Annotated in this window: 100 protein-coding genes, 1 tRNA gene and 1 riboswitch (1 of these 102 running past the window's edge); of the genes, 51 read left to right on the top strand and 50 right to left on the bottom strand. The window is 69.4% G+C overall.

Annotated features, from left to right (window positions below):
• On the bottom strand, positions 1-1,226 hold the 5' portion of the coding sequence (locus tag ACFOY2_RS35545) for an N-acetylmuramoyl-L-alanine amidase (protein ID WP_379532496.1). It extends 1,150 nt beyond the left edge of the window; the window shows 1,226 of its 2,376 coding nt (coding positions 1-1,226); the start codon lies at positions 1,224-1,226; its stop codon lies off the left edge, out of view.
• A gap of 279 nt (positions 1,227-1,505) precedes the next feature.
• On the opposite strand from ACFOY2_RS35545, the gene ACFOY2_RS35540 reads away from it, so the two are divergent.
• From ACFOY2_RS35540 to ACFOY2_RS35505, 8 genes are all read left to right on the top strand, one after another.
• Entirely contained in the window at positions 1,506-1,781 is a 276-nt protein-coding gene (locus tag ACFOY2_RS35540) for a hypothetical protein (protein ID WP_357831612.1), read from the top strand.
• Positions 1,782-1,794: 13 nt separating this feature from the next.
• Complete coding sequence (gene glmS, locus ACFOY2_RS35535) at positions 1,795-3,615, top strand: glutamine--fructose-6-phosphate transaminase (isomerizing) (RefSeq protein ID WP_379532495.1); 1,821 nt, start codon at positions 1,795-1,797, stop codon at positions 3,613-3,615.
• A 61-nt stretch (positions 3,616-3,676) separates the two neighbouring features.
• A complete protein-coding gene (locus tag ACFOY2_RS35530; protein WP_379532494.1) occupies positions 3,677-4,450 on the top strand; it encodes an SAM-dependent methyltransferase in 774 nt (257 codons plus the stop codon).
• 173 nt (positions 4,451-4,623) lie between these two features.
• Entirely contained in the window at positions 4,624-5,571 is a 948-nt protein-coding gene (locus ACFOY2_RS35525) for a Bug family tripartite tricarboxylate transporter substrate binding protein (RefSeq protein ID WP_379532493.1), read from the top strand.
• 4 nt (positions 5,572-5,575) lie between these two features.
• Positions 5,576-5,771, top strand: a riboswitch (cobalamin riboswitch).
• A gap of 129 nt (positions 5,772-5,900) precedes the next feature.
• Positions 5,901-8,051, top strand: a complete 2,151-nt coding sequence (locus ACFOY2_RS35520; protein WP_379532492.1) for a ribonucleoside-diphosphate reductase subunit alpha — start codon at positions 5,901-5,903, stop codon at positions 8,049-8,051.
• A gap of 9 nt (positions 8,052-8,060) precedes the next feature.
• Entirely contained in the window at positions 8,061-9,056 is a 996-nt protein-coding gene (locus ACFOY2_RS35515; RefSeq protein ID WP_379532491.1) for a ribonucleotide-diphosphate reductase subunit beta, read from the top strand.
• Positions 9,057-9,074: 18 nt separating this feature from the next.
• Positions 9,075-10,139 (top strand): mechanosensitive ion channel family protein, encoded by a 1,065-nt coding sequence (locus ACFOY2_RS35510; protein WP_379532490.1) that lies wholly within the window; start codon positions 9,075-9,077, stop codon positions 10,137-10,139.
• A 128-nt stretch (positions 10,140-10,267) separates the two neighbouring features.
• Positions 10,268-10,346: transfer RNA gene (locus ACFOY2_RS35505), tRNA-Pro, on the top strand.
• Positions 10,347-10,486: 140 nt separating this feature from the next.
• Here ACFOY2_RS35505 and ACFOY2_RS35500 read toward each other — a convergent pair.
• The 3 genes from ACFOY2_RS35500 to ACFOY2_RS35490 form a co-directional block, all read right to left on the bottom strand.
• Positions 10,487-15,655, bottom strand: coding sequence for a DNRLRE domain-containing protein (locus ACFOY2_RS35500; RefSeq protein WP_379532489.1), 5,169 nt, complete (start codon positions 15,653-15,655; stop codon positions 10,487-10,489).
• A gap of 116 nt (positions 15,656-15,771) precedes the next feature.
• Positions 15,772-16,731 (bottom strand): hypothetical protein, encoded by a 960-nt coding sequence (locus ACFOY2_RS35495; protein ID WP_379532488.1) that lies wholly within the window; start codon positions 16,729-16,731, stop codon positions 15,772-15,774.
• Positions 16,732-16,874: 143 nt separating this feature from the next.
• On the bottom strand, positions 16,875-18,254 hold the full coding sequence (locus ACFOY2_RS35490) for a glycoside hydrolase family 6 protein (RefSeq protein ID WP_379532487.1): 1,380 nt from the start codon (positions 18,252-18,254) through the stop codon (positions 16,875-16,877).
• A gap of 534 nt (positions 18,255-18,788) precedes the next feature.
• On the opposite strand from ACFOY2_RS35490, the gene ACFOY2_RS35485 reads away from it, so the two are divergent.
• The 5 genes from ACFOY2_RS35485 to ACFOY2_RS35465 all read left to right on the top strand — a co-directional run bounded on the left by ACFOY2_RS35485 (position 18,789) and on the right by ACFOY2_RS35465 (position 23,923).
• A complete protein-coding gene (locus ACFOY2_RS35485; RefSeq protein WP_379532486.1) occupies positions 18,789-20,072 on the top strand; it encodes an ABC transporter substrate-binding protein in 1,284 nt (427 codons plus the stop codon).
• On the top strand, positions 20,062-20,997 hold the full coding sequence (locus ACFOY2_RS35480) for a carbohydrate ABC transporter permease (protein ID WP_379532563.1): 936 nt from the start codon (positions 20,062-20,064) through the stop codon (positions 20,995-20,997). The genes ACFOY2_RS35485 and ACFOY2_RS35480 overlap by 11 nt, the downstream gene beginning before the upstream one ends.
• Before the next feature lie 2 nt (positions 20,998-20,999).
• On the top strand, positions 21,000-21,821 hold the full coding sequence (locus ACFOY2_RS35475) for a carbohydrate ABC transporter permease (protein WP_379532485.1): 822 nt from the start codon (positions 21,000-21,002) through the stop codon (positions 21,819-21,821).
• Positions 21,822-21,876: 55 nt separating this feature from the next.
• Positions 21,877-22,839, top strand: coding sequence for an aldo/keto reductase family protein (locus ACFOY2_RS35470; protein ID WP_379532484.1), 963 nt, complete (start codon positions 21,877-21,879; stop codon positions 22,837-22,839).
• Positions 22,840-22,921: 82 nt separating this feature from the next.
• Positions 22,922-23,923 (top strand): LacI family DNA-binding transcriptional regulator, encoded by a 1,002-nt coding sequence (locus ACFOY2_RS35465; RefSeq protein ID WP_379532483.1) that lies wholly within the window; start codon positions 22,922-22,924, stop codon positions 23,921-23,923.
• A 302-nt stretch (positions 23,924-24,225) separates the two neighbouring features.
• On the opposite strand, the gene ACFOY2_RS35460 is transcribed toward ACFOY2_RS35465, so the two are convergent.
• The 4 genes from ACFOY2_RS35460 to ACFOY2_RS35445 all read right to left on the bottom strand — a co-directional run bounded on the left by ACFOY2_RS35460 (position 24,226) and on the right by ACFOY2_RS35445 (position 27,231).
• Positions 24,226-25,077: an endonuclease/exonuclease/phosphatase family protein gene (locus ACFOY2_RS35460; protein ID WP_379532482.1), complete on the bottom strand. Its 852-nt coding sequence runs from the start codon at positions 25,075-25,077 to the stop codon at positions 24,226-24,228.
• 218 nt (positions 25,078-25,295) lie between these two features.
• Positions 25,296-26,096: an endonuclease/exonuclease/phosphatase family protein gene (locus tag ACFOY2_RS35455; RefSeq protein WP_379532481.1), complete on the bottom strand. Its 801-nt coding sequence runs from the start codon at positions 26,094-26,096 to the stop codon at positions 25,296-25,298.
• Positions 26,097-26,332: 236 nt separating this feature from the next.
• Positions 26,333-27,031, bottom strand: coding sequence for a DUF2306 domain-containing protein (locus ACFOY2_RS35450; protein WP_379532480.1), 699 nt, complete (start codon positions 27,029-27,031; stop codon positions 26,333-26,335).
• Between the two features lie 29 nt (positions 27,032-27,060).
• On the bottom strand, positions 27,061-27,231 hold the full coding sequence (locus ACFOY2_RS35445; protein WP_379532479.1) for a hypothetical protein: 171 nt from the start codon (positions 27,229-27,231) through the stop codon (positions 27,061-27,063).
• 351 nt (positions 27,232-27,582) lie between these two features.
• Between ACFOY2_RS35445 and ACFOY2_RS35440 the strand changes: the two genes are divergently transcribed.
• Positions 27,583-29,154, top strand: coding sequence for a DUF1593 domain-containing protein (locus tag ACFOY2_RS35440; RefSeq protein WP_379532478.1), 1,572 nt, complete (start codon positions 27,583-27,585; stop codon positions 29,152-29,154).
• Between the two features lie 86 nt (positions 29,155-29,240).
• On the opposite strand, the gene ACFOY2_RS35435 is transcribed toward ACFOY2_RS35440, so the two are convergent.
• The gene (locus ACFOY2_RS35435) at positions 29,241-30,425 is read right to left on the bottom strand and encodes a vanadium-dependent haloperoxidase (RefSeq protein WP_379532477.1); all 1,185 of its coding nucleotides are present in this window, start codon (positions 30,423-30,425) and stop codon (positions 29,241-29,243) included.
• 238 nt (positions 30,426-30,663) lie between these two features.
• On the opposite strand from ACFOY2_RS35435, the gene ACFOY2_RS35430 reads away from it, so the two are divergent.
• Together ACFOY2_RS35430 and ACFOY2_RS35425 are read left to right on the top strand one after the other, a co-directional pair.
• The gene (locus ACFOY2_RS35430; RefSeq protein WP_379532476.1) at positions 30,664-30,990 is read left to right on the top strand and encodes an IclR family transcriptional regulator domain-containing protein; all 327 of its coding nucleotides are present in this window, start codon (positions 30,664-30,666) and stop codon (positions 30,988-30,990) included.
• 105 nt (positions 30,991-31,095) lie between these two features.
• A complete protein-coding gene (locus ACFOY2_RS35425) occupies positions 31,096-31,323 on the top strand; it encodes a hypothetical protein (RefSeq protein WP_379532475.1) in 228 nt (75 codons plus the stop codon).
• 17 nt (positions 31,324-31,340) lie between these two features.
• Here ACFOY2_RS35425 and ACFOY2_RS35420 read toward each other — a convergent pair whose 3' ends face one another.
• Complete coding sequence (locus ACFOY2_RS35420; RefSeq protein WP_379532474.1) at positions 31,341-32,000, bottom strand: response regulator; 660 nt, start codon at positions 31,998-32,000, stop codon at positions 31,341-31,343.
• A complete protein-coding gene (locus ACFOY2_RS35415) occupies positions 31,997-33,274 on the bottom strand; it encodes a sensor histidine kinase (RefSeq protein ID WP_379532473.1) in 1,278 nt (425 codons plus the stop codon). The genes ACFOY2_RS35420 and ACFOY2_RS35415 overlap by 4 nt, the downstream gene beginning before the upstream one ends.
• A gap of 146 nt (positions 33,275-33,420) precedes the next feature.
• Here ACFOY2_RS35415 and ACFOY2_RS35410 point away from each other — a divergent pair, with 146 nt between their 5' ends.
• On the top strand, positions 33,421-34,971 hold the full coding sequence (locus tag ACFOY2_RS35410; protein ID WP_379532472.1) for an alpha/beta fold hydrolase: 1,551 nt from the start codon (positions 33,421-33,423) through the stop codon (positions 34,969-34,971).
• Positions 34,972-35,187: 216 nt separating this feature from the next.
• Entirely contained in the window at positions 35,188-37,362 is a 2,175-nt protein-coding gene (locus ACFOY2_RS35405) for a glycoside hydrolase family 127 protein (RefSeq protein ID WP_379532471.1), read from the top strand.
• Here the strand turns inward: ACFOY2_RS35405 and ACFOY2_RS35400 are convergent.
• Positions 37,359-39,668: a beta-galactosidase gene (locus tag ACFOY2_RS35400; protein WP_379532470.1), complete on the bottom strand. Its 2,310-nt coding sequence runs from the start codon at positions 39,666-39,668 to the stop codon at positions 37,359-37,361. The genes ACFOY2_RS35405 and ACFOY2_RS35400 overlap by 4 nt on opposite strands.
• Before the next feature lie 97 nt (positions 39,669-39,765).
• Between ACFOY2_RS35400 and ACFOY2_RS35395 the strand changes: the two genes are divergently transcribed.
• From ACFOY2_RS35395 to ACFOY2_RS35375, 5 genes are read left to right on the top strand one after another with little or no spacing between them, the layout of a single operon-like run.
• On the top strand, positions 39,766-40,764 hold the full coding sequence (locus tag ACFOY2_RS35395) for a LacI family DNA-binding transcriptional regulator (protein WP_379532469.1): 999 nt from the start codon (positions 39,766-39,768) through the stop codon (positions 40,762-40,764).
• Between the two features lie 16 nt (positions 40,765-40,780).
• Complete coding sequence (locus ACFOY2_RS35390) at positions 40,781-42,433, top strand: ABC transporter substrate-binding protein (RefSeq protein ID WP_379532468.1); 1,653 nt, start codon at positions 40,781-40,783, stop codon at positions 42,431-42,433.
• Positions 42,430-43,425: an ABC transporter permease gene (locus ACFOY2_RS35385; protein ID WP_379532467.1), complete on the top strand. Its 996-nt coding sequence runs from the start codon at positions 42,430-42,432 to the stop codon at positions 43,423-43,425. The genes ACFOY2_RS35390 and ACFOY2_RS35385 overlap by 4 nt, the downstream gene beginning before the upstream one ends.
• Positions 43,422-44,306, top strand: a complete 885-nt coding sequence (locus ACFOY2_RS35380) for an ABC transporter permease (RefSeq protein WP_379532466.1) — start codon at positions 43,422-43,424, stop codon at positions 44,304-44,306. The genes ACFOY2_RS35385 and ACFOY2_RS35380 overlap by 4 nt, the downstream gene beginning before the upstream one ends.
• Position 44,307: 1 nt before the next feature.
• The gene (locus ACFOY2_RS35375; protein WP_379532465.1) at positions 44,308-46,131 is read left to right on the top strand and encodes an ABC transporter ATP-binding protein; all 1,824 of its coding nucleotides are present in this window, start codon (positions 44,308-44,310) and stop codon (positions 46,129-46,131) included.
• On the opposite strand, the gene ACFOY2_RS35370 is transcribed toward ACFOY2_RS35375, so the two are convergent.
• Positions 46,070-47,881, bottom strand: a complete 1,812-nt coding sequence (locus ACFOY2_RS35370; RefSeq protein ID WP_379532464.1) for a GH39 family glycosyl hydrolase — start codon at positions 47,879-47,881, stop codon at positions 46,070-46,072. The two genes, ACFOY2_RS35375 and ACFOY2_RS35370, sit on opposite strands and share 62 nt — an antisense overlap.
• 177 nt (positions 47,882-48,058) lie before the next feature.
• Between ACFOY2_RS35370 and ACFOY2_RS35365 the strand changes: the two genes are divergently transcribed.
• Positions 48,059-50,026: a potassium transporter Kup gene (locus ACFOY2_RS35365; protein ID WP_379532463.1), complete on the top strand. Its 1,968-nt coding sequence runs from the start codon at positions 48,059-48,061 to the stop codon at positions 50,024-50,026.
• Positions 50,027-50,060: 34 nt separating this feature from the next.
• Here ACFOY2_RS35365 and ACFOY2_RS35360 read toward each other — a convergent pair whose 3' ends face one another.
• Genes ACFOY2_RS35360 through ACFOY2_RS35345 form a run of 4 tightly spaced genes read right to left on the bottom strand, consistent with a single transcriptional unit; the run spans position 50,061 to position 53,737 of the window.
• Positions 50,061-51,278, bottom strand: a complete 1,218-nt coding sequence (locus ACFOY2_RS35360; protein WP_379532462.1) for a cytochrome P450 — start codon at positions 51,276-51,278, stop codon at positions 50,061-50,063.
• 35 nt (positions 51,279-51,313) lie between these two features.
• Entirely contained in the window at positions 51,314-52,276 is a 963-nt protein-coding gene (locus ACFOY2_RS35355; RefSeq protein WP_379532461.1) for an SDR family NAD(P)-dependent oxidoreductase, read from the bottom strand.
• The gene (locus tag ACFOY2_RS35350) at positions 52,273-53,484 is read right to left on the bottom strand and encodes a cytochrome P450 (RefSeq protein WP_379532460.1); all 1,212 of its coding nucleotides are present in this window, start codon (positions 53,482-53,484) and stop codon (positions 52,273-52,275) included. The genes ACFOY2_RS35355 and ACFOY2_RS35350 overlap by 4 nt, the downstream gene beginning before the upstream one ends.
• A gap of 55 nt (positions 53,485-53,539) precedes the next feature.
• Positions 53,540-53,737 carry a ferredoxin gene (locus ACFOY2_RS35345; RefSeq protein ID WP_379532459.1) on the bottom strand — a complete coding sequence of 66 codons (198 nt, stop codon included), beginning with the start codon at positions 53,735-53,737 and terminating at the stop codon, positions 53,540-53,542.
• A 102-nt stretch (positions 53,738-53,839) separates the two neighbouring features.
• On the opposite strand from ACFOY2_RS35345, the gene ACFOY2_RS35340 reads away from it, so the two are divergent.
• Complete coding sequence (locus ACFOY2_RS35340; RefSeq protein WP_379532458.1) at positions 53,840-54,472, top strand: TetR/AcrR family transcriptional regulator; 633 nt, start codon at positions 53,840-53,842, stop codon at positions 54,470-54,472.
• A gap of 185 nt (positions 54,473-54,657) precedes the next feature.
• Positions 54,658-55,323: a DedA family protein gene (locus tag ACFOY2_RS35335; RefSeq protein WP_379532457.1), complete on the top strand. Its 666-nt coding sequence runs from the start codon at positions 54,658-54,660 to the stop codon at positions 55,321-55,323.
• A 12-nt stretch (positions 55,324-55,335) separates the two neighbouring features.
• Here the strand turns inward: ACFOY2_RS35335 and ACFOY2_RS35330 are convergent, their stop codons facing one another.
• On the bottom strand, positions 55,336-56,424 hold the full coding sequence (locus tag ACFOY2_RS35330) for an epoxide hydrolase family protein (RefSeq protein ID WP_379532456.1): 1,089 nt from the start codon (positions 56,422-56,424) through the stop codon (positions 55,336-55,338).
• A gap of 89 nt (positions 56,425-56,513) precedes the next feature.
• Between ACFOY2_RS35330 and ACFOY2_RS35325 the strand changes: the two genes are divergently transcribed.
• The 6 genes from ACFOY2_RS35325 to ACFOY2_RS35300 all read left to right on the top strand — a co-directional run bounded on the left by ACFOY2_RS35325 (position 56,514) and on the right by ACFOY2_RS35300 (position 61,959).
• Positions 56,514-56,993: a MarR family winged helix-turn-helix transcriptional regulator gene (locus tag ACFOY2_RS35325; RefSeq protein WP_379532455.1), complete on the top strand. Its 480-nt coding sequence runs from the start codon at positions 56,514-56,516 to the stop codon at positions 56,991-56,993.
• Between the two features lie 151 nt (positions 56,994-57,144).
• A complete protein-coding gene (locus ACFOY2_RS35320; RefSeq protein ID WP_379532454.1) occupies positions 57,145-58,035 on the top strand; it encodes a LysR family transcriptional regulator in 891 nt (296 codons plus the stop codon).
• A gap of 103 nt (positions 58,036-58,138) precedes the next feature.
• On the top strand, positions 58,139-58,957 hold the full coding sequence (locus tag ACFOY2_RS35315) for an MBL fold metallo-hydrolase (protein ID WP_379532453.1): 819 nt from the start codon (positions 58,139-58,141) through the stop codon (positions 58,955-58,957).
• Positions 58,954-60,261, top strand: a complete 1,308-nt coding sequence (locus tag ACFOY2_RS35310; RefSeq protein ID WP_379532452.1) for an ABC transporter substrate-binding protein — start codon at positions 58,954-58,956, stop codon at positions 60,259-60,261. The genes ACFOY2_RS35315 and ACFOY2_RS35310 overlap by 4 nt, the downstream gene beginning before the upstream one ends.
• Positions 60,258-61,136, top strand: a complete 879-nt coding sequence (locus ACFOY2_RS35305) for a carbohydrate ABC transporter permease (RefSeq protein ID WP_379532451.1) — start codon at positions 60,258-60,260, stop codon at positions 61,134-61,136. The genes ACFOY2_RS35310 and ACFOY2_RS35305 overlap by 4 nt, the downstream gene beginning before the upstream one ends.
• Positions 61,123-61,959 carry a carbohydrate ABC transporter permease gene (locus ACFOY2_RS35300; RefSeq protein ID WP_379532450.1) on the top strand — a complete coding sequence of 279 codons (837 nt, stop codon included), beginning with the start codon at positions 61,123-61,125 and terminating at the stop codon, positions 61,957-61,959. The genes ACFOY2_RS35305 and ACFOY2_RS35300 overlap by 14 nt, the downstream gene beginning before the upstream one ends.
• Before the next feature lie 36 nt (positions 61,960-61,995).
• On the opposite strand, the gene ACFOY2_RS35295 is transcribed toward ACFOY2_RS35300, so the two are convergent.
• The 11 genes from ACFOY2_RS35295 to ACFOY2_RS35245 form a co-directional block, all read right to left on the bottom strand.
• Positions 61,996-62,661, bottom strand: a complete 666-nt coding sequence (locus ACFOY2_RS35295) for an SDR family NAD(P)-dependent oxidoreductase (protein ID WP_379532449.1) — start codon at positions 62,659-62,661, stop codon at positions 61,996-61,998.
• A 95-nt stretch (positions 62,662-62,756) separates the two neighbouring features.
• Entirely contained in the window at positions 62,757-63,278 is a 522-nt protein-coding gene (locus ACFOY2_RS35290; RefSeq protein ID WP_379532448.1) for a MarR family winged helix-turn-helix transcriptional regulator, read from the bottom strand.
• Between the two features lie 66 nt (positions 63,279-63,344).
• Entirely contained in the window at positions 63,345-64,145 is an 801-nt protein-coding gene (locus tag ACFOY2_RS35285; RefSeq protein ID WP_379532447.1) for an alpha/beta fold hydrolase, read from the bottom strand.
• Positions 64,146-64,189: 44 nt separating this feature from the next.
• Complete coding sequence (locus tag ACFOY2_RS35280) at positions 64,190-64,678, bottom strand: RidA family protein (RefSeq protein ID WP_379532446.1); 489 nt, start codon at positions 64,676-64,678, stop codon at positions 64,190-64,192.
• Positions 64,675-66,111, bottom strand: a complete 1,437-nt coding sequence (locus ACFOY2_RS35275; RefSeq protein ID WP_379532445.1) for a metal-dependent hydrolase family protein — start codon at positions 66,109-66,111, stop codon at positions 64,675-64,677. The genes ACFOY2_RS35280 and ACFOY2_RS35275 overlap by 4 nt, the downstream gene beginning before the upstream one ends.
• Positions 66,108-66,965: a fumarylacetoacetate hydrolase family protein gene (locus ACFOY2_RS35270; RefSeq protein ID WP_379532444.1), complete on the bottom strand. Its 858-nt coding sequence runs from the start codon at positions 66,963-66,965 to the stop codon at positions 66,108-66,110. Before ACFOY2_RS35270 ends, ACFOY2_RS35275 begins: the two co-directional genes overlap by 4 nt.
• Positions 66,962-67,879, bottom strand: coding sequence for a LysR family transcriptional regulator (locus ACFOY2_RS35265; protein ID WP_379532443.1), 918 nt, complete (start codon positions 67,877-67,879; stop codon positions 66,962-66,964). Before ACFOY2_RS35265 ends, ACFOY2_RS35270 begins: the two co-directional genes overlap by 4 nt.
• Before the next feature lie 4 nt (positions 67,880-67,883).
• Positions 67,884-68,408, bottom strand: a complete 525-nt coding sequence (locus ACFOY2_RS35260; RefSeq protein WP_379532442.1) for a flavin reductase — start codon at positions 68,406-68,408, stop codon at positions 67,884-67,886.
• A 56-nt stretch (positions 68,409-68,464) separates the two neighbouring features.
• On the bottom strand, positions 68,465-70,018 hold the full coding sequence (locus ACFOY2_RS35255) for a 4-hydroxyphenylacetate 3-hydroxylase N-terminal domain-containing protein (RefSeq protein WP_379532441.1): 1,554 nt from the start codon (positions 70,016-70,018) through the stop codon (positions 68,465-68,467).
• Positions 70,008-71,564 (bottom strand): histidine ammonia-lyase, encoded by a 1,557-nt coding sequence (gene hutH, locus ACFOY2_RS35250; RefSeq protein ID WP_379532440.1) that lies wholly within the window; start codon positions 71,562-71,564, stop codon positions 70,008-70,010. The genes ACFOY2_RS35255 and hutH overlap by 11 nt, the downstream gene beginning before the upstream one ends.
• Before the next feature lie 152 nt (positions 71,565-71,716).
• A complete protein-coding gene (locus tag ACFOY2_RS35245; protein WP_379532439.1) occupies positions 71,717-72,535 on the bottom strand; it encodes an aminoglycoside phosphotransferase family protein in 819 nt (272 codons plus the stop codon).
• Positions 72,536-72,821: 286 nt separating this feature from the next.
• On the opposite strand from ACFOY2_RS35245, the gene ACFOY2_RS35240 reads away from it, so the two are divergent.
• Entirely contained in the window at positions 72,822-74,078 is a 1,257-nt protein-coding gene (locus ACFOY2_RS35240; RefSeq protein ID WP_379532438.1) for a calcium:proton antiporter, read from the top strand.
• Here ACFOY2_RS35240 and ACFOY2_RS35235 read toward each other — a convergent pair.
• On the bottom strand, positions 74,051-74,959 hold the full coding sequence (locus tag ACFOY2_RS35235) for a helix-turn-helix transcriptional regulator (protein WP_379532437.1): 909 nt from the start codon (positions 74,957-74,959) through the stop codon (positions 74,051-74,053). The genes ACFOY2_RS35240 and ACFOY2_RS35235 overlap by 28 nt on opposite strands.
• Before the next feature lie 150 nt (positions 74,960-75,109).
• Between ACFOY2_RS35235 and ACFOY2_RS35230 the strand changes: the two genes are divergently transcribed.
• Together ACFOY2_RS35230 and rfbB are read left to right on the top strand one after the other, a co-directional pair.
• On the top strand, positions 75,110-76,579 hold the full coding sequence (locus ACFOY2_RS35230; protein WP_379532436.1) for an MFS transporter: 1,470 nt from the start codon (positions 75,110-75,112) through the stop codon (positions 76,577-76,579).
• Positions 76,580-76,725: 146 nt separating this feature from the next.
• Positions 76,726-77,706, top strand: coding sequence for a dTDP-glucose 4,6-dehydratase (gene rfbB, locus ACFOY2_RS35225; RefSeq protein WP_379532435.1), 981 nt, complete (start codon positions 76,726-76,728; stop codon positions 77,704-77,706).
• A gap of 50 nt (positions 77,707-77,756) precedes the next feature.
• Here rfbB and ACFOY2_RS35220 read toward each other — a convergent pair whose 3' ends face one another.
• Genes ACFOY2_RS35220 through ACFOY2_RS35205 form a run of 4 tightly spaced genes read right to left on the bottom strand, consistent with a single transcriptional unit; the run spans position 77,757 to position 82,798 of the window.
• Positions 77,757-77,990, bottom strand: a complete 234-nt coding sequence (locus tag ACFOY2_RS35220; protein ID WP_379532434.1) for a formate dehydrogenase subunit delta — start codon at positions 77,988-77,990, stop codon at positions 77,757-77,759.
• A gap of 4 nt (positions 77,991-77,994) precedes the next feature.
• Positions 77,995-80,781 (bottom strand): formate dehydrogenase subunit alpha, encoded by a 2,787-nt coding sequence (fdhF, locus tag ACFOY2_RS35215; protein WP_379532433.1) that lies wholly within the window; start codon positions 80,779-80,781, stop codon positions 77,995-77,997.
• On the bottom strand, positions 80,778-82,328 hold the full coding sequence (locus tag ACFOY2_RS35210) for a formate dehydrogenase beta subunit (RefSeq protein WP_379532432.1): 1,551 nt from the start codon (positions 82,326-82,328) through the stop codon (positions 80,778-80,780). Before ACFOY2_RS35210 ends, fdhF begins: the two co-directional genes overlap by 4 nt.
• Complete coding sequence (locus ACFOY2_RS35205; protein WP_379532431.1) at positions 82,325-82,798, bottom strand: NAD(P)H-dependent oxidoreductase subunit E; 474 nt, start codon at positions 82,796-82,798, stop codon at positions 82,325-82,327. Before ACFOY2_RS35205 ends, ACFOY2_RS35210 begins: the two co-directional genes overlap by 4 nt.
• 186 nt (positions 82,799-82,984) lie before the next feature.
• Here ACFOY2_RS35205 and ACFOY2_RS35200 point away from each other — a divergent pair, with 186 nt between their 5' ends.
• The 4 genes from ACFOY2_RS35200 to ACFOY2_RS35185 all read left to right on the top strand — a co-directional run bounded on the left by ACFOY2_RS35200 (position 82,985) and on the right by ACFOY2_RS35185 (position 86,959).
• Positions 82,985-83,107, top strand: a complete 123-nt coding sequence (locus ACFOY2_RS35200) for a hypothetical protein (RefSeq protein ID WP_357826763.1) — start codon at positions 82,985-82,987, stop codon at positions 83,105-83,107.
• A gap of 252 nt (positions 83,108-83,359) precedes the next feature.
• On the top strand, positions 83,360-84,499 hold the full coding sequence (locus ACFOY2_RS35195; protein ID WP_379532430.1) for a GNAT family N-acetyltransferase: 1,140 nt from the start codon (positions 83,360-83,362) through the stop codon (positions 84,497-84,499).
• Positions 84,469-85,668 (top strand): DegT/DnrJ/EryC1/StrS family aminotransferase, encoded by a 1,200-nt coding sequence (locus ACFOY2_RS35190; RefSeq protein ID WP_379532429.1) that lies wholly within the window; start codon positions 84,469-84,471, stop codon positions 85,666-85,668. Before ACFOY2_RS35195 ends, ACFOY2_RS35190 begins: the two co-directional genes overlap by 31 nt.
• 88 nt (positions 85,669-85,756) lie before the next feature.
• Positions 85,757-86,959, top strand: coding sequence for a lipopolysaccharide biosynthesis protein (locus ACFOY2_RS35185; protein ID WP_379532428.1), 1,203 nt, complete (start codon positions 85,757-85,759; stop codon positions 86,957-86,959).
• 70 nt (positions 86,960-87,029) lie between these two features.
• Here ACFOY2_RS35185 and ACFOY2_RS35180 read toward each other — a convergent pair whose 3' ends face one another.
• Positions 87,030-87,659 carry a TetR/AcrR family transcriptional regulator gene (locus ACFOY2_RS35180; protein WP_379532427.1) on the bottom strand — a complete coding sequence of 210 codons (630 nt, stop codon included), beginning with the start codon at positions 87,657-87,659 and terminating at the stop codon, positions 87,030-87,032.
• Between the two features lie 86 nt (positions 87,660-87,745).
• Between ACFOY2_RS35180 and ACFOY2_RS35175 the strand changes: the two genes are divergently transcribed.
• Positions 87,746-88,918: an FAD-dependent monooxygenase gene (locus tag ACFOY2_RS35175; RefSeq protein WP_379532562.1), complete on the top strand. Its 1,173-nt coding sequence runs from the start codon at positions 87,746-87,748 to the stop codon at positions 88,916-88,918.
• Positions 88,919-89,073: 155 nt separating this feature from the next.
• On the opposite strand, the gene ACFOY2_RS35170 is transcribed toward ACFOY2_RS35175, so the two are convergent.
• The 3 genes from ACFOY2_RS35170 to ACFOY2_RS35160 form a co-directional block, all read right to left on the bottom strand.
• Positions 89,074-91,449: an ATP-binding protein gene (locus ACFOY2_RS35170; RefSeq protein WP_379532426.1), complete on the bottom strand. Its 2,376-nt coding sequence runs from the start codon at positions 91,447-91,449 to the stop codon at positions 89,074-89,076.
• 173 nt (positions 91,450-91,622) lie between these two features.
• Complete coding sequence (locus tag ACFOY2_RS35165) at positions 91,623-92,399, bottom strand: Fpg/Nei family DNA glycosylase (protein ID WP_379532425.1); 777 nt, start codon at positions 92,397-92,399, stop codon at positions 91,623-91,625.
• A 69-nt stretch (positions 92,400-92,468) separates the two neighbouring features.
• A complete protein-coding gene (locus ACFOY2_RS35160; RefSeq protein WP_379532424.1) occupies positions 92,469-92,870 on the bottom strand; it encodes a cold-shock protein in 402 nt (133 codons plus the stop codon).
• Between the two features lie 171 nt (positions 92,871-93,041).
• On the opposite strand from ACFOY2_RS35160, the gene ACFOY2_RS35155 reads away from it, so the two are divergent.
• Positions 93,042-93,470: a hypothetical protein gene (locus tag ACFOY2_RS35155; protein WP_379532423.1), complete on the top strand. Its 429-nt coding sequence runs from the start codon at positions 93,042-93,044 to the stop codon at positions 93,468-93,470.
• 206 nt (positions 93,471-93,676) lie between these two features.
• Here ACFOY2_RS35155 and ACFOY2_RS35150 read toward each other — a convergent pair whose 3' ends face one another.
• Entirely contained in the window at positions 93,677-94,966 is a 1,290-nt protein-coding gene (locus ACFOY2_RS35150; RefSeq protein ID WP_379532422.1) for a dicarboxylate/amino acid:cation symporter, read from the bottom strand.
• 389 nt (positions 94,967-95,355) lie between these two features.
• Here ACFOY2_RS35150 and ACFOY2_RS35145 point away from each other — a divergent pair, with 389 nt between their 5' ends.
• Together ACFOY2_RS35145 and ACFOY2_RS35140 are read left to right on the top strand one after the other, a co-directional pair.
• Positions 95,356-96,699 (top strand): lanthionine synthetase LanC family protein, encoded by a 1,344-nt coding sequence (locus ACFOY2_RS35145; RefSeq protein WP_379532421.1) that lies wholly within the window; start codon positions 95,356-95,358, stop codon positions 96,697-96,699.
• Positions 96,700-96,957: 258 nt separating this feature from the next.
• Positions 96,958-97,470, top strand: a complete 513-nt coding sequence (locus tag ACFOY2_RS35140; RefSeq protein ID WP_379532420.1) for a flavin reductase family protein — start codon at positions 96,958-96,960, stop codon at positions 97,468-97,470.
• Between the two features lie 29 nt (positions 97,471-97,499).
• Here the strand turns inward: ACFOY2_RS35140 and ACFOY2_RS35135 are convergent, their stop codons facing one another.
• Entirely contained in the window at positions 97,500-98,525 is a 1,026-nt protein-coding gene (locus ACFOY2_RS35135; RefSeq protein WP_379532419.1) for an LLM class flavin-dependent oxidoreductase, read from the bottom strand.
• 124 nt (positions 98,526-98,649) lie between these two features.
• A complete protein-coding gene (locus tag ACFOY2_RS35130; RefSeq protein ID WP_379532418.1) occupies positions 98,650-99,564 on the bottom strand; it encodes an NmrA family NAD(P)-binding protein in 915 nt (304 codons plus the stop codon).
• Between the two features lie 82 nt (positions 99,565-99,646).
• Between ACFOY2_RS35130 and ACFOY2_RS35125 the strand changes: the two genes are divergently transcribed.
• Both ACFOY2_RS35125 and ACFOY2_RS35120 read left to right on the top strand, forming a co-directional pair.
• Positions 99,647-100,417, top strand: a complete 771-nt coding sequence (locus ACFOY2_RS35125; RefSeq protein WP_379532417.1) for a TetR/AcrR family transcriptional regulator — start codon at positions 99,647-99,649, stop codon at positions 100,415-100,417.
• Positions 100,418-100,582: 165 nt separating this feature from the next.
• The gene (locus ACFOY2_RS35120; protein WP_379532416.1) at positions 100,583-101,323 is read left to right on the top strand and encodes a hemerythrin domain-containing protein; all 741 of its coding nucleotides are present in this window, start codon (positions 100,583-100,585) and stop codon (positions 101,321-101,323) included.
• A 74-nt stretch (positions 101,324-101,397) separates the two neighbouring features.
• Here ACFOY2_RS35120 and nhaA read toward each other — a convergent pair whose 3' ends face one another.
• Positions 101,398-102,678, bottom strand: coding sequence for a Na+/H+ antiporter NhaA (gene nhaA / locus ACFOY2_RS35115; protein WP_379532415.1), 1,281 nt, complete (start codon positions 102,676-102,678; stop codon positions 101,398-101,400).
• A gap of 258 nt (positions 102,679-102,936) precedes the next feature.
• Between nhaA and ACFOY2_RS35110 the strand changes: the two genes are divergently transcribed.
• The 3 genes from ACFOY2_RS35110 (at position 102,937) to ACFOY2_RS35100 (ending at position 104,628) form a co-directional block, all read left to right on the top strand.
• Entirely contained in the window at positions 102,937-103,083 is a 147-nt protein-coding gene (locus ACFOY2_RS35110) for a hypothetical protein (RefSeq protein WP_379532414.1), read from the top strand.
• Positions 103,080-104,366, top strand: coding sequence for an ArsB/NhaD family transporter (locus ACFOY2_RS35105; protein ID WP_379532413.1), 1,287 nt, complete (start codon positions 103,080-103,082; stop codon positions 104,364-104,366). The genes ACFOY2_RS35110 and ACFOY2_RS35105 overlap by 4 nt, the downstream gene beginning before the upstream one ends.
• 118 nt (positions 104,367-104,484) lie before the next feature.
• Entirely contained in the window at positions 104,485-104,628 is a 144-nt protein-coding gene (locus tag ACFOY2_RS35100; protein WP_379532412.1) for a hypothetical protein, read from the top strand.
• A 44-nt stretch (positions 104,629-104,672) separates the two neighbouring features.
• Here ACFOY2_RS35100 and ACFOY2_RS35095 read toward each other — a convergent pair whose 3' ends face one another.
• The gene (locus ACFOY2_RS35095) at positions 104,673-105,023 is read right to left on the bottom strand and encodes a DoxX family protein (protein WP_379532411.1); all 351 of its coding nucleotides are present in this window, start codon (positions 105,021-105,023) and stop codon (positions 104,673-104,675) included.
• A 51-nt stretch (positions 105,024-105,074) separates the two neighbouring features.
• On the opposite strand from ACFOY2_RS35095, the gene ACFOY2_RS35090 reads away from it, so the two are divergent.
• Positions 105,075-105,248: a hypothetical protein gene (locus tag ACFOY2_RS35090; protein ID WP_379532410.1), complete on the top strand. Its 174-nt coding sequence runs from the start codon at positions 105,075-105,077 to the stop codon at positions 105,246-105,248.
• Positions 105,249-105,293: 45 nt separating this feature from the next.
• Here ACFOY2_RS35090 and aztD read toward each other — a convergent pair whose 3' ends face one another.
• The 4 genes from aztD to aztB are packed head-to-tail and all read right to left on the bottom strand — an operon-like array spanning position 105,294 to position 109,351.
• Positions 105,294-106,448 carry a zinc metallochaperone AztD gene (gene aztD / locus ACFOY2_RS35085; protein WP_379532409.1) on the bottom strand — a complete coding sequence of 385 codons (1,155 nt, stop codon included), beginning with the start codon at positions 106,446-106,448 and terminating at the stop codon, positions 105,294-105,296.
• A 25-nt stretch (positions 106,449-106,473) separates the two neighbouring features.
• Positions 106,474-107,373 (bottom strand): zinc ABC transporter substrate-binding protein AztC, encoded by a 900-nt coding sequence (gene aztC / locus ACFOY2_RS35080; RefSeq protein ID WP_379532408.1) that lies wholly within the window; start codon positions 107,371-107,373, stop codon positions 106,474-106,476.
• Entirely contained in the window at positions 107,370-108,518 is a 1,149-nt protein-coding gene (locus ACFOY2_RS35075; protein ID WP_379532407.1) for an ABC transporter, read from the bottom strand. Before ACFOY2_RS35075 ends, aztC begins: the two co-directional genes overlap by 4 nt.
• Positions 108,515-109,351, bottom strand: a complete 837-nt coding sequence (gene aztB, locus ACFOY2_RS35070; protein WP_379532406.1) for a zinc ABC transporter permease AztB — start codon at positions 109,349-109,351, stop codon at positions 108,515-108,517. The genes ACFOY2_RS35075 and aztB overlap by 4 nt, the downstream gene beginning before the upstream one ends.
• Positions 109,352-109,403: 52 nt before the next feature.
• On the opposite strand from aztB, the gene aztA reads away from it, so the two are divergent.
• Positions 109,404-110,126 (top strand): zinc ABC transporter ATP-binding protein AztA, encoded by a 723-nt coding sequence (gene aztA, locus ACFOY2_RS35065; protein ID WP_379532405.1) that lies wholly within the window; start codon positions 109,404-109,406, stop codon positions 110,124-110,126.
• Positions 110,127-110,199: 73 nt separating this feature from the next.
• On the opposite strand, the gene ACFOY2_RS35060 is transcribed toward aztA, so the two are convergent.
• Together ACFOY2_RS35060 and ACFOY2_RS35055 are read right to left on the bottom strand one after the other, a co-directional pair.
• Positions 110,200-111,525, bottom strand: a complete 1,326-nt coding sequence (locus ACFOY2_RS35060) for a family 43 glycosylhydrolase (RefSeq protein ID WP_379532404.1) — start codon at positions 111,523-111,525, stop codon at positions 110,200-110,202.
• A 203-nt stretch (positions 111,526-111,728) separates the two neighbouring features.
• On the bottom strand, positions 111,729-111,881 hold the full coding sequence (locus ACFOY2_RS35055) for a hypothetical protein (RefSeq protein WP_379532403.1): 153 nt from the start codon (positions 111,879-111,881) through the stop codon (positions 111,729-111,731).
• A 103-nt stretch (positions 111,882-111,984) separates the two neighbouring features.
• On the opposite strand from ACFOY2_RS35055, the gene ACFOY2_RS35050 reads away from it, so the two are divergent.
• A complete protein-coding gene (locus ACFOY2_RS35050; RefSeq protein WP_379532561.1) occupies positions 111,985-112,653 on the top strand; it encodes a cation transporter in 669 nt (222 codons plus the stop codon).
• Positions 112,654-112,875: 222 nt separating this feature from the next.
• On the opposite strand, the gene tnpA is transcribed toward ACFOY2_RS35050, so the two are convergent.
• A partial coding sequence (gene tnpA / locus ACFOY2_RS35045; RefSeq protein WP_379532402.1) for an IS200/IS605 family transposase occupies positions 112,876-113,183 on the bottom strand: 308 nt, incomplete at its 5' end.

Raw genomic sequence — 113,183 nt, 5'->3', positions numbered from 1 at the left:
ATCCACTCGCAGGCCAGCGAACTGGGGCATTCCGTCTGGCCGGACGTCTGGCCGGACGCGCGGGGGAGTGGGGAGCCGTACGGCTGTCCCATGGCGTCGGCTTCCCAGTCGGCCTCAAACTCGCCTTCGAGAGGGATGTCGGGCCCGTTCTCGGCTCCGAAGTCCGCCCAGCCGTCGTTCTCAGAGCCGGACTCCGCCCAGCTGTCGGGCCCCGGGCCGCTCCCGGCCTGGCCTTTGGCTCCTGAGCCCGTCCTGGCCCTGGCTTTCGCTCTGGTCCGGACTTTGGTCCTTGGGCCTGGCACGGTCCAGCTTTCGGCGCCGGCCTGGCCCAGGGCCTCTACGCCGGGATCGGCGTTGAGGCGGTTCTTGGTCATCGCGCCGGCTCCGGCTCGGACCTCGGTTGCCGCGCTGGTGCCGGCCAGGTCATCAGGGTCGGGGCGGGTGCCGAACTGCGCCTCAGCTTCCTCGGCCTTGTTGCGTTCCCCGGCTGCGGTGGTGCCGGGCGTGGTCAGGCCGGGAGCGGGGGTGAGCTGTACGACATGTCCGTCATCTGTACGGCGTGTCACGCCCTCCCGTATCACCGAGAACACCTCGTCGGCGAACGCATGGGCGGCGCTCTGATCCTGCGCGCCCGAATAGCGGGCGATCGACTCGTACCAGTCGGCCGGGTCGGCGCTTGGACGCTCCTGGTAGGAGGCGAGCAGGGCGGCGCCGGCCCTGATGTTCGCGGTTGGATCGTTCCTGAGCCGGTCCGCCGGGAGGCCGGTCAGCCGCGCCGCCTCGGGGAGCGTCGTCTGGGGCTGCGTGAGGCGCATGGCCGCCGAGGGCACGGACGTCGTCAGCGTCGCCGCCATCGGACGGCTGTCGTCGCCCCGGGCGTCGCCGATGGCGTCCCCGATCGTCAACGCCTCGGCGGGGGCCACGTCCACCAGGTGCATCGGGCCGTAGCCGCCCGCCGTGCTCGGCAGCCCCCCGTTCGCGTCCCAGCGGGACTCGAGGTAGGCGACGCCGAGCAGCACACTCAACGGAACCCCGTACTCGCGCGCGGCGGCGGCGAAGTCGGCCTGCCGCCAGGAAACAGCGGGTACCCCCACGCGCCTCCCGGCGGCGGACGTTCCCGCGGTCAGCGTCCCGGTATGAGCGTTCTGGAACCCCGACGCGTGAACGTCGCTCGGTGCGATGAGCGCGCCGGCGGTCAGGACGGCGGCGGCAAGCCTGAGCTGCATGACCATCTCCCAAGGAACGTCACGATATGACTACACGCCGTAACTGTTCCCCAGAAAGGGATGTGTCAGACGGGTCGGATGATACGCATGTGATCAGCGGGATCGGCGGGCGAACTCGGCATCCCAGTCATCGGGCGTAAGGGGCTCGGCCGGCCTGGCCGCGGATGTCTTCGCTTGGATAGGGGTTGGAGCCGCTCCGCCGCCCGCTGGAGTTAATTCCTGCCCGATATCGGGCAGGATGTTGGCGTGCCTCGTTCCAGAGCCGTAGTGTCCTCGTCTGTGTCAACGGCGCGGCATCCGTACGAAGATCTCATCGCCCACCTCACCAGGACGAGCCCGCTCGGTCCCGGGGAGGCCGCCCGTGTGGTCGCCGACGTCCTGTCGTACTTCTCCGAGACCGTCGAGGAGTACGTCCGCCGTCGCCATGGCGAACTGAAGGCGCGCGGTCACACCAACGACGAGATCTTCCCCAGGATCGCCGCCGAATTAGGCGGTCGCCGGGTGACGGCGCCAGAGCTGTCCCTGCGGCAGCTACGCAGGATCATCTACGGATAAAGAGGAGCCCTCGATGTGCGGAATCGTGGCCTACGTCGGCCCCAAGGACGCCGCCCCCATCCTGCTGGAGGGGCTGCAACGGTTGGAATACCGGGGCTACGACTCGGCCGGGGTGGTGGTGTCCAACAAGGGGTTGAAACTCCGCAAGGTCAAGGGCAGGGTGGCAGACCTGGCCAAGGTGGTGCCGGCGCGGTTCAAGGGCGGGCTCGGCATCGGGCACACGCGGTGGGCCACGCACGGCGTCCCCAGTGACGAGAACGCCCACCCCCACCTGTCCGCCGACCAGCGCATCGCGGTCGTGCACAACGGCATCATCGAGAACGCCGGCGAGTTGCGCGCCAAGCTGATCGCCGACGGCGTCGTGTTCGCCTCGGAGACCGACACCGAGGTGCTCGCCCACATGATCGCCCACGCGGCCGACGAGAACGACTCGCTGGAGGAGGCGGTCAGGAAGACGCTCAAGAGCATCGTGGGCACGTACGGCATCGCCGTGATCGACGCCGAGCGGCCGGGCGAGGTGGTCGTGGCGCGCAACGGCAGCCCGATCGTGCTGGGCATCGGCGAGAAGGAGATGTTCGCCGCCTCCGACGTGGCCGCTCTGGTCCGCTACACCCGCCAGGTCGTGCACCTGGAGGACGGTGAGCTGGCCGTGCTCAAGGCCGACGGTTTCCACACCTTCGCCAGCGACGCGCGCGAAACCGCCAAGGAGCCGCTGACCGTCGACTGGGACGCGGGGCACTACGACACCGGCGGCTATGAGCACTACCTGCTCAAGGAGATCTCCGAGCAGCCCGAGACGATGACCCGCACGATGAGCGGCCGACTCGACGAGCGCTTCCACGTCGCCCACCTCGGCGGCCTCAACATGGACGCGCGCGAGACCCGGTCCTTCCGCCGGGTGAAGATCATCGGCTGCGGCTCGGCGTACTACTCGGGTCAGATCGGCGCGCAGCTCATCGAGGAGCTGGCCCGCATCCCGGCCGACGCCGAGCCGGCCAGCGAGTTCCGCTACCGCAACCCGGTCGTCGACCCGAACACGCTCTACGTCGCCATCAGCCAGTCGGGCGAGACGTATGACACGCTCGCCGCGGTGCAGGAGCTCAAGCGCAAGGGCGGTCGCGTCATCGGCATCGTCAACGCCGTGGGCAGCGCCATCGCCCGCGAGGTGGACGGCGGCATCTACCTGCACGCGGGCCCCGAGGTCTCGGTCGCCTCGACCAAGGCGTTCACCTCGACGTCGGTGGCCTTCGCGCTGCTCGCGCTGCACCTGGGCCGGGTGCGCGACCTGTCGCCCGCCGACGGGCGGCGCATCGTCGAGGGCCTGCGCAGGCTGCCCGGCCAGATCGAGGAGATCCTCACCCAGGGTGACAAGATCGCCGAGCTGGCGCGCAAGTACGCCAAGCACGCGAGCATGATGTTCGTCGGTCGTGTGCGTGGCTACCCGGTGGCCAGGGAGGGTGCGCAGAAGCTCAAGGAGATCTCGTACGTGCACGCCGAGGCGTATCCGGCCAGTGAGCTCAAGCACGGCCCGCTCGCGCTGATCGGCCCCGACATGCCGACGGTCGCGATCGTCCCCGACGACGAACTGCTCGACAAGAACCTCACCACGCTCGGCGAGATCCGCGCCCGCGGCGGTCAGGTGCTGATGGTCGGGCACCGCGAGCCCGAGTCGAAGCTGGCCGACGACGTGATCGTGATTCCCAAGAACGAGATCGAGCTCGACCCGATCCTGTTGACGATCCCGTTGCAGCTGCTGGCCTACCATGCGGCCGTGGCGCTCGACCGCGACGTGGACAAGCCTCGCAATCTCGCCAAGAGCGTTACGGTGGAGTAATAAGCCAACAATTCCGCCTCAAACCTCGTTATCTCACTGAAGACGACATAAATTCGATACTGTGCGGCAGTTCGACCAACAGCGGCCCAATCCCGCACGCATGTACGATTACATGCTCGGCGGGAAGGACAACTTCGCGGTCGACCGTCAGGCCATCGACCAGCTCGCCGAGCTGATCCCGGAGGCGGTCGCGCTGGCCCGTGCCAACAGGGCCTTCCTCCAGCGTGCCGTGCGCTACGTGCGCGCCGCCGGGGTCCACCAGTTCCTGGACCTGGGCAGCGGGCTGCCGACCCAGGGCAGCGCGCACGAGGTGGCGCCGGAGGCCAGGGTCGTCTACGTCGATCATGATCCGGTCGTGGCCGCGCACTCCGGGGCCCTGCTCGATGGTTCGGGCAGGGCCGCGTTCGTCGAGGCCGATCTGCTCGACCCCGACGACGTGCTGGCCAGGGCCGGTTGCTTCCTCGACCTGGCCAAGCCGGTCGCGGTGCTGCTGGTGTCGATCCTGCACTTCGTGCCCGACTCCGCGGACCCCCAGCGGGCCGTGGCCGTGTTGCGCGAGCGGGTGGCGCCGGGCAGCTACCTGGTGATCAGCCACGCCACCTCGATGGGGTACGTCGAGCCTGACGGCGGCGCCAGGGGCGTCTACCGGGGCTCGGCGGGCGGCGGCGGCGCCGATCGTTGCCCGGCCGAGATCCGCGCCTTCTTCGGGGACTTCGCCCTGGATCCGCCCGGTCTGGTGCAGGCCGTCGACTGGCGTCCCGACCGTCCCAAGCTGGTCGGTGACTGGTCGCTGCCGTCGTCGCTCATGGCCGGAGTGGCCCGCAAATCCGGCTAAAAGCACCGGGGGGAACGCCCGGAAAAGCGATCACGATGACCGCAACCTAATAAATGCCAATAAATCCTCCCATTTTCGGAGCGGCCATAGCCTCCGGCTTCGAGGTGTATCTGTGCGCAATGTGTGAATAACTGTGAGTAATGGGGGGCTCGTGAGGTTCGGGGAGAAACACAATGCGCCGTCGGCTGTTCTTCGCATGGGGGCTGGGTGTGGCCGCGTGCGCGGCCGGCTGCGGCGCGGAACGCGTCACGCGCAGCGCGGCCGGCCTGCGTGCCGGCTACTCGATCACGGCGGCCGAACGCCGCTGGACCCACGTCGGCGAGGCGTTCGCCGGCGCGGCCCGCGAGGCCGGATACGAGACCGGCGCGGGCACCGCGATCACGGTGACCGGCCTGGGCGCGCTGGCCTCCGCCGAGCTGAACAACGGCCAGAGCCTGCCCGACACCGCCACCCCGCTGTCCAGGCTGGCCGGCGACGTCGAGGTCGTGGTCGTGCCGGCCGACTCCCGTTTCAGGGACTTCGACGCCTTCGGCGCCCACCTGCGCGCGGAGCCGGGCCAGACGCCGCTGGCCGGAGGGCCGGAGGGCGAGCCGGACCACCTGCTGTTCGGCCTGATCGCCAGGGGGCTCGGCGCGGACACCAGGCAGGTCGACTACACCGGCTACCCCACCAGCCAGGAGGCCGTCGTGGCGCTGCTGTCCGGCAAGGCCGCCGCGGCCGCGGGCCTGCTCGCCGACTGGCGGGAGAGCATCAACACCGGCAAGGTCAAGGTGCTGGCGGTGTCCTCGGCCGCGCGGGTGCCCGAACTGGACGCGCCGACGCTTCTCGAATCGGGCGTACGGGTGGATTTCACGGACTGGGCGGCGGCCGTCGGCCCGGAGAACATGTCGGACGAGAGCCGCGAGCGGGCCGTCCGCATGTGTGACGAGGTGACCGGCTCGCCCCAGTGGGCGGCGGCCTGCCGGGCGGCGGGCTGGCTCTCGATCCCGCTCAGCGGCGACGACTTCGGGCGCTGGATCGGCTCCGAGGTCGAGCGCACCCGCGCCGTGCTGCGGGATCTCGGGCTGATCGCCTCCACCAAAGCCACAACATGCTGGGGTAGTTGCGGGAACGGCCACTAGATGTAGGATCCTGCTCATCGCTGGTTCGCCTCTGCGGAGGCGGAGCAAAAGGGAACCCGGTGCGATTCCGGGGCTGCCCCGCAGCGGTGAGCGGGAACGACCGCCGTCATGAGCACTGGAGAGATCCGGGAAGCGACGGCCAGTAGGAGCCTTCGAACGTGCCCGCGAGCCCGAAGACCTGCCAGCGTGCGCGCACGGCCATGAGCGTGACCCGGCCTGGCGTGCTGTGACCAGGGGCCTCGAGGGAGGGCCGGGGAGCCAGGCGGCCGCGTCATGCCGCCGTGCTCTCGCGCGCCCTCACGGGGGATGAGCTCGCGAGGAGAGAGCACATGACGCAGTTGATTGAGGCCGATCGCCGGCTGGCCATCGAGGAGGCCGCAGCGCGGGTGATCGCCGACCCGGCCAACTCCCGGGTCGCCGCCCGGCTGCTGGCCGAGGAGATCGCCGAGCAGGCCGCCGCCCACGGGGTGCGGTCGTTCTCCGAGTCCATCGCCGCCACGCACGCGGCCGGGCTGATCCAGGACGGGCTGGCGGAGTTCGTCGCCGCGCACGCCGCCGAGCTGGACGCGCTGGTCTCCGAGGCGGCCGACGAGCGGTTCGAGTACTTCGGCCTGCGTACGGTCTACGACCGCTACCTGCTGCGCCACCCCGAGACGCGGGCGGTGCTGGAGCGCCCGCAGCACTTCTTCCTCCGCGTGGCGTGCGGGCTGTCGGAGTCGGTCGAGGAGGCGGCCGAGCTGTACACGCTGATGTCGACGCTGTCGTACCTGCCCAGCTCGCCCACGCTGTTCAACTCGGGTGCGCGCCGTCCGCAGCTGTCGTCGTGCTTCCTGCTCGACTCGCCGCGCGACGAGCTGGAGGCGATCTACGACAGGTACGGGCAGGTCGCGCGGTTGTCGAAGTACGCCGGCGGCATCGGCGTCTCCTGGACCAGGGTGCGTTCGCGCGGCTCCCTGATCAGGGGTACGAACGGCCACTCCAACGGCATCGTCCCCTGGCTGCGCACGCTCGACTCCTCGGTCGCGGCGGTCAACCAGGGCGGGCGGCGCAAGGGCGCGGCCTGCGTCTACCTGGAGACCTGGCACGCCGACGTCGAGGAGTTCCTGGAGCTGCGCGACAACACCGGCGAGGACGCCCGCCGCACCCACAATCTCAACCTGGCCAACTGGGTGCCGGACGAGTTCATGCGCCGGGTGGAGGCCGACGAGCTCTGGTCGCTGTTCGACCCGAAGCAGACGCCCGACCTGACGGACCTGTACGGCGAGTCGTTCACCGCCGCGTACCGGGCGTACGAGGCTGAAGGGCGTTATGTCCGGCAGATCCCGGCCAGGACCCTGTACGGCCGCATGATGCGCACGCTGGCCCAGACCGGCAACGGCTGGATGACGTTCAAGGACGCCGCCAACCGCACCTCCAACCAGACCGCCCGCCCCGAGAACGTCATCCACCTGTCGAACCTGTGCACCGAGATCCTCGAGGTCACCAGCGACGCCGAGACCGCCGTCTGCAACCTCGGCTCGATCAACCTGGCCGCGCACCTGCGCTCAGGCGACATGGACTGGGAACGGCTGCGCCGCACCGTCCGCACGGCCGTGCGCTTCCTCGACAAGACCATCGACCTGGGCTTCTACCCGACCCCCGAGGCCGAGGCCGCGAACAGACGCTGGCGGCCGATCGGGCTCGGCGTGATGGGCCTGGCGGACGTGTTCTTCACACTGCGGCTCCCGTTCGACTCCGCCGGCGCCCTCGCGCTGTCCACCCGGATCGCCGAGGAGATCGCGCTGGCCGCCTACGACACCTCCGCCGACCTGGCCGCCGAACGCGGCAGGCACCCGTCCTACACCGACACGCGGGCCGCCGGGGGAGTGCTGCACCCGGACCACTACCTGGCGAGCACCCCGCGCTGGGACGCGCTGCGGGAGAAGATCGCGGCCACCGGGCTGCGCAACTCCCTCATGATCGCGATCGCGCCGACCGCCACGATCGCCTCCATCGCCGGCTGCTATGAGTGCATCGAGCCGCAGGTGTCGAACGTCTTCAAACGCGAGACGCTGTCGGGCGAGTTCCTGCAGGTCAACCGCTACCTGGTGGCCGACCTGCAGGCCCGCGGCCTGTGGACGCAACAGCTGCGCGACGACGTCAAGCGCGCCGACGGCTCCGTCCAGGACGTCCCCGGCATTCCCGACGACCTCAAGCTGCTCTACCGCACGGCCTGGGAGCTGCCGCAGAAGGCGCTGATCGACCTGGCGGCCGCCCGCCAGCCCTACATCGACCAGTCGCAGTCGCTGAACCTGTTCATGGCCAGCCCGACCATCGGCAAGCTCTCCTCGATGTACGCCTACGCCTGGAAGCAGGGCCTGAAGACCACGTACTACCTGCGCTCACGCCCCGCCACGCGCATCGCCCAGACCACGGTGGCCGCCCCCCAGGCCGTGGCCTGCTCCCTTGAGAACCCCGAGACCTGCGAAGCCTGCCAGTAGGAGACCCCTGTGCTGCTCGACCCCGGTATGGACCTCACCCTGCGGCCCATGCGCTACCCCGACTTCTACGAACGCTACCGCGCCGCCATCCGCAACACCTGGACGGTCGAGGAGGTGGACCTGCACAACGACCTGGCCGACCTGGCCAAGATGACGCCGCAGGAGCGCCACCTGATCAACCGCCTGGTCGCGTTCTTCGCCACCGGCGACTCCATCGTCGCCAACAACCTGGTGCTCAACCTCTACCAGCACGTCAACGCCCCGGAAGCTCGCCTCTACCTGAGCAGGCAGCTCTTCGAGGAGGCCGTGCACGTGCAGTTCTACCTGACGCTGCTCGACACCTACCTCCCGGATCCGGACGAGCGCGTCAAAGCGTTCGCCGCGATCGAGCACATCCCCTCCATCCGCGACAAAGCGGAATTCTGCTTCAAGTGGATCGACTCGATCAACGGCCTCGACCGTCTCGAAAGCCCCTCCGACCGCCGTCAGTTCCTGCTCAACCTCATCTGCTTCGCCGCCTGCATCGAGGGCCTGTTCTTCTACGGCGCCTTCGCCTACGTGTACTGGTTCCGCTCCCGCGGCCTGCTCGGCGGCCTGGCCACCGGAACGAACTGGGTCTTCCGCGACGAGTCCATGCACATGGACTTCGCCTTCAGCGTCGTGGACACGGTCAGGGCGGAAGAACCCGAGCTCTTCGACGACGAACTGGGCAAGCAGGTCACCCTCATGATCGAGGAAGCCGTGGCGGCAGAGCTGGCCTTCGCCGCCGACCTGTGCGGCGACGGCATGCCCGGCATGGGGGTCGAGCAGATGCGACAGTACCTTGAATATGTCGCCGACCAGCGCCTGACCAGGCTCGGCCTGCCCAGAAGGTACAGTTCAGCGAACCCGTTCGCCTTCATGGAACTGCAGGACGTGCAGGAGCTGGCCAACTTCTTCGAACGGCGCGTGTCGGCTTACCAGGTGGCGGTGGAGGGCAATGTGACCTTTGACGAAACGTTCTAGATCTAGGGGGTTGTAGGGGTGCAGTCGCCGGCAAACTGGCCGATTCTCGTGATCTCGGTGATCGGGTCGATCATCCTGGTCGAGCTGGTCCGGCGGTTTCTCAACCGGGTCGGGCGCAAATGGGCGCTCGCCAGGCACCTGGTGGAGCACTGCACCAGGCCCGCGTTCCTGGTGGCCGTCGTGGTGGCGCTCAACCTGGTGTTCGGGCCGGGCATGCTCGGCCCGTCCCCGGAGCAGCGCGCGCTGGCCGACACGATCGACCGGGGGCTCGGCCTCGTCACCATCGGCGCGTTCACCTGGGTGATCATCGAGGCCACGTACGCGCTGACCGACGTCGTCCTCGACCGGCTGGTGCTGGTCGAGGGCGAGCGCAACCGCAGAGCGCGGCGGATCATGACCCAGATCGGCCTGGTCCGCCGCATCGCCGCCGCCGTCATCATCGTGGTCGCGCTCGGCGCGATGCTCTTCTCCTTCCCCCAGGTGCGCGCGCTCGGCGCCGGTCTGCTCGCCTCGGCCGGCATCGCCGGCGCCATCGTCGGCATCGCCGCCCAGCCCACCATCGGCAACGCCCTGGCCGGCCTCCAACTCGCCTTCAGCGACGCGCTCCGCCTCGACGACGTCGTCGTGGTCGAGAACGAATGGGGCAGGATCGAGGAACTCACGCTCACGTACGTCGTCCTGCGCCTGTGGGACGAGCGCCGCCTGGTCCTGCCCGTGTCGTACTTCACGACGAACCCGTTCGAGAACTGGACCAGACACGGCAGCCGCGTCCTGGCCGTCGTCCTCCTGCGCGTCGACTGGTCCGTCCCCACGGCGAAACTCCGCGAGGCCCTGTACACCTTCCTGCAGGGCAACCCGCTCTGGGACCAGAAGGACTGGACCCTGCAGGTCACCGACGTCCTCCCCAACGGCCTGGTCGAACTGCGCGCCCTCATGAGCGCCGCCGACTCGGCCTCCGCCTGGGACCTCAAGTGCGACGTCCGCGAATTCCTCGTCGACTTCGTCCGCGACAACTACCCGGAGTCCCTGCCCCGCTTCCGTGTCGAAACCCCGGAATCGCGCGCCGAGGGCACCGTTAAATAAGTGGCGCCCCCGCCGATCACCGCTTTACCTTGGACATTGTCCGGCGACACGCAGAAAGGAGCGGTGAAAAGTGCACGACCTGTTGTCCCTCCCGCTCCTGCCGCCGCCTTGCTGACCGCTTCCACGATCCGAGTGTGGGGCAGCTTGGTCAGCCCGCCTGCCTTGGGAGCAGGAGCACCGCAGGTTCGAATCCTGCCACTCGGACCACGGCCCTGAAAGAAAAGGGCCGCGGGCCACGATCTCGCCGACGGGAATGGCGTCCCCCGGCCGGATCCGGCCCCCGCCCCGGGCGCGGCCCACGCCAGCCCAGCCCGGGGCCCAATCGGCAGCTTTCTGAGCTCGACAATTCAGTACGGCCGTTGGAGGAAGCGGCCCAGCGACGGGTCGTACAGGCGGCCTGACACCAGGACCGTCCCGTCCAAGGTGGTCGGGTGGAACGCGCCGCCCAGCCAGCCGTAGCGCCGCGACTGGGTGGCCAGGCCGAACTCGTCGTACCCGGTCACGGTGGCCAGGCCGCTGCCGAGCTCCAGCTCGGTGCCCACGTGCCCGCCGACCGTGAGCAGCTGGACGCGGACCGACCCGGTCGCGCCCGTGAGCGCGGCCAGCTCGCCGCCGACGCCGGCCACGTTGCGGACGACCGCGCCGTTCTCGGTCACCCAGGAGGAGCGCTCGCCGTCGGAGCCGTAATGGTGGACGGTGACCGCGCCCGCCTCGGTGGTCTGCGACCTGATCCGGCCCGCCGGATCGCGCGTCCACGTCAGGCTCCGCTCGCCGGAGTTCTGCTTGGCCGGCAGGCCGTCGGCGAAGTAGCCGATGCTCCGTCCGCCCGGCAGCGAGGTGGTGCGGCCCGCCGGGTCGTAACCGTAGCCGTCGCCGGTCAGCCTGCCGTCGGAGGTGTAGGCGTAGGTGGTGATGCTTGCGGCCGAGTCGTCGGCCACCGGACAGTCCTCGTCCGAGGCCTGCACGGCCAGCCGGGTCCGGTTGCCCGCGCCGTCGTAACCGTAGCGGCGCAGCGTGCACACCGGGAACGCCATGTCCAGCACCGACGCGAGCTGCCCCGCCTTGTCGTAGCCGAGCTGCCGCTCGCTCATGGTGTCGGTACGCAGGCTGAGCACCTCCTGCCCGTGGACGTTCCGGCCGACCTGGTCGATCATCACCGGGCCTTCCACGCCGTCCCTGGTGTACATCCGAGCGTAGTTCCGCCCGCGCTCGTCGTAGGGCGACAGCAGGTGCAGCCCGCCCGGCAGGTCGCCCTCGATCTGGCGGCCGTCGGCGTCGTAGCGGGCGGTGAAGGTGCCCGCCGCCGAGTCGGTGACCGAGGTGGGCAGGCCGCGCGGCTCGGCCGCGTGGTCGTAGGCGTAGACCCTGGTGGACGGGGCCGAGTCCGTGACCTTGACCGGGCGGTCGAGGTCGTCGTACTCGGTGCGGGTCTGGCCTCCGTCCGCGTCGGTGTGGGAGATGACCCGGCCCAGCCGGTCGTAGGCCGTCACGATCTTCTCCGTGCCGCGCCACCGCTCGGTGGGCCGGCCGGTGGCCGGGCTGTAGCCGAGGCCGATCTCGGCCTCGCCGCCGGCCTGGGTCGCGATGGGGCGGCCGGCCGGGTCGCGCTTGACCGTGGTGACCGTGTTCCCCTCGGTCACGGTGCCGGGCAGGCCGGAGGCGGTGTAGGTGTAGGTCCGCCCGCCGTCCTGGCACACCAGGCCCGCCCACTCGGGCCGCCCGCCGCAGGTGCCGCCCCCGGTCGCCGTGTAGAGAACCAGCCCCGCGGCGTCGGCGGTGACCGCCCGGCCGCCGGGGTCGCGGACCGTCCTGATCTGCCGGCCGGTCGCCCAGTCGTAGGACAGGGCGGTGGTCTTCACGTCCACGTCCGGCTCGGACTCGCGCCCGACGATCACGGCGCCGACCTTGACGGTGGTCGGCAGGTCGCGGGCCGTCGCTCCCGACGGCCTGCCCTCGTCGTGGGTGCTGACGGTGCGCGCCCTGGCGCCGATGGCGTATCCGGCGGGCAGCTCGTCCACGTCGGATTCCAGGTTCACGATGTGGACCGGGCTCAGCTCCTCCAGCTTGCGGCGGCCGGAGGCGTCGTAGACAGATCGGGTGGACAACAGCTCGGCGCGCTCGTCCGGGCCGTAACCGGTGATGGCCAGCTCGACGAGCCGGTAATCGGTCTCAGGCCGCTGCGACAGCTCCCTGTTCGCGGCGGTGAGCACCCGCACCGCGTGGCCGAACCGGTCGTAGTCCGTGGCGGACAGGTGGGCACCGGGGGTCAGCACGTTGACCGCCCGGCCAGACTCGTCCAGGTACGTCACGGTGGGGCGGTTCGTGGAGCCCGGCGGGTGGACCGCCGTGGCCGTCACGGGCGCCACGGCCTGCCCCCAGCCGGACACCTGCCGGGACGTCAGGTCCGCCGGGCCGCCGCCCGCCGTGGTGAGCGGCACGCCGTAGCCGATCGTGGACTTCGCCTCACCGGCGACCTGGTCGGCGGTGCCGGGCTTGAGCGTGGGGCGGCTGACGGACCGCAGCCGGCCGTCGCCCTCGTAGCCGAAGGTCCACGGCAGTTCGCCGGGCGGGGTGAACGTGGTGACCCGGCCGGCGGCGTCGTAGCCGTAGGTCGTCTTCAGCGGCGGACTGATCCGCGGGTCCCACACCTCGGCGAGCCGGCCCGCGCCGTCGTAGCCGTACTGGGTGATCACCGTTGCCTTCAACGAGACGGTGGACAGACGGCCCGCGGCATCGTAGCCGAGCTCCAGCGTGTGCCCGTCGCGGGTGATCGACTTGGGGCGGGCCTGCTCGTAGGCGTGGCCCGCGGGTACGTAGACGTCCCCTTGCTTGGTGAAGGACGTGGCCTCGCCTCGGGAGTCGGTGAGCGTGTAGGCGCCGGTGAGGGTCAGGTCCTCGGCGCCCGGCTCCGGCCGCCAGCCGTCCGCGGTCTTGGTGAACTGCACCGGCGTGCCGTCGGCCCTGGTCAGCTCGACGGACGTCGGCGACGTCTCCTTGAGCAGACTCAGCGCGGGCGACCACGTGACGCCGGCGTCGCGCGAGGAGGCCGTGCGGGTGAGCGTCAGGCCGAACGGGCCGCCCGCCGTGGTCTGGAGCCGGTAGTCGCCGGTGAGCAGGTTCAGCACGCCGGGGCCGACCTGGCTGGTGGCGGCCCGGGTGGCGCGGCGGTCCACGACGACCTCGGCCGTCACGGACTCCACCGTGACCCCGGACGAGCCCGAGACCTGCGCGCGCACCTGCACCGCGGCGTCGCCGAGCTGCGTCCCGGCATCCCAGACCAGGCCGGACACCCCGCCCGGCGCGGCCACGGGCCAGGCGGTCAGCGGCTTGCCGTCCGCGCCCGTCACGTTCGCCACCGGCAGGTCCGCCCAATCGTCGATCTCCGAGCGCCGGTACTGGAACCTGGCCTCGGTGAAGGCCGTGCCCGTCACCGCGAGCGGCACCTTGCCGGTGCTGCGCAGCCCGTCGGCCGGAGCGGTGAGGACGGCCACCGCCGCGCCGGAGCCCACGTTGAAGGTGTAGGCGGTGACCGGTGAGGAGTTGCCGGCCTTGTCGATGGTGTGGACGCTGAGCGTGTGCGTGCCGGTCGTGGCCGGGGTCAGCTTGGCCGTCACGGCCGCGCCCGTCGTGAGCACCTTTGTGGCGGTGCCGCCGTCGAGCTTGTAGGAGATCCAGCCGGTGTCGGTGTTGGCCGGCGTGAGGGTGAACGTGCCAGCCTTGCCGGCCTCGCCATGCCAGCCGCCGTCGTCGGGGTAGTCCGCCGAGGCCACCTTGGGCGCGGGCGGTTTGACGGTGTCCACGGAGAACGTCCGCGACTGGTACGCCTTCGAGGTCAGCGACCCGTCGTTGGCCCACGACCTGATCGTGTACGTCTTGCCGTGGGCCAGTTTCCCGGCCGGCACGTTCGCGCCGGAGAAGCCGTTGCTGGGCACGTAGGCGCCGTAGAGGTTGTCGATCAGCAGCGTCGAGCCGGAGTACACGTCGAACAGGCCGCGCACGTTGCCGCCGTCGGGGTCGCGTACGTGGTTGCGCAGCTGCGGGGTGACCGTGTTGGTCCAGAGTGTGCCGTCGTAGTCGGTGAACGGCGAGACCCAGGTCGAGACCGGGGTGCTCGGGTAGGAGTTGTACGTCACCGACAGGACCGGCACCTTCGACGAGGCGTTGCCCGAGTTGAACCTCTTCCAGGCGTACTTGTCGCCCTCGTTGGCGGCCCGCAGGCCCATGCCGGACTCCTTCCAGCCCTGGTCGGCATAGTGCTGGACCAGCGAGGTGACGCTGGCGGTGACCCAGCCGTCGGCGCAGCCGCTCCCGTAGCCCTTCGTCTGGCTGGAGGAGGCGTACTTGGCGGCCGTGTGCGGGCCCGGGTAGCGCGACGACGTCGTGGCGCGATCGGCCGACCAGACCTCCCAGGAGCGGGCCTCGCACGACCACGAGTGGAAGTTCCAGAGCTTCAGGGTGGCCGAGATGATCTTCCTGCCCGCGATGCCGGGGGTCTTCCACGTGATGAACGACTTGGCGACCTGGCCGCTGCCGTTGTCGCCGATCTTGAGTTCGGTGGCGCCCGACTGGTCGGTGCCGTAGCCCTCCTGCACGAACGTGTCGAAGACCTGGCCCAGGTTGAGCGAGGGGTCCACGGTGACGGGGTAGGCCGTGGCCGGGTCGTTCAGGAAGGCCGGGTCCGGGGTGAGGATGAGGTCGCGGCCGGAGACCTTCATCTCCACGGGAGCACGGCGCAGGTGATCGCCCGAGATGGGGTGCTTGGTGGCGTCCCACATGACCGGTGCGGGGATGGTGACGGCGGCCCTGCCCTCGGCATCCACCAGTTCCACGCCGCCGCCGGCCGACCGGCGCGGTTCCAGGCCCGGCGCCTTCAGCCCCAGCCTGTACCTCAGCGGGGCCGCCGGGCGGGACTTGAGCAGCAGGAACTGCTCGGCACCCGTCCTGGTGGCGGTGACGACCAGGTCGGCGCCCGGCATGACGTCCGGGTACGTGGCCGTCTCGCCGGACAGGCGTGGCGCCGGCAGCGCGCCCTTCCACTGCATGCTCACCTTGGCGGCGCCCTCGCCGATCGTGATCAGATCGGTCGGCCCGGACGCGGCGGACTGCCGGATCCCGGCGGCGCGTCCGCCGGCCAGCCTGAGCGCCCGGCCGTGGCCCCGGGTCACGATCTCACCCGACGGCGCCTGGGTGAGGGCGATGTCCACCGGGGCCCACGCGCCGTCGCGGCGGAACCTGACGGGGCCGGCGAACGAGTCGGCCGTCAGCGTGCCGTCGGGGTTGGCGAAGGTGGTGGTGGTCTCGGTACGGGCGTCCGCGACCTCGACGCGCCGGCCCGTCAGGCGCGCGGACAGCCGGGCGGAGGCCTCGTCGGGGGCGCTCGGCTCGGCCGCGAGAGCGTCGGGGGCGCTCGGGTCGTCCCCCGAAGCGGCGCTGGAGGCGGTTGCCGGAGACGCCGGCTCGGCGGCGGGCCGTTCTGCGGCCGCGGGTGAGGCGAGCGCGGCCAGGGGGACAAGCAAGAGAGCCAGGCCACCGGCGAGGGCCCGTGACGTGAAGGCAGGCATGGGTGCTCCGGGGGGTGCGCGTAGGGCGACGCCCCCGCCGGATCGGGCGGGGGCGTCGGGATGGTGCGGGGTTACTTGCTCTGGCAGCTCTTCTTGCGGACCTCACCCCAGACGAACGGCCCGGGGAACTGGGCGCGGATCGCGAAACACTGGTTCTTGTTCGACGCTTCCCTGATCTTGGCGATGTACGAGGCGATGCCCGCCGCCCCGGCCGCCTTGCAGATCAGCCTGGCCCGCTTCTCCTTGATCTTGTCGCAGGCGTACTTCAGCGCCTCGGCCGCCGCGGCGCTGCCGCTGTACAGCCAGTTGCTGTGGATCTTCTTGGTCAGCTTCTTCGAGAAGATGACCCGGCACATGGCCTTCCACCACTCGCACTGCAGCTTGACCGCGGGGTCGGCGACCACGGGGTAGGCGGCGCCCGCGTGGTTGACCGTCTGGATGAGCGTCATGCCCTCCACCCGGTACGAGGTCGGCACGGCGTTGCCGTTGGCGTCCTTGGCCCAGGGGAGGTCGATCTCGCCGAGGTAGACGTCCTCGTTGTAGATCAGGACGGTGCCGTCGTCGTCCTCGACCTCCAGCATGCTGCCCTCGGGGGCGCTGATCGGGAAGCGGTACTCGGTCGGCGCCGAGGCGTCCTTGATGATGGTCAGCGCGCGGGCGACCTGGCCGGTGCGCTGGTGGGCGTAGGCCACGCTGGGCTGCTGGGCTGTGTAGGTGACCAGGCCGGGCAGCGGCTGGTTGCCGGCCCCCGTGGCGTCGGGCACGCCGATGCCGATGTCGGAGTCGCTGACGGTGGCGACCAGCGTGCGGTCGGGGTCCGTCGCGATGGCGAACGGCCGTTGGACGTTTCCTTCGGGGATCTCGGTGGGCGGAGTGGTCCTGGCCTCCTCGACGATCTCGGGCACCACCTGAGTGAGGGCCGCCAGGGCGGGGTCGTCCTGCGCCATGGCCGGAGTACCGGCCACGGTCGCGCTGCTGAGTGCCAGGGCTGTCGCTAAAGCGACGACGAATGCCCGAGTGGAAATGCGCATGGATGTCCTTCCGCGTGAGTGGGAAAAACTGCACAAACTCCGCCAACGTAAAGATCATCAGCAACCAATTGGATGATCTTGGATGACGGGACCGTAAACGATTGCTGTCGTCCCAGGCGTGGCTCGTTCGGACTACGGCTTGGTCAGATTCCGTCGATCAGCCGTATGGCCAGGTCCGGGCTGAACGTTCCGGCGGGCACGTTCGAGGCGATGCCGCAGTTGCCGTCCGAGTCACCGGGGACCTTGACCCAGAGCAGCATCTCGGCGCCACCACCGACCTGTGCGGTGGTCCCGAGTTTGCGGCCCGACGGGTTGCACCATTCGCCGTTGGAGCCGTTGCCGTTGCGGCTGGTGTCGATGACGAACGTGGCGGTGCCGCCGAGCGCGGAGTTGATCGCGTTGGCGTACGTGGACGACTGGCCGGTGGTGTAGTAGTTGGAGACGTTGACCGAGAAGCCGCGGACGTTGGCCACGCCCACGATCCGCAGCCGGGAGGCCATGGTCGCCGGTGCGGTCCAGCCGGCGTTGCCGGCGTCGAGGTAGGCCCAGGTGTTGGCGGCCTTGTCGCGGAACTGCTCGGTGGCGTAGGTCAGCATGCGGATGCGTTCCTGCCGGGCCGTCTCGCTCATGCAGTCGAAGTCACCCAGCGAGTCGGGCTCGATGACGACGACCGCGGGACGGTTGCCCAGGCCGGAGGCGAACGCGGAGATCCACGTCTTGTACGCGGCTTCGGTACCGGCGCCGCCGCCGGAGTGACCGCCGCACGCGTCGCGGCCGGGGATGTTGTAGGCGACCAGGATCGGCAGCTTGTCGGCGCTGTCGGCCGCGCCCACGAACCTGGAGACGGCGGCGGTGATGTCGCCGCTCCAGCTACCGAACCACCGGGCCATCGGCTTGGAGGCGATCGAGGACTGGATCCGGGCCGCCTTGGAATCGCCGCCGTTCTTTCCCACCCAGACCGCGGGGTTGGAATCGGGGTCGACGTAGAAGCCGCTCGTCATGCTGATCGGCCCGGACGCCGTCTCGGTGAGGGAGACGTTGTCGAGGTAGACGGTGTGAGCGGCGTTCTTGCCGAGCTGGAACGACACCTGCCCGGCCGCCGTGCTCAGGCTGGAGGTGAAGGGGAAGCTGAAGCGCTTGCTCGTCGTGGTGAGCGCGATCGTCTTGGTCAGGGTGTTGGTGTAGGGGCTGTCGGCCAGTTGCACGGTGGTGGCCGCGCTGACCGAGGCGGAGGCGGCGGCGTCGAAAGACAGCGTGTAGGTCTTGCCGCTGGTCAGGGTGATGTCGTTCTGGGCCACCATGGCGTCCCACGGGTTGGCCGTGCCTGCGGCCACGTTGACGCGCAGCCGCCCGGTGTCGACCGCCATGGAGGTGTTGGCAGAGTTCCACCACGGCGTGGTGCCGGTGCTGAAGGTGCCGTTGACCACCAGCTCGGTCGCGGCGGCAGCAGGCGTCGCGACGGTCACCGACAGGGCGGTCACCGTTGCGGCCGTGACGGCTGCCAGCCGGGTTAACACTCGCATGTTCTGCTCTCCTTTCTGGGATCCCCTGTCACAGGGAGTCGGCGAAGGCGGCGATCCAGACAGGGGACGAGTTCCAGTTGATCGCCACCTCGTCGGTGGACCAGGAGCCGAGGTCGTCGATGGAGCACGTGGCCGGCGAGGTTGCGCTGGGCGACCGGATCCTGGAGACCGGAATTGGGGGAGCGTGCGCGGGTCGCGAGGAGGGCGCAGGCTGCGGGCAGCCTGAATGTGGCGGACATACCGGGACCTTTCAGGTCGCTGGACAGATCGTCCCCGGCACACCGCGGCGTCAGTGCCGGATCCTCCGGCAGGGTGCCGCGAGCTGTCAACTGTTTCGCGGAGATTGCCCCTTGTTCTCTTCGCCCTCTTCTCAGCCGAGCGGGAATCCCTTAACATCGCCTGGGAGCGCTCCCAATATTGTCCTGTAGTTCGCACAGGAACACCGGCACAATCCGCGGCGTCAACGCAGGTGGTCGAGTGTATCCGGCGGCTCCGTCCCTACTGGAACCGCTCCCGGAAGCAGGGAGACATGACATGACGACAAGGCTGGCGCGGCCGCTGCTCGCCGCCGCTCTCACCGGCCTGCTCGCAGCATGCGGCGCCGGCACGCAGACGCCGGACGCCGCGACCCAGGGAAAGATCACCCTGGTGGTCAAGACCTTCAGCGAGTTCGGCTACGAGGAGCTCTACAAGCAGTACGAGGCCGCTCATCCCGGAATAACGATCAAGCAGGAAAACATCGCCCAGCTCGGCGACTACCTGCCCAAGCTGCAGCAGTGGATGACCTCGGGCAGCGGAGCCGGGGACGTGGTCGCGCTGGAGGAGGCCATCCTCACCCAGTTCATGGCCAAACCCGAGCAGTTCGTGAACCTTCTCGACCATGGAGCCGGGTCGCTGAAGGCTGACTTCCTGGAATGGAAGTGGAAGCAGGCGCTCACGAACGACGGCTCCAAACTCGTCGGGCTCGGCACCGATGTCGGCGCGCAGGGCATGTGCTACCGGACAGACCTGTTCGCCAAGGCCGGCCTGCCCACCGACCGTGAGAAGGCCGGCGAGCTCTGGCCGACCTGGGACGCCTACCTTGCCACCGGACAGAAATTCGCCCAGGCCAAGACGGGAGCGCACTTCTTCGACTCGGCCGGCGGCATCTATCAGAACATCCTGATGCAGCAGGGCGACCACACCTACTACGACACCTCCGACACCCTGGTGATCGACACCAATCCCGGGGTGAAGGCGGCCTGGGATCAGGCGGTCACGATGGTCCAGGGTGGGCTGTCGGCGAATCTCGCGCAGTGGAGCCCGCAGTGGAACGCCGGGTTCAAGAAGGGCACGTTCGCCACCATCCCCTGCCCGTCCTGGATGCTCGGCGTCATTGAGGAGCAGGCGGGGCCGGAGAACGCCGGCAAGTGGGACGTGGCGCGCGTGCCAGGCGACGGAGCCGTTCGCGGCGGCTCGTTCCTGGCGGTGCCGACGCAGAGCAAGCACCAGAAGGAAGCGGCCGAACTGGTGAAATTCCTCACCAGCGCGAAGGGGCAGATCGCGGCGTTCAAGGCCAAGAGCAACTTCCCCTCATCACCGCAGGCCATCGACGACCCTGCGGTGCGGGGCTTCGTCAACGACTACTTCAACAACGCTCCCGTCGGGAAGATCTTCGGGGTGAGCGCGAAGGCGCTCAAGCCGGTCTACCTGGGGCCGGGCAACAACCCGGTCGGTGACCGCGTCGGCAACGCGCTGATGGCCGTCGAGCAGGGCAAGCTCCAGCCGGACGAGGCGTGGGCCAAGGCCGTTGAGGACGCCAAGCGTGCTGCGAAGTAGCAAAGTGCCATTCGCCGCGCACGCGAGGCCGCGGACGGGGCTGCTTGCCCGCCTCGACCTGGTGGGCTCGCCCTACCTCTTCGTGGCGCCGTTCTTCGTGATCTTCGCGGTCTTCGGGCTCTTCCCGCTGCTGTACACCGCGTGGGTCTCGCTCCACGACTGGGAACTCGCGGGGAACGCGGGATTCGTCGGGCTGGCGAACTACGCGGACCTGTTCGCCGACCCCGACTTCTGGAATGCGGTCGTCAATACACTCGGCATGTTCGTGCTGGCCACGGTGCCGCAGCTGCTCTTGGCGCTGGTCGTGGCGAGCCTGCTCAACCAGCGGCTGCGCGCGCTGATGTTCTTCCGGATGGGGGTGCTCGCGCCGATCGTCACCTCGGTGGCGGCGGTGGGCATCGTCTTCAGCCAGATCTTCGACCGCGACGCCGGCATGGCCAACGGCCTGCTCGCCCTGCTGGGCGTGGACCCGGTGGACTGGCGGGCGGACAAGTGGTCGTCCTGGCTGGCGATCTCGGTCATGGTCGACTGGCGATGGACCGGTTACAACGCGCTGATCTTCCTGGCCGCGATGCAGTCGGTGCCACGCGATGTGTACGAGGCGGCGGCCATCGACGGCGCCTCCAAAGCCCGGCAGTTCTGGGGCATCACGGTGCCGCTGATCCGGCCGGCGATCCTGTTCGCCGTGATCATTTCGACGATCGGCGGCATGCAGCTGTTCACCGAGCCGCTCATCTTCGGCCAGGGCGCCTACGCCATCTCCGGCGGCAGTCTGCGGCAGTTTCAGACCGTGGCCATGTACATGTTTGAAAAGGCATTCAGGGACTTCGACTACGGCTACGGCTCGGCCGTCGCCTGGATGATCTTCCTGCTCATCGTGGCCTTCGCTCTGGTCAACTTCCTGGTCACGAGGAGAGCGAGATAGCCGTGCGAACCTCCGGACCCGTGGTCTACCTGACCCTGCTGGCGGCGATCGCGCTGTCGGTCTTCCCGCTCTACTGGCTGTTCGTCGTGGCCACCAGGGCCAACGACGTCGTCGGCGACTGGCCGCCGCCGCTCACCCCGGGCGGCAACCTGGGCGAGAACATCACGCGGCTCTTCGCGGCGGAGGACGCCAATTTCCTGGTGGGGATGGTCAACTCCGCGATCGCCTCCTGCACCGTGACCGTGTCGGTGGTGTTCTTCTGCTCGCTGGCCGGATTCGCGTTCGCCAAGCTGCGCTTCCGCGGCAGGAACGCGCTGCTGCTCGTCGTCCTGGCCACGATGATGATCCCGGTCCAGATGGGCGTCATCCCGCTCTATATGATCATGGTGGAGCTCGGCTGGCAGAACCGGCTGCAGGCGGTCATCGTGCCGTTCCTGGTCTCGGCGTTCGGTGTCTTCCTGATGCGGCAGTACGCCGAGCGGGCCGTCCCCGACGAGTTGGTCGAGGCGGCGCGGGTCGACGGCTGCTCGACGTTCGGCATTTTCTGGAAGGTCGTGCTGCCGGCCCTGCGGCCGGGCGCCTCCGTGCTGGGGTTGTTCACCTTCATGGGCACCTGGAACGAGTTCCTGTGGCCGCTGGCCGTTCTGGAGGCCGACAACCCGACCGTCCAGTTCTCGCTCAGTCAGTTGTCCAGCACCTACTACACCGACTACACGCTCATGTTCTCCGGCACACTGATCGCCACGCTGCCGCTGCTGGCCGTGTTTCTCGTATTCGGCCGCCAGATCATCGGCGGCATCATGGAAGGAGCCGTCAAGGCGTGAACAGGTTCGATCCTGGCTTTCTCTGGGGGTCCGCCGGCGTACCTAGGGAGACTTCATGAAATTTCGCCATTTGGGGCGCAGCGGGCTCATGGTCAGCGAGATCGCCTACGGCAACTGGCTGACCGAGGACACCGTCGAGCCCTGCGTGCACGCCGCCCTCGACGCCGGGATCACCACGTTCGACACCGCGGACGCCTATGCCGAGACCCGCGCGGAGGAGGCGCTCGGCCAGGCGCTGCGGGGCGTCCGCCGTGATTCGGTGGAGATCCTCACCAAGATCTACTGGCCGACCGGCGCCGGCCCCAACGACCGAGGTCTGTCCCGCAAGCACATCATGCGCTCGATCGACGGCTCCCTGCGCCGCCTGCGCACCGACTACGTGGATCTCTACCAGGCGCACCGCTACGACTACGCCACTCCTCTGGAGGAGACCCTTCGGGCCTTCGACGACCTGGTGCGAAGCGGCAAGGTTCTGTACGTCGGCGTCTCCGACTGGACGGCCGAGCAGATCGCCGACGCCCTGCGGATCGCCGACGACCTGGGCCTGGACCGGATCGTGTCCAACCAGCCGCAGTACAACCTGCTCCGCAGGGTCATCGAACCGCAGATCCTCCCGCTGTGCGCCAAGGAGGGTGTCGGCCAGCTCGTCTACCAGCCGATGGCCCAGGGCGTGCTGGCCGGGCGCTATTCCCCCGGCCAGGCGCCGCCCGCCGAGGCGCGCAGGGAGTTCGTGGACCGCCTGCTCACCGACGACGTCCTGACGCGCGTGGAGCGGCTCCGCCCGATCGCGGCGGACCTCGGGCTGACCATGGCGCAACTGGCGATCGCCTGGGTGCTGCGCGACCCCGGGGTCTCGGCCGCGATCGTCGGCGGTTCGCGACCGGAGCAGGTGCACGACAGCGCGGCGGCGTCCGGAGTGCTCCTCGGAGACCACGTGCTCGGCGCGATCGACGAGATCCTGGACGAGGTGGTGGAGCGGGTGGCCGAGGGGTCGTTCAGCCCACTGACCAGGCCCTGATCGCGACTGGAAGCGCTCACAATTGCGGGGCCTGGTACGCTCCACATGACCAGCGGGTGAACACTTGGGAGCGCTCCTAAAAATGACAGATCGGCAGCCGACGCTGGACGAGGTGGCCCGGCGGGCGGGAGTGTCCAGGGGCACGGTGTCCCGGGTGATCAACAACGCCCCGCATGTCAGCCGGGCCGCGCGGCAGGCCGTGGAGCGAGCCGTCAAGGACCTGGGCTACGTGCCCAACGTCGCCGCCCGCTCCCTGGCCACCCAGCGCAGTGGCGCGGTCGTGCTGGCGGTCTCCAGCGACGACCAGGCCCTGTTCACCAACCCCTTCTTCGCGGAAGTCATCGTCGGGGTGAACGCCGTCCTGGAGGAAACCGACCTCGAACTGCTGCTGATCCTGGCCGCCTCCGAGCGCGGCCGGAACCGGCTGGCCCGTGTCCTGCAGTCCCGCAGGGCCGACGGTGTCATGCTGCTGGCCCTGCGGGAAAACGATCCCTTGGCGAAGGTGGCCGCCGAGGGTGGCGTCCCCGTGGTGTACGGCGGACGCTCCCTCGGTGGGTCTCACGACTGGTACGTGGACGCCGACAACCGCGACGGCGCTCGCCAGGCGACCGAATACCTGATCTCCACGGGCCGCACCCGGATCGCGACCATCACCGGGCCGCTCGACATGCACGTCGGCGTATCCCGCCACCTGGGCTTCCGCGAGGCGCTGGCGCTGGCCGGACTCGGAGACGAGCGGGTCGCGCACGGCGACTTCACCGAGGCGAGCGGAGCCGCCGCGATGACTCGCCTCCTGGCGCGGCATCCGGATCTCGACGCTGTGCTGGTCGCCTCCGATGAGATGGCCGTGGGCGCGCTCGGCGTGCTGAAAGAGCACGGCCGGGCCGTGCCCGATGAGATCGCGGTTGTGGGATTTGACGATGTGGTGACCGCCCGGCACACCCATCCCGCCCTGACCACGGTGCGCCAGCCCATCAAGGCCCTCGGCCGCGAGATGACCCGCATGTTGCTCGCCCTGATCCGCGGCGAGCAGCCCACCCCACTGATCCTCCCCACCGAACTGGTCATCCGCGAATCCGCCTGAACTCCTATCGCGACCCGGCATGCGGCTGCCCGACCATCGGTACCCGACTGCAGGCCCATGCCGAACGGACATCGGCCTTCGAAGTCGGCAGATCGGAATCGCTCATCCAACTGGAAGACCTGCTGAATCGGTACGGCACGCGAGAGGCCGTACTCGACTACCTCAACTGCGGTTCGCCCGAGCTCGCCCGCGCGGGACGGCAGTGGGCGCACGTCCGGCGGCGGAGGTCACGGAGCATGGGACTCGGGCTGATAACCCGCCCCGGGCAGCGCCTCACACTCCCACTGAAGGGCCGTGCAGGTTCACCGGCCTCGCTTGACCGTGAGGTCGGCCACGACAGGGAGGTGGTCGGAAGCCAGAGTGGACGGGACCTGCGTGGCGCGGACGCGTACCGAGCGGGAGACCGCCACGTAGTCGATGCGCCTGTCGGGTGTCTTGGCCGGGTAGGTCATGTCCGGCTTTCCCGCCATGGTGTCGGTCAGCTCGGTCCACAGAGGAGCGAGCTCCGGCGCGTCGGGGCGAGCGTTGAAGTCGCCGAGCAGGACTTGCGGGTCCTGGCCCCCACGCTCGGCCATGATCTTCAGCGTGTCGGCCACCTGCAGCCGGCGCACCGTCGGATCCCCGCGGTAGTCCAGATGGGTGCCGTACACGTGCACGTGGGCGCCCTTGGCGTTGACGACGACCTCGGGGAAACCCGGCGCGGGCTCGGGCACCGGATTGGGCGTCTGGGTCGACAGCCGGGTGATCGAGTGGTTCTGCGTGTACAGGATCGGATATTTGGACAGAATCGCGTTTCCGTACTGCTTGCGCGGCTTGCCGTCCGCCGGCGGGTCGGAATCGTAGATGGGGCCGAAGAAGACCCGCATGCCCAGGGCGGTGGCCAGCTCTGAGGCCAGGTCGCGCCACTCGCTGCGGGCATCCCAGTGGACGTCCACCTCCTGCAGGGCGATGACGTCGGCGTTCAGCGAGCGGATCGCTTCCACCTGACGCGCGACGTCGAAACGGCCGTCCTCGCCGGCGCCCGCGTGAATGTTGTACGTGGCCACCCGAAGCTGAACATCCCGGCCGTTCGTCTCCGCCAGCGCGGGCTGCGTGCCCAGCATCGCTCCAACGGACACGGCCACCAGCGCGGCGGTGAGGGAAGATCGTCTCATCGGTTTCCGTCCCCATTCATGAGCTTCGAATACACAAGCGGTCAGTCTCGATAATCCGGACGGCCGAAACCTGGATCAAGGGCATCATTCAGATGACACCGCCCGGAACTCTTCGGCCCCGCGCCGTCCCCCCCGGGCGGGACCCGCCTCCTTCGTATCGGCCGGCCCAAATGCCTTGGATTTCCTGCCGGCTATGCGAGTACGACTGATGGGTCAGGTCACTTCGGCAGGCCGGCGCGGATCACGAGCGCGTCGTGGTCGGTGTACGTGGTCTGCTCGAGCTCCAGGGTCGCAGCCGTGAGGTTGCCGTACGCGTGCTGGATACCCGGAGCCTGGGTGGCGGCCGCGTCCGTCAGCGTCCACTGGTCCGCCGGGGCGCACGACGAACGGCGGTTGACGTCCCCCGCGAAGATGGTCGGACGACCTCGGGAGGCGAGAACCTGGGCGAGTTCGGCGCACTGAGTCGAGTTGGTGGTGCCGGGTGCCTCGCCGTCGGTGGACAGGTGGCTGGTGCACACGTCCACTCCACGGGCGGTCGTCACGCACAGCCAGCGGCGCTGCTCCACCCCGCTGAACACGGAGTACGGCGCGTCCGCGGACGCGCGGATCGCCTCCTTGGTCAGCACGGCGTTGCCGAACTCGCCGCGCCCGCCCGGCGTCTTGCAGGCCAGCGGGGCGCCGTTGTAGATGACCGTGGAGAACCGGAAGTGGTAGCCGGTACGCCTGGCGATCTCGGCCACGTCGCCGCTGCAGGCTTCGTTGAGGGTGACCGCGTTGACGTCGTTGGCCTGAATGCGCTCCACGGCCTCGTCGATGATCTTCGGGTAGTGGGTCCGGGCGTAGCAACCGGCGTAACCGCTCAGGCAGAGGTTCATCTGGAGCAGCGAGTACGGCGGGCGCGCGCCCTTCGACAGCGCGTCCTCGGGCGCCGCCATGGCGGTGCCGGGGAACGCCGACAGCCCGGCCATCGTCAGGCAGCCGATCAGAATACTCAGACATTTCAGGCGAAATCTGGTCACAACATCATTGTGCTGGCATGATCGACAAACCCGACAGGGTGCACGAAAAGAGTTCACCACTCCCTCACACGGTCGTCATCAGGCGCAGCACGCCGGATCGACATCAGAATGCCGAGGATGGACGGCCTCGAAGCCACCCGCGCGATCCCACCGGCGTCAGAGGGCGAGTTCCACGATCGTGATGTCCTGAGGCGCGCCGGCCCGCACCGGCGGTCCCCAGAATCCTGCTCCCTTGGTCACATAGAGCTGCGTGCCGCCGAAGCGCCCAACGTCGCGACCTGCGCTCGCCAGGGTCCGGGCCTCCTGATGAGGAGCTCGGCCACGACGAGGTTGACGATCCAGCCGAGCGCCTGCCCGATCGGGATCATGGATGGTGCGTCGGCCCCGATCGAGCCGACCTCCGCCGTGTCACTGAACGGCACCCGGGCCAGCAGGAGGAGCGGCACCAGAATGCGTGAGGTGACGGCGAGGAAGGTGAGCGCGTAGTTGCGCATCATCCAGTTCCGGTGGCGGAGGAAGTCGCGGCGGCGGGCGGCCCGGATGGCGAGCCAGCCGGTGATGAGCCACAGGACGGCGGGGATCGTCAGCCCGATCTGGGTGATGAGGCGGTCTGAGAGCATCGCCACCGGTACGGCGGCCAGCGCGGAGGGGAGCACTCCGGCGAGGAGGTAGCAGCGGCCGATCGCCCGGTGCACCCGCCGTCGCGCCCGGATCGCCGGGACGAACTGCAGCGGGCCGAGAACGAGTGCGACCAGCGCGGTGAAGATGTGCGCGACGAGCAGGTAGTAGTGCGCCCCGCCGCTCACGTCGAGCCGGCTGTCGCCGCTGTCGAGTCCGAGGTAGGGGCTGACGAGCACGCCACCGGACACCACCGCGACGATGAGCATCAGCCAGCTTCGGCGGCCCCGTGCCGGCCTGCTCCGGTGCTGGATCATGACTTCCTGAAAGGTCCGGGAGCGAAGCGCTACTGGTGGGATCGGGGCTGGGGAATGCTCGGCGGACACCATCCGCTGACCGCGTCGCCGTCTTTGAGGAGGCAATCGCCACCTCGGCGACCGTTCAGCCACGTGCCGTTGGAGCGCCGCATGCACACCTCGCCCTGCATGGCCGACAGCTCGCGGACCACGGCTTTCATGTGATGCGCCCCTTTCCTGGCCTGATCTGATGACTGCTCATCATGTGGTGCGGCGGGCCGCCCGGCATCAGCCCTGGGGCGACAGTGCGGCTACGTAAATCGACGTACATGGAGGGGGACCTGTACGGCGGGCACGTGCTCGACCTCGGCGACGAGAACGCCGACGCCATTGACAACCCTGGGAGGGCACGTTAATTTCTGGCTACTAATAACGTTCCGCGCATGAATAGATATTCATATCGCCACTCTGGGTCCCGTGATCGCCAGATCCACGGAAATCGCAGGACGCTGCCCGAATTCGGAAGAGTCCATTCCCAGGTTTCACATGCCCCGCGGAAGAAAGACACGCGAATGAAGCAAGCCGTAGCGTCACCGCGTACCCCCCAGAGACGGAAGGCGATCCCGGCTCTGGCCGCCGCCCTTCTGTGCGCGCTCGCGCCCGCCAGCCCGGCCACGGCCGACGACGCCCGCGGGCCCGGCGATGATGAGAGGCCGCGCGTCATTTTGATGCACGACCCCGAACTGGACGACCAGAACACCCTCATCCGCTACCTGCTCTACGGCAACGAGTTCAACACCGAAGCGCTGATATATGCCAGCAGCGGCGTGCACTGGGCCGGCGACGGTAAGGGCACGAAATGGTTCGTGCCGGGCCGGGAATACACCCGGTTCGGGCTGAACCTTTGCCCGTGCGCCTCATGGCGGTGGAAGCCGGGCGAACGTTTCATTCACGAAGCCGTCGACATCTATGAGCGGGTATACCCAAACCTGCGGACCCACGCCGGCGGATATCCCGACCCACGGCAGTTGAAGTCGAGAATTCTCAACGGCAACATCGAGTTCGACGGCGACATCTCCAAGGACTCACCCGGATCCGACCTGATCAAGCGATCGCTCCTCGACAACCGGCCCGGCCCCGTCTACCTGCTCACCGGCGCCGGCCAGAGCACGATCGCCCGGGCGCTGAAGTCCATCAAAGACCAGTACGAGAACACGCCGCAGTGGCCCGCCGTCTACAAGAAGGTGTCGCAGAAGGCGATCATCCAGTCATTCGGCGACCAGGACGACGCCTACGCCAAATACATCGAGCCCAACTGGCCCGACATCGAATTCCGCCAGATGGCGACCCAGATCTGGGGCTACGGCGCGCGAAGCGCCGTCCTGCCCGAGGACGCCGGGTATCTGTCCGCCGCGTGGACGAAGGCCAACGTGTCGCAGGTCGGGCCGTTCGGCGAGTTCTACCGGGTCTGGGGCGACGGAAAGCAAATGGTCCCCGGTGACATCTTCGACCACTTCGGCTTCTCCGGCCTGACGAGCGAGCAACTCAGGGCGATGGGCTACGTTGTGTGGACCCCGCCGCAGGAGAAGGGATCATGGATCTCCGAAGGAGACACATCGATCTTCATGAACCTCCTCGACAACGGCCTGCGCGGCCACGTGGACGCGAGCTACGGCGGCTGGGGTGGCCGCAGCGGGTCCGACGTCGACCCCGGTGGAACCCCGTCCGCCGACTACGCCTCGACCCGCTGGTTCGGCGCGGCCCAGGACGACTTCTCCGCCCGGATGAAGTGGACCGTCACCCCGAGATACTTCGCCGCGAACCACCGGCCCAGCGTCAAGGTGATCGGGCAACTGGACCGCTCGGTCCGGCGGGGCCAGGTGGTGACCCTCGTCGGCCGGACCGCCGACCCCGATCGGAACGCCGTGACCAGCAAGTGGTGGCAGTACACCGACGCCGACACCTATCCCGGCGCCGTCCCCCTCACTCAAAGCTCGCCCGGCCGCGACCTGACGAAGGTTCAGTTCCGCGTCCCCGGCGACGCAGAACCCGGCCAGACCATCCACGTGGTCCTGCAGAGCACCGACGACGGCTCGCCCGCCCTCACCTCCTACCAGCGTGTCGTGCTGACCGTGACGGGCTGAGCGGGCGCGCACGCCGGCCCTGCCCCTTCCCGCTGCCGGTGGTCGGCGGGAAACACCGGCGGATGGCCGCTCGTCCTACGCGTGGTCTATGACAACAGTCGTGCGGCGTGACGCAGCGTGTGGGCCGCGACCTGGCGGCCCAGCGTCACGCCGGCCGTGTCGGCCGAGCGGGTGTGGATGCCCGACCAGACCCGGGCGTCGACGTTCTCGCCCGTCAGGACCTTCCACGTGGTGTAGGTGCGGGTGACTCCGGGCGCGGTCGGGCTCGTGAGCTCGAACGGTTCGCGGGAGCGGGGGCCGAGCAGCGTGGTCAGCACCTGCTCGGCGGCGCCGGAGTAGGTGTTGTGGCCGCTCGGGTAGTCGGGGTGCGACGGTGTCGTGTGCAGCGGCGTCCAGGCAGGGTCCGAGGCTATGGCGGGGTGGCCGGTGTCGGCGGCGCGGAGCGCGGTGACCGGACGCCACCGTACATAGGTGTATTTGGCGTCCGAGGTGGCGATCTGGGTGTCCACCAGCGCGACGTGGAAGAGCGCGACGAGTTCGGCCTGCTTCGACGCCGACCGGGGGGACTGGGCGAGGGCGGCGCGCAGCGCACCGGTGTAGAGGGTGAGCGAGGACCCCAGCCAGAACTGGGCGACGTCCGTCTGGGCCTGCGTGCGGACGGTGCTGTTCGCCGCGCCGTAGTCGCGCACCTCTTCGAGGTCGGCCCGATAGCGCGCGGAGCCGAGCGCGGGAGGCGGACCGGGCCGGAACCGGTCGGCGCGGTCCAGAACGAAGGGTCTGGCCAGCCTCGTGCCCGCTTGGACGCCCGGCCCGAAGTCCGGCGGCGTCGGCTGCCAGGCCCCCGGCACGGGCTGGGGGACGGGATAGGGCGGGCTGACCGAGGCGGGGTCGAGCCCGTCGCCGGCCCGTTCCGCGAGCAGCGACCTGGCCTCCTCGGCTCCCGCGGCCACGCCGCGATCCTTGTCCTGGCCGTCGGGGATGCGGGCCAGCGTCGCCGCGAACGCCGCGTCGAGCTCGGCGGCGCGCGCCGGGATCAGCTCGGCGAGCGAGGTACGGACCGCGGAGGCGAGCGCGGCATCCTGGAAGGGGGTCCGGTGGGGACCGGAGCGCAGGGCGCGTGCGGCGGACAGCCAGCCGATCGCCCAGGTGCGGCTGTTGGTGACCTGCGTGGTGGATCCGGCGGCGGCGATGGTGGCGGCGGTGACGTCGTACCATTCCACTGCCGCGTCGACGTCGGCGCGCGCCGATGCGAAGGCGGGTGTGGTGCTCATGGCCGTGACGGTGGCGAGCATGGCCGCCGTGGCCGCGGTGCGCAGCCGACGCGGGCGTCGGGCTGGTGAGCTCTCTAACAAGGCGGACGTCCTTTCAGGCTGAGGGGGCGGTTCCCCATGGAAAACCTACATTGCAGGTAGGTTTATTTGCAATAGCGGCAGTGCCGAGGCGAGCGGGCATGCTGGAGCGTGTCGGCGAGAGCGATGGCAGGGAGTCCGGTGAAAGCTGAAATCCGCGGTGACCGCCGGTTCGGCCCTGGGGCTGGCGATCGTGGCGTTCGGCGCGCTGTGGCCGGAAGGGATCGCGGAGGCGGGCGAGTACGGCGAACTGCTCACCGTCCAGTTCCGCGGCTACGCCGTCTACGATCCGCCCGAGCAGCCCGGACTGCGGGCGGTGGCCGCACCGCTGGTCGGCGTGGGCGCGGCGGTGAACGTCGCCGTGGAGGTGCGCGGGCCGCAGGCGCGCATCGGGGACGACCGGCTGGAGGAGGTCGCCGCGGCCGTGCGCGCGGCCGCGGGCGCCCTCCAGGAACTGCCCCTCTCCCTGCTCCTCGGGCAGGTCTAACACGCGCAGGTTTTGAAAGGCGTTTGCGCATGGCGCAAATGCGCTGTTGACAGCCTCCCTGCGCGTTATTACCGTGTTTTCCTACTGACTTAGTAGGGAGGCCATGTGGCGGACATCGTGATCTCGCCGAACCACGGCGTGTTCGACCTGCCGGAGATCGTGGCGATCCGGGCCGGGCTGTTCGACCGAGCCGGTCTGTCCGTCCGCTTCGCCGCCGACGACGAGGAGGTCGCGTTCGACCCGACCGCCCGCGATCCGTTCGCGCGCCGTAAGGAGGCGCTGTTCGCCGCCGACCAGGCCGACGTGTTCAACCTGTGCGAATGGGGCGGTTGAGACCGGGGGTGAGCGGCTCAGGTGGCTCCGGTCCGTACGAGGCCGCTTTCGTAGGCATAGACGACGGCCTGGACGCGGTCGCGCAGCCCGAGCTTGGCCAGCACGCGGCTGACGTGGGTTTTCACGGTGCCTTCTGACAGGAAGAGGTGCTCGGCGATCTCGATGTTGGACAGGCCGCGGGCGATGAGGCTCAGCACCTCGCGTTCGCGTTCGGTCAGGACGTCGAGGCCGATCGCGGGGGTGAGCGGAGCCACGCCGATGCCGACGTAGCGTTCGAGCAGGCGCCGGGTCACGCTGGGCGCGACGACCGCATCGCCCCGTGCGACCACGCGGATGGCCGAGAGCAGGTCGGACGCGAGGGTGTCCTTGAGGAGAAACCCGCTGGCGCCGGAGTGGAGGGCCGCATAGACGTACTCGTCGAGGTCGAAGGTCGTCAGGATCAGCACGCGGATGCGATCGGTGCCGGTGCAGATGCGGCGGGTCGCCTCGACGCCGTCGACCTCGGGCATCCGGACGTCCATCAGCACGATGTCGGGCCGGAGGTCGAGGGCCAGCCGCGCGGCCTGCGCGCCGTCGCCTGCCTCGGCGACGACCCGCATGTCGTCGGCGTTGTCGAGGATCATGCGGAAGCCGGTGCGGACGAGGGCCTGGTCGTCGGCGAGGAGCACGCGGATCATGCGGCGGCTCCTTGGATCGGGAGCGCCGCCCGTACGGCGAAGCCGCCCTGGGGCCGTGGGCCGGCCGAGAACGTGCCGCCGAGCAGCTTGACGCGTTCGCGCATGCCTCGCAGCCCGTTGCCGCCGCCGCTCACGGCGCTGCCGTGGCCGGTGTCGCTGATCTCGATGCCGATCTCCGCGTCGTGGTAGAGGAGGACCACACTGGCGGTGGCGTCCGTTCCCGCGTGTTTCATGGTGTTGGTCAGCGCCTCCTGCACGATGCGGTAGGCCGACAGATCAACGGCCGAGGGCAGCGTCGCGGGTGTGCCCTCGACGCGCAGCCGTACCGGTGTTCCTGCCCTGTTGACCTGGGCGATCAGGGCCGGCAGGTGTGCCAGGCCGGGTTGCGGATGCCAGGCGTCGTCCACCTCGCCCACCGCGGTGAGCACGCGTCGCATGTCGGCGAGGGAATCGCGGCCGGTGGTGACGATGGCGTCCAGCGCGGCCCGGGTGCCGGTGGGATCGTTGTCGATCGCGGCGGCGCCGCCCTGGGCCTGGACCACCATGAGCGACAGGCCGTGGGCCACGACGTCGTGCAGTTCGCGGCTGATCCGGGCGCGCTCGGCGGCCACCGCGAGCGCGGCCTGCTGATCGCGTTCGCGTTCGAGGTCTCGGGCGTGGGCGCGGAGCTCGTCGAGGTAGGCGCGGCGGCTGCGGGCGCCGGAGCCGATCGCCCAGGAGGCGACCAGGGCCGAGCCGAGCACGGACAGGCCGCTCCAGGTGTCGGCCGAGGCACTGCGGTGGACTGTCATGACCTCACTCGGCGTGGACGCGGTCTCGAGGGCGGGGCCCGTGGAGAGCACGGCCGACGGCCCGGTCAACGGACGGGGGGCATGCAGGCTCCATCCGGCGGCCAGAAGCAGCAGCAAGGCCAGGGCGGACAGCGAGACGGCCCGTGCGCGACGGGTGGCCACGCTGTGGAGCAGGATCAGCACACCCAGATCGATGATCGTCAGGGGCGCCGCCTGGGCCACGTGCACCACGACGGACAGCACGCAGCAGGCGAGCATCGGCAGCGGCCGGAGTCTGCGGAACGTCACCCCGAGCACGGCCGGCGCGCTCGCGCCCCACCACAGGGCGAGCTGCGGGGCCTGCCCTTCGACGGCAGGAGCGCCCGCCGTCCTGCCCACGATCGCGTTCGGGTCGTTGACCAGCACGCAGGCCAGGAGCAGCACGGCGGCGAGCGCCGCGTCCTGCGGCACCGGCAGGCGTGCCCACGCGCGGAGAGCCGTCATAGTCCCGCGAGCTTATGGCCGGGCCGGGTGCGTCCGCGTCCATCCCAAGTCTGATTCGGCGACGCCCGGATACATCTTGCGATGGACGCGCGCGTGTGGCCGAGGGCAGACGCGGGTGTACACGCGTGGACAGCAGGGTTGGCCGCATGCATGAACGTGGATCCCTGACCGGCCGCGCGGTGACCGCAGCGGCCGTGAGCGCCGTTACCTTGACCTCGCTGATCGCGGGCTCGCCCGTGGCCGCCGCCGACCGGGCTTCGGTCGAATGGCGGACGTGTCCCTCTTACTCCGACGACGTGATCGCCGCATACGCCGTCACCGGCGAGCAGCGGCAGAGATTTCGCGCGCTGCTGGGCCGGATGGAGTGCGGAAGCGTCAGCGTCCCGCTGGACTACCGCAAGCCGCAGGGGCGGCAGATCACCATCGCGATCACCCGCGTCAAGGCCGCCGACCGGGCGCGCCGGCTGGGCAGCCTCGCGCTCAACCCGGGCGGGCCGGGCGGCGCCGGATATCTGTTCCCCCTCCAGATCGCCTCGATGAACCAGGTGAACGCGAGACTCAACGACCGCTACGACCTGATCGGCTTCGACCCGCGCGGGGTCGGCTACAGCACCAAGGTGGACTGTCCTGCCATGGGCGGGCAGCCGCCGGAGCCGGGTCCGCTGACCAAGACGGCGGCCCAGCGCGCCCATGACAGCGGCGTGGCCAGGAACAGAGCCTGCGCGAACTCCGACCCTGCCTTCCTCGGCCGGCTCACCACCCTGAACTCGGCCCGCGACCTCGACCGGGTGCGGATCGCACTGGGGGAGCGCAAGCTCAGCTTCCTCGGCATCTCCTGGGGCACCTGGCTCGGCGCCGTCTACCGCAGCACGTTCCCCGGCAGCGTCGGGCGCATGTTCCTCGACAGCGTGGCGCCCGTGAAGTTCCGGCTGGACGACTTCGAAGACGGCCACGCCGCGGGCACCGAGCGCAACTTCGGGCGGATGGCCACCTGGATCGCCCAGCGCCACGACACCTACGGCCTCGGCGAAACCGCGAAGGAGGTGCGGGCCAAGGTCCAGGCGCTCAGCCGTGCCTACGACGACAAACCCCGGCATTACAGCGACTGGGAGATGGTCGCCGACGGTTCCACGCTGGCCATGCTGGCCATCCAGAGCGCACCGGACTGGCCGCAGGTCGCCCAGGCGTTCAAGGAACTGCAGGACGAGGGCGACACCGCGCCGCCCGCCCTCAAGAAGCTCATGAGCCATGGACCGCAGGGCGCCCCCGCGCCCGGCGCCCCTGAACGGTTCAACCCGACCGCGGGCCAGGCGGTCTTCTGCAACGAGGACCCCAGCAGGCTCGGGTTCTCCGACGCCTGGGCCACCTACCAGCGCCGCCTCGAGCGCAACCCGGTGACCGGGCGGGCCGTCGCCTTCACCGCCCAGTGCGCCGGCTGGCCGCTGCCGGTACAGAAGATCAAGGTCCGCCGCACCGGCGGGTCGCTGGTCCTGTCCGGGCACCGTTACGAGTCGGTCTCCCTGTATGAGTGGACCAAGCAGATGCGCGCGGCGATCGGCGGCACCCTCTACACCGTCGACGACGACATGCACGGATCGGTGCCGCGGGAGCCGGAGTGCGCCACCGACCTCGTGTCGTACTTCAACACCGGCCGCATCGACCGGGGCTGCGACGGCACACCCGTACCCGAGAAGTGACCTGACATACGGGGACCTGCGCACCAAGCCCGATCCGGCTTCGCGGGAGAGCCCGCGAAGCCGGGTGTCGCTCGCGGTCTCTTGACGAGCCCAAGGAGGTCGTTGACACTCCCGGAATGTGGGCCTGGAAAGAAGCGTGACGCCTATGTTAGCGCTACCATCCTGCGGCCTACATGTTCTCCCCATCGGATCCCGAGTGACGAAGAGGACAGTGCGATGTCAAAAACGGTGCCCAGGCGCGAGGCGCTTCGACTGGCGGTGTTGGCGGCCGCCGCCCCGTCCGCGCTCGCGCTGGCGACGCCCGCAGGAACGGCCCAGGCAGCGGTCCGCATGGCGGCCCCTCTGCCGCAGAACGACCCCCCGGTGCCCGGCGGTTGGCTCGTGAAGCCGTTCGCGAACAGCCAGGTCACGCTGGGCACGAGCCTGTTCACCGCCAACCGGGATCGGATCCTGACCTTCCTGCGGTCCTATTCAGCCGATCGGATGCTGGCCAATTTCCGGGCCAACGCCGGTTTGGACACGCTGGGCGCGCAACCGCCCGGCGGCTGGGACGACGCGACCGGCAATCTGCGCGGTCACTACAGCGGGCACTTCCTCAGCGCCCTCGCTCTGGCCTACGCGGGCTCTGGCGACGCCTTCTACAAGGACAAGGTCGACTACATGGTCACCGCGCTGGGCGAGTGTCAGAACGCGCTGGCCGCGAAGGCCGGGCAACCCGGCGGGCCGAGCCACCCCGGCTTCCTGGCCGCCTACCCCGAGACGCAGTTCATCCTGCTGGAGCAGTACACGACCTATCCCACGATCTGGGCGCCGTACTACACCTGTCACATGATCATGAGAGGGCTGCTCGACGCCTACCGGTACGCCGGCAACGAGCAGGCGCTCGAGATCGTGCTCAGGATGGGCGACTGGGTTCACAGCAGGCTGGGCCACCTTCCGCGGGCCCAGCTCGACCGCATGTGGGGCATCTACATCGCCGGCGAGTACAACGGCATGAACATCGTGATGGCCGACCTCTACGCCCTCAGCGGCAAGACGGAATACCTCGCGACGGCCACGTGCTTCGACAACACCGCCCTCCTCACGGCCACCGTCAACAACCAGGACACGCTCCACCGGAAACACGCCAACCAGCACATCCCCCAGTTCATCGGATACCTGTCCGTCTTCGAGCAGAACCAGGAACGCCGTTACTTCGAGGCGGCCGTGAACTTCTGGGACATGGTCGTCCCGCACCGCATCTTCACCGACGGCGGCCTGGCCGGTCCGGCCGACAACGGCGAGCTCTTCGGCGAGCGCGGCGTCATCGTCGGCACCCTGGGCACCAACAACGCCGAGACCTGCTGCAACTACAACATGCTCAAGCTGAGCCGGGCCCTGTTCTTCCACACCGCCGACCCGAAGTACATGCAGTATTACGAGCGGGCACTCTATGGCCAGATCCTCGCCTCCCGCCGCAACACCGACAGCACCACCAATCCGCTGCTGACCTATTTCATCCCGATGCGGCCGGGCGCGGCGCGCGGTTACGGCAACCTCGGCACCTGCTGCGGCGGCACCGGACTGGAGAGCCATACCAAGTTCCAGGACTCGATCTACTTCCGCTCCGCCGACGATTCGACGCTCTACGTGAACCTCTACATGGCCTCGGAGCTCAACTGGTCGGAGAAGGGCTTCGTGATCAGGCAGGTCACGAACCACCCGGCCGACCCCGCGGGGGTGACGACGCTGACGGTTACCGGCAACGGCCGGCTGGTGGTGAAGCTGCGGGTGCCGTACTGGGTGGAGAAGGGCTTCACGGTCCTGGTCAACCAGAGCGACCAGCGGCTCGACGCCAAGCCCGGCGAGTACGTCACGCTCGACCGGCAGTGGCGCAGCGGCGACACCGTGAGGATCACGATGCCGTTCTCGCTGCGGATCGAGAAGGCGCTGGACATCCCGGCCATTCAGAGCATCGCCTACGGGCCGGTGCCGATGGTCGCCAAAAGTAACGAGACCACCTTTCGTCAGTTCTCCTTCTACAAGGACTTCACCCTGTCCGGGGACCTCGCGCGCGCCGTCACCTCCACCGGGCCGATGAGTTTCACGGCGAACGGCCTGCCGCTGGTCCCCCTCTACATCAACGACACCGACCGCTACCACGCCTACTTCCGGCGCGTCGAGCCGACCATCGTCTTCGGCAGGATCGACTCCGGCGTGCCCAACCGTGAGCGGGCGGATTCGGTGACGTTCCTCGACGCGGTCTGGGAGAACGCGCCCTTCGCGAACCGGGGACGGTTCGTGTCCACCGTGGCCCGCACCGCGCAGGAGTGGGTCGCGGCCGGCTTGCTGACCTCGGCCCAGAAGGACACGGTGGTCTCCGCGGCCACCCGGGCCAGGCTCCCCGGCTAGGGGCCGCAGCGGACCTCGGCGAGCTCGCCGGGCTCGGCGGGGGCGCAGGTCCAGCGCACCAGCGTGAGACCGTCCGGCGTCAGGGAGACCGAGGCGCCGTCAGGGGCGCGGACCGGCCCGGCGAAGGCGGCGGCCTCGCCCGGGTACCGCCTGCGCAGCAGCACCCCGTCCTCCGTGAGCCCGGCGAGCTCGCACGTCGACCACGCCACCGGGCCCACCCCGACAGGGAGCATCGCCCCGGACCTGGCCGCCAGGCGAATCGGCGAGCCCCCGAACAGCGGCTCGCCGTCACGGCGCAGGACGAACGACTGGTCGACCGGGCCGACGTTGAGCAGGTGGACAAGCCGCCGGCCGGCGCCGTCGACCGTCGAGGTGACGACGATGCCAGGGGCGGGAGCGTCGTGCGTGTGGCGCGGACGCACGCCGAGCCGCGCCAGGAGACCCGTCCAGAAGTCCAGGTGGCACGGGTAGTCGCAGGCGAGCACGATCGCGCGGCCGGCGCCGGCCCGCACCTCCACGCCCACGGCGGCCCCCGAGGAGACCTCGCGCACCAGGGTCTCGCCCGCGCCGGTCAGCGGTTGCAGGACGTCCACCCTGACCTCGAAGGACTCGCCGCGGACCGACGGGAAGCGGTCGGCTCCGCCGTACACGACGGGACCGGGCTTCAGCCCGAGCGCGTCGGCGAGGATCGTGCAGGGGGCGCCGTCCACATCGCGCTGGGGCAGCAGGCCCGCCAGGAGCAGCCGCCCGCCCGAGCGCACGTGGTCGGCCAGGCGCCGCTGGACCGCGGCGGCCAGCGTGGACGCGCCGGCCAGGACGAGCACCGGGGGCAGTTCGGCGGCCTGCACGTCGACCGCGGGGAAGGAGAACCCGGACAGCAGCAGCGCGCGGGCGAGCACATCGCGCCCGCCCATGCCGCGGAAGCGCTCCAGGTCGGCGACGACCTCGGCGCGGGCGCTGTCGCCGGGGTGGCGGTACTCGGTCAGGTAATGGTCAGGGACGAAGCCGAGCGCCAGGCCGTCGTGCTCCTCGTCCATGTCGGCGAGCAGCCCGGCCACGCCCCGGACGGTCCGCGTCACCTCGCGCAGCGCCGGGTAGGACAGGTTCGGCCGGCCCTCGGGGCCGATGGGCGCGGCGAAGCCGTGGCGCTCGCCGGTGAAGGCGATGCGGTCGTTGCCGTCGCCGGAGGGCACGTCGAGCGGCCAGTTGTAGCCGCCCGCGAAGAGGTAGTAGTTGATCAGGCGATTGCCCTGCGCGAGGCAGAGCCTGACCTTGAGGTCGAGTGCCGACGGCGGCACCAGCCGGCCGAGGTCCTCGCCGTAGTCGCCGGTGCCCGCCTCGAACTCCAGCGACGTCAGCGGCTGGTCGGCGTCGTGCACGGCGGCCATGAACGCGTTGCCGACGTAGAGGTCGGCGACGTTGCCCACGGTCAGGTCGCCCAGGTAGTGGTCGGAGCCGGAGGTCAGCTGGGGCAGGCCCTGGTAGCCGCGGTAGAGCTGGCTGATCCCGATCGGGTAGGTGCGGCCCCTGCCGTCGCCGGTGCCGTGGATGTTGATCAGGAACGGCCCGTCGACGCCGTACGCCTGCGCCCTTTCGCGCAGGAAGGCGATGTAGCGGGCGTAGCGGGAGCGCATGTAGTCGCTCAGGTCGTGGTGGAAGGCCAGGGAGGGCGCCTCGGGGGAGCGGCCCACCGGCCAACGGCCGTAGCGCTCGTGGACGTCGAACCGCTCGGCGGCCCACTCCGCGAAGTCGGCGAGAACCACCTCGGTCAGGTCGGGCGTGTTGCTCACCCACGAGAGCATCCCGATCTCGTTGTCCAGCTGCACCGCGGCCACCCGCCCCGCCAGCACCGGCATGATCGCCGCGTACCACCGGTCGACCTCGCCCAGGAAGTCGGGGGAGAGGTAGTCGATGGTCCTGGTGGGGGCAGGGGCGCCGTCCCAGCCCACCGGGTGCACGTGGGGGTGCTGCTCGTAGATCCGGTACGGGATGCCCTCGTTCTTGAGCTCCGCCATCACGAACGGCCCGGGCCGGGCGATGACCAGCAGATCCCGCTCCTCGGCCAGATCCAGAAATGTCTGTACGTCGCGGTGCTCGGCGGTGCTGCCGTCCAGGTCGATCGTTCCGTCCGGCAGCTCATGCACCAGCCACGGCATGTAGGAGGCGACGGCGTTGCAGCCCGCGTCGAGGAGCCAGTCGAGCCGCGATGCCCACTCGCGCCGGGGTAGCCGGAAATAGTGCACCTCGCCCGCCATCACCAGCGAAGGTGTGCCGTCGATGAGGATCCTGCGCCTGCTGAACCGCATGGGCCGTGTCCTTTGTGTCGGGGGGCTTGCCGCTGTGAGGGTCCTCACATATGGTCGCTGAAAGCGGTTACTGCAACGTTACGGAAACAGGCGGCACATGGGCAACAAGCGGCTGACGGTTCGCGAGATCGCCAAGCTCGCCGACGTCTCGGTGGCGACGGTCTCGCGCGTCTCGCGCGGCACCGGTCAGGTGAGCCAGGAGACGCGCGAGCGCGTGCTGCGGATCATCGAGGAGTACGGCTACCGCCCCAGTCAGATGGGCCGCTCGCTGGCCGAGCAGCGGCACGGCATGGTGGCCATCGTCTTCCCCGGGCTGGCGGGGCCGTACTTCTCGGAGCTGACCCAGGGCTTCGAGTCACAGGCGATGGAAGCCGGCACCGGGGTGCACATCCTGGTCACCCATCACCGCGACGACGCCGACGACAGCGTGCTCGACATGGCCTCGCGCGTCGACGGCATCGCCATCCACGGCGACACCGTCCGCACCGAGACGCTGCGGCGGATCGCCGCGGAGGTGCCCGTCGTGGTGCTGGCCGGACGGCCGATGGACGGCGTCCCCGCGGTCAGGGCCGACAACTCCACGATCGGCGAGCTCACCCGGCACCTGCTGGTCGACCACGGATACCGCAGGCTGGCGTTCGTCGGCAGCCCTGACGGCTCACCCGACGTGACCGACCGCTGGGAGGCGTTCCAGGCCGCGCACAAGCAGGCCCGCGTGCCCGCGCCGCGCAACCCGGTACGACTGGGCCTGCAGCAGTCCGACGGCGTCCGGGCAGCGGGCGAACTGCTCGACGGCAGGCGCCCGCCCCGCGCCGTGGTCTGCGCCAACGACGAGACCGCGCTCGGCATGCTGATCGGCGCGCTGGGCCGTGGCCTGTCGGTGCCGGGCGACGTGGCGATCACGGGTTTCGACGACGTCCCGATGGCGTCGCTGGTGCAGCCCCGGCTGACCACCGTGCGCCAGCCCATCCGCGAGCTCGGGGCCACCACCGCCCGGCTGCTCATCTCGGGCCTCGGCAACCGGGGAGCCGTCATGGACGCGGTGCTGGCCACCGAGCCGGTCTTCCGCGAGAGCTGCGGGTGCCCCCGCACATAGCTAAGGAGTGAACCAGGTGAGACGTCGCACGCCGGCCGGGATCGCGGTCGCCGCAGTGGTGTTACTCGCAGGATGCACGGGCACCGAGGGGGCCGCCCGCGACACCCCGGCGGCCGACGGGATGATCGGCTTCCTGGACTACGGCGGCTTCGGCGGCGGCGCCGAGCCACAGGCCAACTACAACCCCTACCTCGATGCCACCCGCCTGGGAGCCACGGACTACCTCTTCGAACGGCTGATGGTCTTCAACACCTACGCGTGCACGCCACAGCCCTGGCTGGCCACCGAGTACAGCTGGACGGACCCCCGCACGCTGGTGTTCAAGATCCGCCAGGGCGTGAAGTGGAACGACGGGCAGCCCTTCACCGCCAAGGACGTGGCCTTCACCTACAACCTGATCAAGCAGCACGAGGCACTCGACACGCAGGGTCTCGGGCGCTACCTGGAGTCCGTGGACGGCACCGCCGACACCGTGACGATGACGTTCAAGAGCGCGGGCGCCTCGGTGTTCACGCTCGCGGTCAACGTCCCGATCGTGCCCGAGCACATCTGGTCGAAGGTTCCCGATCCGGTCACCTTCGTCAACGCCGACAAACCTGTGGGCACCGGGCCTTTCACGGTCAAGGCCATGAACCGGCAGCAGCTGACCATCGCCAGAAACCCCGGCTACTGGCAGGCCGGCAAGGTGAAGGTTCAGGAGATCCGCTTCCACAGTGCCGACTCGCAGGGCGCGGTCGAGCAGCTCAAGCTCAGCCGAGGCGCGTACGACACCAACGCCATGTTCGTGCCCGACATCAAGAAGGCGTACGTCGACCGCGATCCGAAGAACCACCACTACTGGTACCCGCCCGGCGGCACCATCAGCTTCTACATGAACCTCACCAAGCCCCCCTTCGACGACCTGGCCTTCCGCAAGGCCCTGACCACGGCCTTCGACCACCGCACCATCATCGACAAGGCGCAGCTCGGCTACGTCAAGCAGGCCAGCCAGACCGGGCTCGTCATCCCCGGCCAGGAGGCCTGGCTGCCGCAGGGCATCCAGGACCAGGGCCGCATCGGCTACGACCAGGCCGCGGCCGACGCCGCGCTGACGGCCGCCGGCTACCGCAAGGACGCCGAGGGGCGCAGACTCGGCAAGGACGGCAAGCCGCTGGCCTTCACCTTCAAGACCCCGTCCGGCTGGACGGACTGGCTCTCGGCCGCCCAGATCATCGTCAAGAACCTCAAGGCGCTCGGTTTCGACGTCGACCTCGAGACGCCCACCCCCGAGACCTACGACCGCGACCGCGCCATCGGCAGCTATGACGCGCTGTTCGGCGTGCACGGCGGCTCGTGCAACATGTTCAGAAACTTCTCCGAGCCGCTGGGCGCCGACCAGGGTGCCCCCATCGGCAAGAAGGCGCTCAGCAACTTCGTCCGGTGGAACGACAAGGAGACCGAGCGCCTGCTGGAGGAGCTGCGCGTCGCCACCGACGAGAGCGCGCAGAAGCAGGCGGTCGCGGGCCTGTCGAAGATCATGACGGACCGGGTGCCCGTGATCCCGATCTGGTACGGCGCCAAGTGGTTCCAGTACAAGACCAGCAAGGCCGTGGGCTGGCCGAACGAGCAGGACCCCTACGCGGCCCCGGGAGACAACCTGCTGATCGTCACGCGCCTGAAGCCGGCATGAGGTATTTCCTGCGTCGCGCCGGCTTCTTCGCCGCCACCCTCTGGGCGGCGATCACGCTGAACTTCCTCATCCCCCGGCTCCAGCCGGGGGATCCGGCCGAGGCGATCGTGCAGCGGCTGCGCGGCCAGTCGCAGGCCGTCGACCCCGCCCAGGTGGCGGCCGTGCGCAAGATGCTCGGCGCGCCGGAGGGAAACCTGCTCCAGCAGTACGCCGACTACCTGTCCACCCTCGCGCGGGGCGAGTTCGGCGTCTCCTACACCTACTTTCCCTACTCGGTCACGCACATGATCGGCCAGGGTCTGCTGTGGACCGTGGCCCTGGTCGGCGTCACCCAGATCCTCTCCTTCGTCATCGGGACGCTGCTCGGCGCCTGGGCCGCCTACCGGCGCAACACCAGGGTCGACTCGGTGATCACGCTGGGCTCGACGTTCGTCGGCACGCTCCCGTTCTTCTGGCTGGCCCTGCTGCTCATCTACCTCTTCGCGGTCACGCTCAACTGGTTCCCCGAGGGCGGCGGCTACGGCGGCGGCAGCAGCCCCGGCTGGACCTGGCTGTTCTTCTCCGACGCCGTCCAGCACAGCGTGCTGCCCGCGCTGTCGCTGCTGATCGTCGGCCCGATCGGCTGGATCATCGGGATGCGCAACAACATGGTGCAGACGCTGGGCGAGGACTACGCCCGGCTGGCCAGGGCGCGCGGCCTGTCGCGCCCCCGCATCGCGCTGACCTACGGCGCGCGCATCGCCGTCCTGCCCAACGTCACCGGGTTCGCCATCGCCCTCGGCGGCATCCTCGGCGGCACCGTGCTCGTCGAGCAGATCTTCAACTACCCGGGGCTCGGCCGGATGATGTTCGAGGCCGTCTCCAACCGCGACTACCCCCTGATGCAGGCATTGTTCCTGTTCATCACGATCGGCGTGCTGGTGGCGAACTTCCTGGCCGACGTCCTGTACGGCGTGCTCGACCCCAGAGTCAGGAAGGAGGTGGTGGCGTGAGCGCCGAACTGTCCGCCGTGCAGGCGTCGAGGGCCTCGCGGCTGCCCGGCTGGTTCGTCATCCTGTGGCGCAACCGCAAGTGCCGGATCGGGCTGATCATGCTGGCGGCGTTCACGCTGGTGGCCGTGCTGGCGCCGTGGCTGTCGCCGTACGCGCCGCGCGACGACTCCTTCTCCGCCTCCGAGACGCCGTCGGCCGCGCACTGGCTGGGCACCACCGCGCGCGGCGAGGACGTGTTCTCGCAGCTCCTGTACGGCGCCCGCACCTCCTTGATCGTCGGGCTGGCGGCCGGGACGCTGTCCACCGTCGTCGGCCTGGTCATCGGCCTGACGGCGGGCTATGTGCGTGGCGTGGTCGACGAGGTGCTGTCGTTCTTCATCAACCTCGCCCTGGTCGTGCCTGTGCTGCCGCTGATGGTGACGCTGGCGGCCTACTCGCCGGTCAAGGGACTGTGGCTGATCATCATGGTGATCAGCGTCACCGGCTGGGCGTACGGCGCGCGGATCAAACGCGCGCAGATCATCACGCTGCGCACCCGCGACTACGTGACCGCGGCGAAGTTCGCCGGCGACTCCACGGCCAGGATCATCGCCAGGGAGATCCTGCCCAACATGACCTCGCTGGTCGTGGTCGGCTTCATGGGCGCCTGCCTGGGAGCGATCGGCGGCGAGGCGGGGCTGGCCTTCCTCGGGCTCGGCGACCCGGCCACCACGAGCTGGGGCACGATGCTCAACCAGGCCAACAGCGGTGGCGCGATGCTCACGGGCCAGTGGGCCTGGCTCGTGGCACCCGGTGTGGCCTTCGCCGGGCTGATGATCGCCCTCACGCTGATCAACTTCGGGGTCGACGCACTCAGCAACCCGCACCTGAGAGAGGACTGACATGGCGTTGCTGGAGGTCAGGGACCTGTCGGTCACCTACAGCCCGCGCGGCGGCGCTCCGGTCAGAGCGGTCGACCGGGTCGGCTTCGACGTCGCGGAAGGGGAGTTCGTCGGCCTGCTGGGAGAGTCGGGCTGCGGCAAGTCCACGCTGGGCAACGCCGTGCTCCGCCTGCTCGACAAGCCCGCCGCCATCACCGGGGGCACGGTCGTCTTCGACGGCGTGGACGTCACCACCGCCGACGACGACACCCTGCGGCCGATGCGCTGGGCGAAGGTCTCGACCGTCTTCCAGAGCAGCATGAACTCCCTCAACCCGGTCATCACGGTCGGAGCCCAGTTCGCGGACACCTTCAAGGCGCACTCCCTCGACCCGGGCGAGCGGGCGCGGGAGCTGCTGGAGCTGGTCTCGCTGGAGCCCGACGTCCTGCGCAGGTACCCGCACGAGCTGTCGGGAGGCATGAAGCAGCGCGTCGCCCTCGCCCTCGCGCTCGCCCTGTCGCCGCGGTTCGTGCTGCTCGACGAGCCCACCACCGGCCTGGACGTGGTGGTCCAGCGCACCATCCTGAACCGGCTGCGCGAGCTGCGGGCCTCGCTCGGCTTCGCCGTGCTCTTCATCAGCCACGACCTCGGCACCGTCATGGAGATGGCCGACCGCGTCATGGTCATGTACGCCGGAGAGATCGTCGAGGACCAGCCCGCCGGCGCGATGCTGGCCGGGCCGCTGCATCCGTACACGCGCGGCCTGCTCGGCTCCTACGCCGACCCGCGCGCGCCCGAGATCAGCGTCGACTACGTGCCGGGCCGGCCCCCGGACCTGTCCCTGCTCCACGAGGGCTGCCGCTTCGCCCCCCGCTGCCCGGTGGCGCTCGACGAGTGCGCCACCACCCATCCCGAACTGCTGCCGGCCGGGCGCGGTGCGACGCGCTGCCTGCTGGCCGGCGAGGTGCCGGAGACCGCCACCCGCGGCGCCTTCGCCGCCGCGCGCCCCGGCGCCCCGGCCGGGCCCCCGGTGCTGTCGGTCCGCGATGCGGTCAAGGACTATCGGGGACGCCACGGCACCACCCGCGCGGTGGACGGCGTCTCCTTCGACCTGCGCCGGGGCAGCGTGACCGCCCTCGTGGGGCAGAGCGGGTCGGGCAAGACGACGCTGGCCCGGCTGGTCACCGGCATCGAACGGCCGACAGCGGGGTCGGTGGTGTTCGACGACGATGTCCGCGTCGACAGGCTGCGCGGTCGGCGGCTCAAGGACTACCGCAGGCACGTCCAGCTGGTGTTCCAGGATCCGTTCGCCGCGCTCAACCCGACCAGGACGCTGGCCTACGCCCTGTCGAGGCCGCTGCGCAACCACCTCGGCCTGCCCGTGGCCGAAGCCCGGACACGGTCGGCCGAACTGCTCGAAACGGTCGGCCTCACGCCCGCCTCGCAGTACCTGGACAAGCTTCCCCACCAGCTCTCCGGCGGACAGCGGCAGCGCGTCGTCATCGCCCGCGCCCTGGCGCCTGAGCCGCAGGTGCTGGTCGCCGACGAGCCGATCTCCATGCTCGACGTGTCGATCCGCGCCGAGATCCTCGAACTGCTCGACCGGCTCGTCCGTGAGCGTGGCATCGCCATGCTCTACATCACCCACGACCTGCTCAGCGCCCGGTTGCTGGCCGACGAGGTCCTGGTGCTACGCGATGGCAAGGTCGTGGAGCGCGGGCCCACCCTCCGGGTGATCAGGCAGGCCGAGCACTCCTACACCAGGCTGCTCCTCGACTCGATCCCTAATCCGTCGCCGGCACTTCCACCAGAACCGCGCCAGGCTGCGGGAGATCGAGGTCGATGACCAGGCGGCCCCCCTCGGGGGTCGCCTGCGCGGGTTCGGCACGCAGGACATCGGCTTCGCGGAGCAGGTTCCACTGATCCTCGGCCGGCCACTCGCCCACACCGAGGCGCTCCGCGAGCACCGACACGTCGCCGTGGTCGCGGTCGAGCCGCGTCACGGTGACGGGCCGGGCGGGCCCGTCGACGGTCAGGCGCACCCGGCGGTCGAGACCCGCGCCGCCGTTCGCCTTGGAATGGTCGAGCGTGTGGTTCCACAGCAGGATCGCCAGCGAGCCGTCGGCGTGGCGGCTCGCCCAGCTCTGGACCAGGCCGCCGGCGCCGTCGCCCGAGGCGGTGACGGGCAGTTCGACGTCGCCGAGCCGCGACAGCAGGCGCAGGGCGTGGTAACGGGCCTTGGCGATGCCCCCCACCGTGATCAGCCCGAAGCCGCCGTGCAGCAGCCGCGGCGGCCTGCCGAGCTCCTCGAAGTGATCGGAGACCACCCAGTAGGACAGCGCCTCCACCCGTCCCGACGCCGACCGCATGCCCTGCAGCAGGAACATCGCCGACGCCGCTCCGTCGTTGACCGGGTTGAAGTGGGTCGGGGTGACACCCCACTCGGTCCACAGGATCCGCGCGTCCTGACGCCCGAAGCGTTCCAGCGTGGGACGCAGGTCGAGAGGCGGGCTGCCGTAGGTGTGAGTAGAGACGAAGTCGAGCGGCGCCCCCGACTCGGCGACGTGCTGGAGCAGCTCGTCCACCCACCCGGCCGCCGCGGAGGAGGGACCGCCGACCCGCAGCGCCGGGTCGACGTCCTTCACGGCGAAGGCGGTCACGTCGTACAGGCGCATCCACTCCTCGCGGTCGGATGACCAGAAGACCTCGAGGTTGGCCTCGTTCCACACCTCGAAGTCCCACTGGCGCACCTCGTCCAGGCCGTAGCGGTCGACCAGGTGCTGCGCCAGCGCCCGCACCAGGTCGCCCCACCGCTGCCAGTCCTTGGGCGGCGAGATGATCGCGCGGTAGTCGAAGACGGTGCGCTCGGGGTCGCTCGCCAGGTCGCGCGGCATGAACCCGATCTCCACGACGGGCCGCAGCCCGGCCTGCAGCACGGCGTCGTACACCTCGTCCACCCCGGTGAAGTCGTGGACCGGCTCGCCGTCGACCTCCCGGTAGACGCCGAGGTCGTCGTGCAGGATCGCGTGGGCGCGCACCGCCTCGACGCCGATCTCCGCGCTGACCCTTCTCAGGGCCGCCAGCAGCTCCTCGCCGATCGGCCGGCCGCCGCTCAGGTCGGCGCAGCGCAGCTGGCTGAGCCGCTCGCTGCCGATCATCGGCGCCCACGGCCTGTGCAGGGGCGTCTCGTCCGTCCCGACGCTCAGCGTGACCCGGGGTTTCCCGCCGTCCGGGGGCAGAGCCGTGGCCGGGACGGCGGGGCCCAGCTCCCCGGTCACCGTCACCTCCGGCACCGAGGCCACGGCATAGAAGTACGGCGTGCCCGGCCGCCCCGTCGTGTCGACGTACGAGGTGCCGGGCACGGCCAGCACATCCTGTCCCAGATGGTCACACGGGGCGAACGGCCCGTCCGGGGCTTCGGCCCGATGGACGAGATATCCGACGGCCCCTTCGACCGGCTGCCATCGCAGGGTCACCTGCCCCTGGCCCGCCTGCGCGACCAGGCCGGTGGGGGGTGGGAGTGCGGGCGGTTCGTTGCGCCGGGTGCTGTCGGAACGACGGGAGATCCGGGACTCCCAGTCGATTCGGGTGGTCACCTGTTTGCCTCCGCTGTAACCGGTTACTGAAATCCATACACTTCCCTGCGAACATGGCGGTGTCAAGGCTCGAAGCGAGAGTCGAACCGTGACCGGTGCACGTGATTTCGGCTACTGACAGTTATCTTGGGGGACCGGCATCATCCGGCACAGCAGCCCGCACGGAGGAGAAGCGTCGTGACCGATCGCCAGCATGGGCCCGCGCCGGACGGCGGATCCGCTCAGGCGTCGGCGGGTCGCGGTCCGGGCGCGCACGACGTAGTGCGGCTCACGGTGGTGATAGGTGCTCTCGGTGTGGTGTTCGGCGACATCGGGACCAGCCCCATCTACACCCTGCAGACGGTGTTCAATCCGAGCGATCCGCATCCCGTTCCGGTCAGCGTCGAGAACGTGTTCGGGGTGGTGTCGCTGGTGTTCTGGTCAGTGATGATCATTGTCACGGTCACCTATGTCCTGCTGGCGATGCGCGCCGACAACGACGGTGAGGGCGGCATCATGGCGCTGATCACGCTGGTGGGGCGGTGGAGCGCGCAGCGGGGCGGACGGGCGGCCGCCGTGCTGACGGCGCTGGGCATCTTCGGCGCCTCACTGTTCTTCGGGGACAGCATGATCACCCCGGCTATCTCGGTGCTGTCCGCGGTCGAAGGGCTCAAGGTCGTCGAGTCGTCACTGAAAGATCTGGTCGTGCCGATCACCGCGTTGATCATCGTGCTGCTGTTCCTGGTGCAGCGCCGGGGGAGCGCGGCGGTCGGCCGGGTGTTCGGGCCCGTGATGATCGCCTGGTTCGTGACCATCGGCGCGTGCGGCGTTGCCGGCATCGTCGAGCACCCGGACATCCTCCAGGCGTTGTCGCCGGCTTATGCGGTGAGCTTCCTGGCCGGACATTTCGGGGTCGCCTTCTTCTCCCTGGCAGCGGTCGTGCTCGCGGTCACCGGTGCCGAGGCGTTGTACGCGGACATGGGGCACTTCGGACGCCGGTCGATCAACCGCGCCTGGCTGACTCTCGTGTTCCCGGCGTGCGTTCTCAGCTACCTCGGCCAAGGCGCGCTGATCCTCACCGACCCGGCCAACATCAGCAGCCCGTTCTTCCTGCTCGTCCCCGACTGGGGACGACTGCCGATGGTCCTGTTGGCCACGGCCGCGACCGTGATCGCCTCCCAGGCGGTGATCACGGGCGCGTACTCGGTCGCCTCCCAGGCCGCACAACTCGGCTACCTGCCGCGGCTGCGGATCGCACACACCTCCGCGACCACCATGGGCCAGATCTACGTCCCCTGGATCAACTGGCTGCTGATGGTCTCGGTGCTCACCCTGGTCTTCGCTTTCCGCAGTTCCACGGCGCTGGCCTTCGCGTTCGGCATGGCGGTGACCGGGACGATCACCATCACGACCCTGCTGTTCTTCTACGTGGCCCGCGCGAAGTGGAGGACACCGCTGTGGGTCGTCAGCCTCGGCGCGACCGTGCTGCTCGCGGTGGACCTGCTGTTCGTCGCGGCCAACCTGACCAAGCTCGTCCACGGTGCGTGGCTGCCGCTGCTGATCGGCCTGACCGCCTTCACCGTCATGACCACCTGGCAACGGGGCCGCGAGATCGTCACCGCGGAGCGCCGACGGCGCGAGGGATCGCTGCGCGCGTTCGTCGGCCGGCTCCGCACCGGGCAGGCGCCGACGCGGCGGGTCCCGGGCACGGCCGTCTTCCTCAACCGTGGCAAGGAGACCGCGCCGCTGGCCATGCGGGCCAACGTCGAGCACAACCACGTGCGGCACGACCAGGTCCTGATCATGTCCATCGAGACCGAGCCCGTGCCTCGCGTTCCGGCCGACCGGCGCATCGCCGTCGACGACCTCGGCCACGCCGACGACGGGATCATCCACGTCACCGCCCGCTTCGGCTACATGGAGACACCGGACGTGCCCGGCGCGCTGGCGATGCTCGACCCGGCCACGGTCGAAGGGCGGCTGCGGCTCGACCAGGCGTCCTATTTCCTGTCGAAGGTCGAGCTGCGGCGTGGCACGGCTGCGACGATGGCGCCGTGGCGCAAGCGGCTGTTCATCGCCACCTCGTACGTCACCGCCGACGCCGCCGAGTACTTCGGCCTGCCCCGCGACCGCACGGTCATCATGGGCTCGCAGATCGAGGTGTAGCGCGACGGGGGCGACTCCGCCGCCCCGGCCGGTGTCACCACGTGACGGGAAGCTTCTCCAGCCGGCCGGTCGCCTGGTTGGCGGTGACTTTGATGTCGTCCAGGCCGGCGGCCAGGCGCAGGTGGGGGAAGCGGCGGAACAGGGCGGGGAAGACGATGCGCAGTTCGGTGCGGGCGAGGTTGGCGCCGATGCAGGCGTGCATGCCGTGGCCGAAGGCCAGGTGCACGTTGGGCCTGCGGTCGGGACTGAACTCGTCGGGGCCGGGGAACACCGAGGCGTCGCGGTTGGCCGCGTCGTTGTTGACGAGGACCAGGTCGCCGCGGGCGATGCTGATCCCGCTGATCTCCACGTCCTGGTGGGCGTAGCGCAGCAGGCCGGTCCCCGAGGTCGCGGTCATGCGCAGGATCTCCTCGACCGTCGCGTTCGTCTGGCCGTCCGGGTCGGCGAAGAACCGGTCCCGCCGCCGTAGGTCGGACAGCAGCCAGAGCACGCCGAAGCCGATCCGGGCGGCGGTCGTCTCGTGCCCTGCGAACAGCAGGGCCGCGGCCAGAAGGGACACCTCGCGATCGGTGAAAGCAGGGTCTTCGGCCTGGGCGGCGACGAGGTCGGAGATGACGTCGGGTCCTGGAGCCTCCCGTTTGGCCGCCGCCAGGCGGTGGGTGTAGGCCATGAACTCCGCCAAGGCCGCCTGAGCGTCCGCGCCGTCGTACATGCCGCCGATCCGTTCTGACAGGCCGCGGAAGAAGGCGCGGTCGGCGTGGGGCACGCCGAGCAGGTCGCAGATCACCAGTGCCGGGAGCGGGAACGCCAGCAGGTCGTGCAGATCCACCGGGTCACCGGGCCCGGCGTCGTGCGCGGCCCGCATGTCGTCCAGGCAGCGGTCGGTCAGTTCCTGGATCCGCTCGCTCAGCCGCCGCATCCGGGGCGCCGAGAACGCCGGAGTCAACAGCCTGCGCATCCGCTCGTGCTCGCGCTTCTCGTCGGCGTGGCTGACCCTGGGGCCGCCGGCCAACGCCGACTCCGAAACCCGGGACGCCTTGTCCGGCTCAGGATGCGAGCGGCCGAACCGCGGGTCACCGAAGATCTGCCTCGCCTCGGCGTAGGAGGTCACCAGCCACGCGGGGTCACCCGCCGGGGTGGTCACCCGTGTCAACGCCCCTTGACGCCGCAGCACGGCATACAGCGGCGCGACGTCAAGCGCGTTGGGCCGGTCGAAAGGAAGCCGGGGCGCGGGATCGAGAGTGCTGGTCATCAGTCTTCCTCCGGGGTCGCGAGCTCGGTGGGCAACTATGCGTCGGCGAGTTTGGGGGTGGCTGCGATGGCTTGGAGCAGCTGGGCGATCTCTTCGCCGGGTTCGGCGGGGGTGGTGTAGCCGGTTTCGTCGCGTATTTCGGAGAGGTGGTCGCGTATGTCCTCGATGGACAGTGTGGGGTGGTAGTAGCCGCGGGTTCTTCCGGTGAAGAATCTGGCGACCTGGCCGGCGCCGGCGGTGTAGGTCTCGCCGGTGATCGGGCAGTCCTCATGGGACAGGAAGGCCACGACGGGGGAGACCAGCGCGGGGTCGAGCTTGCCGGCGACGGCGTCCATCATGGCCCGGGCCTCGGGGGTGAGTTGCCGGTCCGCCTCGCCCATGGAGTGGGTGAGCATGCGGGTGGCGGCGATGGGAGCGATGGCGTTGACCTTGATGCCGTGCGACGCGCCCTCCTGCGCGAGGGTTCTGGTGAGGCCGACGACGCCCGCCTTGGCCGCGCCGTAGTTGCTCTTGCGGGCGGTGCCGAGCAGTCCGGCGGCCGAGGTGGTGTTGACGATGCGGCCGTACCCCTGTTCCCGCATGACGAGCCAGGCCGGCTTGGTCACGTGGAACGTACCGCGCAGGTGCACGTCGATGACCGGGTCGAGGTGAGCGGGCGTGAGGTCGGCGAACGGTGCGTCGCGCAGGATGCCCGCGTTGTTGACGAGGATGTCGAGCTGTCCGTACGTCTTGAGCGCGGTGCGGACGATGGCCTCACCGCCGTCGGCGGTGGCGACGCTGTGGGTGTCGGCGACCGCTTCGCCGCCCTGGTCGCGGATCTCTTGTGCGACCGCCTCGGCCGGGCCGGTGTCGTCGCCGTCGCCGTCGATCGGGCCGCCGAGGTCGTTGACGACCACGTGTGCGCCGCGGGAGGCCAGAAGCAGTGCGTGGTGGCGGCCGAGACCGCCGCCGGCGCCGGTGACGATGGCGACCCGGCCGTCGAATCGAAGATCCGTCACGGCTTCTCCCAGGTGACGGGCAGCTCGTGGACGCCGTAGATGCTCATGTCGTTTCGGAAGCGGATCTGCTCCAGTGGCACGGCGAGCCGCAGGTTCGGCAGGCGGCGCAGCAGGGTCGGCAGCGCGATCTCCAGTTCGGCGCGGGCGAGTGTCTGCCCGAGGCATTGGTGGATGCCGTAGCCGAAGGCCATGTGCGTACGGGTGCTGCGGTCGATGTCGAGGGTGTCGGGGTCGTCGAGGAAGGCCGGGTCGCGGTTGGCGGCGGGCAGGTTCATGATCAGACCTTCGCCCGCGCGGACGAGCGTGCCGCCGATCTCGATGTCCTCTTTGGCCACCCGGGCGACGAGGCTGTGCACGATGGTCAGGTAACGCAGCAGTTCCTCGACCGCTCCCGAGACCACCTTGGGGTCGTCGGTGTCGCGGATGCGGGCCAGGGTGTCCGGGTTCTCCAGCAGGGCCAGGGTGCCGAGACCGATCATGTTGGCGGTGGTTTCGTGCCCGGCGCTGAGCAGGATGAAGCTGTTCATCGCGATGGTCTCGCGGGTCAGCTCCCCGGTCGGGAGGTACTCGTGGATGAGGCGGCTGATCAGGGCGTCATCGGGCTCGCGTTCCTTGCGGGCCACGAGTTCGTACAGGTAGCCGAAGATCTTCCCGTTGGCCTGCTGCTTGTCCTCCTCGGTGGCGGTGCGGCTCATCAGGACGCCGGTGATCTCCTGGAAGAGGCCGTGGTCGGAGTACGGCACGCCGAGCAGCAGGGAGATCACCAGGGACGGGATCGGCAGCGCGTAGGCCTGGACCAGATCCGCGGTGCTGCCGCCGGCGACCATCGTGTCGATGAACTCGTTGGCCATCTTCTCGATCTCCGGGCGCAGGGCGTTGACCCGTTTGACCGTGAAGTCCTTGGTGAGCATCCGCCGCAGCACGGCGTGCTCGGGGTCGTCCATGCGGGGAAAGAGCTTGGGCATGTTGCCGCCGTGGTGTTCCGCGCTGCTCTGCTGCGCGGCGACCTGCGCGCTGATCCGCGGGTCGGTCATGGCGGTTTTGATGTCCTCGTAGCGGCTCACGGCCCACACCTCGTGGCCTTGCCAGTTCACCTTGCGCAGGCCGCCGCTCGCACGCCACTGCGTGTACTCGGGGGCTGGGTCGAACGGGCAGCGGGCGTCGCGGTCGCCGGGGAAGACCGGCAGTTCGGTGTCGGGGGTCGTCATGGAATCCTCCTGGGGAGTCGGACAGCGGTGAGTGCGGTGCGCCACGGTGAGCCGGTCACGACCCGGCCAGGTGGATGGCGGCGGCCGGGCAGACCAGGGCCGCTTCGCGGACCGCGTCGTGGAACTCCGTGGCGGGGGTCTCGTCCAGCAGCACGACGACGCCGTCCTCCTCTCGCTGGTCGAAGACCTCCGGTGCGAGCAACACGCATTGCCCTGCGGCGACGCACGCGCCGGTCTCAACGCTCACCTTCATCGGATCTCCTCGCACGACAAGAACTTGCAGTTGACTGCAAGTTCGCTCTGCGGTCGAAGCTAGCACAAGTTGCAGTCGACTGCAGGTTGCTACTCTGTCGTGGTGGTCACCGATACCGAACGCCGGTTGCGCGCCGACGCGGCGCGCAACGCCGAACGCATCCTGCGCACCGCGCGCGCGGTCTTCGCCGACCTCGGCCCTGACGCGCCGCTGGAGGAGATCGCCCGCCGCGCCGACGTGCGCATCAGGACGCTGTACAACCATTTCCCCAGCAAGGCGGACCTGGTTCGGGCCGCTCTCGACCAGAGCATCGCCGAAGACCTCGCGCCTGCCGTCGAACGAGCACTCGCCGACCAGGATCCGTCGCACGGCCTCGTCGGCCTGATCGAGGCGGCGATGGGCCTGGCGGCCCGCGAGCTGAACACCCTGGCCGCCGCACGCCACGCCGGCACCCTGACCGCGGAGGTCTACACCCCGTTCTACGAATCGCTGACCCTGCTCGCGCGGCGCGCGCAGGACGCCGGCCTGCTGCGCGCCGACCTCGTCCCGGACGACCTGCCCAGGATCATGGCCATGCTGACCAGCACGCTGTGGACGATGCCCTCCGGCGACGAGGGCTGGCGGCGCTACCTCGCGCTCGTCCTCGACGGACTGGCCCCCGCCGCCGCCGCGAACCCCCTGCCTCCATCGGCCACCCTGCTGACGAGGACGCAGAAAGGCGACTGGCTGCTCTGACCCCAGGGCGGCGTCGAGACGGTGCGTAACCGATGCTCGGTAGCGGTGACCGCCACGCCACGACAGCAACCGACATTCGACTGCCAGTTGTGCTAGCGTCCGATTCGCCGCAGTAACTGATAGTTGGCTGCCGATTGTGGGGGGAGAGGCTGACATGTCGACGACCGGCTTCCGAAAGGAGAGTCATGCCGTCCTGGCTTGATCCGGAGACCATCATGCACACCCTCGGGCCGTTCACCCTGCTGGGGCTGTGCCTGATCGTCTTCGCCGAGTGCGGGCTGCTGATCGGATTCATCCTGCCCGGCGATCCGCTGCTGTTCACCGCGGGCCTGTTCACCGCGAGCGGGAGGATCGACGTCCCGCTGTGGCTGGTGTGCGCGCTGCTCTCGGTGAGCGCTGTCGTCGGCAACATCTGCGGCTACTGGATCGGCGCGAAGGCCGGCCCGGCGCTGTACAACAAGCCGGACTCCAAGCTGTTCAAAAGGCAGCACCTCGCCCGGACGCAGGAGTTCTTCGACCGGCACGGCCCTCGCGCGATCATCCTGGCCCGGTTCATCCCGCTGGCCCGCACGGGCATCACCACGGTGGCCGGCGTCGCCCGGATGGAGCCGAAGAAGTACCTCATCTACTCCGCCATCGGCGGCGTGCTGTGGGCCGCCGGCGTCACCCTGCTCGGCGCCTTCCTCGGCCGGATCCCGTTCGTGCGCGACAACGTCGAGACGATGCTGATCGTGATCGCGCTGGTCCTGGCCGTCCCGCCCGTCGTCAAGATCCTCCAGGCGCGCCGAAGGAAGAAGCTCGCCGAGAACCTCGTCGGCGGATCCGAAGAAGTGCCGACCGGCTCTGACTGAGATGGCGACTCGTCAGTCGTCCTTGATGGGGGTGCGGAAGAAGTCCCGGATGTCCTCGGCGAGCAGCTCCGGCACCTCCATCGCGGCGAAGTGGCCGCCGCGCTCGAACTCCGACCAGTGCCTGATGTCGTACAGCCGCTCGGCCAGCGGTCGCACCGACTGCGTGATGTCGTGCGCGAACACCGCCACGCCGACCGGCGCCGGGCACGGCTCGATCCCTCGCGGGGCGTCGTGGTGCAGGCGCGCCGAGGAGGCCGCGGTGGCGGTCAGCCAGTACAGCGAGACGTCGGTGAGCATCCGCTCGTCACTGATGTGCGAGCGGGGGTCGGTCCACTGCGCGAAGCGTTCGGCGATCCAGACCAGTTGGCCGACCGGCGAGTCGGTCAGCGCGTAGCCGATGGTCTGGGGGGTGAGGGCCTGCAGGGCCTGGTACGGCGGCCGGTTCGCCATCAGATGCCGGATCTTGTCCAGCCGGGCCTCGTCCGTCGCGGACAGTTCGAGGCCGGCGTCCGGGACGGGCGCGGTCGGCAGGTAGTTGACGTGCACCCCGACGACCCGCTCGGGCGCCACGGCGCCGAGCGCCAGGGAGATGCCCGCGCCGAAGTCGCCGCCCTGCGCGCCGTAGCGCTCGTACCCGAGACGGCGCATCAGTTCGGCCCAGGCCCTGGCGACCCGGACGATGTCCCAGCCGCGCTCGTGGGTCGGCCCGGAGAAGCCGTACCCCGGGATGGACGGGATCACCAGATGGAACTCGCGCGACAGCGGCTCGATGACATCGAGGAACTCCAGGAACGAGCCGGGCCAGCCGTGGGTGAGGACCAGCGCGAGCGCGTCCGGCTTCGCGGACCGGACGTGGACGAAGTGGACGTTCTGGCCCTCGATCTCGGTGGTGAAGTGCGGGAGCTCGTTGAGCTCGGCCTCGTGCCGGCGCCAGTCGTACCTGGTCCGCCAGTGTTGCGCGAGTTCCTTGAGCCGCGCCAGCGGGAAGCCGTAGTCCCATCCGGCGTCGGCGACCTCGTTGGGCCAGCGGGTGCGGGCGAGCCGGTCGGTCAGGTCGTCGAGGTCGGCTTGGGGGATGTCGATGTGGAACGGCTTGATCATGGTCTCAACATTCATTTGGGGGACTAACGTTTGTGCTCCAAACAATAGCACAATCATTAGTGCGGCAAACGATCCGTTAGACTTGCCGCATGGAGAACCCGTCCCAGGAGAGGCCCGCCCGGTGGGAGGGCCTGCCGAGCTGGCTGCTCGGCCAGACCGCCAACCACGCGCACCGCCTGGTGGGCGATGGGTTCTCCTCCGTCGGCGGCCGCGGCTACCACTACCGCCTGCTGGCGACGCTGGAGGAGCGCGGCCCGGCCAGCCAGGCCGCGCTGGGCCGCCGTAGTGGCATCCACCTCAGCGACATGGTCGCGACGATCAACGAACTCGCCGAGCGCGGCCTGGTCGAGCGCGCCCCGGACCCCTCCGACCGGCGGCGCAACGTCATCTCGCTGACCTCGGCGGGCAAGCGGCAACTGCGGCGACTGGAGAAGCGGCTGGCCGAATGCCAGGACGAACTGCTGGCTCCGCTGTCACCCGAGGAGCGACAGCAGCTGACCGACCTGCTGTTCAGACTGTTGGACCACCACAACCGACGAACCGGCACCCCCGAAGAGCCAACGCGCTGACGGGGATCCTCGTCAGCTCACCATTGTTCGCCTTCGCGGCCTGAGCAGCCCTTACTCCAGGCACAACACTCATCTTCCGTTGCGTACCGCTCAATCCGAGGCTCACTTCGGGTTCGCCATCAGCTCCTACCGTGGCGGCGGAGGAGCTGATATGGAACTGCGGCAGCTGACCGTCTTCCTGGCCATCGCCGAGGAACTGCATTTCGGACGCGCGGCCGAGCGCCTGCACCTGGCGCAGTCGTCGGTCAGCGAACGGTTGCGGCAACTCGAACGCGAGGTGGGCGTCGAGTTGATCGCCAGGAACTCGCACCGGGTCAGGCTCACCCCTGCGGGCGAGACCTTCCGCGACGAGGCGCGGCACGTGCTCGACCAGGCCGAACACGCCAAGCGTGCGGCCAGGGAGACGGCCGCCGGCACCATGGACGCGATCAGCATCGGGTTCAACTTCGCCGCCGGGCAGATGGTTCTGCCGAAGACACTGGCTTACCTGCACGCCGAGTACCCGCGGCTGAAGACCACGTTGTGGGAGCGGCTGTCCGGCCCCCAACTCGTCGCGCTGACGGCGAGAGAGCTGGACGTCGGCCTGGTCTTCGGGCGGCCTCCGGCGGAGGAGTTCGGCTCACGCGAGATGTTCGAGGTGCCGCTGGTCGCGATCGTGCGCGGCTCCCACCCGTGGGCGGGACGCGCGGCCGTGCCGATGGGCGAGGTGGCCCGGCAGCCGTGCGTCATGCTGCGCCGTGAGCACAGCCCCGCGATGCACGACGCGATCACCGGCGCCGCCGCGCGATCGGGTACTCCGCTCAACGTCGTGGAGGAGATGGACGATTCGTCCGCGACCGCGATCACGATCCAGGGCGGCGACCTCGTCGCGTTCGCGTCGAGGATCCGGCTGCCGCATTCGATGGCGAATGGCCTGGCGGCCGTGCCGCTGGTGGATCCGACGCCTATGCTGGGCGTCTGCGTCGCCTGGCGATCGGGCGACGCCCGTGCCCCGGTCCGTGCGTTCCTCGACTGCGTCGCGCACGCCGGCCCGTTCTCGTGACGATCGGCGGAGCCGATCGGGCGTTCGGGAACTGCTCGTTGCCGCTCCCCATGGCCCTGCCTACGGTTTCGACTGCGAAACACGTCATAGAGGGGCCTCCACCATGCGGTTGACAGTACTCGGTTGCCGGGCGGGAATGCCGTCGGACGGACAGGCGAGTTCCGGCTATCTGGTGACCAGCGAATCCACGAAGATCCTCCTCGACTGCGGGCCGGGCGTAGCCACGGTCCTCAGCGGCGCGTGCTCGCCGGGCACGCTCAGCGCGGTCGTCCTCAGCCACCTGCACAGCGACCACTGCTACGACCTCCTGCCGGTCGGCAAGAAGATCATCGCCGACCAGCTCAGGGATCCGATGGCTCCCGCCGAGCCCGCGGGCCTGCGCCCGCCGATCCCGCTCTACGTGCCCGCGGGCGGCCGCAGCCTCCTTGAGGAGCTGTCGGCGCTGTTCCCGCTGACGACCCTGCCGGTGCTGGAGAAGGCGTTCGAGATCGCCTTCGACGTCGTCGAGTACGAGTCTGGCGACACCTACGAGGTGGGCGACTGCGTGATCAGCCTGCACGAACTGCGGCACGCCCTGCCCAACTGCGGCGTGCGCGTGGAGTCCGCCGATGCGAGCCTGGCCTACACCGGTGACACCGGCGTGACCGACGCGCTGGTCACGCTGGCCGAGGGCGTCGACCTGTTCCTGGCGGAGGCGTCCCTGACCGAGACCGACACCGGCGACCACGGCCACCTGAGCGCCGCCGACGCCGCCCGCGCCGCCCGAGCGGCGGGCGTCGGCCGCCTGGTCCTGACCCATCTTCCCTCTGCCGAGCCCTCCTTCCTCGACGCGCGCGCGGCGGAAGCGGCCCGGGTGTTCGGCGGACCGGTCCTGGTGGCCGCTCCCGGCAACTCCTACGATCTCGCGAAGGACGGCGCATGAAACTCCACCTCTCCACGGGCGCCCGGCTGACTGCCGTCGCCGGCGTGCTCGGCCTGACCGCGGCCTGCGGAGGGACCAGCGGGGCCGCGGAAACCGGCGGCCCCGTCACGATCAGCTTCCTGTCCTACAACTACGGCACCCCAGACCTCGGCGGTCAGGGCACCCAGCAGCTCATCGACGCCTTCCAACGCGAGCATCCGGACATCCGCATCAAGCCTCAGGGCGTGGCGACGAAGGACGTGCTGACCAAACTCCGCACCGACACGGCGGCGGGCAGCCCGCCGGACGTGGCTCAGATCGGCTGGAGCAAGATGGCCGAGGCGGCCACCAGCCTGCCCCTGGTGCCCGTCCAGGACATCCCGCCGGCCGGCGCCTGGTCCAGCCACGTCGCCGGGATCTCCCCGGCGATCATGAAGGCGGTCGAGCGGGACGGCAAGGTGTGGGCGATGCCGTACACGATGTCCGTGCCGGTGCTGTACGTCAACGCCGACCTGTTCAAGAAGGCCGGGCTGGACCCGGCCAAGCCGCCGGAGACGGTCGAGGACGTCAAGAGCGCGGCCCTGAAGATCAAGGCGAAGGGCGCCGAGGGTGTCTACTTCGACGTGGCCAACGCCGGCAAGTCCGACTTCCTCACCCAGTCCGTGATCGCCAGCAACGGCGGCGCGCTCGTGGGCTCCGACGGGTCCGTCACCCTCGACCAGCCCGACGCCGTGCGGGCGCTGTCCGCGATGAGCGATCTGACGAAGTCGGGGGCCCAGCCCTCGGTCTCCACCGACGACGCGACCGCGGCCTTCGCCGCCGGGCGGCTGGGCATGCTGGTGACCAGTACGGCGCTGCTCACCTCGCTGGAGAAGGCGGCGGCGGGAAAGTTCGAGCTCAGGACCGGCGCCTTCCCGGGCTTCGCCGGCAAGCCGGCCCGGCCCACCTACTCCGGCGCCGGCCTGGCCGTGCTGGCCAAAGACGAGCGGCACCGGCAGGCGGCCTGGGAGTTCATCCGGTTCCTGAGCAGCGAGCAGGGCTACACGATCATCACCTCGACGATCGGATACCTGCCCCTGCGCAGGTCCATCGTCGGCGACGATCGCTATCTCGGGCCGTACTTCGCCAAGAACCAGCTGCTCAAGCCGTCGCTGGAGAAGCTGGAGACGGTGGCGCCGTACAGCTCCTTCCCCGGCAAACGGGCCAACGAGGCGGTCATCGTGCTGCAGGACCAGGCCGTCGAGCCCATCGTCTTCCGCGGCGCCGACCCCGCCAGGACGCTGTCCGCGGCGGCGGACAAGATCCGCGCGCTCGTCCAGCGATGACCACGGCACCCAGAGGGCGGCACGGCGCGGCGGCCTGGCTCTTCCCCGCGCCGGCGCTGCTGGGGCTGGTCGTCTGGATGTATGCCCCCATGGTCGCCACCGGGGCGCTCAGCTTCCTCGACTGGGACCTCACCTCTCCCACCTGGTCGTTCGCCGGGGCCGGCAACTACGTGCGGCTGGTGACGCAGCCCGAGTTCGCCAACGCGGTGGGGCGCACGCTGCTGTACGTCCTGGCCATGCTGCCCTTCGCCACGGTCGTCCCGCTCGGGCTGGCCATCCTGTTGTGGAAGCGGCCGGGACGTGCCTCGGACGTCTACCGGGCCCTGCTCTTCCTGCCCGTCATGCTGGCTCCCGTGGCCACCGCCATCTCCTGGCGGTTCCTGCTCAACCCGCTGCAGGGGCTGGTCAACACGCTGCTCGGCGGGCTCGGGCTGCCGCAGCCCAACTGGCTGGGCGACCCCGGCACCGCCCTGCCGGTCATCGTGCTGATCACCGCAGCGAAGATCGCGGCGCTGAACATGCTCCTGTTCGGCGCCGCCCTCACCGCGCTGGACCGCAGCTGTCTCGAGGCCGCGCATGTGGACGGCGCCACCGAATGGCAGACCACCCGGCACATCGTCCTGCCGCAACTACTGCGAACCACCGTGCTGCTGACGCTGCTGTGCGTCGTGCTCGCCGGTCAGTGGGTGTTCACGAATGTCGCGGTGCTCACCCAGGGTGGTCCCGACGGCGCCACGGACAACATTTACTACCGGCTTTATACCTACGGATTCACCTTTTTCGACATCGGCACCGCCTCGGCGGCGGGAGTCGTGATCGTCCTGGTTCTCGGGCTCGTCGCCCTCGTCGGAAGGAAGCGGCGTGCGCGCACATAGCGGCACCCATGGCAGGGACGTACGCCGGCTCGGCTGGCACGCCGTGCTGTTGGCGTCGGTCGCCGTGATGGTCTTCCCCCTGCTGTGGGCGCTGATCGCCTCGTTCAAGCCGGCGAACGAGATCTACGGCGCCGGGCTCCTGCCGTCGTCGGCGAGCCTGGAGAACTACCGGGTCGCGCTGCTCGACTTCCCCATCGGGCATGTGCTGGTCAACACGCTGGTGATGGCGAGCGGCGTCACGCTGCTGCAACTCCTGGTCGCGGTCCCGGCCGCGCACGCCTTCGCCCGGTTCCGCCTGCGCCACGAGCGCATGGCCACGGCGCTGGTCACCGGGGCGCTGCTCATGCCGCCTCAGGCCGTGATCGTGCCCCAGTTCCTCATGGTGTCGGAGCTGGGATGGCGGGACACGTACTGGGGGCTGATCATCCCGCAGGTGTCCGGCTGCGCCCTCGCGGTGCTCCTGCTGCGCGAGCACGTACGCGCCATCCCCGTGAGCCTGTTCGAGGCGGCCACCGTCGAGGGCGCCTCGGAGTGGTCCATGCTGAGGTTCGTCACGCTCCCCCTTCTTCGCCCGGCCCTGGGTGCCGTCGCGATCCTCGTCTTCGTCGGCACGTGGAACGAGTACCTGTGGCCGATGATCGTGGCGCCACGCCCGGAACACACGACGATCCAGATGGGCCTGCAGCTTTTCCTGAATCAGGAGGGCGCCAACCCCGGCCCGCTGATCGCCGCCGCCATGCTGACGACCCTCCCGATCGTGGCCGTCTATCTCGTGGCCTCGCGCCGCGTCATCCACGCCTTCCTCCAGTCCGGCCTCCACTGACCGCCCAGCGTGGACGTCCTCCGAACTGGCCGGCCGTCAGGCGGTGACGAGGTGCTCGGGGCGGTCGCGGCGGGTGTGCAGATCCCAGTAGACCCGGGCGATGTCGTCGGGGTCGGCATGCGGGACGCCTTCGGGAGCGGTGGCGCTGGGCAGCAGGTTGATGGCGACGTTCGCAGCGTGGATGCCCTGGTCGGCGAGGGTGTTGTGGAGGTTGAAGACCCAGTTGCGCAGGGCGGCCTGTGCCGTGTTCATGGTGGCGAGCATCGGATAGGGGGTGATGGCGCCGCCACCTGTGGTGTACAGCAGGGTGCCGGTGCCGGCTGCCAGCATGGCGGGCAGCACCGCCTGGGTGGCGGTGACCGCCCCGTACAGGAGGTGCTGGATCGCCGGCTGGAGGTTGTCCACGGTCACCTCCGGCGCCTTGACCATGCTCAGGCCGCCGTGCGGGGAATACTCCAGGACGTCGATGCCGCCGAAGCGCTCGGCGGCCTGGGCCAGCGCCGCGGTCAGCGCAGGAAGGTCGCAGACGTCGGCGGGGAAGCCCGCCGCGGTGATGCCGGAGGCGGCCAGCTGCGCGACGAGGGCGTCCAGGTTGTCCTTGCCGCGGGCGAGCAGGGCGACCCGGAAACCGTGACGGCCGAAGACCTTGGCGATCGACAGTCCCATGCCGGGTCCGGCACCGACGATGGCGATGGCAGGCATGCGTCTACTCCTTGCTGGGCGATGGGGACGCCACTGTGGGCGCGGCGAACTACGCCTGGGTGCGCTGGGCGTCCTCAGGCGGGATCTCGGCGTGTTCACTCGCCGTTGAGCGGGGGCGCGGCGTCGGGGAAGCAGTCCTCGATGCTGGGCACCTCAGGGTCGATGGTTTTCAGGATGCGCTGGGCGATGCGGCCCATCTGCTGCTGCTGGGCCTTGGTCAGCGGGTCGAAGACGAGCCGGCGGACCTCGGCGACGTGCGCGGGCGCGGCGGCGGTGACCGTGGCCCGGCCGTCCTCGGTGAGGGTGGCCAGGGTGTAGCGGCCGTCGGTGGGATCGGGCCTGCGCGAGACCCAGCCGCGTTTCTCCAGCCTGATGACGACGTTGGACAGTCGCGACAGGGTGCTGGCGGTGTAGGTGGCCAGGTCGCTCATCCGCTGGGTGCGCTCGGGCATCATCGACAGCCCGGACAGCACGAGGTACTCGAAGTGGCTGATGCCCGCGTCGCGCTGCATCTGCGCGTCCAGCGCGGCCGGTAGCCGGATCAGGGCATACGCGAGCGCGTACCAGCTCCGCTGCTCCTCCGCATCGAGCCAGCGGGGCTGTCGCGAGTCGTCCATGCCCGCCAGCTTAGCTCCAAGCTTGGAGTACCCACAACGGGGGGATCACTTTTAGCTTGGAGTGTTCTATGCTTGCTGGACGGAGATCCGGTCGAGGAACCCGAGGATCTCGCTGTTGAAGAGCTCGGGCGCCTGCAGGTAAGGCATGTGCCCCACTCCGGGAAGCAGCACAGACGATAGCCCGGGCACGCATCGGGCGATCCGCCGGCCGATCTCCGGTGAGATCGAACGGTCGGCCTCGCCCCACACCTGCAGGACGGGTAGCGTCTGTGCGAGCCGCGCGAGCGAGTCGAGCAGTGGCTGGGCGTCCAATTCCTCGCGCACCATGGTGGCAAGCCGCTGCATGGCGAGGGGAGTCCCGGGGAAGGTGACGATACGGTATTCCTCCTCGACAAGGACGTCCAGGTCGGTGCCGGTCATCCCGGTCATGAACGCCAGACGTGACCGGACCGTCTCGCGATCCGTCTGTGCGAGGCGATCGGCGAGTCCCGCGCGCACCTCCGGACCGAGAGCGCATATTCCGGTAGAGGCGCTCAGTATCAGAGCGTGCAGGGATGGCGAGTCCGGTCTGGAGTGCAGATCGAGCGCCGTGCGAAGCGCCACCTGCCCGCCGAAGGAGGTGCCGATCAGGGTGACCGACTCTCCCTCGACATGGTGTGCCAGGGTCTCGGACACGAATGCGGAAAAGCCTGCCACGGTGTAGCTGACGTCGTCCGCACGGGAGGCGAATCCGTGTCCGGGGAGGTCGACGGCGCGCACCCGATATCCGGCTTGGGCGAGCGGTTCGAGGCATGAGCGCCAACGGTCGGCGCGTCCGCCGATGCCGTGGATGAGCCAGATCTCCCGTGGACCGGTTCCGGATTCCACGATCCGGCTTCTGATGCCCGCGGCTCGGATGGGGTAACTGATGATCATGGCCGCACGTCGGGATGGTCAGTGATCACCGCGTCGGCGTCGATCTCGATGAGCGCGTCCGGCCGGACGAGTGCGTCGATGCGGACCAGCGTACTGGCCGGCTTACGGGGGCCGTCGAAGAACGCCCGCCGGGCATCGTGAATCGCTTCGAAGATCTCTTTGGTGAGGGGAGCCCGCACGTACACGCGGACGCGGACGATGTCGTCCATGGTGCCGCCGAGGGAGTGGAGCACCGCTTCGATCTTGTTCAGGGCGGTGACGCTCTGACGGGAGATCGCCTGCGCCGGCGGCTCATCGAGGTCCGCGCTGTCGGGGGCGGTGCCGGTGTGCCCGGAGATGAACACGAACTTGGCGGTCCCGACGCTCACCACGCTGGCGGGCGCGTACGTCAGGGAGCCGGCGGGCACCGCGCCATCGGCGAAGCGGAACCCGTGCGCTTCCTGGATCTGGACGGAGTCCTCGCGGACCACCTGAGCATGCGTCATGCCTTCTCCTGCTGGTCGATGTCGATCGCGGCGTCGCGTTCGAAACGCTTCACCGTGTGGAAGACGTCAGTGAGGTCGGAATCCCTGACGCCGGGGGCGGCCGGCGGTTCGTTGTCGAGGAAGTCACGGCGCAGGACGGTGTCGTGCGAGAGCGTGCGAGAGCGCAGGTTGCGCCACCGCTGCTCCTGCTCCTGGTCGGCGATGTCGATCGGGCGCCCGCCTTGAATGATGGCGGTGATGCCGCCGGGCTTGAGCAGGACGGACAGGTCCCGGAGCGGGTCGCTCTCGAGCACGAGCACATCGGCTGTCGCGCCGGCACGCATGGTGCCGAGCTTGCCTTCCATCCCGAGCGCCCTGGCCGGAATGGTCGTGGCGGCCCGCATGGCTTCGACGGTCGACAGACCGGCGAAGTCGCGCAGGAGCTGCAGCTCTCGCGCGTGCCATTCACCGTAGGGCGTGACGGCGAAGCCGCTGTCCGTACCGACCATGAAGGTGACACCGGCCTCATGGGCGTCGTGCAGGGTGGAGGCGGTCCGGTCGAGCAGCCTTTTGACGTTGTCGCGGGTCCGCGCCGCGACGCCGACTCTGCTGCCGTAGTCGGCGATGTTGGCGAGCAGGAGGAGGGTGGGCACGAGCGGAATCTTGGAGTCGGCGAGTTCCTCGATGACTTCGGGCGTCATCGAGTTGCCGTGCATGATCCAGTCCATGCCGGCGCGAACCGCCGCCGAGACCTCCGCGGAGCCCCGGGCGTGAATGGTGATCTTGCGCTTCAGTTGGTGGACGAGATTTGCGGCGATGGCCATTTCGTCGTTGGTGAACGCCTGGTACTCGCCGAAAGGGCTGTCGGCGAGCTTGATGAGGTCGACGCCGTTCTTCACCTGGTGGCGGATCTCACGGACCATCTCCTCCACGGTGTTGGTCAGCACGCCGATGCTTCCCTCTGGCACGCCGACGTGATCCGGATACCAGTCGGTGAGCCCGTTGCTGGTGGTGAGATAGCGGCCCGCCGTGTGCATCCGCGGCCCCTGGATCAACCCGCTGACCAGAGCGTCGCGGAGCCCGACTCCGATGTAGTAGCTGCCGCCGGGCTGGGAGATCGTGGTGAACCCGGCGCGCAGCACCTTGCGGAGGTTCGCGGCTGCGATCAGGGTGCGCAGTTCCACGCTGGTGTAGAGGTCCTGCTCCTCTTGCGTGTTGCTCTCCCCGTAGGTCATGTGGCAGTGCATGTCGATCATGCCGGGGGACAGGTACTTGCCGTGGGCGTCGATCTGCTCGATCGTTTCTCCGCGCGGTACTTCCTCGGCGAGATTGATGTCGGCCGCGATCTTCACCATGGTCTCGTCCTGGATGAGGACGTCCTGGTCCCGCCGGACCACCCCGGACTCGGTGTCGACGACATGGCCGCCTTTGATGAGCAACCACGAACTTGTCACGATGTCCCTCCGGGGCGTCGGCGGCAGTGGTTCACGCAGGCTCCGATTCCGGCCGCGTCGGTTCTTACCGTGTCGCCGGGCTGGAGGAAAGTGGGTGGGTTCATCGCGGCCCCCACCCCTGCGGGCGTTCCGGTGGCGACGATGTCGCCGGGACGCAGTCCCACACTTCGTGAGAGGTAGCCCAGCAGCGACGGCACGGGAAAGACCAGGTCGCCGGTTCTGGCGCGCTGGCGAGTGATGCCGTTGACCTCACAGCTGATCTCGATGTCGACGTGGCCCGTGTGGTCCTGGGGAAGCTCGTCGGGTGTGACGATGACGGGACCGAGCGGAGTGGTCCGCTCGAAATTCTTTCCCGTGAACCACTGGCTGGTGCGGTGCTGCCAATCCCTGGCCGTGACGTCGTTGATGAGGGTGTAGCCCGCGATGGCCTGACGGCAGCGATCCTCCGGGGCGTCATGAAGGTCGTCCGCCACGACGACGGCCAGTTCGACTTCCCAATCCATCGCGGCGGACGATGCCGGCAGCAGGATGTCGTCGGTCGGGCCGATCGTGGCCGTGCTCATCTTGAAGAAGACGGTGGGGTGTTCGGGCAGCGGGCGTCCCATCTCTTGGATGTGCCGGCGATAGTTGTGGCCGACGCAGAAAATGCGCGTGGTTTCGTCGGCCAGGTTCAGCAGCACCGGATCGGTGATGACTTCGCCGTTGCTCGGTGCCGACGTCGCCGTGTGTTTCCAGCCGTCGTCTTTGAAGAGATCAGCGAGCCGTGTCGCCTCCAGGAGCGTCGCGCGCGTGCCGGCTTCGGTCATGACCGCGATCCGCGGGCCGGTGTCAGTCAGGACCCTGGCGAGTCTCATCGGGTGTCCTCTCGTGTGGCCGCCGGTTCCGCGGACGGGGAAGGTGCGGCCACAAGGTGGTTGAAGAGCAGGTGTTCCGCAGGGTTGTGGATGTCACCACGCGTCACGTAGTAGATGGGCAGGACGAAATCCTCATCGAGCGGGACGATGGCCACGCCGCTCCCGTGGTAGGCCAACCGCGCGGGCACGAGGCCGACACCCTCGCCGAGCGCCACTCGTGCGAGCACGCTGGGGAAGGCCGCTTCTTGGGCGGTGATGTGGAGCGCACGTCCGGCGTTGTGGAAACGCGCGATGAGCTTGTCGTGCAGTTCACGATGCAGATCCCTGGGCACGACGATGAAGCGTTCGCCGAAGAACTCCTCGATGCCGGCCGAGTCGCGCGAGGCGAGCGCGTGATCGGGGGGAACGGCGACACCGAGTCGTTGCTCACCGACCTGATGGATGAGGTGCTCGTTCTCGCGCGAGGGCAGAGTCGTCACCATGGCGTCGAGCATGCCGAGATCGAGCAATGGGCCGAGTTCGTCGGCGCTTCGAACGGTGACCTCGAAGCGGAACCGCGGATGTGCTTGTTTGAATCTTCTCAGGAGCGTGGGAATGTCGCTCGACAACACGGCGGAGGAAAGGCCGACATTCAGGGTTCCCGCGAACCCCTGCGCCCATGACTCCGCCTCGCTCTCCAGGCGCTTTATCGAGGTCAGGACGATGTGAGCCTGCTTCAGGATGGCCTTGCCCGCCGCGGTCGGCTCCACCATGCCGCCACCGCGCGTGAAGAGCTTGACGCCGAAGTGCGCCTCCAGCTTCGCGATGTGCTGTGACACGCCCGGCTGAGTGGCGTGCAGAGTCTCCGCCGCCCGCACGAAGCTCTTCTGCTCGGCGACCGCGACCAGCGTCTGAAGGAGTCGGATATCGAACATGTGCTCACACCTGTGTCTGACCGGCCCGCGGGGGCAACGGCATCCCGGCGGCCGGATCGAGATCCACGCTGAAGTATCGGCGTCCGGCGTAACCGAGACCCCAACGGTCCGAAGAGCGAACGATGTCGACGACCGTGCACACGAACATCTCGTGAGTGCCCATCACCATGGAGTGGGAGACGCGGCAGTCGAAGCTCGTCAGGCACCCCACCAGCAAGGGGACGCCGGTCGATCCGCGCCTCCAGGCCGCATGGGCGAAACGCGCGGGCATGGCCCGGCTGCCTTGTCCGGCGAATTCGGCGGCCAGGGCGAGTTGGTCGAAGGAGAGGGTGTTCACGGCCAGAACACGACTGCTGCTGATGAGGCTGTGCGCGTAGCTGCGGCGGTTCAGGCAGACCAGCAGGCTGGGGGGTGCGTCGCTGACAGAGCAGACGGCCGTGGCGGTGATGCCGGCGTCATTGCCGTCCGCGACGGTGGTGACGACATGAACGGAGGAGGCGACGAGGGCCATCGCATCGCGGAAGGCCATGCCGGCCCCTGTCGGTTGCGGCACCTGTGATGTCGCCAAGAGGCTCACCTTCTTTGCTACAGGGTGGGCGCGGACCACGACGGGGAACGCCAGCCGTGTTCGTCGTAGTCGTGCATGCACTGCTCGATGAGGTCGTCCAGGGAGGCCATGACCCCGCTTCCGTGAGCGGAGCGCAGGCACTGCAGGCGTATCTCCTCGTGGTTGCCGGCGTAGTTGCGTTCGTAGAGTTCGTGCCGGCCCGCGAATTCCGTCCCGACGGCGTCCCACAGAAGCTTCATGACCTTGATCCGCTCGTTGGCGGTGACGCCGTCGGACCCACGGACGTAGCGGTCGAGGTACGGACCGATCTGCTCGTCGAGCAGGTCGGCGCCGGACGATGGCAGGTAGACCAGCGCGGACGCGACGATCTTGTGGACGATCTCGCGCACGCGGGGGAAGGCGTCAGGCGCGAACACCCGGTAGGCGAAGGCGGACTGCAGGTTCGGCAGCACCGTTCCGTTGACCCAAGGCTGGGCGCCGTCCGCCATCGCGTCCGACAGAGCCCAGAACATGTTGCGCAGGCCGACGATCTCGCCCAGCAGCGCCTGATTGCCGCGGAAGGCATCACCTCCGGTGATTTTCAGCGCACGTGCGACGAGCCCCGTCATGAAGTCGAGTTTGACCGCGTACCTGGTGCAGCCTTGGAGGCAGAAACCCTGCATGAAACCGGACTCGCGGTAAAAGCGCTGGACACGGTCCACGTCCCTGTAGATCAGGACGTTCTCCCATGGGACGAACACCTTGTCCAGGACCAGGATGGAATCGTTCTCGTCGAAGCGGCTGGAGAGGGGATAATCGAATGCCGAGCCGGCTTTGGTGGCGTTGAGCTCGTACGACGTCCGGCAGATGAGCGTGCATCCCGGCGAGTCCATCGGCATCATGAACATGACGGCCATGCTCGGGTCCCCGCCGTCGGACGATCCGCTCTGCCCGACGAAGCTGACCTGTGACAGGGCCGCCCCCGTGGCGACGACCTTCGCGCCCGAGACGATGATCCCGCCGTCCACCTCGTCGTCGATCGTGACGTACACATCCCTGACGGTCTCCGCGGACCTCCCGCGATCAACCGGTGGATTGACGATCGCGTGGTTGATGAACGGCACCGCCTCCTGTGACCAGTGGTGCCATCGGCGCGCGTTCTCTGCGAAATCGCCATAGAAATCGCTGTTCGCGCCCAGCGTGTTCGTCAACGCGGCCTTGAAGTCCGGAGTCCGGCCCATCCAGCCGTAGGTCATCCGTGACCATGCGGCTATCGCGTCGCGCTGTGCGCGCACAGCGGCCGCCGATTCGGCCGGTCTGAAAAAGCGGTGCGTGTAACCGCCGTTGCCGGTGTTGGTCGGGGTGGTCAGGACGTCGCGATGTTCATCCATGTGCAGCGCGTCATAGAGCCTGGCGATCGACCGCGCCGTGTTCCGGAACGCCGGATGACTGACGACGTCGGGGACCTTCTCCCCATTGAGGTAGATCGTCCGCCCGTCGCGAAGGGATGCCAGATACTCCTCTCCGGTGAACGGCCTGGAGTTACTGCCGCGCTGGTCACCGATGCCGGCCGGCACAGTTTCAGAATTCACCGATCGTCCTTTCGAGGGGAAGGCGGATGTCCTCGCGCAGTCCGGCGCGGTCGGTGATGTCACCGCTGCGAACCAGTTGACCGGCCGACGTCACCGCCTGAGAGAACTCCCAGTCGTCCCGCATCGGCCGTACGTGGCGGCGCACCAGTTCACGCACCTTCTCCAACCGGGCTGATGACCGCATTCCGGCGTGGTGGTCCATGCCTTCAGTGGCGGCGAGCAATTCGATGGCGATGATGGAGTACGCGTTGCCGGCCATGTCGAGCAGCCTGCGTGCGCCATGGGTGGCCATGGAGACGAAGTCCTCCTGGTTGCCCGCGGTGGGAATGCTGTCGATCGAGGCCGGATGCGCTCGCTGTTTGGTTTCGGAGGCCAGCGCGGCGGCCGCGATCTGCAGGCTCATGAACCCCGAGGTCAACCCGCTGGCGTTGGTGAGGAAAGCGGGGAGCCCGCTCAATGAGTGGTCAGTGAGGAATGCGATGCGCCGCTCCGACATGGCGCCGATCTCCGAAAGCGCGATGGCCAGCATGTCGGCCGCGAAGGCCACCGGTTCGGCGTGGAAATTGCCGGCGGACACCACGTCACCGGACTCCGCGATCAGCAGGGGGTTGTCCGTCACGCTGTTGGCTTCGATCTCCAACGTGGTGCGCGCTTGCTGGACGAGGTCCAGGCAGGCGCCGAGAACCTGCGGCATGCAACGCACCGAATAGGGATCCTGGATACGGTTGCCGGCACTCGCCTCCCGATAATCCCCGGACGGGAGCAGTCGTCTGAGGATGGCCGCGACCCGCACCTGCCCTGGGTGCGGTCGCAATTCCTGCACGACAGAACTGAACGGAGCAGTTGAGCTGAGCGACGCTTCGACCGACATCGCACCGGTGATCAGCGCGGCGGCCAGGGCGTTCTCGGTCTCGAAGAGTCCTGCGAGCGCGAGCGCGGTCGAAACCTGGGTCCCGTTGAGGAGCGCCAGCCCTTCTTTGGGTCCGAGCACGAGCGGCTGGATGCCCGCCCTCCGCATCGCTTCGTGACCGGGAAGCACTTCTCCGTCGAACCTGGCCGTCCCCCGCCCGATCATCACGGCGGTCATGTGTGCGAGCGGTGCGAGATCGCCGGAAGCGCCGACTGAGCCCTGGGCCGGGATCACCGGGAGAACCCCACGGTCACACATGGCGGTCAACGTGTCGGCCACGACCGGCCTGGTGCCGGATGCCCCCCGAGCCAGCGCCGCCAACTTCAGGCACAGGATCAGACGGACGATGGAGTCCGGCAACGGCTCGCCCACGCCGACGGTGTGCGACAGGACGAGGTTCTCCTGCAGGCGCTCCAGGTCTGCTTCCGCTATCCGCCGGTTCGCCAGCCTTCCGAAGCCGGTGTTGACGCCATAGATGGGAACGTCCGCTTCGAGCAGGCGCAGAGCCAGGGCATACGACCGTTCGACGGAGCTGCGGGCCGCATCGCTCAGGCGTACCACTATCGGGTCGCGCGCGAAGTAGATCTCGCGCCAACTGGCTAGGTTGTTGTTCCCAGGACCTATTGTGAGCAACACGGGCGCTCCTGCCGTCCCCTGTGTGATTGGTGACACACCCGATAGTGGCTGGATTGCCCCATAAAGGCGAATAATGCTTGGGGATTGCTCCATAACGGAGGCTTATTTCTTAGGCTGCGGGCGAGTCGCCAGCGGCTGGGAGCTGAGCGCGATCAGCCGAGCAGACGCAGAACCCTTTCGGCCTGGAGTTCCAGGGCGCCGGCCGGGTTGTGAGGTGCCGCCGGCCCGTTCGGGCCGAGCTGGAGAAACCAGACGAGCGCGATCAGACAGCGAAAATCGCGCACCCGTTCGGCTTCCCCCGGCGCCAGGTCGATGTGGGCCAGAAGCTGCTCTGTGTTCAGGGTGCCGTCGATGCGGGAGATATGCTCGCAGACCTCACCGAGTTCAAAGGCGCGATCATTGCGGCCGGAGTCTTCCCAGTCGATCAGCCATACGCGGCGCTCGTGCTCGTCCCACAGGTAGTTGGCGTGGTTTCCGTCCGCCAGCCCGAGGATCGGCGGGAACGGGTTCGTGGTGAGCTTGCCGGGGGCGATGGAGGCCAGCCAGGCGGCTCCTGCTTGGAACGCCTGCCGGACAAGCGGGTCGTCGCCGAGGTCGGGCCCTTTGCCGGCCCAGGCACGGGCCTTGTCCACGGCCGCGGCGGGTCCCCAGGGGGCGGGCTCGGCCTTCTCCACTACCGGAGCCGGAATCCGGTGCAGCCGGTTCAGAGCGGCGGCCATCGCGCTGATCTGTTCGTCAGTGGCGTGCTCGCCGCGCAGGACACGGCCAGGCAGTTTGCTCATCACGATCACGGGCGGGTGGGCGTCGAGCGTGGCGCTGACGGGCGCGGGCGCGAGGCCAGGCGCATGTTCGGCCAGGAGCGTGAGCGCCGCCCATTCACGGTGGGGCTCTCCTCGGTTCCACGACCGGTATCGCTTGGTCGCGACGTCGTCGCCGAACTCGAGGTCGTGGGTGCTGAATCGGTCGGCCATGCGCTCGCTTCGCCCTTTCGGTCCCTCCGCCGGAGGATGAGAGTACCGCAGCTCAAAGCGTGTTATCAGGCTGCGTGAGGGGCTGCCGGGCAGGACGGGCGGTCGCCATGCGGTGCGGCCCTCCCACGCTCCTGCATGCTCTATCCTGGACAAAGTGGGCATCAGCCCCCATAGCGGGCGCAGGGGGTTCGGCGTCAGACTGGCAAGCGGGGACCCGGCGCCCCGCCGTGCGCGGCTGTCACGGACGTGACCGAAAGCGGGCAGGCCGCATGCGGTCTCCTGCCGCGTGTCCCCCGTCATCGGCGACGTCGTCCAATGGCGTGCCACCACCCCTACTGACGAGATCGACGGAGGTCTTTTGTTGAACACCTCGCCGACCACCGCAGTCCGCCTCTCCCCGCTGGAGCTGGCCGCCAGGATCGTGCCCATCGCGGCCGTCCTGGCCCTGGCCGGGGTGTGGGAACGCAGCCTCCCGGTGTTCGGCGAGATCGTGGTCGTGGCGCTGCTGGGCGCCTGCGTGATCGCCGCGGTGCACCACGCCGAAGTCGTCGCCCACCGCGTCGGCGAACCCTACGGCTCGCTCATCCTCGCCGTGGCCGTCACCGTCATCGAGGTCGGCCTCATCGTCACACTGATGATCTCCGGCGGGCCGGGATCCGCCTCACTGGCCCGCGACACCGTCTTCGCCGCCGTGATGATCACCTGTAACGGGATCCTCGGACTGTCGCTGCTGATCAGCGCACTGCGCAACGGCACCGCCGCCTTCAACGCCAAGGGCACCGCCCCGGCGCTGGCCAGCGTGCTCACACTGGCGACCCTGAGCCTGGTGCTGCCCACGTTCACGACGAGCGTCCCCGGCCCCGAATTCTCCGGCGTCCAGCTCGCCTTCGCGGCCGTGGCGTCCCTGGCCCTGTACGTCCTGTTCCTGTTCGTCCAGAACATTCGCCACCGTGACTACTTCCTGCCCGTCCAGCCTTCCACCTCGCACGCGCCGCAGAGCGCCGTCGGTGCGGCCCCCACCGGGCAGCCGCCTGCGGACGCGGGGGACCAGGAGGCCGACACCGACGACCACGCCGCGGTCCCGTCGGCCCGCACGACCTTGATCAGCCTCGCGCTGCTCGTCATGGCCCTCGTGGCGGTGGTCGGGCTGGCGAAGGTGGAGTCCAAGACCATCGAGGCCGCCGTCACGGGAGCGGGCCTGCCGCACTCGGTGGTGGGCGTGGTGATCGCGCTGCTGGTGCTGATGCCGGAGACCCTCGCGGCCGCCCGCAACGCCCACCGCAAGCGTACGCAGATCAGCCTCAACCTGGCCCTGGGGTCGGCGATGGCCAGCATCGCCCTGACCATCCCGACGATCGCCCTGGCATCCATCTGGCTGGACGGGCCGCTTCTGCTCGGACTGGGCGCGACCCACATCGTGCTGCTCGGTCTGACGGCTGTCGTCGGCGCGCTCACCGTGATCCCCGGTCGCGCCACGCTGCTCCAGGCAGGCGTCCACCTCACGCTGTGCGCGTCCTACCTCTTCCTCGCAGCCGTCCCCTGAGAGCCGTACCCGTGCTCGGCCAGTGCCGTATGGCTGGCGAGGAGTCGTAGCGCCGTGTCAGAGGGTGTCCCGGGGTGCGCGGTGTAGGTCAGGAGGCGATGGCCGGCGCCGTCGGGCACGTGAAGGATCTCGAAATCCAGCTCGACATGACTGACCTCGGGGTGATGGAAGTACTTGCGTCCGGACAGGCAGTTGTGGACCGGGTGTTTGGACCACAGGGCGGCGAACTCATCGCTCTTGATGGTCAGTTCGCCGACCAGGTCGGCCAGCGCCCGGTCGTCGCGGTGGCGGCCGGCGATCAGGCGCAGGGAGGCGACGGCGCGTGCGGCTTCTTCGTCCCAGCGGGTGTACAACTCGCGGGTGTGGCGGTCGAGGAACAACATCCGGGTCAGGTTGGGGCGATCGTCCGGGTGACTGGGAGCGGTGAAGTCGTAGTGTCCCGCCAGCAGGGCGTGTCCGAGGCGGTTCCAGGCCAGGACTTCGGTGCGGCGGCCCATGATGACCGCGGGGACGTCGGCCATCGCGTTGATCAGGCGTACGGTGCTCGGCCTGGCCGTGTCGGGACGCGTGGCGCGCCGCCGCTTGCTCTTCGCCGGTTTCGCCAGGTCATGCAGATGGGTGCGCTCATCGTCGTCGAGGCCCAGCGCACGGGCGATCGCGTCGATGACGGTTTCGGAGGCGTTGGCGCTCTGCCCCTGTTCGAGGCGGGCGTAGTAGGTGGTGCTGACGCCGGCGAGCTGGGCGAGTTCCTCCCGGCGTAGCCCGGGGACGCGGCGGGCGCCGTAGGACACGATTCCCGCGTCCTCGGGGCTCAGCCGGGCCCGGCGGCTGCGCAGGAACTCACCAAGGGCGCCGGCGGCTGACGCGTCCGCTTCGTTCATGCCCTCCATTGTGCCGATGCGTCGGATGCGTGCCTCACCCTGTCAGTGCCAGGCAGCGTGGTGCTCGCTTCAGCGGGGTGTGGCAGCCGAGCACGGACCTCTTCCAGAGTCGGAACTCCTCCGAATCGCTCTTGGAAGGGATCGCCTGGCATGACCAGTCCTGATCAGTCGACCGCCGGTGTCGACGACACCTCTCCTCGCGTACGCATCGGCGGCCGAGAACGCCTGATTCTGGCCGTGTTGCTGACGGCCGGTTTCACCCTGGCCGTCGACTTCTCCATCCTCAACGTCGCCCTGCCGGCCATCGGCGCCGACGTCGGGTTGTCCCTGGGCGGCCTGCAGTGGATCGCGACCGCGTTCTCGCTGTGTGCCGCGGGGTTCACCCTGTTGTTCGGGCGGATCGCCGACCTGTTCGGCCGTCGCCGGCTGTTCCTGGCCGGCATCGCCGTACTCGGCCTCTCTTCTCTGATCGGAGGTTCGGCGGGGACGCCATGGGTGCTGATCGTGGCCAGGGTGGCACAGGGGCTGGCGACCGCCGCGGTCACGCCCGCGGCACTGTCGCTGCTGACCACCTCATTCCCGGAGGGGCCGGTGCGGGACAGGGTACTCGGCCTGAACGGCGCGTTGATGGCGGCGGGGTTCACGACCGGCGCGATCCTCGGCGGCGTGCTCACCGATCTGCTGAGCTGGCGGTGGGCGTTCTACATCAACGTCGCCGTCGCGGTCGTGGTTCTGCTGCTCGCGCCTGTGGTGCTGTCGGAAAGCCGGCCGGAACGCCGGCCCGCACTCGACGTGCCCGGAGCGGTCACGGTCACCCTGGCTCTCCTGGCGATCGTGTACGGGCTGACCCAGGCCGGACAGAAGTCCTGGGGCGACCCCCATGCCTACGGCGCGCTCATCGCCGGCGCCGTCCTGCTGATCGTCTTCTGGGTGATCGAACAGCGGGTGCCGCAGCCGCTGGTGCCGGTACGGGTCATACGCCGGCGGACCGTCGGATGGGGCAACGCGGCCGGCCTGCTGGCGTTCGCGACCGAGACGTCAGTGGTGTTCCTGCTCACGCTCTACCTGCAAGAAGTGCTGGGGTATTCGCCGCTGGCGGCAGGTCTGTCCTTCGCCGTGCTGGGCGTCGGCACCGTCGTCGGCGGCGTCATCGGGCCCAGGATCATCGGCGCGTTGGGCAACAGGAACGCGCTGGTGGCCGGTTTCCTCCTTCAGGCCGCGGCGACCCTCCCACTGGTCTTCCTGGATGATCGGCCCTGGTGGATCGTCGTCCTGCTGGCCACGACCTTCGTCGGCGGAGTCGCCAACCTGGTCGCGATCGTCGCCTTCATGGTCACCGCGACGTCCGGGCTGCCCGATGAGGAGCAGGGTCTGGCCACCGGCCTGGCGACGATGAGCCAGCAGATCGGTATCACGATGGGCATTCCGATCATGTCCGCGCTCGCCACCGCGCGGATCAATGCCCTCGGCGGCCAGACCCCGCACACCGTGCTGCATGGGGTCAGCCTCGCCCTGACCGTGAACGCGGCGGCGTGCGTCCTCGCCGCGGTGCTGCTCGGGGTGTTCCTGCGGGCATCCGGGCGGGCGCGGACGCCCGCAGGAACGGCACCTCAGCGTTGACCTGCTCGATGCCGCGTCCGCACCGTGGAACACCGGCAGGGGATCAAGATCCCTCTGCGCATGGGTTTCATCGACTCCGGCTCCTGCTACAAACTGGGCACGGACCCGACGGACTCGTCGTACGGCCGCTACATCATGGAGGTCGCTTGAAGATTCTTGTCACCGGGGGCGCCGGATTCATCGGCTCCCACTACGTACGGACCCTGCTCGGCCACGACGGCTGCGAGCGGGTCACCGTGCTGGACAAGCTGACCTACGCGGGAAACCCGGCCAATCTCGCCGGCGTCGAAGGGAACGACCGCTTCCGGTTCGTCCGCGGGGACGTCTGTGACGCCGGCCTGGTCGGCGCGCTCGTGGCCGAGCACGACCACGTCGTGCACTTTGCCGCCGAGTCCCACGTGGACCGCTCGATCGAGAGCGCGGGCGAGTTCGTGCGCACCAACGTCGTCGGCACCCAGACGCTGCTGGACGCCGCGCTGCGCTCCGGCCTGGACACCTTCGTGCACGTCTCGACGGACGAGGTCTACGGCTCGGTCCCCGAGGGTTCCTCGCGCGAGGACGACCCGCTGCGCCCCAGCTCCCCCTACGCCGCCTCCAAGGCCGCCTCGGACCTGATCGCCCTGTCCTACCACCACACCCACGGCCTGGACGTGCGCCTGACCCGGTGCTCGAACAACTACGGGCACCACCACTACCCCGAGAAGGTCATCCCGCTGTTCATCACGAATCTGATGGACGGCCGGAAGGTGCCGCTGTACGGCGACGGGCTCCACGTCCGCGACTGGCTGCACATCGACGACCACGTACGGGGGATCGAGCTCGTGCGCGGCGCCGGCCGTCCCGGCGAGGTCTACAACATCGGCGGCGGCACGGAGCTCACCAACCGGCGCCTCACCGAGCTGCTGCTGGCGGCCTGCGGCGCGGGCTGGGACATGGTCGAGCACGTCGAGGACCGCAAGGGGCACGACCGCCGCTACAGCGTCGACTGGACCAAGATCGGGACAGAGCTGGGGTACCGGCCGCGCAAGGACTTCACCGAGGGCCTGGCCGAGACCGTCGCCTGGTACGTGGACAACCGCGACTGGTGGGAGCCGCTGAAGACCGCAGGGGTGCCGGCCCTGCGGTGACAGCGGCGGAGCCGGCCCGGCGGGGGTGACACGCCGGGCCGGTGTGCCTCTCAGGCGTTCTCGCGCGCCGGGGGCAGAAGCGCGGCGGCGGCCACGACGAGCGGGTCGAGCCGGCCGTCGTCGGCGCCCGCGTCGGCGAGCAGCCTGGCCCTCATCCGGGGATCCCAGAAGGAGCGGATGTGGGCGGCGATCTGCTCGGCCGCCCAGGCCGGGTCGCGGCTTCTGAACTGCGCCGCGATCTCGTTCGACAGGCGGATGTGCGGGGGCGTCTGCGTCGTGGTCACGTGATCACTTCACCGGTGCGGGGGCCGAGACAGGGTGCTTCAGTGACACCTGGACCGCGGTCACCTTGTACTCGGGACAGTTGGTCGCCCAGTCGGAGTTCTCCGTGGTCACGACGTTCGCGCCGGTCACCGGGTGGTGGAAGGTCGTGTAGACCACCCCGACCGGCATACGCTCGGCGATCTTCACCCGGAGGCTGGTCTCGCCGACCCGGCTGGCCAGCGCCACGGTGTCGCCGTCGCGGATGCCGCGCACCTCGGCGTCGTGCGGGTGCATCTCCAGCAGGTCCTCCGGATGCCAGGCGGTGTTCCCGGTACGGCGGGTCTGGGCGCCCACGTTGTACTGCGACAGGATGCGTCCCGTCGTCAGGATCAGCGGGAACTTGCGGGTGCTGCGTTCCTGGGTCGGGACGTAGTCGGTCGTCACGAACCGGCCCTTGCCGCGCACGAACCCGTCGATGTGCATGATCGGGGTGCCCTCGGGCGCCGCGTCGTTGCACGGCCACTGGACGCTGCCGACCTGGTCGAGCTTGGCGAACGACACCCCCGCGAAGGTGGGCGTGGTCATCGCGATCTCGTCCATGATCTGCGCGGAGTCGTCGTACTTCATCGGGTAGCCCATCGCCTGCGCGATCTCGCAGACGATCTCCCACTCGTGCTTGCCGGTCCGTGGCGCCATCACCGGGCGGACCCGGTTGATCCGGCGCTCGGCGTTGGTGAACGTGCCGTTCTTCTCCAGGAACGAGGTGCCGGGCAGGAAGACGTGCGCGTACTTCGAGGTCTCGTTGAGGAACAGGTCCTGCACGACCACCAGGTCCATCGCCGACAGGGCGGCGGTGACGTGCTTGGTGTTCGGGTCGGACTGAACGATGTCCTCGCCCTGCACGAACAGGCCCATGAACGTGCCGTCGAGGGCGGCGTCGAACATGTTGGGGATGCGCAGGCCCGGCTCGGGGTGCAGCACCCGGCCCCACAGCGTCTCGAAGGTGCCGCGCACGACGTCGTCGGAGATGTGCCGGTAGCCGGGCAACTCGTGCGGGAAGGATCCCATGTCGCACGAGCCCTGCACATTGTTCTGCCCGCGCAGCGGGTTCACCCCGACGCCCTCGCGTCCGATGTTGCCGGTGGCCATGGCCAGGTTGGCCATGCCCATCACCATGGTCGAACCCTGGCTGTGCTCGGTGACGCCGAGGCCGTACATGATGGTGGCGTTGCGCGCGCCCGCGTACAGGCGGGTCGCGGCCCGCAGCTCGGCCGCGGGGATGCCGGTGATCGACTCGACCGCCTCGGGGCTGTGCTCGGGGGCGGAGATGAACCGCTCCCACTCGGCGAAGTCCTCGCAGCGCTCGTCGACGAACTCCCGGTCCACCAGGCCCTCGGTCACCACCACGTGGCTCATGGCGTTGATCAACGCCACGTTGGTGCCGGGCAGCACCCGCAGGTGGTGTTCGGCCTGGACGTGCGGGGAGCGCACCAAATCGATCCGGCGCGGGTCGGCGACGATGAGCTTGGCGCCCTGGCGCAGCCGGCGCTTGATCCGCGAGCCGAACACCGGGTGGGCGTCGGTCGGGTTCGCCCCGATGACCAGGATGACGTCGGCCTTGTCCACGGACTTGAAGTCCTGGGTGCCGGCCGACGTGCCGTACGTCTGCTTGAGCCCGTAGCCGGTCGGCGAGTGGCAGACGCGGGCGCAGGTGTCCACGTTGTTGTTGCCGAAGGCGGCGCGCACCATCTTCTGGACGACGTAGACCTCCTCGTTGGTGCACCGGGAGGAACTGATGCCGCCGATCGCGCCGGCGCCGTGCCTGGCCTGGATCTCCATCATCCGGCGGCCGACGTGGCCGATGGCCTCCTCCCACTCCACCTCGCGCCAGGGGTCGGTGATCCGCTCGCGCACCATCGGCTTGAGCTGCCGGTCGGGGTGCGAGGCGTAGCCGAAGGCGAAGCGGCCCTTGACGCAGGAATGCCCCTCGTTGGCCTTGCCGTCCTTGTACGGCACCATGCGCACGACCTCGTCGCCGCGCAGTTCGGCCTTGAACGAGCAGCCCACGCCGCAGTAGGCGCAGGTGGTGATCACGCTGCGGGTGGGCATGCCGAGCTCGACCACGGACCGCTCCTGCAGCGTGGAGGTCGGGCAGGCCTGCACACAGGCGCCGCAGGAGACGCAGTCGGACTCCATGAACGTGCCGCCGGCGCCGGCGGCGACCTTCGACTCGAACCCTCGGCCCTCGATCGTCAGGGCGAAGGTGCCCTGCACCTCACCGCAGGCGCGCACGCAGCGCGAGCAGGCGATGCACTTGCTCGCGTCGAAGTCGAAGTAGGGGTTGGTGCTGTCGGTCGGCAGGTCGAGGTGGTTTTCGCCGTCGAAGCCGTAACGGACCTCCCGCAGGCCGACCACGCCGGCCATGTCCTGCAGCTCGCAGTCGCCGTTGGCGGGACAGGTCAGGCAATCGAGCGGGTGGTCGGAGATGTACAGCTCCATGACGCCGCGGCGCAGCTGCGCCAGCTCGGGCGTCTGGGTGCGCACCTTCATCCCCTCGGCCACCGGGGTGGTGCACGAGGCGGGGGAGCCCTTGCGGCCGTCGATGTCGACCAGGCACAGGCGGCACGAGCCGAAGGGTTCCAGGTTGTCGGTGGCGCACAACTTCGGGATGTCGATGCCGCACTCGGCCGCGGCGCGCATCACCGAGGTCCCCTCCGGGACCAGCACCCGCTTACCGTCGATCTCCACGGACACGCTCGGCTCGCCCGAGCGCGCCGGAGTGCCGTAGTCCTGCTCCTTGATCAGGCTCATCGCTGTTCCTCCGTCGTCGCTCCGAAGTCGCCGGGGAAGTGGGTGAGGGCGCTTCGCACCGGCATGGGCGTCAGGCCGCCCATCGCGCAGAGAGAGCCCTCGGTCATCAGGTGGCACAGGTCGTTGAGCAGCTTCAGGTTACCGCCCCTGTTCTCGCCCGCGACGATGCGGTCGATGACCTCGACCCCGCGCACCGCGCCGACCCGGCACGGGGTGCACTTGCCGCACGACTCGGCGGCGCAGAACTCCATGGCGAACCTGGCCTGCCCCGCCATGTCCACGGTGTCGTCGAAGACCACCACGCCGCCGTGGCCCACCATCGCGTTCGCCGCGGCGAACGCCTCATAGTCCATGGGCAGGTCGAACCGGGACGTCGGCAGGTAGGCGCCGAGCGGCCCGCCGACCTGCACGGCCCGCACCGGCCGGCCTGAGCGGGTGCCGCCGCCGTACCCCTCCACCAGCTCGCCGAGGGTGATGCCGAAAGCGGTCTCCACGATGCCGCCGCGGGCGACGTTACCGCCGAGCTGGAAGACCTGGGTGCCGCGTGAGCGGCCCACCCCGAGCTCCGCGAACGCCTGCGCGCCATCGGCCAGGATCATCGGCACCGAGCCCAGGGTCAGCACGTTGTTCACCACGGTGGGTTTGCCGAACAGGCCCTCCAGGGCCGGGATCGGCGGCTTGGCGCGCACCATGCCGCGCTTTCCCTCCAAGCTCTCCAGCATGGAGGTTTCCTCACCGCAGATGTAGGCGCCGCCACCGACCCGGACGAACAGGTTGAAGGTGAAGTCGTGGTCGAGGACCCGCTTGCCGAGCCAGCCCTTCGCATAGGCGGTGTCGATCGCCGCGCGCAGCGTGGCCACGGCGTCGGGGTACTCGGAGCGGACGTAGATGTAGCCCTCGCTCGCCCCGACCGCCCAGGCGGCGATCGTCATCCCCTCGATGAGGGCGAACGGGTCGCCCTCCATCAGCATCCGGTCGGCGAAGGTGCCACTGTCGCCCTCGTCGGCGTTGCAGCAGACGAACTTCAGCTCCGACGCGGCGCCGAGCACGGTCTTCCACTTGATGCCCGCGGGGAAGCCCGCGCCGCCTCGGCCGCGCAGCCCGGAGTCGGTCACCTCGGCCACTACCTGCTCGGGGGTGAGGGACAGCGCGCGCCGCAGCCCGGCGAGCCCGCCGTGGGCGATGTAGTCGTCGGGGGAGACCGGGTCGATGACGCCGACCCGGGTGAAGGTCACCCGCCTCTGGTCGCGCAGCCAGGCGATCTCCTCAGTCGGGCCGAGGCACAGCCGGTGCGACGCGCCGTCCAGCAGTCCCGCCGCGAGCAGGTCCTCGACGTCGTCCGGGGTCACCGGCCCGTACGCCACCCGGCCGGCCGGCGTCGCCACTTCGACCAGCGGTTCGAGCCACAGCATGCCGCGAGAGCCGTTGCGCACGACCTGGGCCCTGGGACCGGCCGCTTCGGCGATCCGCTCGGCGACCTGGTCGGCCCCCACGGAACGGGCGGCGGAGTCGCGCGGGACGTAGACGGTCACAGGCTCGTCGATCACGTGGAAACCCCCAGGAGGCGGTCGAGCTGCTGCGGCGCGACCCTGCCGTACAGCCGGTCGCCGACCTGGACGGACGGGCCCGTCGCGCAGTTGCCGAGGCAGAAGACCTGTTCCAGGGTGATCGCCCCGTCCGGCGTGGTCTCCCCGAGGCCGACGCCGAGCCGGTTCCTCGCCCGTTCGACCAGCTCGGCCGCGCCCACCGCCTGGCACGCCTCCGCCCGGCAGATCCGGACCGTGGTACGGCCCGGCGCGCTCTGGCGGAAGTCGTGGTAGAAGGTGACGACGCCGTGCACATCGGCTCTCGACAGGTTCAGCTCGTCCGCCAGGATCGGGATCACCGCAGGATCTATATGCCCCAGATCCTCCATGAGGCTGTGCAGGATCGGCAGCAGAGCACCTCGGTCGTCGGCATGCCGCGCGACGACCGAGCGTACTCGATCTTCAAGAGACTGCGTCGGCGACGACGTCATGACCAGCCTTTCGATCGAATGCTTGCACCTGCACGGTCACGCATAGTCGGCGGGTGCGTCCAATCACTTTCTTCTATCGCTTGAAAGGCTACGCCTATCAACACAGGTCGGACAGACTGCGAGCCCGCGGCGCTGAAGCACTGATCTGCCGGTTTTTGTGTATATGGGCTGGGTAGGCGTCCCGTCGTGAGATTCGGGAACTGGGACGTGCGGCCGTTGGGCGGCTGGGCGGGGTGTCTCGCCATGATCGTCATATCGATCGTGCTGTCGATCCTGCTGACCCTAGTCATCAACCTGCTGCTGCGCTAGTGGGTGCGATTCGGGGCGCGCAACTGTCAGTTTTGATCAGTCGAACAGCCGGGGGCGGTCGTGATGGCAAGGGGCCCCCTGCCCATGATGGTCAACTCCCATGTGGACGTCTTCGCCACCCGCCCGAGACCATCTTCGTGCGCGACACGAACGAGCCTCCACCACACGAACCCTTGGTGATGTTGCCGTCCGACGTGCGGGCAGCGGGCCGGCCAGAAGCGTGCCGTCTCATCACCGGAGGGGGTCAATCTGTTGGACTTCACGTATTACTTTCAGAAGGCGGCGCACCAGCGTCGTATGGAACGCGCGGGCCCCGTTGACGTCGTCAAGCCCGGCGAGCTGACCGGGGAGGCGACGTCGGCATGGCGGCTGATGCAGCGGGCGCAACCACATCTGGACAACCCCTTTCTCAGCCCTGAATTCACCATCGCCGCCGGTGACGTGCGGCGCGACGTCCGGGTGGCTGTGCTCCAAGACGACAGGGGATTTGCGGCGTTCTTCCCGTTCGAGCGTCGTAAAGGCGGTATCGGAAGCGGGGTCGCCTCTTGGGTGTCGCTCTGCCAGGGCGTCGTGCACCGGCCCGACGTCGGCATCGACGCGCGTGTTCTGCTTGAAGGCGCCGGCCTGCATGTGTGGAATTTCGGCTGTTTGGCGGCCCAGCAGCCATGGCTGGCTTCATGCGCCCAGTCACGGATGGAAACCGCGGTTCTCAACCTCGCCGACGGGTTTCCCGCCTATCTGACGGCACTGCGGGAAAGGTCCCCGAAGTTTCTGAGGTCGACCCTCTACAAGGAACGAAAGCTGGGACGAGACCTCGGCACAGTGAGCTTCGACCTCGACACCGCGGACGAAGCCCAGTTCAGGCTGCTGCGCCGCTGGAAGTCCCAGCAGTACCTCGCCAAGGGACGCGCGGACCGCTTCTCCCGGGCATGGGTGGTCGAACTCGTGGAACGGCTCCACGCCATGAACACCCCCGACTTCGCGGGCCACCTGTCGATGTTGTACGCCGACGGCCGGCCGGTCGCCGGGCACTTCGGCATCCGCACCGCCACGACGCTCGCCGGCTGGTTCCCCGCCTACGACCCTGATGCGGCGCGGTACTCACCTGGCTTGATACAGCACCTGAGGATGGCTGAAGCCGCCGCATCGGCCGGCATCCGCGCCATCGACCTCAGCGTGAAGGCGGACTCCGAGTACAAGGACGCGTTGAGCAACGACAGCGGGACGGTGGCCGAGGGGGTAGTCCGCCGCCCTACTGCCACCGCTGTCGTGCACCGCTGGAGTACCCAGCCCGTCCACCGGTTACGGCGGCTCGTCCTGGACACGCCTGCCCTGTATCGTCGGGCCGATCAGGTGATGCGATGGCGTGGCCGGTGGCGGAGCACGTCATGACCGTGGAAGCGGCGATGAGCATCAGGCTCGGCCGGCAGTGCCTCCATGTGCCCTCCGCCCGGCTGGGCCTCTACCTGGCCCTGCGCCATTGGCTCAGCCCAGGCGATCGGCTCCTGCTCTCACCCACCAACTGTGAGACCGTCCTGTTCGTCATTCTGGCGGCCGGGCTGAACCCGGTCATGGCTCCGATCAGCACGCGCGACGGCAACATCGACCTGGCCAAGGTCGACTGGGCCGGACTGTCGGGTGTCCTCACCACGCACCTGTACGGTCAGCCCGATCAAGTCGCGGAGCTGGAGGAGGCGTGCCGGAGCAGGGGAGTGACCCTCATCGACGACGCCGCTCACGCTCTGGGCATCGATGTGGCAGGCCGGCCCTTGGGCACCTTCGGCGACGTCGGCGTCCTCAGCCTGGCAAAGCACGCGCGCGCCATGTCGGGCGGTTTTCTGACCAGCGCTGACACCGCCAAGCTCGCCGAGGCGAAGGTGACCAGGGATGCCCTGCTTCAACCTGGCGCCTGGCAGGACCAGATCCTCGGCGTGCTACGGCCGATGGCCCGCGAGGCCATCACCAAGGCCCGCCTCGTCCGGCCTGTGTGGCAGGCGATGACGTCACTGGGCATCACGCGATGGACCGGGCACCGGCTGGCCATCCGTGAACAGGAACTGCGCTCGGCCTTACGCGTGGCCGGGACCGACGAAGACGCCGGCCTGACGTCGCTGAACCGCTGGCTCAGCATCGACCTGACCAAGTGGCGCATGCGCCAGGCGGGCCTGTTACGCCACTATCAGATGACGCGGCTGCGGGCGGCCGACCGCGAGCGGGAGCGCAGGATCACGGGTGTGCGGGTGCTGCGCGCGACACCATGGGCCGCCGAAGGCGTACGGGAGGCAGAGGCGCTCCCACTGCTGCGCGTCCCCCTCCTGGTCCGCCGGCGCGATGACGTGGTACGCGCCCTCGAGCGGCGAGGCGTCGTGCCCGGGTTCATCTACGACCCGCCGCTCAACGACTACCTGACCGGCATGCGCCCCGCTCCCACCCCGGCCCACGCCCGTTGGTGGACACGCCATGTCCTGCCAGTCGACCCGCTGCGGGCCCACCGCATGGTCCGGCTGCTCACCGAGCTCGGCACAACCCCGGCCAGCGTACCCGATGACCTTGGAAACTGACCCGGCGCACGGCACCCTGCCGGGCCGCCTTCGCGCGCGTGTGCGTCGTGAACTTGGCGATCGCCGATTCATTCAGGCGTACGCGCTCATGGCCAACACCGGTATCACCGCCGTCCTGGGGCTGGGCTACTGGTTCCTGGCCACTCACCTGTATCCGCCGGCCGAGTTCGGCGACGGGCAGACGCTGATCAGCGCCATGCGGCTGTTCTCCTCGCTCGCGGGGCTCGCTTTCGTGGGGACGATGGCCCGCTTCATTCCCGTGGCCGGTCGCCGCACCGGCGCGCTCATCCTCTACGGGTACGCCGCCGCGAGCGGCCTCGGCCTGCTGGGCGCCGCCGGATTCCTGATCCTGCTCCCCGTCTGGGGCGACGCGTACGGCCACCTGACCGGCGTGGGACCGGGGCTGTTCTTCCTCGGCTCCGTATTGACGTGGACCATCTTCACCCTGCTCGATGTGACCCTCGCGGGCCTGCGCAAAGCCGTATGGGTGCCAGTCATCAGCGTGGTTTACGGCCTGGGCAAAATGGCGGCCTTGGCCGCCCTCGCCTTCGCTCCGCCATCGAGCGGCGTTCTCGGCGGCGTCTACCTGTCCTGGATCGTGCCGGCAGCGGTGGTGCTCCTGCCCGCCGGCCGGCTCATCGCCAAGGTCGTCCGACGCCACGCCACGCGCACCACGCTTCCGCTCAACCTGGCACAAGTGGCCCGCTTCATGGCCGGTGACCTGCCCGGCGCCCTTTCCCTCCTGCTGACCCTCTACCTGACGCCCGTGATGGTGGCAGCCTGGCTGGACGACCCTGTCACGTTCGGATACTTCTCCCTCGTGCACACGCTCGGCTGCATCGTGGGACTTCTCGCCGCCAACGTCGGCGTCTCGGTGACCGTGGAAGCGCCCGCGGAGGCGCACGCCCGCGCGACCGTGGTCCGGCACGCGCTTCGCCGGGCCCTCGTGCTCGTCGGCCCCATCGTCGTGATCACCGTCGCCGCCGCCCCGCTGATCTCGTGGGTTTTCGGTCACGGAGCGGCCATCGCGGTGCCGCTGCTACGGCTCATGGCTCTGGCCGTCCTGCCAGGCTTGGTGGTCGAAATCTACCTCGCCACACTCCGCAGCCAGAACCAGGCGCGCAAACTCGCCATCGTCCAGCTCGGGCTGGCCCTGTCGATCCTCGGCGTCACCGCGGCACTCTTTCCGATCGCCGGAATCGCCGCAGTCGGGTACGCGACCCTGGCCAGTCAGAGCATCGTCGTCCTGCTCATCTTGCCGGACCTGAGGCGGGCGCTGAAGCTTGGTTGATCAACCGATGTTCGTTTCCCGGGCCGCGCCGCCTGGGCCGCCTTCTGCACCTGACCATGCCGGCCTCTGTTCAGTTCCCGGCGCCGGCTTGGGGAAGGACCGCACGCAGGAGGTCGTGGACGCCGGCTGCGAGATCGGCACGGGTGGCCGGATGCCGGGTGCCGGCTCCGGCGAGCGTGTCGTACAACATCCCGTCGCACCAGGCCACCAGTTGCCGAGCGTGCCGTTCCGGATCGGGTGAACCGGCGCTGCGGAGCAGTTCGGCCAGCAGGTTCCGGAAGATCGCCCCGGACGCTTCGAGTCGTTCCCGCAACTCCGGGCGGCGGACGGCCTCCAGCGACAACTCGTAACGCGCGAGCAGCCGGGTGCGCCCGTCAGTGAGCAGTCCGTACAGCCGCTCGGCGATCAGGCGGGAGAGGGCGTCGGGCGACAGACGCGCCGGCGTCTGCGGAGGCTCGCCGAGGTCGGCGGCGGCGACATGGTCCACCAGCGCCATCAGCAGGGCGATCCGGGTCCTGAAGTAGTAGGACGTGGATCCGGCCGGCAGCCCGGCGCGTTCGTCGACCGCGCGATGAGTGAGCCCACGCAGGCCATGTGCCGCGACGACGTCGAGCGCGGCGGCGCAGATCCTCGCCTCGCGCGCCGCCCGGTCGCGGGGTGCGTGCTCTCTCCTTCCCTGTTCCTGCTTTTCGTTTCGCATCCCGTCAGTCTCCCGGAGCCGACCCTTCCATGGCGCCGGGGGCGCGCCACCGACGTTAACTCTATGGATGTAGAGTAACTGTCGTGATGAAGACTGCGGCGATAGTGGGCGGCGGCATCGGCGGGTTGACGGCGGCGGTCGCCCTGCACCAACGCGGCTGGCGGGTCCGTGTCTATGAACGGGCTCCCGCCCTGGAAGAGGTGGGAGCGGCGATCGCGCTGGCGCCCAACGCGCTGCGCGCCCTGCGCACGCTCGAGATCGATCTCAGCGACCTCGCCGCCATCGGCGGCCAAGGCGGCATCCGGCGCCCCGACGGCACCTGGCTCGCCAGAACCGACATCGACGCGGTCGCGGACGGGATCGGTGACACGATTCTGCTGCTGGCCCGTGCCGACCTCGTCAAGCGCCTCACCGACCGGCTTCCGCCCGAATGCCTGGTCCTCGGCGCCACCGTGGCGGAGGTCGAGCAGAACACGAACGCCGCGACTGTGCGGATCTCCGGCGAGGACGGCGAGAGCGGCGAAGAGCAGGCTACGGTGGTGGTCGCCGCCGACGGCATCTGGTCCCGGCTGCGGCCACTCGTCGCACCGCATCACTCGGGCCCCCGCTACGCCGGCTACACCTGCTGGCGATTCCTCACCCGCGCCCCCCGCGACGGATTCACCCCGGCGGAGACGTTCGGGACGGGCACCCGGTTCGCGATCATGCCGATGACCCGGGGCCGGGTGTACTGCTACGCCACCGCCGTCGCCCCGCAAGGCGAACGTGCGCTCGACGAGCGAGCCGAACTGCACCGCCGGTTCGCCAGGTGGCACGACCCGATCGCGGAGGTGATCGGCTCGGTCCGCCCTGACGAGATCCTGCGCAACGACATCTGGCACCTTCCCGGCCGGTTGCCCGCCTACCATCGGGGCCGAGTCGTGCTGCTGGGGGATGCCGCACACGCGATGACCCCCGACCTCGGCCAAGGCGGCTGCCAGGCGATCGAGGACGCGATCACCCTCGCCCATCACCTGGCGGCGACCGGTGAGGCAGCCGACCTGAGGCGCGCACTTCGCGCCTACACCGCCGCCCGCCGCCCGCGAACCCACGCGATGGTCCGCCGTTCCGCCCTCACCGGCCGGCTCGTCCACCTGAAAGCACCGGCGGCGGTGTGGGCCCGGGACAGACTGCTCTGGGCCGCCGAACGACTCCCCGAACGATGGTTCGCCCGCGGCATCGCACCCATCCACAACTGGCACCCGCCCTCGGCCGGCTGAACGCGTCACCGCGGCCCGCCGAATTTGACCTTGTCGTTGGCGGCAGGGTTCGACCATCCGGGGACGCCGGCTGCCCTCTGCCTGAAATCTCACCCGGGCATCATCCACCGGTAGACAGATCGCACACCGCCCCCGCCCGCAATCGCGGGCGATCGTCAGGGACCGGCGTGCGGGAGGCGAAGGACGAAACGAGCTCCACGAGGCGATGCGTCTTCGACGTGGAGGGTGCCGTGGTGGGCGTGCACGATGTCGCGGGCGATGGCCAGCCCGAGCCCGGTGCCGCCGTGGTCACGGCTACGGGCGGTGTCCAGGCGGGTGAAACGCTGGAAGATGTGTTCGCGCTCGGCTTCGGGGACTCCCGGGCCGTCGTCGGTCACGGTGAGCTCCGCCGTTCCGTCCGCGTGCCGCACGCTCACCACGACCTGGTGGACGGCGTGGCGTTGCGCGTTGTCGAGCAGATTGTGCAGCACCCGGCAGATCTGTGACGGGACGGTGTCGACCAGTACGCCAGGATGGTGATCCAGTCGCGTCGGGTGGCGGTCGCCGACACGGCAGGAGGTCTCCATGGCGGCGAGTTCGGCCAGGTCGATGCGCTCCATGGCAGAGGCGGGGGCCGCTTGGATGCCGGCGAGCAGGAGCAGGTCGGTGATGATGGCGTGGAGCCGGTCCACGTCGCCCAGCGCGTGTTCGGTCAGTTCGGCCAGGTCGGTTTCGCCGGGATGCAGTCGTGCTTCCTCCAGTTGTGCCCGGAGCCCGGCCAGTGGCGTTCGCAACTCGTGGGAGGCATCGGTGGTGAAACGGCGCTGGCGGTCGAGCGAATGGCTCAACGATGTGGTGGCGTGCTCCAGCTGCAGCGATATCGCATGCTCGCGGGTGTAGCGGCGGGCGTTGTCGACGCACACGGCCGCGCGGCCGACCAGTTCCTCGGCCAGCAGTACGTCATCCTCCTCGAACACGTTCATGCATTGTGAGCGGTAGAAGCTCACCACCCCCAACGTGATGCCGCGGGCCCGCATCGGCACCGCGACGAGCGAGTGGATGCCGTGCGCGCAGATTCGCCGGCCGCGTTCCGGGTCCTGTGCCATCCACCCGAAGGTGGTCTCCAGCGCCGGTTCGAGCACCGGTTGGCCGGCGGCCAGGCTGCGCGCCTGCGGCGTGTACGGGATGGAGCGGATGAGCGCGCCGACCGGATACAGGTTGGCCCCCTCATGAACGGTGGCCAGCGCGATCCGGCGCAGCCCGGCCGTGAGGGTGGCGGGCTCGTCCCCGCGTAGCACGCAATCGGCCAGGTCGACGGCCACGTACTCGGCGAAGCGCGGGACGGCGACCTGGGTGAGTTCTTCGGCGGTCCTGGTCACGTCCAGGGTGGTGCCGATGCGGGCACCGGCCTCGCACAGCAGGCCGAGCCGTTCACGGGCCCGCAGGGCGAGCCGTCCGATGCCAGGCTCGCTCACGGCGAGCAGCCACCCGCCGGTCACGGGGGCGGGGCCGGCCGCGTCCTGGTCGGAGGATTTTCGGGTGCCGGCGCTGATGCGTGGCCGTGCCGTCGCGGCGGATCTGGCCACAGGAACGGCTGGTGCCTCGTCGGCCGTGGACGCGACCAGCCAGGGGGTGCCGTCGGCCAGGGCGGCTTCGACCACGATGCCGCAGGTTCCGGCCGGGCCCTCGACCGGACGGCTGAGCAGCGTGGCGGCGCGGCCCTGCGACAGCAGCGCCATCGCCACGCCCACGTGGTTGGCGGAGATCAGTTCCGCGGCCTTGTCCAGCAGACGGCGCCGGTCGGACGCGGACAGCGGAGGGGCGATCCGGCCATCCGCTCCGATCGGGCCCCCGAGGTGCGGGGGGAGCGGGCCCGCGCGCGCCCCGGTCGCCCGGCGCTGGGCGTCGAGGAAGGTGCGAAGCAGCGCCCGTTCCCGGTCGCAGGTCTGCTCAAGCAGGCGTTGTTCGATGCGCGTGGCCGCGTCCATGGCGAGGGTGAGCATCGCCGGGTCGGCGTTGCGTTCCAGGCACGTCAGATCCAGCACTCCTTGGATGCGGCCGCTGATCGGGTCGCGGATGGGCGCGCCCGCGCACGCGAACATCCGCATGGACTCCAGGTAATGCTCCGCGCCCCGGATGAGGACGGGACGCCGTTCGGCCAGCGCCGTGCCCAGGCCGTTGGTGCCGGCGAGGTGCTCGGGGAACCCGAAACCGGGCAGCGACAGCAGGTTGTCCAGACATCTGTCCGCTGCCGCGTCCCCGGCTCGGCGTTGCAGGATCCTCGCCTGCTCATCACCCAGCTCCACACCGATCTTGAGGCCGGACAGCTCGGATTCGAGCTGGTCGAGCACGGGCGCGGCGGCGCGGACGAGCATGCTGTCCAGGTCGAGATCTTGGTGGTAGGTGGGCGCGCACTCGAACGGGACGCTCAGGTTCCGGCATCGCTGCCAGGATGCCAGCACCTGTTTGGGTACGCCGCTCTCGACGTCTTCGCCGGCGAAGAAGCGCTCACGAGCGACGGCCAGCGCGGCGATGCCGTCTCCATCGGTCATCCCCACAGGCCGTTCCTTCTGTCTCGTTCGCGCCATGCTTGCAACTCTGCTCAGTTCGGCCGCATAGCCCTACCCGATTTGCCCAATATTCTGGTTATTTGTAAGTAATCATTCGCTCTGAGGATGTTTAGAGCGGCAGATCGGTTATTCGCGGTGAAAAGGCGGCGGCTCCGTCAGGAAGGCTGGCAGCCGGGGCACCAGACGGTCGTACGGCCGGCGACACGACGACTGGACAGGGGCTGGTGGCAGCGCGGGCAGGGGCCGCAGGGCTCGTCGCGGACGCCGGTGAGCCAGGTGTCACGCGGGGGAACGCATCCGGCTTTGACCGCCGCGCGCAGGACCTTGCGCATCGCCCCGTACAACGTGGCATGTTCGGTTTCGTCCAGATCCCCCACGGCACGCAGGGGATTGACACGGGCATGCCAGCAGATCTCGTCGGCGAGCAGGTTGCCCAGGCCGGCGATGAACGTCTGGTCGGTCAGCACCGACTTGAGCCGTCCCCTGCGGCCCGACAACAACTCCTCGAAGCGCTCGCGAGACACCTCGCGCGCGTCCGGGCCGAGGTCGCCGATCACCCGTTCGGCCTGGGTCTCGTCGCGGGCAAGGCGGATGCCCTGGAGCTTGCGCATGTCGCGGAAGCGCAACTCGCCGTCGTCGAACTGCCAGACGACACGGTCGTGCCGGTGCAACGGCTCGTGCGGGGAGTGCCAGGACAGGGAGCCGGTCATGCCGAAATGCAGCATCAGCACCGGCCCGCCGGCGGGCGCGATCAGCCACTTGCCGTGCCGCCTGGGCCGTTCGAACCGGTGCCCCCGCAGCGCACCGGCCAGTTGCCGCGCGCCGACGCCGCGAAGAACTCCGGGGTCGCGCACGCGCACAGCCCTGATCGGGGCGCCGGTGTGCTGCGACAACACCCGGCGGAACCCCTCCACGTCGGGAAGTTCCGGCATGAGCGATGCCCTGCCCACCCAGCCCCGCCCCAAGCAGATGGCCGCCGTCGTCGGTGAAAGCTCAGCGGGTCACTCTTCGACCCAGCCGTGCTTGCGCGCGATGACCAGCAGCTTTTCCGAGAGGCGGACGATCTGCGCCCCCGTGAGCTCCGGCAGGCCGTTGAGGAGCATCTCGATTAGCTCCTGACGGTATTCCTCCGGCGCGAGGACGTCGCACATCCCGTCGTCGTCGTGAGCCTGCGCGGGCGCTTGGTAAGGCTCCGCCGGCGCGGCGGGGCTTTCCGCCCGCAGGAGGCGCACGTCGTACGCCTTGAGGCCCCGATCACCTTCGAGGACCTCGAACTCGACGCGCGCGCCCGCCGTGAAGGCGGCCTTGTCGTCGAGTAGATCGTTCGCGTGCACGAACACGTCCTGACCTCCTTGATCAGGAACGATGAACCCGAAGCCGCGAACCTCGTCGAACCGCAGCATCCTTCCAGACCGCGCCACAACAACCCCCAACCCATGAGCTTCTCAACACAAACGCTCATCCCATTGTGCTTTGTTCACTTTATTGCCTTGGCCGCCCCGCGCACGCGGCTGCAAGTGATCGTCAATCGTGTTCGCCTAACTTGGACGCCAACCGAGATAGAGGGTGTGATCATGCTTAACCTTTCGCCGTTCGGGAGCCCGGCCAGGTCCGTCGCCATGGGCGCGTTGGCAGGCGGGGCGCTCGTCTGGAGCGGGGTGGTGGTGGCAGGCCCGTTCTTGGGGATCGGCACCGCGGCGACCCAGAAGATCACCGTCGTGAAGGAGAACAGAACGTTCGCCCACGGCTACCTCGGCACGAACGTGGTGTGCCCGAAGGGGCAGCGGGCCATCAGCGGCGGCTACGCCTACAACGGCGACCACGACCTGCGGACTCCTGTGACCGTCGAGGTGAGCGCGCCGGGCAGCACGAGCGACGACCCGGACGCCATCGCCAACGCCTGGAACTTTTTCGTCCTCAACAACAAGAACAAGACGATCACCATCGAGCTTCATGTGATCTGCACGCCGATCGGCAAGGACCTGCTCGGATCCGGGTCTTAGCGGGCCCGCTCCTTTGCCACGAGTTCGCGCACGGCGGGCGCCACCTCCTCGCCGAACCGCCTGATCTGGCCCTGGTCCATGGTCATCAGCGTGAACGTGCTGGTCCCGTGGGCCAGCGCTATCTCGGCCAGTTGCTCCGTCCCGACGGTGTAGGCGAGGACGAGCGAGGGGCGGTGGGCCGCCCCTCGCTCGTCCGGGTGGGAAGGTTATGCGATCGCCGGTTCGCCGGAGGGGCGCGGCGCGCTCGCCGGAGCCTCGTCGAGCGGCTGCGGGGGAGCGTTGAGCACCGCCTCGTCGATGCGGCCCTCGCCCCGGGCGACCAGGACCGGCACCACGATCTGTCCCGCGACGTTGGTCGCGGTGCGGATCATGTCGAGGATCGGGTCGATGGCCAGCAGCAGGCCGACCCCCTCGAGCGGCAGGCCCAGCGTGCTCAGCGTCAGCGTGAGCATGACGATCGCGCCGGTCAGACCGGCCGTCGCGGCCGAGCCGACCACGCAGACGAACGCGATGAGCAGGTACTCGCCGACGCCCAGCGGAACGTCGAACACCTGCGCCACGAAGATCGCCGCCAGCGCCGGGTAGATCGAGGCGCAGCCGTCCATCTTGGTGGTCGCACCGAACGGCACGGCGAAGGAGGCGTAGTCGCGGTCGACTCCCAGACGCTCGATCGTGACCTTCTGCGTCAGCGGCAGCGTGCCGACCGAGGAGCGGGAGACGAAGGCCAGCTCGATCGCGGGCCACGCGTTGCGGAAGAACGTGATCGGATTGACCTTGCCGACCAGCGACAGCAGCGCCGGATAGACGGCCAGCAGGACGATGAAGCAGCCGACGTAGACGCCGACGCTGAAGGTGGCCAGCGGCGCGAGCAGGTCCCATCCGTAGGTGGCGACCGACTTGCCGATCAGGCCGGCGGTCCCGATGGGGGCCAGGCGGATGACCCACCACAGCGCCTTCTGCACCAGTTCGAGGATCGAGCGGCTGAAGTCGAGGAACGGTTCGGCCTTCGCTCCGATCGCGAGGGCCGCCGCGCCGAGGACGATCCCCAGGAAGACGATCTGGAGGACGTTGAGCTCGGTGAACGCCGTGACGATGTTCGTCGGGATGATGCCGGTGAGGAAGTCGACCCAGGATCCGACGTTCTCGGGCGCCTTCGCGCCCGCCGTGCTCAGGGTGACGCCCCGGCCGGGATTGATGATCAGGCCGAGGCCGATGCCGACGACGACGGCGATCAGCGCGGTGACCAGGAACCAGAACAGCGTCTTGCCCGCCAGCCTGGCGGCACCGTTGACGTTGCGCAGGTTGGCGACGCTGACCACGACCGCGGTGAACACCAGCGGCGGCACCGCCAGCTTGAGCAGTTGGACGAAGATCGCTCCGACTTCGGTGAGGGTGGTGGCCAGCCAGGTGAGATCCCAGACGCGGGCGGCGAAGCCGAGGGCGACCCCCACGACCAGGCCCAGCAGCAACTGCAGGGAGAAAGAGAATCTCTTCACGATGAGGAAGTCTCCGAGGGGCGGCATGCCTCAGAGGGCATGCGAAAGGGGGGCGGGGGTGTCATCAGACGAGATCGATGTGCGGTCGCACAGACCCCATGAGGTGATTAAGTCGGATGAATGGGACAGTATTTCGACTCTAAGAGTGATCCCCTTCTTAGATCAAGACCTTTCCGATCGGGAATCAGGGCTGATGTGCCGGATGCGACCCTGGAGGGTGGCTCCTCGTGCTGAAGCCGGTCGGCGATCGGGCACCCACCCCCGGCGCGGCCTTCCGGCGTCTGCCTTGCCCGTGATCCCCGTTCCGGCCATGGTCGTAGGTGAGCGCGCCGTGCTCTTCCTCCCGGAGGAACACTTATTTTCCTACCAAGAATGCTGGATACTTGAGTATGGGATTGGGCAGTACCCGCTCGTTCGGCGAGCGCCCCGAGACGCCCCTGATCGCCGCCATCCTGGCCGGACGCTGGATCCGCGGGGCCGCCGTGGACGACCCGCGCGGCCGCCGCTGGATCGCCAATCCCGACGCCCGGGGCAGATCCGCCCTCGCCGTCGCCGAACCCGCCTCCCTCTACGCCGGGGCGGCCGGGATCGTGCTGTTCTTCCTGGAACTGGCGGCGGCGACCGGGCACGAGGCCTATCTGGACGACGCCCGCCGAGGGGCGTGTCACCTCGCCGCCACCTGGCCCGACCAGGCGGACCTGACCCTCTATCACGGCCTGACCGGCACCGTCGTCACGCTCATCGAGGCGGGGTGGGCGCTCGGTGACGGCCGCTTCGAGGAGACGGCCGTGGCCGCGGCCGACCGGATCGTGCGGGCGGCCCGCCCACTGGACGGCGGACCCGGCTGGACGGCGGATCCGGCCCAGCGCGGCGACGGCGGCATCGTGCTCGGGCTGCTGCGGGCGGCCACGGCGCTCGGGGTGCCCGCGTACGAGGAGATCGCGGTGGCGGCAGGGGAGCGCATCGCCGCTCTGGCCGTACCAGGCCACCGGTTCGGCGACTGCCCGGACCTGCCCACGGACGCGGTCACCCCGGGATTCCTGGCCGGCACGGCCGGCACGGCCTTCCTGCTGGCCCGCCTGTACGCCGTCACCGGCGAGCGGCGCTTTTTGGAGGCGGCCGAACGTGGCGCCGGCTTCGTCCGCGAAGTCAGCACCGTGACCAGGCGGTGCGCCATCGTGCCCCACCACGTGCCGCAGGGACGGTCGCTGCACTACCTGGGATTCTGCTCGGGCTCGGCGGGCGTGGCGCGCATGTTCTACGAGCTCTACCGGGTGACGGGCGACGCGGGCCACCTGGACTGGGTGGAGCGCCTGGCCAACGGCGTCCTCCAGAGCGGCGCCCCGCGCCGGCGCACGCCTGGCTTCTGGAACACGGCCTGCCAGTGCTGCGGCACCGCCGGACTGCTGGAACTGTTCACCGGCCTGTGGGCGGTGACGGGCAAGGACGCCTACCTCACCTTCGCCGGCGGGCTCGCCGAGCACCTCATCGGCGCCGCCGCCGACCCCGACGGCCGGGGGCTGCGCTGGTACCAGGCCTACCGGCGGCTCCGGCCCGGTGAGGTGAGCGCGGACACCGGCTACATGGTCGGCGCGGCCGGCATCGGCGCGGCCCTGCTCCGGCTCGACGCCGCCCAGCGGCCCCACGAGGCGCGCCGGGGCATCCTTCTGCCCGACAACCCGTTCCCCTCCATCCTGGTGCCGCCGGGCCGGCTACGTGACGCCGCAGAATAGTCTGTAAAACAGGTAGGAAATATTGACTTATCCGATTTTTCATCTTAACGTCGGAATGGCCGACGTCAGCCCACGCCCTTCATCCGTCTCCGCGTCCCGGACTGGCCGCGCGTGAGCATGCCGTTCTCCCATGAGGAACTCTCGTGATCGTTCCGGCAATGACATTCGCCCACCTCGACATGGCGGGGGCGCCCGCATGACCGAGCTTGTCGAGGTCATCAGTAAACAGGGAAACATGGGCCCGACGAAGGAGGGTTCATGACCGACACGCTTCACGATCGCGCCGTGGCAGCCGACCCGTTCAGGCGGGCGCTGGCCATGCACGCCAGCGGGGTCGTGGTCATCACCGCCCAGAACTCCGGCGTCCCCGTCGGGCTCACCGCCACCTCCTTCGCCTCCGTCAGCCTCGAACCGCCTCTCGTCTCCTTCTACGTGGACCGCTCCTCCACCACATGGCCCCGGCTGGGGGCCGCCGATCACTTCGCGGTCAACGTGCTGACCAGCGACCAGGCCGAGCTGGCAGCCCGATTCGCCCGCAAAGGCATCGACCGGTTCGCCGCGCCCACCCGGTGGCGGCCGGGGCCGCTGGGCGCCCCGCTCCTGGCCGACGTCTCCGCCCACCTGATCTGCCTGCCCTACGAGCGCGCCACCGTCGGCGACCACATCCTGGTCGTCGGCCTGGTGGTCGAGGCCGACGTGCACCTCCCGGACCGTCCGCTCCTCTACCACCAGGGCCGCTTCGGCCGCTTCCTGGCCCACCCCGATTCCTGAGCCCTCAGAAACCCGAGAGGTCCTAGCCTCTAACGCCCCGATGCGGGCCGCCACCCGAGCTCAGGGCCGAGCTCGGTGGCGATGTCGGTGAGGATCTGCACGTAGTCTTCGTGGTCGAACGTGAACGGCAGCGCGAACGCGACCTCGTCGATTTCCTGGAAGGCGGCGTGAGCGTGGAGCCGCTCGGCGATCTCGGCGGAGCTTCCGACGAGATCGGGCGCGAACTTCATCCGCGCCGGTCCCTGCGGCGCGGTGGTCCGGGGCATGCGCTTGCCGGCGTACTGCTTGTACTTGGCCCGCTGCTCGGAAGAGGCTGTGTCGGTGGGGATGACGACCAGGCCCTGCGAGATGCGGGCGCGGTCGCCGTCGGGGTGGTGCGCGCGGAACGCCCGTACGTGGGAGAGCTGGATCTCGGCGAAGTTCTCCGATTCTTCCGCCTTCACGACGCTGCTGGTCAGGAAGTTCATGGCGTTCTCGCCCGCCCACCGAGCCGAGCGCAGGCTGGCGCCGCCGTACCACATGCGGCCGCCGAGGCCGGGGGAGTGAGGCTGGACCCGGTCGGAGAAGACCTCGAAGCCCTCGACCCCGTTGAAGGCGGTGGCAGGCTCGCCACGTACGAAGCCCAGCAGCCGCCGCACGCGTTCGTAGCTGAAGTCTTCGAGGTCGGCGGTGCCAGGGTAGAGCGCCTCCTTGACCTGGTCGTAGTGCATCGGCGGGCCGATGCTGACGCCCGGGTTGAGCCGGCCTCCGGACAGGATGTCCACGGTCGCCAGGTCTTCGGCCAGGCGCAGCGGATTCTCCCAGCCCACGGGGATGACCGCCGTGCCCAGTTCGATGCGGCTGGTGCGCTGGGAGGCCGCCGCCAGGACGGCGACCGGGGAGGAGATGCCGTACTGCAGGTGGCGGTGCCGCACCCACGCGCTGTCGAACCCCAGACGCTCGCCCAGTTCGATGATCTCGAGTGTCGATTCGTGGCCCCGGCGAGGATCGGCCCCGTCGAACAGCCCGATCGTCAGGAAGCCCAGCTTTCGCAGCGGTTGTGAGGACAGCGGCATGGTGGTCCCCTCCTTTGTCTTCTTCACCAACCCGAAATAAGGGGAAATAATTGCATAGAGGGGTCGACGGCGCTCGGGCGGCACATGATCTCGCTGGTCCGCGAGGGGGTCGGAAGGACGGACGTCAGGCAGTGGTGAGGTGGGCGCGGATAGCGGCGGCCCCGGATTCGGTGAGCCAGTCGGTGAGGGTACGCAGGCCGGGGTGGATCACGCGCAACGCTTCGATGTCGGCGTGCCATCGGTGACCGGCGTGCCAGCGTTTCCTGGTCTCGGCGACGTCCGAGCTGATCGCGGCGGCCTCGCTGTCGGTGAGTTGCTCGTACCGGACCGGAATGCCGGTGGCCTCGGCGATCGCGGCGGCGGCCTCGACCGGCGTCGGTTCGTCACCGGCCAGTTCCAGAGTTCGTCCGGCGAACCGGGTCGGCTCCGCGAACGCGAGCGCGACGAACTCGGCGATGTCCTCCAGCGCGATGATCTGCATGGGCTCGTGCGGGAGAAACAGGTGACGGTTGACGCCGTCGGAAATGCCGTCGATGCCGGTCAACGCGATGCCGAGGTAGTTGGTCATGAACCGGACAGGACGCAGCACGGTAGGCAGCGCGATGTGGTCGTGCAGGTACTGTTCGATCAGCGCCTTCCCCGTCGAACCCTGCAGTGCGGTCGATGTCGAGGCGACGGTGCTGAATACGACCTGCTTGACTCCCGCCACAGCCGCCGCGTCGATCAGTGCTCGGCCGCGGGCCACTTCGAGATCGGTTTCGGGCCCGGCCGGCCCGAAGGCCACGGGCGGTATGCCGAACAGGGCGGCGGCGCCGTCGAGTGCCGGCGGCAGAGTCGCCGGATCGTCGAAGTCGCCGCGCATGAGCTGCGCGCCTGCGGCGGCCAGCGCGGCGGCGGCGGGTGCGGCCGGGTCGCGCACCAGGGCTCGCACCGGCCACCCTCCGGCAAGCAGTCGCCGGGCGGTGGCGCCGCCCTGCTTGCCGGTGGCGCCAGTGACGAGGATCGGGGAGTCGGGCTCTGCCGGCGTCACGGTGGTCATGACGTCCTTTCGGAGACGGTGGATACTTTAACGATGCGGAATGTTCCACCCACTTCCGCGCCACAGACAAGGATTACGTGACATGACAGCAGCAGCGGCGCCCGTACCGGGTGCGGCACCTGCCGGGCGCGCCGATGCCCGACGCAACCGGGAGATCGTGCTGCGCACCGCGATGCGCATGTTCACCGAAGAAGGGCTGGAGGTGTCGCTCGGCCGGATCGCGCAGCGCGCCGGGGTCGGCGCCGGGACCGTCTACCGGCACTTTCCGAGCAAAGAGATCCTGGTCGAGGCGGTGCTCGCCGAACACGTCGAGGGATTCGTGGCCGCCGCCGGTCGGTGGGCCGCCCGCGCCGCGCCCGGCGAGGCGCTGTTCGGGTTCCTGCTCGAAGTGATCGAGAAGTCGGCCGGCCGCCAGCATGTCTGCGACGCGCTCACCGCCGACAAGAGCTGGCCACGCGCCATGCTGACCGCCGCGGCGCAGCGGTTCCACGAGGCGCTGGAGCGCCTGTTGTGCGAGGCGAAACAGGCTGGTGCGATACGCGCCGACGTGCGGGCCGACGATCTGGCCGCGTTGGCCGTCGGGGGTGCCGCGCTGCGTTCCGCACACCGGGACCGGGTGCGCGGCACACGGCTGGTGCGGCTGCTCCTGGACGGGTTGCGTACCCCGGCCGTCACGAAAGTGGGCTCCTTTCGTGACGCACCCTCCCCTCAACGTCACGAAAGCGCCGCCCACAGCGTGCGACACTGCGCAGAATGCGGCGCTCGGCTGCGTGTCCACGCCACCGGGCGACCACCCCGCTACTGCGGCCCGACCTGCCGCCAGCGCGCCCGCCGCCGCCGCATCGCCACCTGAGACCATGCCGGCTGACCGGCCTGGCAGCGCGGGTGGTCGCGCTCCTCGGCCCAAGCAAGCATTACCCAGGTCATCGCATCAGATCATCGGCGACCGGGCAGGCATCCGGCGTGATGCCGTCCAGCCGGACCGCGTCGGACTGGCCAGCGGACGGGGCTGAAGGCGATGAACGAAGCAAGGGGCGAGCGCGAAACACCGATCGTGGGCCGCCGCGAGATGCTCAGCCTGGCCTGCGGTTCGGCGGTGCTGACCGGGTGCGGCGCCACACGGCAAACCGTCGGCGTCGCGACGCCCACGCCTGCTCCCGGCCGGGAACAGGCCACCGGAATACCGGTCACGCCGCCGGAAGACCTCATGCGTGAGCACGGGGTCCTCAAACGCGTCCTGTTGGTCTACCGGGAGGGCATCCGCCGGATCAACGCCGGCGAGCAGGTGCCCGTCCAGGCCCTGCATGCCGGGGCCGGCATCATCCGCACGTTCATCGAGGAGTACCACGAGCGACTCGAAGAACGCTACGTCTTCCCGCGCCTGGTCAAGGCGGGCAAGCTCACCGACACCGTCTCGGTCCTGCTCCGGCAGCACCGGCGCGGACGCGTCCTGACCGGCCGCATCCTGGACGCCACCGCCGAACCCACGCCCCAGCGAGCCCGTCCCGACCTGGTCGCCGACATGGCCGCCTTCATCCGCATGTACGAGCCGCACGAGGCCCGCGAGGACACCGTCGTCTTCCCTGCCATGCGGGACGTCATCCCGCCCAAGGAGTTCGCCGAGATGGCCGAGACCTTCGAGGACGAGGAGCACCGCCGCTTCGGCGCGGCCGGCTTCACCGGCATCGTCGGGCAGGTCGCCGACATCGAAAAGTCACTCGGCATCTACGACCTGAACCAGTTCACGCCCCGCGTATGAGTCCGAGTCGCGTTTACCGGTGCCCGCCGCGGATTGAGACGCTCGTGCCCGATGTGACCAGCCCCCAGGCGAGGTTAGGGGGACTGGTAGAGGTCGGGGATGCCGTCGGCGTCGGCGTCGGCGGTCTCGGCCTGGTGGATGCGCCGGTAGAGGCGGGCACGCAGCCGCAGGATCACCGTGGCCAGCAGCGCGGCGGCCAGAGAACCGGCCAGGACGGCGACCTTGACCTGCTCGTCACCGGCGGCACCGAACGCGAGCTCACCGATGAGCAGCGACACGGTGAACCCGATGCCGGCCAGGATGGCCAGCCCTGCCATGTCGATCCAGGCCAGCCCCTCATCCAGGGTGGCGCGGGTGAAGCGGGCCACCAGCCAGGTCGCGGCCAGGATGCCGAGCGGCTTGCCGACCAGCAGCCCGGCCATGATGCCGAGGGCGACCGGCTCGGTCAGCGTCTCGGACAGTCCGCTCAATCCGCCGAGGGCGACCCCGGCGGAGAAGAAGGCGAAGACGGGAACGGCGATGCCCGCCGAGATCGGCCGGAACCGGTGCTCGAAGTGCTCGGCCGGCCCGGGCCCGTCCTCAGCCCGGTCGGTCAGGACGGGGACGGTCAGGGCCAGCAGCACCCCGGCCACGGTGGCGTGCACGCCCGAGGCGTGCACGAGCGCCCAGGTGGCGAACGCCGGCGGCAGCAGCAGCCACCAGGCGCGCGTCCCCCGCCGGACGAGCACGGCGAAGACCGCCAGCGGGACCAGCGCCCCCAGCAGCGGCAGCACCGCCAACTGCGCGGTGTAGAAGACGGCGATGATGACGATGGCGATCAGGTCGTCCACCACCGCCAAGGTCAGCAGGAACGTGCGGAGCGCGTCCGGCAGGGAGCGGCCGATCACCGCCAGCACCGCCAGCGCGAAGGCGATGTCGGTCGCGGTCGGGATCGCCCACCCCCTGGCGGCTCCGCCGGCGATCGCCAGGTACACCAGGGCAGGCACGACGACCCCGCCGATCGCCGCGGCCACCGGCACGGCCGCCCGCCGCAGGTCACGTAGGTCGCCGGCGACGAACTCCCGTTTGAGCTCCAGCCCGGCGACGAAGAAGAAGATCGCCAGCAGCCCGTCCGCGGCCCAGGCGGCCAGGTCGAGGTTCAAGTGCAGCGCGGCGGGCCCGATCTCGATCGCGCGCAGGTCCTGGTAGGTCTGCGCCCACGGCGAGTTGGCCCAGACCATCGCGGCGAGTGCGGCGGCCAGCAGTAACGCTCCGCCGATGGTCTCCTTGCGCAGGATGTCGGCGATGCGGCGTGCCTCTGGCCACGTGCTCCGATCGAGCAGGCGTGGTGTACGTCGGGAGGTGGGGCCGGGCATGGAACTCCGCTCGTCGCAGGGGTCGGGACGCTCACTTGCCGACCAGACTTCCCGGCACACCGCGCCCACCATAACACCGGCGATGTCACGGCAACTCACGCATTCTTGACGCCACCGCGACCACCGAATCGCCCCGCGACCCTGTCCGAGCAGGCCGCCCGCCTATACGATCTTGACGACGATTGATAAGTTCCTTGTAGGTGTGCCGGGAAGTCTGGTCGGCAGGTCCTGACCCGTTGACGTGCGAAGGAAGTGCCGGTGCGCGCCTGTGATCTGCTTGCCGACCTCCCCTCGGTCGGCTTCGACGCCTCCGTGACCGATGCCGCCTCCGGCCCGGACGACCCGGCGCACGCCGGCTTCTTCCCACGCGTACTGGACACCGTGTGTGAGGCAATCACGGCATGAGCGTGCTGTCCTGGGCGAGCGTGGCGGTCTTCGTGGCCGCCTACACGCTGATCGCCACCGAGAAGGTGAACCGGGTGGCGGCCGCGCTCGGCGGGGCCGGGATCATGCTGCTGATCCACGCCACCGGCGCCGAGGCGGCGTTCTTCTCCGAGCACTCCGGCATCGACTGGAACGTCATCTTCCTGCTGCTCGGCATGATGGTCATCGTCGGGGTGCTGAAAGAGACCGGCGTCTTCGAGTACCTGGCGATCTGGGCGGCCAAGCGCGCCCGCGGCCGGCCTTTCCGGCTGATGGTGCTGCTGGTGCTGATCACCGCGTCGGCGTCGGCGTTGCTGGACAACGTGACCACGGTGCTGTTGATCGCGCCGGTGACGTTCCTGGTGTGTGAACGGCTCGCGGTCAATCCGGTGCCGTTCCTGATCGCCGAGGCGATGGCGTCCAACATCGGCGGCACCGCCACCCTGGTCGGTGACCCGCCGAACATCATCATCGCCAGCCGCGGCGGCTTGAGCTTCAACGACTTCCTCATCCACATGGCGCCGATGGTCGTCGTGCTGATGGTGGTGTTCGTCGCCCTGTGCCGGCTGATGTTCGGCCGGTCGTTCCGGTACGACCCTGAGCGGGCGGCCGAGGTCATGGCGTTGAACGAGCGGGAGGCGATCGCGGACCGTCGCCTTCTGTGGCAGTCGCTGGTCGTGCTCGCGCTGGTGCTGGCCGCGTTCGTGCTGCATCCGGTGCTGCACCACGCGCCGTCGGTGGTCGCGTTGCTGGGCGCGGGCGTGCTGGTGGCGGTGACCAGGGTGAGCGCCGAGCAGGCCATCGCCGAGGTGGAGTGGCCCACGCTGGTGTTCTTCGCGGGGCTGTTCGTCATGGTCGGCGCGCTGGTGGAGACCGGCGTCATCGGGGAGCTCGCGCGAGCGGCGGTCGCGGCCACCGACGGACAGCTCACGGTGGCCACGATGGGGGTGCTGGGCGTCTCGGCCATGCTGTCGGCCCTCGTGGACAACATCCCGTACGTCGCCACCATGAGCCCGATCGTCGAGCAACTGGTCCAGGCGGGTGGCGAGGGCGCGCAGGTGCTGTGGTGGGCGCTGGCCTTCGGCGCCGACCTCGGCGGCAACGCCACCGCCGTCGGCGCCGCCGCCAACGTGGTCGTGCTCGGCATCGCCGCCCGCAACGGCACCCCGATCAGCTTCTGGCAGTTCACCAAGTACGGCCTGATCGTCACCCCCGTCACCGTCGCGCTGGTCGCCCCGTACTTGTGGTTGCGCTATCTCATGTGATCAGGAGCATTACCGGCAGCCCCGTGAGCTCCCTTCAGGTTTTGCCCGTCGTGGGCGGGTATATCGGGAAATTTGCCGAACACGTACCGCTGAGGGCGTTGCCCAGAGAGGGGCTCAAATGGACCCGGCAGGCTGGATCGTCTCCGCCATCGGCATATCGATCGCCATCGGCATCGCCGTCTCGCTGGAGATCGGCAGGAGGAAGGGCAAGAACGCCGGCCAAGGACGGCCCGACGACGGCGGGCGGGATTCGGGGGCCTGACAGGTCCATGGGGGTGGCTTGGCGAACGGTCGTTTGCTCCCGCGTCAGGCAAACGTGCGCGCGGCTACGAGACCCGCGACAAGCACGAGCACCAGGACGTCGATGGAGATCGCCGCCGCCGAGTCGGACACCCGCACCCGGCTGACGATCGCACCGATCATCAGCAGGACCAGCCCGATCGACGCGGCCACTCCGAGCGGCGGCACCACGAACCCCGCCAGCAGCCCCACACCGCCCGCGGCCTCCAGCACGCCGATCAACCGCCATAACTCCGGCCGAATCCCCAGATGATCGCGGATCGCCGGCGACGGAGGCACGCTCAATACCTTGATCCCGCCGGTCCCGACGAACAGGAGGCCGAGCAGGACCGACAACACGACAACAACGGCGCTCACCGGCGACTCCTCCAGAGATCCAGAACGACAACTTACTGCTTGGTAGCGTCGATGGCACCGCTTCTCCTCCCTTCGCCGCTCGCCGGTACGCTCGGGCACCGGTGGTGGAGTGTGCCCGAGCTGGACGCGGCCCCGGAACGGATCTTTCCGCCCCGGCTGACCGTACTGCTGAAAGACCTGTTCCGGGGCGTGCGGCACGAGCGGCCCGTCACCCTCGACTGGTGAAGTCGCACAGCCGGACCTCTCGCGCCCCTTCTGAAGGGGTGAACGCTATCCGGCGGTGCCGCTGAGTTCGTTCGGGCTGCGCGGCAGGGTGGCGCTCCTGACGACGCCGCTGGACGGCAGGTCGACGGCGTGCACGTGCTTCTTGGCAGGGTCGCTCACGTAAACGGTGTTGTCGCGCACGAAGATGGCCGGCCGCGGCTGCTGCCATTCCAGCGGCTCGCTCCACTCGTCCATGACGTCGATGGACTTGACGACCTCCGCCCGGTCGGGGTCGATCACGTGGACGCGGCCGTCGGTGCCGAGGACGAGGGCCTCACCCTGCGGCCCCCGGGCCAAGGAGCGGAAGGTGTAGCTGGTGCCGAGGTCCACCAGCTTCAGCGTGCCGCCGACGGTGTCGATGAGCGAGATCCGCGTGGGCCGCTCCAGTTCGGCGTCGGGGTCCTTCTTGTAGTCGCCCAGCACGATGGGCGAGGAGTCGGACCCGGACTGGTTGCCGACCCGGCCGTAGTCGTCCGGGCTGTCGACCTTGGTGATCTTGCCGTCCTTGTAGATCAGGACGCCGTCCTCGCAGCCGATCACGACGGCCTCGTCCTTCGCGGTGGCCTCGCCGTGAACTCCTGGGCACTTCTCGTTGCGCGTGATCTCCTTGCGGTTTTCGTCCAGGACGAGGATGCCGACGCCTTCCTCCTCGGTGCCGAGCGTGACGACCAGCTCGCGGTTGCCCAACTGGATCGCCACGCCGTGGTGGGGTGCGGCCGAGGTGTAGACCTCGCCCTTGGGCAGTCCGGCGGCCAGGTTCTTGGGGTCGAAGACGGTCACCTCGCCGGTGCCGTCCGAGAACAGTGCGGTGCGGCCGGCGTGCCGGGCGACGTGTCCGGGTTTGTTCCCCTTGAACTCGTCGTCCTTCAGCGTGGCGCCGACCGCGTCGAGCACGCGGAAGCCGGTGGAGGTGGAGACCAGCACGTGCCGGTCGTCGCCGGCGGGGTTGACGCGGTTGAACCCGGTCAGGGGGATGTCCTCGGCCAGTTGGAGGGTGTGCCCGTCGAGCACGTACAGGCCGCCGTCGTACGTCGTGACGATCGGGTCCTTCACCGGCGCGCGGGAGGGGGCGGCAGGCGCGGCGGCGGGTTGGGGGCTCGCGCAGGCGGTCAGCAGGAGCCCGGCGGCGATGAGGGCCGCGGATGCGGTCCGGACGGTCATGGAGATGTGCCCTTCTGTGTGGGTTTCAGCGGCCGTTGAGGCCGTCGACGATGGCTTTGGTGTTGGTGCGGACCATGTCGAGGTATGTGGCGGCGCCCGCGTGCCGGCTCAGCGACTCCGAGAACAGGGGGATCACGCGGACCCGTACACCGGCCTCGGAGGCGAGCACCTGGGCGAGGCGGTCCGGCTGGGAGGAGTCCGCGAAGATCGCTTTCACCCGTGTGCCGCGGATGACGTCCCGCAACGACTTCAGGTCCGAGGCGCTGGGGGAGGCCAGGGTGGTGCCGCTGGGGATCACCGCGCCGACGATCTCGAAGCCGTAGCGCCGGGCGAAGTAGCCGAAGACGTGATGGTTGGTGACCAGCTTGCGGGAGCCGGGCGGGATGGTCGCGACCTCCCGCGCCACCCAGGCGTCCAGGTCCTCGACCCGCTCGCGGTAGGCCGCGGCGTTGGCCCGTACGGTGGCCGCGTCCGCGCCCTCGACCCGCGCGACGACCTGCTCGGCGATCAGGTCCACGGCCTTGGCCACGCGCCGCGGATCGGTCCAGAAGTGGGGATCGGGCCGCGGCTCCCCGGCGGTGAACGGCACGGGCTCGACGCCCTCCGCCACCGCCAGCGTGGGCACACCCGATTCCGCCGCGGCCCGCACGTGGCGCAGGACGCCCTCCTCCAGGCCGAGCCCGTTGTGCACGACCAGGTCCGCGCGTTCGATCGTGGCCGCCTCCTGGGCGGAGACGCCGAACGAGTGCGGGTCGGAGTCCGGCTTCATCAGCACGCTCACCCGGGCCTGGCCGCCGACGACGGCTCGGGTGAGGTCGCCCAGGATGTTCGTGGTGACGACGACCCGGGCTTCGGACGGCCCCGCGCCGGCGCATCCGCTCACCGCCACGGCGACCACGGCGGCGACGACGAGATGGCGGATCATCGGCCGGTCTCCGTCATGTGCGCCGGCGCGAAGCCCGGCTCGAACGTGCGGGCGCGCCTGAGACGGTCGTTGTAGTCGATCTCGTGGACGACGCGGCCGGCGGGGTCGTTGACGTACGCGCGGGCGGTGTCCACCTGGATGGCCGGCGAGCCGGTCAGGGGAGTGCGCAGCAGCGCCGTACTGGCCGCCTCCTTGCCCGAACGGGGATCGTAAGCGCGCAACTCGCCGGCCTCTGTCAGGCACAGCACCGGTGAGCCGGGGCCTGTGGCGCTGACCGCCACGGTGGGCCCGGTCTTCAGCAGCCGCCACGTCCTGGCCGTGACGTCGAGGACCCAGACGCCCGTCTTGCCGGCCTTCGCCGCCAGGACCGTGCTGCCCGGCCGGTGGTGGAACTCCGTGGCGCGCTCGTCGCGAGGCCGCTCGCCCGGATAGGGGATCCGCACGCCTGTGAACGTGCCGTCCTTCTCGGTGACCAGCAGGGCGCCGTCGGCGCAGCCGAAGACCGCGCCGCGGCGCGTCACCGCGACGCCCGCCGCGTCCGCGCAGGCTCCGACGGGGGAGCCGGCTCCGTCGACGCGCACCTGGCCGCCTTCCGCCACGAGGAGGCGATCCCCGAACGGCACCGCGGCGGCGGCCTTGAGGGTGCGCGTCTCGGCGAGCTCGCCCTTCTCCATGCGGGAACGGTCGACCAGCCTGACCGTGCCGTCCGAGGAACGCACGGCGGTGACGGTCGCGCTGGTGGCGACCGCCGTCGGGGCCCTGCCCGCGAGCGTGCCGAGGTCGCGGGGGGCCGAGCGGTAGTGGTGCGCGTGGTCGCCGTGGTCGACGGTCCAGGCGCCGGAGTCGATCACCCGGACGTCGCCCGTCGCGGTGGTGAGGTAGGCGAAGCGCCCGTCGCCGGTCACGCTCTCGACGTCGCCGACCTCGGCGAGAAGGGAGACCTTCCCGGTGACCAGGTCCAGGACGTGCGCCTTCTCCGCCTGCTCGTCGACCAGGACGAGGCGGGACTGCGTCTCGGCCGTCTCCTCGGCGCCTTCGACGTACCCGTGCGGGACCTCCTGGGCCTGGCCGCCGCCCCCGCTCTGCCGGGCGCAGCCGGTGAGCACGAGCCCGGCGGCGGCCAGGATCACGATCGTCGCCCTCATCGCGACACCTCGGAGGGGATCCGGCGCCGCAGGACGTCCGCCAGGGCCGACAGGAAGAACGCGGCCACGGCGACGGCCACGATGGTGGCGCCGGCGGCGGTGGCCGCGTGCCACGAGACGACCAGCCCGATCACGGTCGAGCCGGTCCCGAGCAGCGCCGCGCCGAGCATGATCCTGGGGATGCTCCTGGCCCACAGCGCCGCCGCGGCCGCGGGTGCGATGAGCAGCCCGAAGACGAGCAGCGTGCCGACGACGTGGAACGAGGCCACGATGGCCAGCGTGACCAGCCCGACCAGGAGGGCCTGCGCAGGCCGGGGACGCAGGCCCAGCGTGTGGGCCTTGCGCGGGTCGAAGGCGAGGGCGACGAAGAGGCGGTGACCGGCGGCGCCCGCCAGTACGGTCACGGCCAGTGCGGCGGCGAGCCCCGCCAGGTCCTCCGGCCTGACCGCCAGGACGTCGCCGAACAGGAACGCGGTCAGGTCCACGGCGAAGGATTCCGAGTGAGAGACGACGATCACGCCGAGGGACAACATTCCGGCGAACAACAGCCCGATTCCGGTGTCCTGCGACAGCCGGCGCGACCGGCTGAGCACGTTCACGCCCAGCGCCATCCCGCCCGCGCTGAGCAGGCCGCCGATCAGGACGTTCACCCCCGCCAGGGAGGCGAGGGCCACGCCGAGCAGCATCCCGTGGGACATCGCGTCCCCGAGGAAGGCCATCCCGCGCAGAACCACCCACGTTCCCGCGACGGCGCAGATCAGGGAGACCAGGATCCCCGCCCACAGCGCTTGCCGGACAAATGACACCTGAAACGGATCAAGCAACCAATCCATGGCAAAGCACACTACAATGAAAATCATTACCATTTCTACTTGGGGAGGTTCCGTGGCGATCCACGGCACGGTCGCGCTCCACGACCTCACGGCCGGATACGGCCGCAGGACGGTCCTGCGCGGGCTCTCGGCCGAACTGCCCCGCGCGGAGGTGACCGCCGTCGTCGGCCCCAACGGCTCGGGCAAGTCCACGCTGCTCGCCGTGCTCGCCGGTGTCATCCGGCCCGGCCACGGCAGGGTGGAGCGCGGCGGTGCCCGCCGCCCCGGTTACGTCGTGCAGCGCAGTGCCGTCTCCGACACGCTGCCGATCACCGTGCGCGACACCGTGGCCATGGGCCGCTGGGCGCTGCGCGGGCCATGGAAACGACTGACGGCGGCGGACTGGGCGGTCGTCGACGCCTGCCTGTCCCGCCTGGGCATCCTCGACCTGGCCGGGCGGCGCCTGGGCGCGCTGTCGGGCGGCCAACGCCAGCGAGCCCTGCTCGCCCAGGGGCTCGCGCAGGAACCCGACCTCCTCCTGCTCGACGAGCCCGCGACCGGCCTGGACCTGGAGGCACGGCAGTACGTCCGCACGGTCCTGGAGGAGGAGAAGGCACGGGGTGTCACGGTGGTGCACGCCACACACGACCTGGACATGGCGCTGCGAGCCGAACACTGCCTCCTGCTGAACGACGGCCGGCTCATCGCACAGGGCCCGCCGTCAGCCGTCCTGACGACGCAGGCGCTGAGCGGCGTGTTCGGTGGGGCGTTGCTCGGACGCGGTGGTCAGTCCTGAGCGGGCTTTCGCCTGGTCCCTTGCCGGCTTCGTGACGCAGGGGAGCGCGCCCAAGGGGGCTGGTGTGCGGGTGTCAATCGGCGTGTCCGCGATTGCGGCGCTCGACGTACAGGCGACCGCCCTCCGGTCCGGTCCACTCCAGCTTCACGACGCCGGGCACCGCGGCGTCGGCGCTGCGCGAAGGGTCGGCCCAGTAGCCGAAGGCGGGGTTGCGGAAGAACGTCGCCCACAGTTGCCCGCTGCGATCGGCGAAGATGTTGTTGTGGCCGGCGCCGACGCCCATGGTCCACCGCCGGGAGTAGGGACCCTCGAAAGTGTCGGCGACGGCCAGGACCGCGTCGTACTGGTACTGCGTGCGGCCGGGGCCGGCCGGGTCGTAGGCGTGGCGCGTGCTGCCGTCGGGATTGGCCGAGGTGCGGTTCCAGACGGCGTGGAGGAGGTAGTACCTGCCCTGGTGCTTGTACACGTACGAGCCTTCGATGTACGGCTCGGGCGAGTAGGGCGTCTGCCGGAACTTGGGGAGGTTCGTCGTCGGGACGATGTCCTCCATGTCGTCACGGAACTTGGCGTACAGGTGGTTGTGCAGCACGAGCCACGCGTCGTCGCCCTCGGTGTAGAGGCTGCCGTCGATGTGGTGGTAGGCGCCGGGCTTGATGAAGTCGGGCCCGCCGATGAAGGAGTCGCCGAAGGGCTTGCCGAAGTTGCCCTCGATGAGCCGGTATGGCCCCTCGACCCCGCCCTCGCTCACGAGCAGGAACGAGCCGACCTTCTGGGAGTGGTCTCCCATGCACGCCACGATGTACCACTTGCCGCGGAAGTAGTGCACCTCCGGGGCCCAGACGTTGCCCCGCTTGCCGAACCGGTCGTCGTACCAGTACTCCTGCCACGGAGCGACGACCGTGCGTCCCGGCCGGTTCTCGCCGACGAACTCGGGCGACCACACCTTGCCCTTCTCGGCGCCGGCCCGGACGCCGGTGGTGTCGGCCAGCCTCCACGGGCCCCGCAGGGACGGTGACACCCACAAGAAGATGCCGTCGTTCCACGAGCCGGCCGGCGGCCCGGGCGCCCGGGTGGTGCCGGTGGCGACGTAGATCGGACGACCGCCGACGACGAAGCAGTTGACGTAGGTGTCCCGCATCCAGACCCGGCCGCGCTCCTCGTCGCGGGGGCGCAGTTCGAGCGGGAGGATGAAGGAGTTGTCCGCACGCGGCCACAGGTCGAGCCGGGTGTCGGCCAGGCCGTAGGGCTCGGGGTCCGGCCAGTTCCGCGGGTGGCGCCGCATCTCCGCCGGCGCGGCGTGCGCGGCGGTCGCGGGCAGCGCCGCCCCGCCCATGATGCCTGCCACACCCGTTAACAAGGATCGTCGGCCGACGTGCGTTCCGTTGTCAGAAGTGGTCATCAGTCACGTCCTCCTACGCCGGCGCTCGCCGAGTTCGCTCCCAGCGGCCGCCCGCGCGCGACGGGGCGCCATGCGCCCCTTGCCGCGGGTGAGCGGGAGGGCCGCTCTTGTGCCGCATGCGGAGAGTCTGCCGAAGTCATCGATATTTCGTCAATAACCCGGAAAAAATCCCCCAATCGGCCTCGTGAGCCGTGCCCGCCCCGCTATCGGCGGACTCGGTAGAGCAGGTGCAGCACCCGGTCGCCCTGGATCACCACATGCGGGTCCTCCAGCAGTTGCTGGGCGTCGACCGACCCGAAATACCGCTTGCCCGACCCGAAGACCACGGGCACGACGTCCATCGCCACCTCGTCCACCAGCCCGAGGGCGAGCGCCTGCCCGCCAATACAGCTTTTCTACATTGCACCCTTGGGATATCATCGCCATATTGCGATCAATAATGAGCGGCCCGTTCAGGATCTGGCATCCCCTGAGAAGGAGTCCGCGCCGACGGGAACTGTCCTCGCGACAACCCGGCGTGCGGCCCTGCGGCGCCGCATCCGGCTCCTGGTCGCCGCCACCATCACCTACAACGTGATCGAGGCCGTGATCGCCCTCGGGGCCGGCGCCGCCGCCTCCTCCGCGGCGCTCATCGGCTTCGGCCTGGACTCGCTCGTGGAGGTCGCCTCCGCCACGGCGGTGGCCTGGCAGTTCTCCGCCCGTGACCATGAACGCCGCGAGAAGACCGCGCTGCGCGTCATCGCCGTCTCCTTCTTCGCACTGGCCGCGTACGTCACCTTCGACGCGATACGCGCCCTGACCGGATCGGGCGAGGCGGAACACTCCACGCCGGGGCTGATCCTCGCCGCGCTGAGCCTGCTGATCATGCCCTTCCTGTCGTACGCCCAGCGTCGCGCCGCCCGCGAACTCGGCTCGGCCTCCGCCTTGGCCGACTCCAAGCAGACCCTGTTGTGCACCTACCTGTCCGCGATCCTGCTGGCAGGGCTGGCCCTCAACAGCCTCTTCGGCTGGTCGTGGGCCGACCCGATCGCCGCCCTCGCGATCGCCGCGGTGGCGGTGAAGGAGGGCCGCGCGGCCTGGAAAGGAGACGCCTGCTGCGCAGGTTGTTCCACCACGTCGGACGGGTAGCGCCGCGGGATCTCGCATCGTCTGCCGGAGATCCCGCGATGGAGTGTCTGCCATCCGCTGTACCTTCCAGTTACTCGGGTTTTCCCCTTCTTGGTAAGCAGGGACGGCGAAAATTACCGAAGATCCGCAGAAAGCCTCGGCTTCAGGCCGGGGATGAATGCGGTCCCCCCTTGGGGGATGGCCTGCCGTAGGCGGGGCAGCCCGGAGCGCGGAGCTGGAATCTCAGGTGGGGCGGCGCTGCTGTTCGATATACGCCTTGATGATCGATAGTGGTGCTCCGCCACAGGACGCGGCGAAGTAGCTGGGTGACCAGAAGTGGCCGTGCATGATGGCGCGGTTGACCCGGCCGGTGAACTCCTTGCGGAGGTAGTGCGAGGAGACGCCCTTCAACGAGTTGACGAGTTTGCTGATCGCGACCTTGGGCGGGTAGTGCACGAGCAGGTGGACGTGGTCGTGTTCGCCGTTGAACTCGCGGAGTTCGGCCTCGAAACTGTCGCACACCTCGATCATGATGTCTTCGCAGCGGCGCA

Source organism: Nonomuraea purpurea, assembly GCF_042650645.1.
GTDB lineage: Bacteria > Actinomycetota > Actinomycetes > Streptosporangiales > Streptosporangiaceae > Nonomuraea > Nonomuraea purpurea.
This window is presented reverse-complemented; position numbering and strand designations above follow the sequence as displayed.

What these genes read in the sequence shown, in the direction of transcription:
- ACFOY2_RS35135 (WP_379532419.1), bottom strand. Translation starts at nt 98,525, where the DNA reads ATGCCGCTGTCCTCACAACCGCTGCGAAAGCTGGGCTTCCTGACGATC.
- ACFOY2_RS35270 (WP_379532444.1), bottom strand. Translation starts at nt 66,965, where the DNA reads ATGAGACTCGCCAGGGTCCTGACTGACACCGGCCCGCGGATCGCGGTC.
- ACFOY2_RS35350 (WP_379532460.1), bottom strand. Translation starts at nt 53,484, where the DNA reads ATGACGACCCCCGACACCGAACTGCCGGTCTTCCCCGGCGACCGCGAC.
- ACFOY2_RS35445 (WP_379532479.1), bottom strand. Translation starts at nt 27,231, where the DNA reads ATGAAAGCCGTGGTCCGCGAGCTGTCGGCCATGCAGGGCGAGGTGTGC.
- ACFOY2_RS35495 (WP_379532488.1), bottom strand. Translation starts at nt 16,731, where the DNA reads ATGCGCATTTCCACTCGGGCATTCGTCGTCGCTTTAGCGACAGCCCTG.
- ACFOY2_RS35280 (WP_379532446.1), bottom strand. Translation starts at nt 64,678, where the DNA reads ATGACGCATGCTCAGGTGGTCCGCGAGGACTCCGTCCAGATCCAGGAA.
- ACFOY2_RS35090 (WP_379532410.1), top strand. Translation starts at nt 105,075, where the DNA reads ATGGCACCGCTTCTCCTCCCTTCGCCGCTCGCCGGTACGCTCGGGCAC.
- ACFOY2_RS35465 (WP_379532483.1), top strand. Translation starts at nt 22,922, where the DNA reads ATGACAGATCGGCAGCCGACGCTGGACGAGGTGGCCCGGCGGGCGGGA.
- ACFOY2_RS35395 (WP_379532469.1), top strand. Translation starts at nt 39,766, where the DNA reads ATGGGCAACAAGCGGCTGACGGTTCGCGAGATCGCCAAGCTCGCCGAC.
- glmS (WP_379532495.1), top strand. Translation starts at nt 1,795, where the DNA reads ATGTGCGGAATCGTGGCCTACGTCGGCCCCAAGGACGCCGCCCCCATC.
- ACFOY2_RS35305 (WP_379532451.1), top strand. Translation starts at nt 60,258, where the DNA reads ATGACCACGGCACCCAGAGGGCGGCACGGCGCGGCGGCCTGGCTCTTC.
- ACFOY2_RS35520 (WP_379532492.1), top strand. Translation starts at nt 5,901, where the DNA reads ATGACGCAGTTGATTGAGGCCGATCGCCGGCTGGCCATCGAGGAGGCC.
- ACFOY2_RS35295 (WP_379532449.1), bottom strand. Translation starts at nt 62,661, where the DNA reads ATGCCTGCCATCGCCATCGTCGGTGCCGGACCCGGCATGGGACTGTCG.
- ACFOY2_RS35410 (WP_379532472.1), top strand. Translation starts at nt 33,421, where the DNA reads ATGCATGAACGTGGATCCCTGACCGGCCGCGCGGTGACCGCAGCGGCC.
- ACFOY2_RS35120 (WP_379532416.1), top strand. Translation starts at nt 100,583, where the DNA reads ATGAACGAAGCAAGGGGCGAGCGCGAAACACCGATCGTGGGCCGCCGC.
- nhaA (WP_379532415.1), bottom strand. Translation starts at nt 102,678, where the DNA reads ATGCCCGGCCCCACCTCCCGACGTACACCACGCCTGCTCGATCGGAGC.
- ACFOY2_RS35345 (WP_379532459.1), bottom strand. Translation starts at nt 53,737, where the DNA reads ATGAAGGTGAGCGTTGAGACCGGCGCGTGCGTCGCCGCAGGGCAATGC.
- fdhF (WP_379532433.1), bottom strand. Translation starts at nt 80,781, where the DNA reads ATGAGCCTGATCAAGGAGCAGGACTACGGCACTCCGGCGCGCTCGGGC.
- ACFOY2_RS35260 (WP_379532442.1), bottom strand. Translation starts at nt 68,408, where the DNA reads ATGGCCTTCCGCGATGCGATGGCCCTCGTCGCCTCCTCCGTTCATGTC.
- ACFOY2_RS35145 (WP_379532421.1), top strand. Translation starts at nt 95,356, where the DNA reads ATGGGATTGGGCAGTACCCGCTCGTTCGGCGAGCGCCCCGAGACGCCC.
- aztB (WP_379532406.1), bottom strand. Translation starts at nt 109,351, where the DNA reads ATGGATTGGTTGCTTGATCCGTTTCAGGTGTCATTTGTCCGGCAAGCG.
- ACFOY2_RS35490 (WP_379532487.1), bottom strand. Translation starts at nt 18,254, where the DNA reads ATGCGAGTGTTAACCCGGCTGGCAGCCGTCACGGCCGCAACGGTGACC.
- ACFOY2_RS35140 (WP_379532420.1), top strand. Translation starts at nt 96,958, where the DNA reads ATGACCGACACGCTTCACGATCGCGCCGTGGCAGCCGACCCGTTCAGG.
- ACFOY2_RS35525 (WP_379532493.1), top strand. Translation starts at nt 4,624, where the DNA reads ATGCGCCGTCGGCTGTTCTTCGCATGGGGGCTGGGTGTGGCCGCGTGC.
- ACFOY2_RS35360 (WP_379532462.1), bottom strand. Translation starts at nt 51,278, where the DNA reads ATGACCAGCACTCTCGATCCCGCGCCCCGGCTTCCTTTCGACCGGCCC.
- ACFOY2_RS35485 (WP_379532486.1), top strand. Translation starts at nt 18,789, where the DNA reads ATGACGACAAGGCTGGCGCGGCCGCTGCTCGCCGCCGCTCTCACCGGC.
- ACFOY2_RS35435 (WP_379532477.1), bottom strand. Translation starts at nt 30,425, where the DNA reads ATGAGCACCACACCCGCCTTCGCATCGGCGCGCGCCGACGTCGACGCG.
- ACFOY2_RS35375 (WP_379532465.1), top strand. Translation starts at nt 44,308, where the DNA reads ATGGCGTTGCTGGAGGTCAGGGACCTGTCGGTCACCTACAGCCCGCGC.
- ACFOY2_RS35325 (WP_379532455.1), top strand. Translation starts at nt 56,514, where the DNA reads ATGGAGAACCCGTCCCAGGAGAGGCCCGCCCGGTGGGAGGGCCTGCCG.
- ACFOY2_RS35060 (WP_379532404.1), bottom strand. Translation starts at nt 111,525, where the DNA reads ATGACCACTTCTGACAACGGAACGCACGTCGGCCGACGATCCTTGTTA.
- ACFOY2_RS35460 (WP_379532482.1), bottom strand. Translation starts at nt 25,077, where the DNA reads ATGAGACGATCTTCCCTCACCGCCGCGCTGGTGGCCGTGTCCGTTGGA.
- ACFOY2_RS35130 (WP_379532418.1), bottom strand. Translation starts at nt 99,564, where the DNA reads ATGACCACCGTGACGCCGGCAGAGCCCGACTCCCCGATCCTCGTCACT.
- ACFOY2_RS35185 (WP_379532428.1), top strand. Translation starts at nt 85,757, where the DNA reads ATGGCCAACACCGGTATCACCGCCGTCCTGGGGCTGGGCTACTGGTTC.
- ACFOY2_RS35385 (WP_379532467.1), top strand. Translation starts at nt 42,430, where the DNA reads ATGAGGTATTTCCTGCGTCGCGCCGGCTTCTTCGCCGCCACCCTCTGG.
- ACFOY2_RS35320 (WP_379532454.1), top strand. Translation starts at nt 57,145, where the DNA reads ATGGAACTGCGGCAGCTGACCGTCTTCCTGGCCATCGCCGAGGAACTG.
- ACFOY2_RS35330 (WP_379532456.1), bottom strand. Translation starts at nt 56,424, where the DNA reads ATGATCAAGCCGTTCCACATCGACATCCCCCAAGCCGACCTCGACGAC.
- aztC (WP_379532408.1), bottom strand. Translation starts at nt 107,373, where the DNA reads ATGATCCGCCATCTCGTCGTCGCCGCCGTGGTCGCCGTGGCGGTGAGC.
- ACFOY2_RS35415 (WP_379532473.1), bottom strand. Translation starts at nt 33,274, where the DNA reads ATGACGGCTCTCCGCGCGTGGGCACGCCTGCCGGTGCCGCAGGACGCG.
- ACFOY2_RS35290 (WP_379532448.1), bottom strand. Translation starts at nt 63,278, where the DNA reads ATGGACGACTCGCGACAGCCCCGCTGGCTCGATGCGGAGGAGCAGCGG.
- ACFOY2_RS35405 (WP_379532471.1), top strand. Translation starts at nt 35,188, where the DNA reads ATGTCAAAAACGGTGCCCAGGCGCGAGGCGCTTCGACTGGCGGTGTTG.
- ACFOY2_RS35310 (WP_379532452.1), top strand. Translation starts at nt 58,954, where the DNA reads ATGAAACTCCACCTCTCCACGGGCGCCCGGCTGACTGCCGTCGCCGGC.
- ACFOY2_RS35160 (WP_379532424.1), bottom strand. Translation starts at nt 92,870, where the DNA reads ATGCTGCGGTTCGACGAGGTTCGCGGCTTCGGGTTCATCGTTCCTGAT.
- ACFOY2_RS35245 (WP_379532439.1), bottom strand. Translation starts at nt 72,535, where the DNA reads ATGGCCGACCGATTCAGCACCCACGACCTCGAGTTCGGCGACGACGTC.
- ACFOY2_RS35470 (WP_379532484.1), top strand. Translation starts at nt 21,877, where the DNA reads ATGAAATTTCGCCATTTGGGGCGCAGCGGGCTCATGGTCAGCGAGATC.
- ACFOY2_RS35075 (WP_379532407.1), bottom strand. Translation starts at nt 108,518, where the DNA reads ATGAGGGCGACGATCGTGATCCTGGCCGCCGCCGGGCTCGTGCTCACC.
- ACFOY2_RS35400 (WP_379532470.1), bottom strand. Translation starts at nt 39,668, where the DNA reads ATGCGGTTCAGCAGGCGCAGGATCCTCATCGACGGCACACCTTCGCTG.
- ACFOY2_RS35230 (WP_379532436.1), top strand. Translation starts at nt 75,110, where the DNA reads ATGACCAGTCCTGATCAGTCGACCGCCGGTGTCGACGACACCTCTCCT.
- ACFOY2_RS35175 (WP_379532562.1), top strand. Translation starts at nt 87,746, where the DNA reads ATGAAGACTGCGGCGATAGTGGGCGGCGGCATCGGCGGGTTGACGGCG.
- ACFOY2_RS35205 (WP_379532431.1), bottom strand. Translation starts at nt 82,798, where the DNA reads ATGACGTCGTCGCCGACGCAGTCTCTTGAAGATCGAGTACGCTCGGTC.
- ACFOY2_RS35180 (WP_379532427.1), bottom strand. Translation starts at nt 87,659, where the DNA reads ATGCGAAACGAAAAGCAGGAACAGGGAAGGAGAGAGCACGCACCCCGC.
- ACFOY2_RS35315 (WP_379532453.1), top strand. Translation starts at nt 58,139, where the DNA reads ATGCGGTTGACAGTACTCGGTTGCCGGGCGGGAATGCCGTCGGACGGA.
- ACFOY2_RS35450 (WP_379532480.1), bottom strand. Translation starts at nt 27,031, where the DNA reads ATGATCCAGCACCGGAGCAGGCCGGCACGGGGCCGCCGAAGCTGGCTG.
- ACFOY2_RS35100 (WP_379532412.1), top strand. Translation starts at nt 104,485, where the DNA reads ATGGACCCGGCAGGCTGGATCGTCTCCGCCATCGGCATATCGATCGCC.
- ACFOY2_RS35440 (WP_379532478.1), top strand. Translation starts at nt 27,583, where the DNA reads ATGAAGCAAGCCGTAGCGTCACCGCGTACCCCCCAGAGACGGAAGGCG.
- ACFOY2_RS35170 (WP_379532426.1), bottom strand. Translation starts at nt 91,449, where the DNA reads ATGACCGATGGAGACGGCATCGCCGCGCTGGCCGTCGCTCGTGAGCGC.
- ACFOY2_RS35190 (WP_379532429.1), top strand. Translation starts at nt 84,469, where the DNA reads ATGGCGTGGCCGGTGGCGGAGCACGTCATGACCGTGGAAGCGGCGATG.
- ACFOY2_RS35165 (WP_379532425.1), bottom strand. Translation starts at nt 92,399, where the DNA reads ATGCCGGAACTTCCCGACGTGGAGGGGTTCCGCCGGGTGTTGTCGCAG.
- ACFOY2_RS35265 (WP_379532443.1), bottom strand. Translation starts at nt 67,879, where the DNA reads ATGTTCGATATCCGACTCCTTCAGACGCTGGTCGCGGTCGCCGAGCAG.
- aztD (WP_379532409.1), bottom strand. Translation starts at nt 106,448, where the DNA reads ATGACCGTCCGGACCGCATCCGCGGCCCTCATCGCCGCCGGGCTCCTG.
- ACFOY2_RS35125 (WP_379532417.1), top strand. Translation starts at nt 99,647, where the DNA reads ATGACAGCAGCAGCGGCGCCCGTACCGGGTGCGGCACCTGCCGGGCGC.
- ACFOY2_RS35105 (WP_379532413.1), top strand. Translation starts at nt 103,080, where the DNA reads ATGAGCGTGCTGTCCTGGGCGAGCGTGGCGGTCTTCGTGGCCGCCTAC.
- ACFOY2_RS35155 (WP_379532423.1), top strand. Translation starts at nt 93,042, where the DNA reads ATGCTTAACCTTTCGCCGTTCGGGAGCCCGGCCAGGTCCGTCGCCATG.
- ACFOY2_RS35235 (WP_379532437.1), bottom strand. Translation starts at nt 74,959, where the DNA reads ATGAACGAAGCGGACGCGTCAGCCGCCGGCGCCCTTGGTGAGTTCCTG.
- ACFOY2_RS35335 (WP_379532457.1), top strand. Translation starts at nt 54,658, where the DNA reads ATGCCGTCCTGGCTTGATCCGGAGACCATCATGCACACCCTCGGGCCG.
- ACFOY2_RS35420 (WP_379532474.1), bottom strand. Translation starts at nt 32,000, where the DNA reads ATGATCCGCGTGCTCCTCGCCGACGACCAGGCCCTCGTCCGCACCGGC.